The following is a 114696-nucleotide window of genomic DNA, read 5'->3' as shown; positions in this document are numbered from 1 at the left end:
GCAGTCCTGCATGACGTCGGCGAACCCGACATCGTTGCCTCCGGCCGTAACGCTGACGAGCGCGGTCGACGCGTCCAGGGCCCCGAGCTGGCCACTGGCGACGGAGGCGGTGGTGGCGCCGGAGCAGGCGACGAAGGCGAACGAGGTGGGGGAGTTCGCCGCCGCCCACAGCTGCGGATAGGCATTGGCGCTGCGCCGGCAGTCGCCGCTGTCGGGGAGGTAGTCCCCGGCACCGACACCGGAGGAGTAGGAGTCACCGAGCGCGACATAGCCGCCGACCGCGGCCGAGTCCGCCGCGACGGCGGCCCCGGCAACACCGAGAGAGGCCGCGGCGGCGAGTGCGAGAGTGGATAGGGATGCCCAGAACCTGCGTACGGACATGGCTGCCGATCCTTCGAAGTGGGGGGAGTGGGGGTTGAAGGAGCGATGCAGTTTCTAGCAGCTCGCGGTACCCACCGGTAATGCCCGCGCAAGAAGTCGTCTGATATGCCCGGATGATCGATCGGGGCCCGATGCTCCGCGCGTAGATAAACCCTCAACTCCGTGCCGGAACAGCCAAGTTCGAGGAACTATTGTGCGCCCACAGCCCCCTGCCCCCGCATCGATTCCCCCCGCACGAGGGACACCGAAAGCCCCCTCCCCGCACCCAAGTCCAACCGAACGGCTCAACCCCGGTGTGCCTGGGCGGGCACGTCCACGGCGGTTATCCGTCCGGTACGTTGAGAGACCAGGGCCCCCTCCGCGTGAGATGTGGAGGGGGCCCTGGTGCTGTCGGCGGATCAGATGGCCGCCGGGGCCTTCTTGTACCAGTCCGTGATCACCTTGGTCAGGTGCACAACGTTCTGCTGTCGCATGATCGGCGCGAAGGCCTTCGGCTCGAAGTCCTCGTTCGCAGCCGTGGTACGCCAGATGCTGTCCTCGGTGACAGGAGCGGTCATGTGCCGGTCGAGCCGCTTGAAGAACTCCTGGATGTCACCGTCTTCGGCTCCGTCCTCCCGCAGGTTGCGGTAGGCGCCGCCCAGGACGCGGAGCATGCCCACCGAGCCCAGGAGCGAGGAATCGCGCAGCCTCATGGCCTTGGTGGGCGGCGCCGGAGGCTCGTTCTTCTTCTTCTCGGAGAGCGAGGGGTCGTAGTTGTCCACGTCCTCCTCGGTGATCTCTGCAAGCGCGGTGAAAGCGATGGAGAGGACATCCAGGAAGCTTCGGACGCTCTCGATGACCTCGTTGTCGGTCAGCGACTCGACCTTCTTGCTGACGCGGCCACCTGGTCCGGCAATGACGGCCCGGGTGATGTCGGCGACGTGCTTGGCGCCCATCAGGTTGCGGTTGGTCAGGGTCATCCGGTCCCGCTCGATGTCGACCTTGCCCAGGAAGAGGGGGTGGGTGACGATGTCGCTGAGCGTGCGGTTGGCGATGCGCGAGGTGTCGAAGCGGGCCCGGACGGCACCCGAGATGCCTTTGGCGTTGTCCGCGACGTCGACGAACATCTGCTGACCCTTGACGCCGTCGCGTTCCACATAGATGTCGATGCCGACGAACTCGTCCTTGAGTCGCTGCATTCGCCCGATCAGGGCCTCGCGGTCCTGCTCCAGCTTCGCCTTTTTGGCCTCGTTGGCGCGGTGGATCTCCCGGTCGATGCGTGAGACCTCGTCCGTGATGCGCTTCTTCTCCAGGTGGACCCCGAGGATGCGGTGCTGGCCATCGATCGTGATCAGGCGGCCGATGCCGCCGATGGGCCACGGGACGGTGAGGTAGCCGACTGAGCCGTCCTCACTGATCGGCTCGAAGCGGCACCCGCCCGTGTCGCGGATGAGGAGGGCCGGAGCCACCCATCCAGGGTTGTCGGCAAGGTACTGGCCGAAGCCCTTGGCGTGGCTGATGTCCACCTTGCGGTTGTCCGGGTCCGGCTTGGCCGGGTCGGGGATGGTGAGGATGACCGAGAGGTCGGCGAGCGGAATGCGTGTCGTGTAGACGGTCCGGCCGCCTTGGCTGGTGCGGATCGCCAGATAGGTGGACTCCTCGCGCACGAGAGAGAGGCGCGACGAGTCGACAGTGATGCTCAAAGGTAACTTCCTTCAAGAAAAGGTGACTTGCTACGCAACGCACTCAAGCACGGAGAATGATCGCGTGCCCAACCAACCATCAGATTTGCTGCATAATCCAGTATTTACAGCGCAAGGTGCCCACTTATCTGGTAATCGCAGCCGGGGCGCCGCCTGCTGTGTGGGAGACCGGGCGCAGCCCGCAGGCCGGCATGCAGGAGTGGCCGAGCTCTGGTGGCCTGCGCCGGCCGGTAGCTGCCGCTGGTCATCGGGAAGGCGCCGCTTCAGGAGGCCACTGACGGAAACGCGAGTGATTGCCTTCAGCTCACCGCGACCGAACCTGGCTCAGGTGGTACGGCATCGCCACGCTGCGACCTGCTGTGGTGCCGCCCAGGAGACGACCGCGATCACCGCGCGGCGAGACCCAGACGGTTCGGGACATCGTCCGCGGTGCAGAGCGCCGTGACCTGCTCCTCCAGACGGCTCAGGGCGTCCATGAGGGAAAGGTGGTCGATCCGCTCAGCATGGAGAGTGTGGACACCGGCGCCGAACTCTCCCAGGGGGCGTTCAAGGTCGACATCCACCATGGCTTCAGCGATGCACCCGGCCGAGGTGATGGTCAGACCTGCCGAGAACCGCAGCTCACTGACGTCCGAATCACCCTCCGCGAAGAAGCCGAAGAGGTGGTGGAGCCGCACTTCAGGTCCCGCATCGTGCTTTTCGATCACGATGTCATGTACCAGCCCAGAATCCTTCCCGAAGTCGTAGGCGATGTGGAGCTGAGAGGTGAAATCCTCCAGCTGCTTCTGCAGCCGGTGCATCGTGGTCAGCAGGAGAGCCGCACTTTCGGCGTCGTACGCGCCGGTGACGTTCAACATCGGTGAATCATCACAGGTGACGTCGGTTTCACACGCAAAGCCGGAGGGCCGGTACTGGAATCAGTACCGGCCCTCTGACCTGCTGCTTAGCTGTCGGGGTGGCGGGATTTGAACCCACGACCTCTTCGTCCCGAACGAAGCGCGCTGCCAAGCTGCGCTACACCCCGATGCCCACCGGTCTCCCGGCGACATCGATTACTTTAGCCCACCTGCGGCCGGAGGCGAAATCCGCTTTCTCCGGTGCTGGGGCCTGCGGCCTTCGGCCGGGTCCGGCGCCCAGCCCTGCCCCCGGCCCCGCCCCTCACGCCCGCCCCGTGAGCGTCAGCAGTGTGACCTCGGGCGGGCAGGCGAAGCGGACCGGGGTGTAGCGGTTGGTGCCGCAACCTGCGGAGACGTGGAGGTAGGCGCGGTGGTCGCCCACCGTGTGGCTGGACAGGCCCTTGACCCGGTCGGTGTCCAGGTCGCAGTTGGTGACCAGGGCTCCGTAGAAGGGGATGCACAGCTGGCCGCCGTGGGTGTGGCCCGCCAGGATCAGGGGGTAGCCGTCGGCCGTGAAGGCGTCCAGGGAGCGCAGGTACGGGGCGTGGACCACGCCGATGGAGAGGTCGGCGCCGCTCGTAGGGCCGCCCTGGACCTCGGCGTAACGGTCGCGCTTGATGTGCGGGTCGTCCAGGCCCGTGAACGCGACCTCCATACCGTCCAGCTTGAGCCGGCCGCGGGTGTTCGACAGGTTCAGCCAGCCCGCCTCGTCGAAGGCGTCGCGCATCGGCTCCCACGGGTTGTGCACGACACCGACCGCGGGCTCGTTGCCGTTGAGGCCGTGCTTGCCCTGGACCTTCTCCAGGAGATAGCGCGCCGGGTTGCGCAGCTTCGGGCCGTAGTAGTCGTTGGAGCCGAAGACGTACACCCCCGGGAACTCCATCAGCGGGCCCAGCGCGTCCAGCACCTCGGGAACCGCCTCCGGGTCGGAGAGGTTGTCGCCCGTGTTCACGACGAAGTCGGGGCGCAGCCCGGCCAGCGACTGGAGCCAGGCGCGCTTCTTGCGCTGGCCGCTCACCATGTGGATGTCGGAAACCTGGAGGACGCGCAACGGCCGTGCACCGTGCGGGAGTACGGGAACCGTCACCCGCCGCAGGCGGAACGAGCGGGCCTCGAATCCGGCGGCGTAGGCGAGGCCGGCAGCCCCGACCGCTGCGCCGACTGCCGTGACTTTCAGGGGTACTCCGTAGCGTGCGCGCATGTGTCCATCGTCGCAGACACGGTGGGATGCGCGGAAAACCGGAGGGCGGCGGGCACCCCGCACCTGTCACAATCACGGCATGACCACGCTCAAGTCCAAGCTCAAGGAAGACCTCCACACGGCCATGAAGGCGCGCGACGAGCTGACCTCGTCCACCCTTCGGCTCACCCTCACCGCGATCACCAAGGAAGAGGTCAGCGGCAAGTCCGCGCGCGAGCTCTCCGACGACGAGGTGCAGAAGGTGATCGCCAAGGAGGCCAAGAAGCGCCGTGAGGCGGCCGAGGCGTTCGCCCAGGGCGGCCGGGCCGAGCAGGCGGAGCGGGAGAAGGCGGAGGGCGAGCTGCTCGACAGCTACCTGCCCAAGCAGCTCACCGACGACGAGCTGAACACGATCGTGGCGTCCGCCGTCGAAGAGGCGAAGGCCGCCGGAGCCGAGGGGCCGCGCGCCATGGGCGCCGTTATGAAGATCGTCAACCCCAAGGTGGCCGGTCTCGCCGAGGGCGGCCGGGTCGCCGCCGCGGTGAAGAAGCTCCTCGCGGGCTGAGGCCCGTACAAAGCTCCTCGCGGGGCTGAGGCCCGTACAAAGCTCCTCGCGGGGCTGAGGCCCGTACAGACGTGGAAAAAAAGGGGGTGCCCCGGTCGACGGACCGGGGCGCCCCCTTTTGTACGAGCATGTCAGGGGCCGGACCTGCCGCCGCCCCGCCGGTCCTGGTCCTGATCGCCGCCACCGCCGCCGGCGCCGCCGATCAGGCCGGGCGGGAGCTGGATGCCGCCGGGCTTGCCGTCCTCGCGGTCCCCGTCGTCGTCGCCACGGTCACCGTCACGGTCGCCGCCCTCCTTCTCCTTGTCCTTCTTCGGCTTCGCCCGGGGGACGGAGACGGGGTTGAACTGCGGAGTCTCGGAGGCGTTCAGCGCGCCGGTCATGGCGATCTTCCAGATCGGTCCGGGGAGGCAGCCACCGCAGACCTTGTCGTAGTACTGGCCGCCGATGGTGACGTTGAACATCGAGCTCTTCTCGCCGATGTCGTCCCCGACCCAGACCGCGGTGGAGAGGTTCGGCGTGTACCCGACGAACCAGGCGTCCTTGCGGTCGTTCGTCGTACCGGTCTTGCCTGCGTTGTCCCGGTCGCTCAGCCCGGCCTGCGTACCGGTGCCGTCTTCGACGACGCCCTTGAGCATCTGGTTGATGGTGTCCGCGGTGTTCTCGCTCATCGCCCGCGAGCACTGCGTCTCGGGGACCTTGATCTTCTTGTCGTTCGGGTCGGTGATCGACTCGATGGCGATCGGCGTGCAGTACGTGCCCCGGTTGGCGAACGCGGCGTACGCGCCGGCCATGGAGAGAGGGGTGCTCACCTCACTGCCGAGGGTGATCGAGGGCGCCTCGACGATCTTCTTGCCGTCACCGCGCTCGTAGCCGACCTTCTTCGCCATCTCCACGGTCTCGCACAGGCCGGCCTTCTGCTCCAGCAGCGCGAAGTAGGTGTTGATGGACTTGCCGAGCGCGCTCGTCATGTCCCAGGAGCCCTTCTCGGACTCCAGCTCGTTCTGCAGGGGCCAGTCGGCATAGCCCGCGGGGGAGCCGGTGCAGTTCCGGAAGTCCTGCTCCTTGAGGGTGATCTTCCAGTCCGTCGAGAAGGACGTCGCCGGGGTGATGCCCTTTTCCAGCGCCGCCGCCGCGGTGAACGGCTTGAACGTCGAGCCGACCTGGAAGCCGTACGTGCTGCCGCCCATCTTGTTGCTGACGGCGAGGTTGAGCACGGTCTCGTTCTGCTTCTGGTCCAGGCCGTACGGGCGGGACTGGCCCATGGAGAGGATCTTGCCGCTGCCCGGCTCCACCTGCACCACCGACGCCGCGAACTTGTCGTCCTTGTTGACCCTCGCGGTCGCGGCCTCGTTGGCGGCCTGCTGGGCGCGCGGGTCGAGCGTGGTCTTGACGGTGAGCCCGCCGAGGTTCCAGAGCTTGGAGCGCTCCTCCTCGGTCTTGCCGAACGCCGGGTCCGTCAGGATCGTCTTGCGTACGTAGTCGCAGAAGAACCCGGAGCCGCTGACGGCCGTGATGCAGCCGTTCTTCGGCTTGCGGACCTTCAGCTTGATCGGGGTCTCCATGGCCTTGTCGGCCTCGGCCTGCGTGATGGCGCGAGTGGCGGCCATCCGGGCGAGGACGGTGTTACGGCGCTTGGTGGCCTCCTCCGTGTCGTTGACCGGGTCGTAGCGGGTCGGCGACTGGACGATGCCGGCGAGCAGCGCGGCCTCCTCCACCTTCAGGTCCTTGGCGTGCTTGGAGAAGTACCGCTGCGACGCGGCCTCGACGCCGTACGCCTGCTGACCGAAGAACGTGATGTTGAGGTAGTTCTCCAGGATCTTCTTCTTGCCGAGCTCTTCCTCGACCTGGATCGCGTACTTCAGTTCGCGGACCTTGCGGCCGAGCGTCTGCTGGGTGGCCTGCGCGACCTTCTCCTGGTCGTCGCCCGCCTCCTCGACGAAGACGTTCTTCACGTACTGCTGGGTGAGGGTCGACGCGCCCTGCGCGGCCCCGCCGGCCTGCACGTTGCGGTTCATCGCGCGCAGGATGCCCTTGAGGTCGACCGCCCCGTGCTCGTAGAAGCGGGAGTCCTCGATCGCGATGATCGCGTCCTGCATGTACGGGGAGATGTCCTTGAGCGGGACCACGGTCCGGTCGCGCGAGTAGACCGTCGCGATCGCACCGCCGTCGCGGTCCAGGATCGTGGTCCGCTGGCTGAGCGGCGGAGTCTTGAGGTTGGAGGGGATCTCGTCGAAACCTTCGACCGTCCCCTTGGCGGCGAGCCCCAACGCTCCGGCTGCGGGCAGCGCGATGCCTGCCAGGACAGCTCCGGAGAGCGCGGCGACACCGAGGAACTTGGCGGCCTGCTGGGTCGTGGTGAGACCCCCGCCCGAGCGCTTCTTTGGCATGGGGGCAGCCTAATCCGTAGTTATGAGCGTTCTGTAGGAGCAGGGGCCTCTCGGAGCGTTCGCGTACCAGACCGTGACATCCGGGTGCGGGTGGCGCTTGCGGACCCGGTGCGGAAGACGGCACGGCAGACGGTGCGGAAGACCCCGTGGCAGACGGTGCGGAAGGCGGCACGGCAAACGCCACAGCGAAACGACACAGCGATGTGAGGCGCCTACGTTCTCATTCGCCGGACAGGCATGCAGGCCTTGGCCTAAGCTGCTCTCAACTGTCACAGCAGTCCGGTTCCGTATCAACCCCCCTGCAGCCCCATGCACCTCTTCTGGTCATTCTTCTCCCGGCCGACGTACAGGTGAATCGCACATCGCGGCGCTCCCGAAAACGCCCCGTGTGTCACTGAACGTCCGTTGCCATTCGGGTGTACTGTCCCGTTTTCGCGGAGTTAGTCGCGCATGTCTTCCCCTCACTCCCCTGGGTGATCTGCCGCATACGCATAGTCCGTTCGGACCATTCAAGATTGGGCCCGAAGGGGGTGTTGTGCTGTCCCCACCTTCCGTAACGTCCTCAACTGGCAGCGGTGAATATGCCGCTACCGCCGTGGGGGAGCCTCGATTCGGGAGAGGACGGCGCCGGCATGGGCTGGGTAACCGACTGGAGTGCGCAGGCAGCCTGCCGCACTACCGATCCGGATGAACTGTTCGTACAAGGGGCAGCGCAGAACAGGGCCAAGGCGGTGTGCACCGGATGCCCGGTGCGGACCGAGTGCCTGGCCGACGCGCTGGACAATCGCGTCGAGTTCGGCGTGTGGGGTGGGATGACGGAGCGGGAGCGCCGCGCACTGCTGCGTCGCCGGCCCACCGTCACGTCGTGGCGTCGTCTGCTGGAGACCGCACGCAGTGAGTACGAGCGGTCCACCGGCATTCTGCCCGCGGTGATCGGGCTGGAGGACGACGAACTGCACGAGACGTACGCCGCTGTGGGGTAGGTCGCTCCGGCAGGGCACCCCAGGAGGGTGCCGCGGGAGGATGTTGCGGGAGGTCTACGCCGCTCCGGCCGGAGCCGGGGCGGAGCCGGTCGCGAGGCGGTCGCCGATGGCCCGCAGGCCGTCCAGGTCGTGCACATCGCCGGGCAGTGCGGCCACCGCGGTCACCGGGACCTCGGGGTGCAGCTCGGTGAAGCGGTCGCGTGTGTGCTGTTCGCGGGCGACGACCTGCATGCGCTCGGCGTGCAGACGCAGCAGACCTGCCGTCAGTTCGTCGACGTGCAAGGGCTGAGGAGGCTGCAGAGGTGCTTCGGCAGTGCCGACGATGTCGGGGGTGCCGTCGGTCGTGTTCTTCGCGTGCGGCTCGTGCGTGTCCTCGTGATCCTGGTCCTCGGTGTTCTTGTACGGGGTCCGGTGCTCGGTCTCGTGCTCTTGCTCGTGCTCGGGGGAGAGCGACGGCGCGGTGGCTGCGGGGTCGGTGACCGCCGGGTCGGGGGCCTCCTGGTCACCAAAGCCAGCCTTCCCGGCCGTCTGATCCACAATGCGGGCGTCGTCAAGATTTTCTGCGGCGGCCAGAGCCTGCTCGGCGGAGAGCCGGGAAGCCTCGCTGCCGTGCGCCCGGTTGAGGACGAGACCGGCCAGCGGCATGTCCTCCGCCGCCAGCCGCTCCACGAAGTAGGCGGCCTCACGCAGTGCGTCCCGCTCCGGGGTCGCGACCACGAGGAATGCCGTACCAGGGGCCTGGAGCAGCTTGTACGTGGCGTCCGCGCGGCTTCGGAAGCCGCCGAACATGGTGTCCATCGCGGCGACGAACGTCTGCACGTCCCGCAGGAACTGACCGCCGAGCAGCTTGCCCAGCGTTCCGGTCATCATCGACATACCGACATTGAGGAACTTCATCCCGGCCCGGCCGCCCACCTTCGCGGGCGCCATCAGCAGGCGGATGAACTTCCCGTCCAGGAACGAGCCGAGCCGTTTCGGAGCGTCGAGGAAGTCCAGTGCGGAGCGTGAGGGCGGGGTGTCGACGATGATCAGGTCCCACTCGTCGCGCGCCCGCAGCTGGCCGAGCTTCTCCATCGCCATGTACTCCTGCGTACCGGCGAACCCGGAGGACAGGGACTGGTAGAAGGGGTTCTCCAGGATCGCGCGGGCCCTGTCCGCGTCCGCGTGTGCCTCCACGGTCTCGTCGAAGGTCCGCTTCATGTCGAGCATCATGGCGTGCAGTTCGCCCTCGCCGCCGATGCCGTCGACCCGGCGCGGGACGTTGTCCAGCTGGTCGATGCCCATGGACTGCGCGAGCCGGCGGGCAGGGTCGATGGTGAGGACGACGGCCTTCCGGCCGCGCTCGGCCGCCCGTACGCCGAGGGCGGCGGCCGTCGTGGTCTTGCCGACGCCGCCGGAGCCGCAGCAGACGATGATCCGGATGCCCGGGTCGTCGAGCAGCGCGTCGGTGTCCAGCCCGGGGGCCGGCTCCGGGATGTGGTCCATGGTCTGCGTCATGTGTCCGCCCCTTCGCCTACGCCCTGTTTACGGAGCTCCGCGGCCAGGTCGTGCAGCGCGCCGAGGTCCACTCCGTCGCCGAACAGCGGGAGCTCGGCCGTCGGCAGCCCGAGCCCGGCCAGCACGGCGCGCTGCTCGCGCTCCAGGCCGACGCGCTGGGCGTGTTCGGCCGCCTGCTCGATCAGGGGCCGTACGAGGGCGGCGGAGCCCGTCACCCCGGCGCGGGTCAGCGTCTTGGCGATCTCCTTGCGGCGCCCGCTCGCGGCGGTGCGCAGGGTCTCCTCGTCGACCAGGTGCGGGCGCACCATGTTCACGATGACGCGGCCCACGGGGAGGTCGGCGGCGCGCAGTTCGGCGATGCCGTCGGCGGTCTCCTGGACCGGCATCTCCTCCAGGAGGGTCACCAGGTGCACCGCGGTCTGCGGGGACTTCAGGACCCGCATCACGGCCTGGGCCTGGTTGTGTATCGGGCCGATCCTGGCCAGCCCCGCGACCTCGTCGTTGACGTTCAGGAAGCGCGTGATGCGGCCGGTCGGAGGCGCGTCCATGATCACGTAGTCGTAGACGAACCGGCCCTGCTTGTCCTTGCGGCGTACGGCTTCGCACGCCTTGCCGGTCAGCAGGACGTCCCGGACCCCGGGCGCGATGGTGGTGGCGAAGTCGATCGCGCCGAGCTTCTTGAGCGCCCGGCCCGCGCTGCCGAGCTTGTAGAACATCTGGAGGTAGTCGAGGAGCGCCAGCTCGGCGTCGATCGCCAGCGCGTGCACCTCGCCGCCGCCCGGCGCGACGGCGATCTTGTGCTCCTCATAGGGAAGCGCGTCGGAATCGAAGAGCTGGGCGATGCCCTGTCTGCCCTCGACCTCGACGAGGAGGGTGCGCCTGCCCTCGGTCGCGAGGGCGAGCGCGAGGGCGGCGGCGACCGTGGTCTTACCGGTACCACCCTTGCCGCTGACGACCTGGAACCTGCTCACGTATTCGAGCCTAACCAGTCCGGCCCCGGGCTACGCACGGGACCTTGGGTGCCAGGCGTTACAGTCGGGCCCATGACCAAGTGGGAATACGCGACCGTGCCCCTTCTCGTGCACGCGACCAAGCAGATTCTGGACACCTGGGGCGAGGACGGCTGGGAGCTGGTCCAGGTCGTTCCCGGCCCGAACAACCCCGAGCAGCTCGTGGCCTACCTGAAGCGGGAGAAGGCGTAGTGGCGGGCGCCGTCGAGGCGCGGCTCGCCGAGCTCGGCCTGACCCTGCCCGCCGTCGTGCCGCCGCTGGCCTCGTACCAGCCGGCCGTGCAGTCCGGGGTGTACGTGTACACCTCGGGCCAGCTCCCGATGGTGGACGGCAAGCTCGCCGTCACCGGCAAGGTCGGCGCCGAGGTGACGCCGGACGAGGCGAAGGAGCTCGCGAGGACCTGCGCGCTCAACGCCCTGGCCGCCGTGAAGTCGGTCGCCGGTGATCTGGACCGGATCAAGCGCGTGGTGAAGGTCGTGGGCTTCGTCGCCTCGGCATCCGACTTCACCGGGCAGCCCGCCGTGATCAACGGTGCGAGCGAGCTGCTGGGCGCGGCCCTGGGCGACAAGGGGGTGCACGCACGCAGCGCCGTGGGCGTCGCCGTGCTGCCGCTGGACGCCCCGGTCGAGGTCGAGGTCCAGGTCGAGCTCGTCGAGGCCTGAGCCCGTACGAACCCTCTCGACGCCTGAGCCGTACGAAGCCTCTCGACGTTACTTTCCGATCCCGTCCGGTCCCGCGACCGGGCGGGATCGCGTGTGTACGGGAGATGCGCGTGTACGGGAGGTGCGCGTGTTGCCGGGACATGTCGGGCCCCGGCGATGATCACGGAAGCTCTCGAACATCGGCGCGGTTCCGGATAGCCTCCGGCCATGTCCCAAGGTCAGTGGTACCCCCCGGAATGGCCCGACCGGATCCGGGCCCTCGCCGCCGGTGAGCTGACGGCCGTGACTCCCCGGCGGGCCGCCACCGTGATGCTGCTCCGCGATCCGGGAGCCGAGGGCGGCCCGGGAGCGAAGGGCGGCCCGGGTGGTCCTGTCGTGCACATGCTGCGCCGGCGGACCTCCATGGCATTCGCCGGAGGCGCGTACGCCTATCCGGGTGGCGGAGTGGATCCGCGCGACGACGACCGGCTGATCGGGTGGGCCGGACCCTCCTTGGAGCACTGGGCCGGCCGGCTCGGCGTGGCGACGGTCACCGAGGCGCAGGCCATCGTCTGCGCGGCGGTGCGCGAGACCTTCGAGGAGGCGGGCGTCCTGCTCGCCGGGGAAACCGCCGGGACGGTGGTCGGCGACACCACCGGGGCCGACTGGGAGGCCGACCGCGAGGCGCTGGTCGCCCGCGACCTGTCCTTCGCGGAGTTCCTGGACCGGCGCGGGCTGCTGCTCCGCTCGGACCTGCTGGGTGCCTGGGCCCGCTGGATCACCCCGGAGTTCGAACCGAGGCGGTACGACACCTGGTTCTTCGTCGCCGCGCTGCCCGAAGGGCAGCGCACCCGGGCCGTCTCCACCGAGGCGGACCGCACGGTGTGGATCGCCCCGGCGGAGGCGGCCCGCCGCTATGACCTGGGCGAGCTGCTGATGATGCCGCCCACCGTGTCGACCCTGCGGGCCCTGACGCCGTTCAGGACGGCCGCCGAGGCGCTCGGGGCAGCGGACGTCCAGGACATGACTCCCGTACTCGCGCAGGCCCGTCTGGAGGGGGATGAGCTGGTGCTGAGCTGGCCGGGGCACGACGAGTTCACCAAGCACGTACCCACGGCGGGCGAGAACGGCGGTGCGGGATGAGCGACGCAGCCGCCCTCCCGGGGCAGCCACGCGGAAGCGTGGCCTCCGGGCCCGCGACCGCCCGTACGGTCAACGTCCTCGCGCCGAACCCGTCCGCGATGACGCTCGACGGCACGAACACCTGGATCGTCGCCGAGCCCGGCTCCGGGCTCGCGGTCGTCATCGACCCGGGGCCGCTCGACGACGGTCACCTGAAGGCCGTGATCGACGCGGTGGAGCGGTCCGGGCGCCGCGTGGCCCTTACTTTGCTCACGCACGGCCATCCTGATCACGCGGAGGGCGCGGGGCGGTTCGCCGAGCTGACGCGGACGAAGGTACGGGCTTTGGATCCAGTGCTGCGGCTGGGGGACGAGGGCCTCGGGGCGGGCGATGTGATCACCACCGGCGGCCTGGAACTGCGCGTGGTCCCGACGCCGGGCCACACCGCCGACTCGCTCTCGTTCCATCTGCCCGCGGACCGGGCGGTGCTGACGGGCGACACGATCCTCGGCCGCGGTACGACGGTGGTCGCGCACCCGGACGGGCGGCTCGGCGACTACCTGGACTCGCTCAGGCGGCTGCGCTCCCTGACGGTCGACGACGGCGTGCACACGGTGCTGCCGGGCCACGGGCCGGTCCTGGAGGACGCGCAGGGGGCCGTGGAGTTCTACCTGGCCCATCGCGCGCACCGGCTGGCCCAGGTCGAGACGGCGGTGGAGGCGGGGCACCGCACGCCGTCGGACGTGGTGGCCCGGGTGTATGCCGACGTGGACCGCTCCCTGTGGCCGGCCGCCGAGCTGTCGGTACGGGCGCAGCTGGAGTACCTCGCCGGACACGGCCTCATCTGAAGCGGCCCGCGTGAACGGACAGCGCCCGCGTGAACGTAGAGGGAGCCGGGTGAACGGAAGGGCCCCGCGCCGACCGGAGTACGTCAGGTCGGCGGCGGGGCCTTCGCGTCAGGTCACATCACGCGGTCAGCGCGAACGCTTCGCGAGGCGCTCCACGTCCAGCAGGATGACCGCACGGGCCTCCAGCCGCAGCCAGCCGCGGCCCGCGAAGTCCGCGAGGGCCTTGTTGACCGTCTCGCGGGAGGCGCCGACCAGCTGGGCCAGCTCCTCCTGGGTGAGGTCGTGAACGACGTGGATGCCTTCCTCCGACTGGACGCCGAAGCGGCGCGACAGGTCCAGGAGGGCACGGGCGACACGGCCCGGCACGTCGGAGAAGACCAGGTCGGACATCTGGTCGTTGGTCTTGCGCAGGCGGCGGGCGACCGCGCGCAGCAGCGCGGTGGCGACCTCGGGCCGTGCGTTGAGCCAGGGCTGCAGGTCGCCGTGGCCGAGGCCGAGGAGCTTGACCTCGGTCAGCGCGGAGGCGGTCGCCGTACGCGGGCCGGGGTCGAAGAGCGAGAGCTCACCGATCAGCTCGCCGGGGCCGAGCACGGCCAGCATGTTCTCGCGCCCGTCGGGCGAGGTGCGGTGGAGCTTCACCTTGCCCTCGGTGACCACGTACAGGCGGTCACCCTGGTCGCCCTCGTGGAAAAGCGCGTCGCCGCGCGCGAGGGTCACCTCACTCATCGAGGCGCGGAGCTCCGCGGCCTGCTCATCATCGAGCGCCGCGAAAAGCGGGGCGCGCCGCAGAACGTCGTCCACGAGTTCTCTCCTTGTCGGCCTGTTCAGGGAACCGTGGTCCCCATCATGCCGGACGGTAAAACAGTGCGATCAATCACAAACCAGTTTGACGCACGGGAGTGCCGGTCCCTACGGCAGGGGGCCGATCGGGGGTGGATACGCGGTGACCGGGGCGGTTGTCAGTGGCTGGCTCTAGGCTGGCCGGGTGTCCAGAATGCCGGGGAGAGCGCAGGCCGAGGGGGCTGATGGGGTGTCGGAGCAGCGCGATTCTGCTGTGGGCGAACACTCCCCGGTTCGCCCGGAGAGTGCCGCAAATGGCTCCCCCGGAGGGCCGGGGAAGCCGGTCCGGAAGTCGGCCAGGAGGTCCGCAGTGACATCGTCAAAGTCCGGAACGACGCCCGAGACCCCCAGGGCCTCGACCGCGTCGAAGGCGGCCAACAGGGCAGCGAAGGCACCGAAGGCACCCAAGGCGGCAAAGGAACTCAAGGCAGCCAAGGTTCCCAAGGCCGAATCGCACCTCGCGCTGGTCCGCCGCGCCCGACGGATCAACCGCGAGCTCGCCGAGGTCTATCCGTACGCCCACCCCGAGCTGGACTTCCGCAACCCCTTCGAGCTGCTCGTCGCCACGGTCCTCTCCGCCCAGACCACCGACCTGAGGGTCAACCAGACCACCCCCGCGCTCTTCGCCGCCTACCCGACCCCCGAGGACATGGCGGCGGCCGTTCCGGAGGAGATGGAGGAGCTGATCCGGCCGACCGGCTTCTTCCGGGCCAAGACCAAGTCGCTCCTGGGCCTCTCCGCCGCCCTGAGGGACGACTTCGGCGGTGAGGTCCCCGGCCGGCTGGAGGACCTGGTCAAGCTGCCCGGGGTCGGCCGCAAGACCGCCAACGTCGTGCTGGGCAACGCCTTCGGCGTCCCCGGCATCACCGTGGACACGCACTTCGGGCGGCTGGTCCGGCGCTGGAAGTGGACGGACGAGGAGGACCCGGTGAAGGTCGAGGCGGTGATCGCCGGCATCTTCCCGAAGAGCGAGTGGACGATGCTCTCGCACCGGGTGATCTTCCACGGCCGCCGCATCTGCCACTCCCGGAAACCGGCCTGCGGCGCCTGCCCCATCGCCCCGCTCTGCCCTTCGTACGGTGAGGGGGAGACCGACCCGGAGAAGGCCGCGAAGCTGCTGAAGTACGAGATGGGCGGCTACCCGGGCCAGCGGCTCAGCCCGCCCGCCGACTTCCCGGGCAAACCGGCCCCCGCACTGGGAGCCGCATGAGGGAACGCCGCATCGAGCACTCTCCCGAGAGACGACACCCCTCCTGAGAGAAGACAGCCCCCGAGAACGACGACAGCCCTCCCGAGAACGACGAAATGGCTCGGAACGAAATGGCCGACGACAGGCGTTGTGAAACAAGGGGGGTGCCGATGACGCACACGCACACGGACACACACGCGGACACGGACGCGGATACGCATGCGGCGATCGACGTGACCACGGCGGGCCTGCCCGCCTGGCTCGACCCCGTGGCCCAGGCTGCCCGCAGCGTCCGCCCGCAGCAGCTCAGCCGCTTCCTGCCGCCCGAGAGCGGGGCGGGGAGGCAGTCCGCCGTCCTGATCCTCTTCGGCGACGGCCCGCGCGGCCCCGAGCTGCTGCTGATGGAGCGCTCCGGCACCCTGCGCTCGCACCCCGGGCAGCCGTCCTTCCCCGGCGGCTCCCTCGACCCCGAGGACGGCGACCAGGCCACGACGGGGCCGCTGCGGGCCGCGCTGCGCGAGGCCGAGGAGGAGACCGGTCTCGACCCCCGGGGCGTCCAGCTCTTCGGCGTACTGCCCCGGCTGTACATCCCCGTGAGCAGCTTCGTCGTGACGCCCGTCCTCGGCTGGTGGCGTGCGCCCAGCCCGGTCGGGGTGGTCGATCCGGCCGAGACGGCCCGGGTCTTCACCGTTCCCGTGGCGGATCTCACGGATCCGGCCAACCGGGCCACCGCCGTACATCCGAGCGGCCACAGCGGCCCGGCCTTTCTGGTCGAATCGGCCCTGGTCTGGGGATTCACGGCCGGAGTGATCGACCGGATCCTGCACTACGCGGGCTGGGAACGCCCGTGGGACAGGGCGAGACAGGTGCCGCTCGACTGGCGCGCATGACACGCTGGCTGTCCTGCTGCGCTGTACCGGGCCCGGCCCGGACCCCGTCACCCCCGACGGGCCAGGTGACGAAACTGCGAGGCTATCGACGGTGAACGTGCTGGACATCCTGCTGCTGCTCGCCGCCGTATGGTTCGCGGTCATCGGCTATCGACAGGGTTTCGTCGTCGGCATCCTGTCGGTGATCGGCTTCCTCGCCGGCGGTCTCGTCGCCGTATATCTGCTGCCGATCATCTGGGACCGGGTGACCGAGGGGGCCGAGGTCTCCACCGCGACGGCCATCGGCGCGGTCGTCATCGTGATCATCTGCGCCTCGGTCGGCCAGGCCTTCACCACCCACCTGGGCAACAAGCTCCGCCGGTACATCACCTGGTCGCCCGCCCGCGCGCTGGACGCCACCGGCGGTGCCCTGGTCAATGTGGTGGCCATGCTGCTGGTCGCCTGGCTGATCGCCCTGCCGCTGGCCCGCACCTCGCTGCCGACCCTCGGCAAGGAGGTCCGCAACTCCTCGGTCCTGCTGGGGATCTCCCGGGTGATGCCCCAACAGGCGCCGCCGTGGTTCGAGGACTTCTCCTCCGCCCTCGCGCAGAACGGCTTCCCGCAGGTCTTCAGCCCCTTCGACAACGAGCCGATCACCAACGTCGAGCCCCCGGACCCGGCGCTGGCGGGCAGCCCGGTCGCCGCCCGCGCCAAGAAGTCGATCGTCAAGGTCGTGGGTACGGCACCGAGCTGCGGCAAGGTCCTCGAAGGCACCGGCTTCGTCTTCTCCGACCGCCGCGTGATGACCAACGCCCATGTCGTCGGCGGCGTCGAGGAGCCGACCGTCCAGATCGGCGGCGAAGGCCGGCTGTACGACGCGAAGGTCGTCCTCTACGACTGGCAGCGCGACATCGCGGTGCTGGACGTCCCCGATCTGAAGGCCACCCCGCTGGAGTTCACCGGCGACGACGCGCGGACCGGCGACAGCGCGATCGTCGCGGGCTTCCCGGAGAACGGCGCCTACGACGTACGCTCCGCCCGGGTCCGCGCCCGTATCGACGCCAACGGCCCCGACATCTACCAGCGGGGCACCGTCCTGCGCGACGTCTACTCGCTCTACGCGACCGTGCGCCAGGGCAACTCGGGCGGCCCGCTGCTCACTCCGGACGGAAAGGTGTACGGAGTGGTGTTCGCCAAGTCGCTCGACGACCCGGACACCGGCTACGCGCTGACGGCCGACGAGATCCGCGAGGACATCGAGATCGGCCGCACGGCGAACCAGCAGGTCGACAGCCAGGGCTGCGCCCTCTGAGGCCCGCCCGGGATATCCGTGAGCGATGAAGACCCCCGCCGGTCAGCGCATGCGGACCGGCGGGGGCGGGGTGTCAGAAGAGATCAGCTACGGGGGTGGCGCAGCCGCGCCGAGACCCAGCGGGCCCGACGGCGGAGGATGCGCGGAATCCCGAGCCGGTGATGATGAAGGTCCTGCACATCGTGCACCCGGCCCCGGGGGCCGCCCCCCTCATGAGTGCTCGCACCTGCTGTCGCGGTGGAGCGGCGGTTGCGTGCTTCGTCAGTGAAGTCGTGCGTCCAGCCCATACCCCGACGTCTGCCCGTGACCCAAGGTCGGTAATCGTGCGCGAGTCAGCCAATTGGCTTATGCGGCAGGCAAGTGGCTGTTCGTCGGACAGGCGTGCCCCTGGTGGGTGCGCGGCTACCGGTCGGGCTCAGGATCCTTGAGCCAGTTGATGAGTTCGGTGGAGAAGGCGATCGGATCCTCCTCGTGGGGGAAGTGACCGACACCGTCGAAAAGTCGCCACCGGTAGGGCGCCTCGACGTACTCGCCCGACCCCGCCGAACTCCGGGTCCTGACCGCCGGATCGAGCGATCCGTGCAGATGCAGGGTGGGCACGCGCACGGGCCGCTTCATCCGCCGGTTGAACTGGACCCCGTCCGGACGAGCCATCGAACGGACCATCCAGCGGTACGGCTCGATCGAGCAGTGCGCCGTCGAGGGGATGCTCATGGCCCGCCGGTAGACGGCCAGGGTCTCCTCGTCGGGGAAGTCCGGGGTCCGGGGCCCGGCCCAGTCCTGGACCAGCTTTCCCACCAGGGCCGCGTCGTCCGCGACGAGCTGACGCTCCGGCAGCCAGGGGCGCTGGAAGCCCCAGATGTACGAGCCCGCCCGCGACTGCGCGAAGTCGGACAGCATCGAGGAGCGCCAGCGGCGCGGGTGGGGCATGGACGAGACGGCGAGCCGGCGCACCAGCTTGGGCCGCATCACGGCGGCCGTCCAGGCGAGGTAGCCGCCCAGGTCGTGGCCGACGAGGGCCGCGTCCGGCTCACCGAGGGAGCGGATCACCCCGGTGACGTCGAGCGCCAGGTTGGCGGGGTCGTAGCCGCGCGGGGTCCGGTCGCTGCCGCCCACCCCGCGCAGGTCCATGGCGACGGCCCGGAAGCCCGCTTCGGCGAGCGCGGGCAGCTGGTGGCGCCAGGTCCACCAGAACTGCGGGAACCCGTGCAGAAGGAGGACCAGGGGCCCCTCGCCCATCTCGGCGATGTGGAACCGTGCACCGTTGGCGGCCACATCGCGGTGGGTCCAGGGGCCGTCGAGCCGTACAGGTCCTCCGGCGCCGGCCTGACCCGTGGAAGCGGAACGGCCGTCGCCCGAGGAGAGGCGGCCGGCCGGGCTCGTCGAGGAGCCCGCCGGGCCGGCCGAACCCTGCGGGCTCGCCGAACCCGCAGGGCCGAATGCGCTGGAATCGGGAACCGTCATGTGGACGAGCGTGCCACAGAGGCGGCCTTGTCCTTACCGGGGAGGCTCTCGACGCCCGTACCCGCCGCGAGGCTGGAGCCGGAGCGCTTGAGGATCGCGTCGGCCTCGATGGCCGGGCGGGGGTGCGGCTTCGCCTTCTGCAGGACGGCGGCGGTCTGCTTGGCGGAGGCGATGGACTTCTCCGGCGGCTTGACCTTCTTGAACTTCAGCCAGCCGATCAGCCCGAGCAGCGCCGCCAGGAGGACGAAGCCGCCCGCCACGATCAGGAACGACCAGGCCAGGCCCAGGCCCAGGTTGTGGATGCCGTACGCGGCGGCGAAGCTCAGCATCGGCATCGTGAACAGAAGCAGTACGCCCGCGACGATGAACGCCACGCTGCCGATCACCCCGCGCTTGACGTCCTGGCGTACCTCCGCCTTCGCCAGGGCGATCTCGTCGTGCACCAGCGCGGACATCTCGGCCGTCGCCGAGGCGACCAGCTGCCCGATGCTGCGGTCCGCGCTGCCCACGTAGTTGCCGGGGTCGCTCATCCCTGACTCCCTCTCCGTCTTCGACACATCCGATGTCAGATCATGCCGGACTGTCCGGCTTGTTGCTCGCTGCCCCCGCCCGTTCGGCGAGACGGCGGTGCTCGGCCGCCTTCTCCTCGTGGATCGCGGCCATCCGCAGGTGGTACCCCGGATCGTCCTGTTCATAGACGTCGGGGACCCCGGATGCGTCCTCGTCCCGCTCCTCGGCCTCGTACAGCTCGCGGTATCTGCGTACCCGGAGTTTCAGCAGTACACCGGAGAGTACGGCCGCGATCAGTGATCCGAGCAGTACGGCGGCCTTGATCTCGTTGACCGTGTCCGCGTCGCCCGCGAAGGACAGCTCGCCGATGAGCAGCGAGACGGTGAACCCGATGCCGGCGAGTGAGGCGACCGCGAAGACATCCGCCCAGGCCAGGTCCTTGTTCAGCTCCGCCTTGGTGAAGCGGGCGGCGAGGTAGGTGCCGCCGAAGATGCCGACGGTCTTGCCGACGACGAGCCCGAGGACGACGCCGAGGGTCTCGGGCCGCGTGAAGACGCCCGCCAGCGCCTCGCCCTTGAGGGAGACCCCGGCGGAGAAGAGGGCGAAGAGCGGAACGGCGATGCCTGCGGAGAGCGGCCGGACCAGGTGCTCGATGTGTTCACCGGGCGAGCGCGTCTCGCCCTCGCGCCGGGTGCAGCGCAGCATCAGCCCCATGGCGACACCGGCGATGGTGGCGTGGACGCCGCTGTTGTACATCAGGCCCCAGATGACCAGGGCGAGCGGTACGTAGACGTACCAGCCCCGGACGCCGAGGCGGAGCAGCAGGTGGAAGAGCGCCAGACCGACGGCGGCCCCGCCGAGGGCCAGGAAGTCGAGGTCGTCGGTGAAGAACACCGCGATGATCAGGATGGCGAAGAGGTCGTCGACGACGGCGAGTGTGAGCAGGAAGGCGCGCAGGGCGGAGGGCAGGGAGGTGCCGATCACGGCGAGAACGGCGAGCGCGAAGGCGATGTCGGTGGCCGTGGGAACGGCCCAGCCGTCCAGGGAACCGCCGCCCACGACATTGGTGAGCGTGTAGACGAGCGCGGGCACCGCCATGCCGCACAGGGCCGCCACGATCGGGAGGGCGGCCGCCCTGGGGTCGCGGAGCTGGCCGGCGACCATTTCCCGTTTGAGTTCGGCGCCCACGACGAAGAAGAAGACCGCGAGCAGCCCGTCCGCCGCCCAGTGCGTCACGGAGAGGTCCAGGCCGAGCGAGGCGGGTCCGAAATGGAAGCCGCTGACGTCCGCGTACGAGCCTTCGAAGGTGTTCGCCCAGATCAGGGCGGTGACAGCGGCGGCCAGCAGGATCAGGCCGCCGACCGTTTCGGTGCGGAGCGCCTCCGCCACGTAATTGCGCTCGGGGAGGGTGAGCCTGCCGAGCAGGGTGTGCCGGGGCGGCGTGGGGGTGGGCGGGGCAGGGGTGGGCGGTGCCACGAGGGGGAACCTCCGGGTGGGGAACGGCATGATGCCATGGCTGATGACCGTGCCGACCAGACTTCCCGGCGCCCCTGTGAGATTTTTTCGCCACTACGGCGGTGTCGTGCCGCTATCACGTCACTGGCGGCACGCCCCTCACTGTACGGGAGCGCCGATGGGCACCCGGCGCGTCGCCGGATGCCCATCGGAGCCGTACGAAAAAAGCCTGTCCGGTCTCAGTCCTCCGAGGACGAGGACGGCAGCTGGGTGGTGATCAGGTCCATCACCGAGGAGTCGGTGAGCGTGGTGACATCGCCCAGCTCGCGGTTCTCGGCGACATCGCGCAGCAGGCGGCGCATGATCTTGCCGGAGCGGGTCTTGGGCAGCTCGGCCACCGGCAGCACCCGCTTGGGCTTCGCGATCGGGCCGAGGGTCGTCCCGACGTGGTTGCGAAGCTCCGCGACCAGCTCGTCGGACGCGGTCGCCGTGCCGCGCAGGATCACGAACGCGACGATGGCCTGGCCCGTCGTCTCGTCGTTCGCACCGACCACGGCTGCCTCGGCGACGGACGGGTGGGAGACGAGGGCGGATTCGACCTCGGTGGTCGAGATGTTGTGGCCCGACACGAGCATGACGTCGTCGACCCGGCCGAGCAGCCAGATGTCGCCGTCCTCATCCTTCTTGGCACCGTCGCCCGCGAAGTACTTGCCCTCGAAGCGCGACCAGTAGGTGTCGAGGAACCGCTGGTCGTCGCCCCAGATGGTGCGGAGCATGGAGGGCCAGGGCTCGGTGAGGACGAGGTAGCCGCCTCCGCCGTTCGGCACCTCGTTGGCGTCGTCGTCCACGACGGTGGCGGCGATTCCCGGCAGGGCGCGCTGGGCGCTGCCCGGCTTGGTCGCGGTCACGCCCGGCAGCGGCGCGATCATCATGGCGCCGGTCTCGGTCTGCCACCAGGTGTCCACGATCGGGCACTTGTCGGCGCCGATGTGCTTGCGGTACCACATCCACGCCTCGGGGTTGATCGGCTCACCGACCGAACCGAGGATGCGCAGGGACGACAGGTCGAACTTGGCGGGGATGTCGTCCCCCCACTTCATGAACGTACGGATCGCGGTCGGCGCCGTGTAGAGGATCGTGACGCCGTACTTCTGCACGATCTCCCAGAAGCGGCCCTGGTGCGGGGTGTCGGGCGTGCCCTCGTACATGACCTGGGTCGCGCCGTTGGCCAGCGGCCCGTAGACGATGTACGAGTGTCCGGTGACCCAGCCGACATCGGCGGTGCACCAGTAGACATCGGTCTCCGGCTTGAGGTCGAAGACCGCGTGGTGCGTGTACGCCGCCTGGGTGAGGTAGCCGCCGGAGGTGTGCAGGATGCCCTTCGGCTTCCCGGTGGTGCCCGAGGTGTAGAGGATGAAGAGCGGCTGCTCCGCCTCGAAGGCCTCGGGGGTGTGCTCGGCGGACTGCCGGGCGGTGATCTCGTGCCACCAGACGTCGCGGCCCTCGGTCCAGGCGGTGTCCTGACCGGTGCGGCGGACGACGAGGACGTGCTCGACGCTCTTGATACGGGAGACGGCGTCGTCGACCGCCGGCTTGAGCGCGGAGGGCTTGCCCCGGCGGTAGCCGCCGTCGGCCGTGATGACGACCTTGGCGTCCGCGTCCTGGATGCGGGTGGCGATGGCGTCGGCGGAGAAGCCGCCGAAGACCACCGAGTGCGTGGCGCCGATGCGGGCGCAGGCCAGCATCGCGACGGCGGCCTCGGGGATCATCGGCAGATAGACGGCGACCCGGTCGCCCTTGCTGACACCGAGTTCGGTCAGCGCGTTGGCGGCGCGGGAGACCTCGTCCTTCAGCTCCGCGTAGGTGATGGCGCGGCTGTCGCCGGGCTCGCCCTCGAAGTGGATGGCGACCCGGTCGCCGTTTCCGGCCTCGACGTGGCGGTCCACGCAGTTGTACGCGACGTTCAGCTTGCCGTCCGCGAACCACTTCGCGAAGGGCGGATTGCTCCAGTCGAGGGTCTCGGTCGGCTCGGTGGCCCACGTCAGGCGGCGGGCCTGCTCGGCCCAGAAGCCCAGCCGGTCCGCCTCGGCCTGCTCGTACGCCTCTGCGGTGACGTTGGCGTTGGCGGCCAGCTCGGCAGGCGGAGCGAATTTTCGCTCTTCCCGAAGCAGGTTGGCCAGGCTCTCGTTGCTCACGACTTCTCCCAGTCCCAGGGTGTCCGTTGTGTCCCGGGGCATAGCTCATCAGGCGCGAGGCCGGGTGACAAGTGTCTGCCGGGAATTGGTTTAGACCTGTGTCTTCGTGTATGGAAGCATGATCCCGCTCCGCTGGTCAGGACGGCTTTACGACGCGTGTGCACGACGTGTGGCGCAAAGTCGCCCTGCAGCTCGCTGCCGTGCCGTGCAGCGCGGAGCGGGGTCACCAGGTCTCACGGACCCGGGGCCTGTCCGGTTCAGACGCCGGTTCGCTCCAGCTCTCCGGTGCCGACCCGGTCGAAGACCTCGTCGGGCTCCGTCCCGGAGCTGGAACCTTCGGTCAGCAGATATGCCTGCGCCTCGCCGACGTGGAAATACATGCCGTGCAGCTGGAGCGTCCCCTCGGCGAGCCTGCGGGCCACCGATTCGTGCGCCCGCAGGTGCTCCAACTGCTGGACCACATTGGTGAGGCAGAGCTGCTCGACCTCGTCGGTGGGCAGCCGGCCGGAGATCCGCGCCCAGGAGTGGCGGCGCGACGCCATCCGCTCCAGGCTCGGCAGACCGTGGCGCAGCCAGCGCCACAGGGGGGTCCTCGGCTTCTCCGGGCCGGAGTCGGGCTCACCCTTCAGCAGCGCCTGCATGGCGCCGCAGCCGGAGTGTCCGCAGACGGTGATGGATTCGACCCGCAGCACCTCCACCGCGTACTCGATCGCCGCGGCCACCGAGTCGTCGCCGCTCCCGGCCGGCGCGGTGCCCGGTGGGGGCACCAGATTGCCGACGTTCCGCACGGTGAAGAGGTCGCCGGGGCCGCTGGAGGTGATCATGCTGGTGACCAGGCGGGAGTCGGCACAGGTGATGAAGAGCTGGGAGGGGCACTGGCCCTCGGAGGCGAGCCGGGCCAGCTCGTCGCGGACCAGAGGCGCCGTGTTCCGCTGGAACGAACTCAGGCCACTCAGCAGCCGATGCGCGCCGCCCTTCCTGCCGGCCCCGGCGGTGGGGGAGGTGCCGGAACCGCTGCCGCTGTCGGGAAGTGAGTCGGTGGTGCCGCTGTTGTCCGCGGGGCGGGTGGGACGGTCGTGGCAGTGGTGGTTGCGCCACGGGGTCCAGGGGCGGCAGCACGAGTGGGCCGCGGCGGCCGGCTCGGCGATGCGGCTGCCGGACCTGCCCGTGAAGTCGATCCGGCCACCCTGGGCGAGTTGGGCGCCGCGCCAGGCCTGGATCGCCTCGTAGGCGGCGTGGTCCATGAAGAACCCGTCCAGCTCGACGGTCGCGTCGACGCCCGGCGGCAGCTGCCCGAGTGTCCGGGTGAGCCGCGGGACAGCCAGGAAGGTCAACTGGCCGTGGACGGTCACCACATGGCGGCCGTCCTGCTCGGTCGCGGTGATCTTCGTGCGGCCCAGCCGGTGCAGCGAGACGATCACCGCCACGCCCACTCCGAGGGCGACGCCCGCCAGCGCCCCGAAGGCGACGACACCGGCGACCGTGGCCGCGTAGACCGGGAACTCCCGGTGTTTATGGACGTTACGGATGTGCGCGAAGCTCACCATCTGGACCCCGACCACCATCACCAGGGCGGCGAGCGCGGCCAGCGGAATCCACTCGAACACGGTGATCAGCAGGCCTGCCGCGAGGAGAACCCAGACCCCGTGCAGCACGGTGGAGGCGCGACCGGTCGCCCCGGCCCGCACATTGGCCGAACCTCGCACCACGCCCCCGGCCACCGGGAGCCCGCCCAGCAGCCCGGTGAGGGTGTTGGCGATGCCCTGGCCGCGCAACTCACGGTCCAGGTCGGACCGCCGGGGCGGAGCGGGGGAGGTCAGGGGTGCCTGCTCTCCCGCGCGGTCGGCGGCCAGTTTGTCCACGGCCACCGCGGCGAGCAGTGATTCCAGACTGGCCACCAGCAGCACGGTGAACACCGCGGTGGCCAGGGCGAGAACGGGTCCCTGAGGCAGCTCCGGCAGGGCGTGCGACCGCCAGGAAGGCAGGTCGACCCGGGGGAGCCCGGGCGTCGCCACCGCCGCCACCGAGGTCGCGATCACCACCGAGGCGAGTGCGGCCGGGATTCTCCGTACCGTCCGGCCGACCCGTCCCGGCAGCCGGGGCCACAGCAGCAGAACGGCGATGGCCAGCGCCCCGATGAGGGGGGCCGCCGGACTGATCCGGGCCAGCTGCTCCGGCAGGGCCAGGGCGTTGGCCACCACGGAGCTCTGGGGTGACCCGCCCAGCATGATGTGCAGCTGGGCGAGCGCGATGGCCACACCGATACCGGCCAGCGTCCCGTGCACGATCGCCGGGCTGACGGCGAGCGCGTTGCGCGCGGCTCTCAGGGTGCCCAGGAGGATCTGGAGCAGTCCGGCGCCGACCGTGATGGCGCAGGTCGTGCGCCAGCCGTAGACCTGGATCAACTCGGCCGTGACGACGGTCAGCCCGGCGGAAGGCCCGCTGACCTGGAGCGGTGTGCCCCCGAGCAGCCCGGCGACGATGCCGCCGATGGCCGCTGCCACCAGCCCGGCCTCCAGCGGGGCGCCCACGGCGAGGGCGAGGCCGAGCGACATGGGGACGGCGATGAGGAAGACGGTGATCGAGGCGGACACATCCGCGCCCGCGATTCGCAGGCGGCGGCCGCCGCCGGTGGGCGGTGGGCTGTGAGGACTCTTCATTCCCGAGGCGCGGCGGGGGCGCGAACGGCGGGGTGTGCGGTCATGGCGAGTGGGGGCGCAGGCGGACATGTTCCCGTCTCCTCCGGAGGCAGCGCGGTCGCGAGGACGTAGGGGACGCGGCCGTGGGTCACGGCGTGCAGCGGCGGGATTTCTCAACTCTCAGTAAACGAATGGTAATGGAGAGTAAAGCTGGGTGTCTCGCATTCGCGGCATTTAGGTCAGTGCGTCACCCATTCAAGTGAATAGGTAGCTTTTCATTCGGCATGCCTTCCTCTTATCTGCAAAGCCGCGTGCGAGTTTGGCCGCGCCGTGTCGGCACTCAACGCAAATAACCTGCAAGGAAGAGGGTGGGCGGATGATGGCCGCCACGAAGAGGATCGCCTTGGGCGTCATGACCACGGCGCTGGTCGCCGTACTCGCGGGCTGTTCCGGTGCCGGATCCGGAGGCTCCGCACCTGGTGGTTCCGGTGCGGGCGCGGAGAAGGGAGCCCACGGCGCGAAGGAGAACGCTCCGCAGGCTGCACCGAAGAACGCGGTCAAGCTCATCGGGGACGGCTCCACCGCCTTCACCGGCGCCCAGCCGAAGATGCCGGCCGCCCAGCGCCTGGCGCCGGGTCAGAAGCCGCCGCAGTTCGTGGTGTTCTCCTGGGACGGTGCCGGAGAGGACAGCCAGAAGCTCTTCTCGCACTTCCGCGGTGTCGCCAAGAAGTACAACGCCAGCATGACCTACTTCCTCAGCGGGGTGTATCTCCTGCCTGAGGAGAAACGATCCCTCTACGCTCCACCGCAGCACCCGGCGGGCCGTTCCGACATCGGCTTCAACGACACCCAGGGCATCCGCGACACCCTCGCCGAAGTGCGTGCCGCCTGGAAGGACGGCAACGAGATCGGCACCCACTTCAACGGCCACTTCTGCGGCCCGGACGGAGGTGTGGGCACCTGGTCCGTCGAGGAGTGGAAGAGCGAGATCAGCCAGGCGAAGGCTTTCGTCAAGAACTGGAAGACCAACGCTCCGGAGCTGAAGGGCGAGGCCCCGCTCCCCTTCGACTACGACCAGGAGCTGATCGGCGCCCGCACCCCCTGCCTCGAAGGGCAGAAGAACATGGTCGCCGCGGCCCGGGACATGGGCTTCCGCTACGACTCCAGCGGTGTCGGCAACCAGGTATGGCCCAAGAAGAAGGACGGCGTCTGGGACATCCCGCTCCAGCTCGTCCCGATGCCCGGCCGCGCCTTCGAGACCCTCTCCATGGACTACAACTTCATGGTCAACCAGTCCGGCACGAAGACCCAGGGCGACCCCTCCCAGCATGAGTACTGGGGCAACCAGATGCGCGACGGCCTGCTCCAGGCCTTCGACCGCTCGTACAACGGCAACCGGGCGCCGCTGATCATCGGCAACCACTTCGAGTCCTGGAACGGCGGCACCTACATGCGCGCCATCGAGGAGACCATCGCGAAGGTGTGCACCAAGGAAGGCGTGCGCTGCGTGTCCTTCCGGCAGCTCGCGGACTGGCTGGACGCACAGGACCCGCAGGCGCTGGCCAAGCTCGCCACGCTCGGCGTCGGCGAAGCGCCCAAGGAGGGGTGGAAGACCTACCTCGGCGCTCAGGCCGCGGCTGCCCAGCAGGCGGAGAAGGGCAAGGCGGCCGGGCCCGAAGCCGGAGAGCAGAAGGCCCGGAACGCCGACTAGGCACCCCGGGCCCCCTCCGGTCACCTCGGCCGCCCAGCTGCCGAGGTGACCGGAGTGACCGGCCGGCGGGTCAGACGGGTGCGGGGACGGCCGCTCCCGCGCGCCCCTCGCCGAGCACGAAGGCGGGGTCGACCTGGGCCGCCAGGTCGGCGCCCGTCTTGTCGTTGCCCCAGCTCTCCGCGTTCTTCAGGTGGAAGTGCACCATCTGCCGGGTGTAGCGCTCCCAGTCGCGCAGCTCGTACGAGTCCTCGGCGGCGTCCTGGAGGGCCTGCAGGGCCATCCGGTTGTCCGCCTCCAGCAGCTCGAACCGGGACGGCCGCCCCTTCTCCATGGACCGCACCCAGTCGGAGTGGCCCACCCCGATCAGCAGGTCGTCCCCGACCTCCGAGCGCAGGAAGTCCAGATCGTCCGGGCCCTGCACCTTGTTGCCGACGACCTTCAGCGCGACGCCGAAGTCCCGTGCGTACTCCTTGTACTGGCGGTACACCGACACCCCCTTCCGGGTCGGCTCCGCGACGAGGAAGGTCATGTCGAAGCGCGTGAACATCCCCGAGGCGAACGAGTCCGACCCCGCCGTCATGTCCACCACGACGTACTCGTCCGGGCCGTCGACCAGGTGGTTGAGGCAGAGCTCGACGGCCCCGACCTTGGAGTGGTAGCAGGCCACCCCGAGATCGGACTCCGTGAACGGGCCGGTGGCCATCAGCCGGATGTCCCCGTCGTCGAGCCGGACCGTACGCGCACAGGCGTCGAAGATCGGGTTGTCCTCGCAGACCCGCAGCAGTCGTGAGCCCTCGCCGGGTGGAGTCGTCTTGATCATCGTCTCGGCGGAGGCGATACGGGGGTTGGTGCCGCGCAGGTAGTCCTTGATGAGGGGGAGGTGCGCACCCATGGCGGGCAACGCGGCGGCCTCCGCCTCGTCGAGGCCGAGGGCGGCCCCCAGATGCTGGTTGATGTCGGCGTCGACGGCGACGACGTGGGCTTCATTGGCGGCGAGGTGGCGGATGAAGAGCGAGGACAGCGTGGTCTTTCCGCTGCCGCCCTTCCCGACGAAAGCGATCTTCATGTTCACCTAGGGTAGTGGGTCGATCGCGCTGCGCTGTCGATGTTCGTGAAGATGGCCACTTGGGGGTGGTCCGGGTGTAGGGGGCGCGTAGCCTCGCTACTTATGAGTACGACTGCCTCAGACCCGCTCGCCACGCTCGGTGCTCTGCCCGGAGTGCCCGATGCCGTGGACTCCGTACGCAAGGCCGTGGACCGGGTCTACGGTCACCGCGTCATGCGCCGTCGCAGCAACGAGGTCACGGCCGAAGCCGCGCTGCGGGGCTCCCGGGGGTCGGCAGCGCTCGCCGGTGCCGACTGGAACCTGGAGGAGGTGCGCCGGCGCACCGACTTCAGCGGTGAGGACGAGGCGCGCACGGTCGGAGCCGCGCTGCGTCTCACCGCGGAGGCCGGGCAACTGCTCTCCATCTGGCGGCAGTCACCTCTGCGGGTGCTGGCGCGGCTGCACCTGGTGGCGGCGGGCGGGGCCGCACCGGATGACGCCGTCGGTCGCCCGCGACTGGCAGGTGAACCCGTCGAGGAACCGCTGATCGAGGCGCCGCTCCCCGGCGCCGACGAGGTGGCCGGACGGCTCGAAGGCCTCTCCCGGCTGATCATCGCGGGCAGCGCGGCCCCTGCCCTGGTGACGGCCGCGGTGGTGCACGGCGAACTGCTGGCGCTGCGCCCCTTCGGCTCCCACAACGGCCTGGTGGCCCGCACCGCCGAGCGCGTCGTGCTGATCGGCAGCGGACTGGACCCGAAGTCCATCTGTCCGGCCGAGGTGGGCCATGCGGAGCAGGGGCGGGCGGCGTATGTCGCGGCGTTCGAGGGCTACACGACGGGGACTCCGGAGGGCGTGGCCGCGTGGATCGCGCACTGCGGACGCTCGGTCGAGCTGGGAGTGCGTGAATCGACGGCGGTCTGCGAGGCCCTGCAGCGCGGCGCGGCGTAGGCGGCCGCCCGGAGGTGACGGAAGGGGTGGCGCTCGGGCGACTGTGGCCCGGGGAAAGGGTTGCGGCGGTACCGGAGTGCGGTACCGCCGCTGGCACGTCCGCCCAGTTACCAAGCGTCCTCGTAAATTGCCCATCAGGTCGGGTGCTTTGCCCGTCACCTGGTGCGGCTGGCCCGTAATCGACGGGTCGACGTCGCGTGGGTGCTCGGCTTTCGTGCTCGGTCCGTGGGGCCGTCACTGCGTTACAGGTCATCCTCACGGATGTCCTTGGTCTCGCGGGCCGTTGAGTCCTTTGTACTCCAGGACCGGGGTAAGGGAAAGCCCTGGCCCCACTTCTTTACTTTTAGGTTCAATCAAGGGCGAATCGGGCAGTGCGCTCCGTCGGTCGGATGCTCCCCGTCGACGGTCGCGCGTCGGGTCAGCCGGGCATCGCCGCGCCGGCGGTACGCCGACGGCTGGCGTACCAGACGAGGCCGGCGGTGACGGCTGCGGCGCCGACCGCGGCGGCGGCGACGAGCGCCGGGCGCGGCGGCATCGAGAAGGCGGGCAGCCGCTGTTTCAGCCGGACCGGACGATCGAAGACGAGAATCGGCCACTCGCGAAGGGTCGCTTCGCGGCGCAGCGCGCGGTCGGGGTTGACCGCGTGCGGGTGGCCGACCGCTTCCAGCATCGGTACGTCGGTTGCCGAGTCGCTGTAGGCGTAGCAGCGCGAAAGGTCGTACCCCTCCGAAACGGCGAGCGCCCTCACGGCCTCGGCCTTGGTCGGCCCGTAGGCGTAGTACTCGATCTCTCCCGTGAAGCAGCCGTCGTCGCCGACGACCATGCGCGTGGCGACGACACGGTCGGCACCCAGCAGTTCGCCGATCGGTTCGACGACCTCCGCGCCGGAGGTCGAGACGATGACCACGTCACGGCCGGCGGTGTGGTGTTCCTCGATGAGGGTGGCCGCCTCGTCGTAGATGATCGGGTCGATCAGGTCGTGCAGGGTCTCGGCGACGATCTCCTTGACCTGCTGGACGTTCCATCCCTTGCAGAGGGTGGAGAGATAGGCACGCATCTTCTCCATCTGCTCGTGATCGGCGCCCCCGGCCATGAACACGAACTGTGTGTACGCGGTGCGCAGCACGGCGCGGCGGTTGATCAGTCCGCCTTGGTAGAAGGACTTGCTGAAGGTCAGCGTCGAAGACTTCGCAATGACCGTCTTGTCCAGGTCAAAGAAGGCTGCTGTGCGCGGCGAGAAGCAGTTTTCCACAACGCTGAGCATAGGGGCCCGCCATTCGGCGTAAAATCCGGCGCGTGGGTTTGCCTGAGAAGGGCCTCGGGTACACCATGGAAGTCACGGATCGTTCGCGACCGTGCTAACCCCGGTCCGGCTCCTCCCCCCCCGAGTCGGCCCGTGGGGACGACCCCCGCTCTCCCCCCCGGCGGGGGTCGTCGCATGTCCGGATGGTTTTCTGCCTCCCGGGCTCAGCGCGTCCCTCCCTTCCTGCCCCCGTGGGCCCGCTCGTGCGAGGCGTCGGCGCGAACTCCGTCTCGTCACAGTGTGTAGCAGCGAGACTGCGCTCCGGAAGTCGCTGGTTCGGGTGACGGAGATATTCACAACGCCGAAGTTGTCCACAGTTTTCGAGCAAGATCCACATGTTTTTCCGTGGTGCTGCACGTTGATTCCTCCCGCGAAGTCCGCGGGTACCGGAATCGCGCATCTCGGAAACGCTCCGGGATCGCCGCGAACCGCACTGCTGGGGCAGTGGGAAGGGGCGGAGATCGTGGCTGGATCCCTCACACGAGAAGGGCTGACGGTCGCCGAAGGGCGACGCGGCGGACCGCTGATCGTGACGGAAGACGTGGAGTTGCTCGATGATCTGCTGCGGCTCTGCGCGGCGGCCGGGGCGGAGCCGGAGGTTCATCACGGACCGCCCGCGCGACGGGGCGGCTGGGAGCAGGCCCCGATGGTCCTGGTGGGCGACGACGCGGCCGCTCGGTGCCGCGGGGCCGCCCGCAGACGGGGGGTGATGCTGGTCGGGCGGGACCAGGACGACCCGGACGTCTGGCGGCGGGCGGTCGAGATCGGGGCCGAATATGTGCTGCGGCTGCCGGATTCGGAGGGCTGGCTGGTCGACCAGATCGCCAACGCCGCCGAGGGCGTCGGCAGGCCGGCGCTCACCGTCGGAGTGATGGGCGGGCGGGGCGGCTCCGGCGCATCGACGCTGGCCTGCGCACTCGCCGTCAGCGCGGCGAGGTCCGGCAGGCGGACGATGCTGATCGACGCGGACCCTCTGGGCGGGGGCATCGACGTACTTCTCGGCGGGGAACGGGCCGAGGGAATGCGGTGGCCGGATTTCGCCCACTCGAAGGGGCGCCTCGGTGGCGGAGCCCTGGAGGACTCCCTGCCCGCGCTCCACGGACTGCGGGTGCTGAGCTGGGGCCGCGACGACGAGGTGACCATCGCGCCGCAGGCCGTACAGGCGGTGCTGGCCGCCGCACGCCGGCTCGGCGGGGTGGTGGTCGTGGATCTGCCGCGCCGCGTGGACGAAAGCATCGCGGAAGCCCTGGCCCAGCTCGACCTCGGCCTGCTCGTGGTGCCGGGCGAGCTGAGGGCGGTCGCGGCGGCCAAGCGTGTCGCGTCCACGGCTCGCATGGTGCTGGACGACATGCGGGTGGTGGCCCGGGGACCGTATGCGGCAGGGCTGGACGAGCGCTGGGTCGCCCAGGCCATCGGCCTGCCCCTCGTCGGTGAACTCCCCCTGGAATCCGGTCTCCTGGCCGCACAGGACGGCGGAATGCCGCCCGGCGGCAGTGCCCGCAGCCCGTTGGCCCGCTTCTGCGCGGAGTTCTGGGAGCACGTGGCGGCAGCGGCGGGGGAGCCCGGTTCCGCCGCGGCTCCGGCCGGGGGAGGCGCACCATGACCGATGCGCTGCTGGATGCCGTACGCCAACGGCTTGCGCGCAGTGGCGGCGCGCCCACACCGGCCGGAGTGGCGGCCGCACTTCGGGCCCAGGGGCGGCTGCTGGGCGATGCGGAGGTGCTCGGGGTCGCGGCCGAGCTGCGCGGTGAGCTCGTCGGGACGGGCGTGCTGGAGCCGTTGCTCGCGGACCCCGAGGTGACCGATGTGCTGGTGTCCGCCCCCGACCGGGTGTGGGTGGACCGGGGCGGCGGGCTCCAGCTGACGGGGATCACCTTCCCGGACGCGGCGGCGGTACGGCGACTGGCCCAGCGGCTCGCCGCGGTGGCCGGCAGGCGGCTGGACGATGCCCGGCCGTGGGTGGACGCGCGGTTGCCGGACGGGACGCGGATGCATGCCGTGCTGCCCCCGGTCTCCGTCGGCTCGACCTGTCTCTCCCTGCGGGTGGTGCGCCCGCGGGCGTTCTCCCTGGCAGAGCTGGTGGAGGCCGGGACCGTGCCGCCGGGTGGCGACCGGATTCTCCGCGCCATGGTGGAGGCCCGTCTCTCCTACTTGATCAGCGGAGGCACCGGGGCGGGCAAGACGACCCTCCTGGCCAGCCTGCTGGGTGCCGTCGGCGCGGACGAACGGATCGTGCTCGCCGAGGACTCCGCCGAACTGCGCCCCGACCACCCCCATGTGGTTCGCCTGGAGTCCCGCCCCGCCAACCAGGAGGGCGCGGGCCTGGTGACCCTGCGCGATCTGGTGCGCCAGGCGCTGCGGATGCGCCCCGACCGGCTGGTGGTGGGTGAGGTCAGAGGTGCTGAAGTGGCGCAACTGCTGGCTGCCCTGAACACCGGTCACGAAGGAGGATGCGGCACCGTCCATGCGAATGCCGCCGAGCACGTACCAGCCCGGCTGGAGGCGCTGGGCACCGCCGCAGGGCTGGACAGGACCGCACTGCACAGTCAGTTGGCGGCCGCGCTATCGGTGGTCGTGCATCTCGTACGGGACCGGGCCGGACGACGACGGATCGCCGACGTGCATGTGCTGGAACGGGACGCGGCCGGCCTGGTGTTCACGGTGCCGGCCCTGAGCTGGGGCGCCGACGGGTTCGTCCCGGAGCGGGGCTGGCGGCGGCTGGAGTCGCTGATCGGGGGTGCGCTGTGACGGGGGGAACGGGGGGACCTGCGGACTACGCGGTGCATGCGGCGGCCCTCTGCGCGGGTGCGGCTGTGTGGCTGGCCGCGATGAGGGACCCCGGGGTCCGGCGGGCGCGGGTCCTGTTCGTGGACGGGCCGGCCGAGCCGTGGCGGGCGTGGCGATCGTGGCCGCCTCTGCTCGGAGCCGGGCGGCTGGTCGTGGAGCGGCGCGAATGGTGGTGCGTTCCGGTGGCGGTGCTGCTCGCCGTGCTCGGTGCGTCGGTGCTGCCGCTGATCGCCGGAGCTGTGGCGGTGCCCTTGGTACGGAGGTGGGTGCGCGCTCGTACCAGGCGTCGGCAACGGGAACGGGCGGGGGACACGGTGGCGGTGCTGTGCGGGGCCGTGGTCGGTGAGCTGAGGGCGGGACAGGAGCCGGGCCAGGCCCTGTTGGCCGGCCTGCGGGAGTGCGCGGCGGACGGGGAGCCGCAGGCCGGGGGCGGTCCGGGTGGTGGAGCGTGGCTGGGGGATGCGGAGTCCGCTGTGCTGGCGGCCGCGCGCTTCGGGGGCGATGTGCCCGCGGCGTTGCGGCAGGCGGCGGACGGGCCGGGGCTGGGGGGCCTGTCCGGGATGGCCGCGTGCTGGCGGGTGGCGGTGGACGGCGGAGCCGGTCTCGCGGCCGGTCTGGACCGCCTTGGGGCGGCGTTACGGGCCGACCGGCGCAGACGTGAGGAGTTGCGGGCCCAGTTGGCGGGAGCCTGGTCGACCGTCGTGGTCCTGGCGTTGTTGCCGGTTGCGGGCCTCGGGCTGGGGGCCGCCCTCGGAGCTGATCCCCTGCGGGTCCTGCTGCACACGCCGGGCGGGCTGTTCTGTCTGGCGGTCGGGGGGTTCCTGGAGGCGGCCGGACTCTTCTGGGCCTGCCGGATCGTGAGCGGAGCGGAGACCCTATGAACGCGACGGGTGGAGTTCTCCACAGCCTGGGGATGCTGGGGGCAGTGTTGGGCGCCGCGGTGCAGCTGGCCTTTGCTGCTGCGGCGGGCCACCGGGGACGAGTGGTGCGCGGCCGGGGCGCACTGCTGTTGGAGGTCGCCCAGGGTGGGCGGGTCGGCTGGTGGTCCTGGGCGGCTGCTGGACGGGACCGGATGGGCAGCGCGGTCCGGACGGGAAGTGTGGTCCGGACGGGCAGCGGGGGCCGGCCGGTCAACCCTGCCGGTGCCGGTGCCGGTGCCGGTATCGGTATCGGTATCGGTATCGGCGATCGCGTCGGTGTCATGCGGTGGGGTGGTCCGGCGGGGGCCTGGCTGGCCGGATGGATTCTGATCGGCGGCTTGGTGGGGTGTGCGGTCGGTTCGGCCGCGGCGTACGGGACGTGGCGGTGGCAGCGGGCCCGGCCCCGGCCCGGTCCGGGCGAGAGCAGGGAGGAGCGGGCCGTGATCGCCGGGCAGCTTCCTCTGGCCGCCGATCTGCTGGCAGCCTGCGTCGCCGTCGGGGCCGGGCCACGCGAGGCCGCGGAGGCGGTGGGCGAGTCCATCGGCGGGCCGGTCGGCGACCGGCTGGCCCGCGCCGCCGCCGAGATCCGCCTCGGTGGAGAGCCCGCCGAGGCGTGGGGACGGTTCGGGGAGATACCGGGCGCCGGTCCGCTGGCCCGCTGCCTGCACCGGGCCGGGTCGACCGGGGCCCCGGCGGCGGAGCCGGTCTCCAGGCTGGCCGAGGCGATGCGTGCCGAACGGGCCGGTGCGGCCGTGGCACGTGCCCAGCGGGCCGGGGTCCTGATCACCGCGCCGGTCGGACTCTGCTTCCTGCCCGCCTTCCTGGCGGTCGGGGTGGCGCCGGTGATCATCGGCCTGGCCGGCGGACTGCTGGTGGCGGATTAGGCCCGTCCGGCTGTCACACATGGGCGTTCGGCTCGGACGCCTGCTCGATATCGATCGATGCCCATCGGGGGATGAAATGCACAAGAATTATAGGAAGTTTCAGGAACGAACCGTACGAACCGCGCGAACCGGGCTGGCAGTTGGTGCAGTCTGCCGCCGCGCCCGGCGTTCGACGTGGGTGCGGCGGCTGGGCCGGTCGGCCGACCGGGGGATGACCACCTCCGAGTACGCGGTGGGCACCATCGCCGCCTGTGCCTTCGCCGCCGTGCTCTACAAGGTGGTCAACAGCGGGCCGGTGATGTCGGCGATGCAGTCCATGATCGAGGGCGCGCTCGATGCGAAGTTCTGAGGCCTGGGCCGGAGGCCGCGGGTGCGGAGACCGGGGCGCGTACCGGCTCCGGCTCCGGGACCGGGGGGCGGTGACGGCGGAGGCGGCCGTGGTCATCCCGGTGCTGGTGGCCTTTGCCATGGTGCTGCTCTGGGCGCTGGTCGCGGCCTCGGCCCAGATCCGGTGTGTGGACGCGGCACGGGCGGGGGCCCGGGCCGCGGCCCGTTCGGAGCCGGAGGCGGCGGTGCTGGCAGCCGCACGCGACGCCGCGCCTCCTGGGGCGCTGGTCGCGGTGGGGAGGGCCGGGGAGTTGTGGCGCGTCACGGTGGAGGCGCCGACCCCGGGCCCGGCGGCCCTGGCGCTGACGCTGAGAGCCGAGGCGGCCGCCCTGGCGGAGGACTCGGTGGGGCGCACGGTGGGGGGTGCCGGGCCGTGAGGGGAGGCGAAGCCCGGGGCCGGAGGAGCTCCCCGCGCCTGGGTCCGGGCCTTGGACGGCAGCCGCGCGGGGACCGCGATCGGGGGATGGCGACGGTGTGGGTGGCGGTCACGGTGGTCACTCTGTGCGGGGTGTTCGCCCTCGTCCTCGCGCTGGGCCAGGCCGTGGCCGCCCGCCACCGGGCGGGCGGTGCCGCGGACCTCGCGGCCCTTGCAGCGGCCGATCGCGCGTTGGAGGGGGCGGAGGCCGCGTGCGAAGCGGCGCGGCGCGTGGCGGCGGCGCAGGGCGCCGTGCTCGTCCGCTGTGCGGTCCAGGGGGAGATCGCCGATGTGACCGCCGGCTCGCGCTTCGGGCTCTACGGACCCGAGGTCAGGTCCCGGGCCGGCCCTCCGCTTCCTGTTCCGCCTCCGGTGCCTGCAGTGTCTCCGGGGGTGCCGCCCTGAGGAGTTCGGTGAGGAGGCGTACGGCGCCGCGTTTGTGCAGGGGCTCGTTGCCGTTGCCGCATTTGGGGGACTGGATGCAGGAGGGGCAGCCCGCCTCGCACTCGCAGGACGCGATGGCTTCGCGGGTCGCCGTCAGCCACGTATGGGCGGTGTGGAAGGCCCGTTCGGCGAATCCGGCGCCGCCCGGGTGGCCGTCGTACACGAAGACCGTCGGCAGCAGGGTGTCCGGGTGCAGCGGTATCGAGACGCCGCCGATGTCCCAGCGGTCGCAGGTGGCGAAGAGCGGGAGGAGGCCGATGGAGGCGTGTTCGGCCGCGTGGAGGGCGCCGCCGAGGATCTCCGGATTGATCCGGGCGGCGTCGAGCTGGTCCTCGGTGACCGTCCACCAGACGGCGCGGGTGCGCAGGGTGCGGGGAGGCAGGTCGAGCTTGGTCTCGCCGAGGACCTCGCCGGTGATCAGTTTGCGGCGGAGGAAGGAGACGACCTGGTTGGTGACCTCGACGGAGCCGTAGCAGAGCCGCCCCTGGCCCCAGGGGATCTCGGTGTCGGTCTCCAGGACGGCGATGGCCGTGGTGTCGCGGGCGACGGTCGAGTACGGGGGGTCGGCCTGTTCGACCAGGGCGACGGAGTCCTCCAGGTCCAGTTTCCGGACCAGGTGGGTGCGGCCCTGGTGGAGATGGACGGCGCCCTCGTGGACGGAGGTGTGGGCGGCGGCCGCGTCGACCGTGCCCAGCAGGCGGCCGGTGCCCTCCTCGACGATCTGGACGGGACGTCCGCCCCCGCCCCTGATGTCGGTGAGGTCGGCGGCCCGTTCGCGGCGGGTCCAGTGCCAGCCCGATGCCCGCCTGCGCAGCAGCTTCGCGGCCTCCAGCTGGGGCAGCAGCTCGGGCACGGCGGGTCCGAAGAGCGCGATGTCGGGCTCGGTGAGGGGCAGCTCGGCGGCCGCGGCGCACAGGTGGGGGGCCAGGACGTAGGGGTTGTCCGGGTCGAGCACGGTCGACTCCACGGGCTGACGGAACAGCGCCTCGGGGTGGTGCACCAGGTAGGTGTCCAGCGGGTCGTCACGGGCGACCAGGACGGCCAGGGCGCCCTGCCCCGACCGGCCGGCGCGGCCCGCCTGCTGCCAGAGGGAGGCCCGCGTGCCCGGGTAGCCGCAGATGACGACGGCGTCGAGGCCGGAGACGTCGATGCCGAGTTCGAGGGCGGTGGTGGCTGCCAGTCCGAGGAGCTCGCCGGAGTGCAGGGCCCGCTCCAGGGCGCGGCGTTCCTCCGGGAGGTAGCCGCCGCGGTAGGCGGCGACCCGCTTGGGCAGGGAGCGGTCGACCTCCGCGAGGCGTTCCTTGGCGATGACCGAGATCAGCTCGGCGCCGCGCCGGGACCGTACGAAGGCGACCGAGCGGACGCCCTGGACGGTCAGGTCGGTGAGCAGGTCGGCGGTCTCGGCCGTCGCGGTACGGCGTACGGGGGCGCCCTTCTCGCCGTGCAGGTCGGTCAGCGGGGGCTCCCAGAGGGCGAAGACCAGCTCGCCGCGCGGGGAGGCGTCGTCGGACACCTCCTTGACCGGCAGGCCGGTGAGGCGCCCGGCGGCGACCGAGGGATCCGCCGCGGTGGCGGAGGCGAGCAGGAAGACGGGGTCGGCCCCGTAGCGGGCACAGAGGCGACGGAGGCGGCGCAGTACCTGGGCGACATGGGAGCCGAAGACGCCCCGGTAGGTGTGGCACTCGTCGATCACGACGAAGCGCAGTGCCCTCAGGAAGGAGGACCAGCGGGGGTGGGACGGCAGGATCCCGCGGTGCAGCATGTCGGGGTTGGTCAGGACGTAGTTCGCGTACTGGCGCACCCATTCGCGTTCCTCGACCGGGGTGTCGCCGTCGTAGACCGCGGGCCGGACGGCGTTGCCGAGGGGCGCCGCCAGGGCCTTCACCGAGCGCCGCTGGTCGGCGGCCAGGGCCTTGGTGGGGGCCAGGTAGAGCGCGGTCGCCCCGCGGCCGTTCGGAGCCTCGGAGCCGTTCAGCAGGGTGCTGAGGACGGGGGCGAGGTAGGCGAGCGACTTGCCGGACGCCGTGCCGGTGGCGATCACGACCGACTCGCCGTCCAGCGCGTGCTCGGCGGCGGTCGCCTGGTGGGCCCACGGATGGTCGATTCCGGCTTTTTCGATCGCCGAGATCACTTCTGGCCGGATGCGATCCGGCCAGATGGCATGGGTTCCCGATCTAGGGGGCAAGTGCTCCGTATGAGTGATGCGCGCGGCCCGGCCCGCCCCTGTGGCGAGCCGGTCGAGGATCATGGCGGGAGTGGGGCGCGTGTCCCCACTCTCGGGTGGTCGTCCGGGACGGTGATTCTTGGCCATCGGCACCGAGTGTGTCACTGGCGTGACGGACAATGGTCCCAAGGCGTCGTGCATGGCTGCTGGTAAGTGATTGAATGCCATCGCGGCTGGCGATCCGTCCCCTGGCCTCCGTCGGGGAGACCGAGGGGCGACCGCTCGATAGCAAGGTGCTGGAGGATCCGTGGACCTGTCCCTGTCGACTCGCAATGTGTCCGGGCCTGGTGGCGACCGTACGGTCGTCGAGGTCGGTGGCGAGATTGATGTGTATACCGCGCCCAAGCTGCGCGAGCAGTTGGTCGAGTTGGTGAATGACGGCAGCTACCACCTGGTTGTCGACATGGAAGGCGTCGACTTCCTCGACTCCACCGGCCTCGGCGTGCTCGTGGGCGGCTTGAAGCGTGTCCGGGCCCATGAGGGCTCGTTGCGCCTGGTCTGCAACCAGGAGCGCATTCTCAAGATCTTCCGGATCACAGGTCTGACCAAGGTGTTCCCGATTCACACCACGGTCGACGAGGCTGTCGCCGCCACCGACTGAGGTCGGCTTCGACCGGCCCCCGGGCCGGTCGTCAGGCGGTGAACGGGCCGACAGCGGCAGCAACCGGGCCGCGACGGGCAGGCGGTCGGCCTTCGGGCCGGCTGTCGGCTTTGTCGATCTCGTCGGTTTCCGGAGAAGGAGAGCAGGGGTGCCGGGCTTCAGGTCCGGGGCCTCTGAGGCGTACGCCCGAACGTTCCAGGGGGATCGCATGGCCACCGTTGAACTCCGCTTCAGTGCCCAGCCTGAGCATGTCAGGACGGCCCGCCTGGTGGCGGCCGCCGTGGCACGCCGGGCCGGCGTCGACGAGGCGGTGCTCGACGAGGTCAGGCTCGCTGTCGGCGAGGCATGCAGCCGTGCCGTGGGCCTGCACCGCAGCCACGGCATCACCGCGCCGGTCAGCGTCGTGCTGACCGAGGAGGAGAAGGCGTTCTCCATCGAGGTCGGTGACGCCGTTCCCGAGCCCGGGAGCGCCCCCGCCACGCCCGGAGCGCGCGGTGGCTCGGACGAGCCCGAGACTGAGGGCGACGGCGAGGACGAAATGGGTCTCGCGGTCATCAGCGGTCTCGTCGACGACGTGGAAGTCCGTTCCGGTGCGGACGGCGGAACCATCCGTATGAGCTGGCCGACGGCCCTTGCCGCTGTGCGCTCCTGAGCCCGGCGGCCCTTGCCGCTGTGCGCTCCTGACTCCCCGCAGCCCTGGCTGCGGTGTGCGTTCCTGAGGCCCGACGGCCCTACCGGCTGTGCGTCCCTGAGGAGTGCCGTCCGTAGGGTGTGAGCCTGTGCCGGCCCCGCTCGCACGGCGTCGTGCGCGGGCGACCGCCTGCGCCGCTTTTCCCGGCCCTGCTCAGCAGGGCCTTTCTTGTGCTGCCCGGTGTCGTCCGGTGTCGTCCCGCGCAGTCCTGCGCAGTCCCGGGTTATTTCTTCCGGGTAATGCGGCTGCCCCATTACTGCATTCGGGGAAAACCCTCCGTCGATCTTTCGGCGTTGGGGGGAGTGCGATCAATTCTCTTCCGGACCACTGTTTTGATCCGGTTCCGCTCCCTACAATCCGTCCACGTCTTGAGCGCTGAGCGTCAAGGAGGACGTATGGCGGAGTTCTTCACCACCCCAATGGCTGCACCGGCCCCCGTGGCTGCACCGATGCAAGAATCCGCACTTCGAGAATCCGCACTTTCCGACGGACCCGGCTCCCTCGCGGCTGCGGTACTCACCGACGACAACCGGCTGATCGTCATCGTCGTGGCGGTCGTCGCCGTCGCCGCGCTCGTCGTCGCCCGCCTGCTGGTACGCCAGGTACTGGCGGCCGGCGAGGGCACCGAGCGTATGAAGGAGATCGCCGCGGCGGTCCAGGAGGGCGCCAACGCCTATCTGGCCCGGCAGCTGCGAACGGTCGGCGTGTTCGCCGTGATCGTGTTCTTCCTGTTGCTGTTGTTGCCGGCCGACAACTGGTCGCAGCGCGCGGGGCGTTCGCTCTTCTTCCTGGTGGGTGCGCTTTTCTCGGCGGCCACCGGCTACATCGGTATGCGGCTCGCCGTACGGAGCAATGTGCGGGTGGCGGCCGCCGCGCGTGAAGCGACTCCGGGAGAGGGCGAACCGGAAAAGGATCTCACCACCGTCTCGCATCGCGCGATGAAAATCGCATTCCGTACCGGTGGTGTGGTCGGAATGATCACGGTGGGGCTTGGGCTGCTCGGCGCCTCCTGTGTGGTTCTCGTCTATGCGGCCGACGCGCCCAAGGTGCTGGAGGGGTTCGGCCTCGGTGCCGCGCTGATCGCCATGTTCATGAGGGTCGGCGGCGGGATCTTCACCAAGGCCGCCGATGTGGGCGCCGACCTCGTCGGCAAGGTGGAACAGGGAATCCCGGAGGACGACCCGCGCAACGCCGCCACCATCGCGGACAACGTGGGCGACAACGTCGGTGACTGCGCGGGCATGGCCGCCGACCTCTTCGAGTCGTACGCCGTCACGCTCGTCGCCGCGCTCATCCTCGGCATGGCCGCCTTCGGCGACTCCGGCCTGGCCTTCCCCCTGATGGTCCCGGCGATCGGTGTCGTCACCGCCATGATCGGGATCTTCGCGGTCGCCCCCCGGCGCGCCGACCGCAGCGGGATGACCGCGATCAACCGGGGCTTCTTCATCTCCGCGGTGGTCTCGCTCGTCCTGGTGGCCGTGGCCGCGTACGCCTATCTGCCGTCCTCATACGCCGGACTGGACGGGGTCACCGACGAGGCGATCACCGGGCACGGCGGCGACCCGCGGGTCTTCGCCCTGGTCGCGGTGGCCATCGGCATCGTCCTGGCCGCGCTGATCCAGCAGCTCACCGGCTACTTCACCGAGACGAAGCGCCGCCCCGTCCAGGACATCGGGAAGTCCTCGCTGACCGGCCCGGCGACCGTGGTGCTCGCCGGCGTCTCCATCGGCCTGGAATCGGCCGTCTACACCGCCCTGCTGATCGCTCTGGGCGTCTACGGGGCGTTCCTGCTGGGCGGTACGTCGATCATGCTGGCGCTCTTCGCGGTGGCGCTCGCCGGGACCGGGCTGCTCACCACGGTGGGGGTCATCGTCGCCATGGACACCTTCGGACCGGTCTCCGACAACGCCCAGGGCATCGCCGAGATGTCCGGTGACGTCACCGGCGCCGGGGCCCAGGTGCTCACCGACCTGGACGCCGTCGGCAACACGACCAAGGCCATCACCAAGGGCATCGCCATCGCCACCGCCGTTCTGGCGGCGGCCGCGCTCTTCGGCTCCTACCGCGATGCCATCGCGACGGCGGTCGCCGATGTGGGAGCCGGGGCGGGGGAGCTGGGGCTGAGTCTGGACATCTCGCAGCCCAACAACCTCGTCGGTCTGATCCTCGGTGCGGCGGTCGTCTTCCTCTTCTCCGGGCTCGCCATCAACGCGGTCTCCCGGTCCGCCGGGGCCGTCGTGTACGAGGTCCGGCGGCAGTTCCGCGAGCACCCCGGGATCATGGACTACACCGAGAAGCCGGAGTACGGCCGCGTGGTCGACATCTGCACCAAGGACGCCCTGCGCGAGCTGGCCACGCCCGGCCTGCTCGCGGTCCTGGCGCCGATCGCGGTCGGGTTCAGCCTCGGTGTCGGCGCGCTCGGCTCGTACCTCGCGGGTGCCATTGCCACCGGCACCCTGATGGCGGTCTTCCTCGCCAACTCCGGCGGCGCCTGGGACAACGCCAAGAAGCTTGTCGAGGACGGGCACTACGGCGGGAAGGGCAGCGACGCACACGCTGCGACCGTGATCGGTGACACGGTCGGCGATCCCTTCAAGGACACGGCGGGCCCGGCGATCAACCCGCTCCTCAAGGTGATGAACCTGGTCGCGCTGCTCATCGCCCCGGCGGTGGTGCAGTTCAGTTACGGGGCGGACGCGAACCCCTGGGTACGGGCGCTGGTGGCCGTCTTCGCCATCGTGGTCATCGTCGGCGCGGTCTACGTGTCCAAGCGGCGCGGCATCACCGTGGGTGAGGACGACAGCGGTGCTCCGGGCGGCGGCGGTCCGTCGCTTCCGTCACCGGATCCCGCGGCGGCCCCATGACGGGCATGAGGGGTACGGGCGGAAGGGGATCCACCGATTCCGGGTGACGGCTGGTCACTGTGCGGGCGGGTGGTACGTGTTGGCGTACTTCCCGCCCGTATCTCTGCCTGAGGGCCGGGCGCCCGGGGTGCCTGGGGGCCGGACGCCCTGGGTCCGCCGTTCCGGTGAGCGGCCGTACGTGTGTCGGATTCTCCGGCCGAGTGGCATCTCCCTCATTTCCCTTGGTGCAAATGGCTTCAAAAGTGTGCACATCGGATGCTCGGCACCCGGATGGAGCCCTCTTGGCGTGTAAGTTCCGGGGCCGAGAGCCTTGGAAGGGACCCAACCGGTGAACAAGAAGCTTGCAGCCGCACTGTCCGGCGGTGCGGTACTCGTACTGACGCTGTCGGGCTGCAGCGACGACAGCGACAACAAGGTGGACGACTGGGCCAAGAAGGTCTGCGACCAGTTCCAGCCCCAGTTGCAGAAGATCACCAACGCCAACGCCTCCATCCAGCAGCAGACTGCTGACAACAGCAAGCCCGCCGATGTCCAGAAGGCCGACTCGGCCGCCTTCCAGCAGATCTCCCAGGCGTACAAGGCGCTGGGCGTGGCCGTGGACTCGGCCGGTCCGCCGCCGGTCGACGACGGCGAGACCACGCAGAAGGAGGCCGTGAAGGAACTCAACGCCGCCTCCACGGCGTACGCGGATCTGAAGACCAAGGTCGACGCCCTGGAGATCAAGGACCAGGCGAAGTTCGCCGACGGCCTCAAGGGCATCGCCGACGAGCTGAACAAGATCAGCACCAGCGGCGACCAGGCGCTGAAGAAGCTGGAGTCCGGCGAGATCGGCGCCGCGATGTCGAAGCAGAAGGGCTGCCAGAAGCCGGCGGCTTCGACCGGGCCCGCCAGCCCCTCGGGCTCCGAGGCGCCGGACGCGGGTGCAGCGGCTTCTCCCGCGGCCTCGGCTTCGGCTTCGGCTTCGGCGGAGAAGAAGGCGTAACCCGCGGCTTCCGGGAGAGCGGCAGTAGACCTGGCGATCAGCCCAGGAGAGCAGCAGACCTGGAGAGCCGCAGACCTGGAGATCGGCCCTGCGGCAGCGGCCCGGACGCTCACCGAGTGTCCGGGCCGCTGCAGTTGTCAGTGGGACCGGACACAATGGACGGGTGAGTAAGACCAGCCTTCCCGCACCCGACCACACCGCCGGCCTCCGTGAGGCGCTGCTCGCCGCCGCCTTCACCGCCGACGGCCTCCTCGACCGGCTCGGCGCGTCCGCCTATGCCGCGCTCGCCCGCAGCGAGACCGTCCCCGCCCTGCGCGCCACCCGGGGCGTGTCACCGCTCGACACGCTGGTGCGGCTGTTCCTGCTCCAACGGGCCGTCCCCCAGGAGCAGGCCCGCGCGGCCCTGCCGCTGGAGGAGTGCGTCCAGGACGGCTGGGTGGGCGTCGAGGACGGCCTGGTCCGCGCCACCGTCGACGTACGGCCGTACGGCGGGCCGGACGGCGAGGACTGGTTCATCGTCTCCGACCTCGGCTGTGCGGTCGGCGGGGCGGGCGGGATCGGCTCGCACGAGGAGGGTGTCGTCCTCGGGGTCGGCGGGGCCTCCACCACCCTCGCCTCCATCACCGTCCGCACGCCGGTCACCTCGGCCCTCGACCTCGGTACGGGCTCCGGCATCCAGGCGCTGCACGCCGCCCAGCACGCCACCCGCGTCACCGCGACGGACCTCAACCCCCGCGCCCTGGAGTTCACCCGGCTCACCCTCGCCCTGTCCGGAGCCGCCCCCGCCGATCTCCGTGAGGGCTCCCTCTTCGAGCCGGTCGGCGCCGACACCTTCGACCTGATCGTCTCCAACCCGCCCTTCGTCATCTCGCCCGGCGCGCGCCTCACCTACCGGGACGGCGGCATGGCCGGCGACGACCTGTGCCGCACCCTGGTGCAGCAGGCGGGGGGCCATCTGAACGAGGGGGGATATGCCCAGTTCCTCGCCAACTGGCAGCACGTGGAAGGCGAGGAGTGGCAGGACCGGCTGCGCTCCTGGGTGCCCGCGGGCTGCGACGCCTGGATCGTGCAGCGCGAGGTCCAGGACGTCACGCAGTACGCCGAGCTGTGGCTGCGCGACAGCGGCGACCACCGCAGCGACCCGGAGGCGTACGCCGAGCGGTACGAGGCGTGGCTCGACGAGTTCGAGGCGCGCGGGACCACGTCCGTCGGCTTCGGCTGGATCACCCTGCGCAGGTCCGCCGCCGCGGCCGCGGGGAACCCGTCGATCGTCGTCGAGGAGTGGCCCCACGCCGTGCAGCAGCCGCTGGGCCGGGCCGTCGAGGACCACTTCGCCCGTCAGGACTATCTGCGCGACCAGGACGACGCCGCCCTGCTCGCCGGGCACTTCACCCTCGCCGCCGAGGTCGTGCAGGAGCAGGTGGGCCTGCCCGGTGCGGAGGACCCCGAGCATGTGGTGCTGCGCCAGCACCGCGGGATGATGCGGGCGACCAAGGTCGACGCGGTGGCCGCCGGGTTCGCCGGAGTGTGCGACGGGTCGCTGCCCGCCGGGCGGATCCTGGACGCCATCGCCCAGCTGATGTCCGAGGACCCGGTGCTCCTGCGCGACCGCACCCCGCAGGCGATCCGCCTGCTGGTCGAGGAGGGCTTCCTGGAGCCGGTGCCCGGTGCCGGGCAGGTCCGGGGGTGAGGCCGGTGTGACCCGGACCGGACGGTCCGTCACCCGCGAACCGGCCCTGGAGGGCGCGCACATCGGAGAGTGCGGAGGAGACTGTGGTGGCCCCCGGCGAACGCAGGTACGGCACTCCGGGAGCCGGCCTCCTCGGCCCCGTCGCCGGACTCCGCTCCGGACCGGCCGGGCGCTGCTCGGCCTCCTCGGCACCCTTCTCATCAGCGCCTTCACGCTCACCGCTGCCTCCTTCCTGCCCGGCCTGCGGATTCCGGTCGGGCTCTGCCGGGGCTCGGGGCGGTGTTCCTCGCGGCCGTCACCGGCAGCTCCGCGTCCGGGTCGGCGCAGGGGCGCCCGGGCTGTGACTCCGGCGCCTGTTCCTCGCCCCCGGCGTGGCCGGATCCGTACTGCTCCTGCTCCTGCGCGCCAGGTCCGTGACGCATGCTCCTGCTCCTGCGCGCCGGGTCTGTGATGCCTGACGGCAGGTGACGGCCCCGGTACTCCCGGTGGGCGGGTGGTGTTCACCCGGGGTTCGTGTCGGCGACGCCCCGGGGTGGCAGCCTCCCCCATGATCGAGCGGTACGACGTGCTCGAGCGGTACGACAGGGTCGAGGGGTACGACATGGAGAGCGTCGCAGCAGTCTTCGCCGGCACGGCCTTCGCGCTGTTCGGTGCCGCTCTCCTCATCTGGACAGGGGCGCGCGCCGTACACCGCGCGCCGGTGCTGCACGGTGTGAGCCCCGTCGCCTCCACCGCACTCACGACACTTTTCGGCGTAGTTTTCCTCGCCCTCGGCGTGTGGTGCTTCACCCTCGTCTGATCCCCTCCCCCGCCGGGGCCGCGCCCGGGTCGAGGGGGTGCCGGGCGATCACCGGGACCACCTCCGCAAACCCGTAGGTCGGGGCTTCGCACGGCCCGGACCCGTCGGTCCGGGCGGCAGGAATGGCGGAAGTCGGGTTACCGTTCGAGTGGCCGTTGCGGGCTTTTGCCGTTTGACACGGGGGCGGGTTGTACCGTCACACTCCGCAGCGACAGCACCGCGGGCAGCGTCTTGACGCTGCCCGGATGCCCATCGAGTGTCGACCGGAGAGAAGAGCGAAGTTGTCCCCGACCAGCGAGACCGCACAGGGCGGCCGCCGACTCGTCATCGTCGAGTCGCCTGCCAAGGCGAAGACGATCAAGGGCTATCTCGGCCCCGGATATGTCGTCGAGGCGAGCGTCGGGCACATCCGCGACCTGCCGAACGGCGCCGCCGAGGTGCCGGACGAGTACACCGGCGAGGTGCGCCGTCTCGGCGTGGATGTCGAGAACGACTTCCAGCCCATCTATGTCGTCAACGCAGACAAGAAGGCCCAGGTCAGGAAGCTCAAGCAGCTGCTGGCCGAGTCCGACGAACTCTTCCTCGCCACCGATGAGGACCGCGAGGGCGAAGCCATCGCGTGGCACCTGCAGGAAGTGCTCAAGCCCAAGGTCCCGGTCCACCGGATGGTCTTCCACGAGATCACCAAGGACGCGATCCGGGCCGCCGTCGCCAACCCGCGCGAGCTCAACCAGCGCATGGTCGACGCCCAGGAGACCCGCCGCATCCTCGACCGCCTCTACGGCTACGAGGTCTCGCCGGTCCTGTGGAAGAAGGTCATGCCGAAGCTCTCGGCGGGCCGCGTCCAGTCCGTCGCCACCCGCCTCGTCGTCGAGCGGGAGCGCGAGCGCATCGCCTTCCGCTCCGCCGAGTACTGGGACCTGACCGGAAAGTTCGCCACCGGACGCACCGGTGACGCCTCCGACCCCTCGACCCTGACCGCCCGCCTCAGCGCGGTCGACGGCCGCCGGATCGCCCAGGGCCGCGACTTCGGCCCCGACGGGCAGCTCAAGGCCGGCTCCGCCCAGACCCTGCACCTCGACGAGGCGAACGCCCGCGCCCTGGCCGCCGCGCTCGCCGACACGTCCTTCGCGGTCCGGTCCGTCGAGTCGAAGCCGTACCGACGTTCCCCGTACGCCCCCTTCCGGACGACGACCCTCCAGCAGGAGGCGAGCCGCAAGCTGGGCTTCGGGGCGAAGGCGACCATGCAGGTGGCGCAGAAGCTGTACGAGAACGGCTTCATCACCTATATGCGTACCGACTCCACGACCCTCTCGGACACCGCGATCTCCGCGGCCCGGGCCCAGGTCACGCAGTTGTACGGGGCGAACTACCTGCCCGAGAAGCCGCGTACGTACGCCGGGAAGGTCAAGAACGCGCAGGAGGCGCACGAGGCGATCCGCCCCTCCGGCGACCGCTTCCGCACCCCCGCCGAGACCGGCCTCACCGGCGACCAGTTCCGGCTCTACGAGCTGATCTGGAAGCGGACCGTCGCCTCCCAGATGAAGGACGCGACCGGCAACTCCGTCACCGTCAAGATCGGCGGCCGGGCGAGCGACGGCCGGGACGCCGAGTTCTCCGCCTCCGGCAAGACGATCACCTTCCACGGCTTCATGAAGGCGTACGTCGAAGGTGCCGACGACCCGAACGCCGAGCTGGACGACCGCGAGCGGCGGCTGCCGCAGGTCGCCGAGGGCGACGCGCTGTCCGCCGAAGAGGTCACGGTCGACGGGCACGCCACCAAGCCCCCGGCCCGCTACACCGAGGCCTCGCTGGTCAAGGAGCTCGAAGAGCGCGAGATCGGCCGCCCGTCGACGTACGCGTCGATCATCGGGACCATCCTGGACCGCGGATACGTCTTCAAGAAGGGCACGGCGCTCGTCCCGTCCTTCCTCTCCTTCGCCGTGGTCAACCTGCTGGAGAAGCACTTCGGCCGGCTCGTCGACTACGACTTCACCGCCCGCATGGAGGACGACCTCGACCGCATCTCGCGGGGCGAGGCCCAGTCCGTGCCGTGGCTCAAGCGCTTCTACTTCGGCGCCCAGCCCGGTGACGACACCTCCGACGCCGGTACGGCCTCCGACGCGGGCAACGGCGACGGCGACCACCTCGGCGGTCTGAAGGCACTGGTCACCGACCTCGGCGCGATCGACGCCCGGGAGATCTCCTCCTTCCCCGTCGGCAACGACATCAAGCTCCGTGTCGGCCGCTACGGCCCGTACATCGAGCGGGGCGAGAAGGACGCCGAGGGCCACCAGCGCGCCGACGTGCCCGAGGACCTGGCACCCGACGAGCTGACCGTCGAGCTCGCCGAGGAGCTGCTGGCCAAGCCCAGCGGCGACTTCGAGCTGGGCGCCGACCCGGTCACCGGCAACCAGATCATCGCCAAGGACGGGCGCTACGGCCCGTACGTCACCGAGGTGCTGCCCGAGGGGACGCCGAAGACCGGCAAGAACGCGGTGAAGCCGCGGACCGCCTCGCTCTTCAAGTCCATGTCCCTGGACACGGTCACCCTGGCCGACGCCCTCAAGCTGATGTCGCTGCCGCGCGTCGTCGGTGAGGACGCCGAGGGTGTCGAGATCACCGCGCAGAACGGCCGCTACGGCCCGTATCTGAAGAAGGGCACCGACTCCCGGTCGCTGACCTCAGAGGACCAGCTCTTCGACATCACCCTCGAAGAGGCCCTCGCGATCTACGCCCAGCCCAAGCAGCGCGGCCGGGCCGCGGCCAAGCCGCCGCTGAAGGAGCTGGGCACCGACCCGGTCAGCGGAGCGCCGGTCGTGGTGAAGGACGGCCGCTTCGGCGCGTACGTCACCGACGGCGAGACCAACGCGACGCTGCGGACCGACGACAGCGTCGAGGACATCACGCCGGAGCGCGGCTACGAGCTGCTCGCCGAGAAGCGCGCCAAGGGACCCGCCAAGAAGAAGACGGCGAAGAAGGCCCCGGCGAAGAAGGCGACGGCCAAGAAGACGGCCGCGAAGAAGACGACGGCGACCAAGACCACGGCCGCCAAGAAGACCGCGGCGAAGAAGACGACGGCGACCAAGACCACGGCCGCCAAGAAGACCGCGGCGAAGAAGACGGCTTCTGCTTCGGCCTCCGCTTCGGCTTCCTCGGAGGACTGACCGGTTCTGTTGTTGTGACGTACTGCTGCCCGGCACCTGGATCAGGTGCCGGGCAGCAGTACGTCAAAGGGCCTGTGATCGCGTGCGTCAAGGGTCCATGAGCGGGCTGGCCGAAAGTCATCTGCGGCCATATGTTCGGACAGGCCGACAGGCACCGCACCGCTGCCGATAGGCTGGGCGGATGACGCGAGCCGAGCAGCCAACGGTCGTGAGCCCCACCTCCGACACACTTGCCGCAGACTCACGCGAGCGCGCCGTACGAGCCCTGTTGCGTGTTCCCCCGCTGAAGCGGTTGTGGAGCGCCCAGCTCGTCGGCGGTATCGGCGATGCACTCGCCCTTCTCGTGCTGGTGCTGTTGTCGCTGCAAGCAGCGGTCCTGGAGGGCTCATTCGGAGCCGGATACCGCGGGGCGGCCTTCGCCGTCGCCGCCGTGTTCGGTGCCCGGATCCTTTCCACAGTGCTCTTCGGAGCCGTACTCCTGGGGCCTTTGACGTCGCTCACCGCGCCCGGCGGAAAGCTGGACCGGCGATGGCTGATGATCGGGACGGACGGGCTGCGGCTCGCCCTGCTGATCATCGCCCCGCTGTGGATCGACTGGGTGCCCGACAAGGCGCTCATGATGATCCTCATCACCGTCTTCGTGACCGGTGCCGGTGAGCGCCTGTGGGCGGTGGCCAAGGAGAGCGCCGCCCCGGCGCTGCTCCCCGCCCCGCCGATCGAGGGCGCCGCCGTACGTCCGCTCCCCGACCACCTCGACGCCCTGCGCAGGCTGTCGCTCCGTACGAACTTCCTCGCCGTCCCCGCCGCCGCGGTGGTCCTGCTGGCCGCCACGCTGATCGGCAACCTCCTCGGCACGGGCCTGGAGTGGTTCTCCTTCCACCAGGCGGCCCTGGGTTCGTATGTCGCGGCCGGTCTGTTCATGGCCTCCATCACGACCCTGTACTTCCTCGAACTGCCCGACACCCAGACCCCCCGGCCGCGCTCGCCCCTGGAAGGGCTGCGCCGCCCCACCCACGGCAACACCCCCGACAAGGGCCGCACCGGCGCCCTCCCGCTGGTCGTCGCCGTCAGCGCGGCCGTCGCCGGAGCGATCGCCGCTGCCGCCGCCGTATCCGTTCTGCACGCCTACGACCTGGGCGGCGGACCCGTCACGTTCGCGCTGCTGATCCTCGCGCTGACCGGCGGTACCGCCCTCGGTATCCGTACGGCGCAAAAGGTGCTGCCCGCCCTGTCGCGGCGCCGCCTCCTCGCGCTGGCCACCGCTGTCACAGGCGTCGCACTTCTCGCACTCGGCCTGGTGCCGGACACGGCCACCGGGCTCGCGCTCGCGCTCCTCGCCGGTTACGCCGCCGGGGTCGCCGCCAACATCGGGCACGCGATCATCGACCAGGAGACCGAGGCGTCCCGGCAGGCCCGGACCACCGAGCACCTCCAGGCCATCGTCCGGGTGCTCGTCGCGCTCGGCGCGGTCGCGGGTCCGCTGCTCGCCGCCGCGATCGGGCAGCACCGCCTGGGCGGCGGAGACTTCGTCTTCGACCACGGCGGGGCCGCCTACACGCTGATGCTGATCGGCGCGCTGCTGCTGCCCGTCGCCGCGATCGTCCTCGCCAAGACGGACGACCGGGCGGGCGTACCGCTCCGCCGCGACCTGCGCGAGGCGCTCCGCGGTGGCGACCCGGCGGTCGCGCCCGCGGCCACCGGCTTCTTCCTCGCCCTGGAGGGCGGCGACGGAGCGGGCAAGTCCACCCAGGTCGAGGCGCTCGCCGACTGGATCCGGGCCAAGGGCCACGAGGTCGTCGTGACCCGTGAGCCCGGGGCCACCCCCGTGGGCAAGCGGCTGCGGTCGATCCTGCTGGACGTCTCCTCCGCCGGGCTCTCCAACCGCGCCGAGGCGCTGCTGTACGCCGCCGACCGCGCCGAGCACGTCGACTCCGTGGTCCGCCCGGCGCTGGAGCGCGGCGCGATCGTCATCTCCGACCGCTACATCGACTCCTCCGTCGCCTACCAGGGCGCCGGACGCGACCTGGCGCCGACCGAGATCGCCCGGATCTCGCGGTGGGCGACGAGCGGCCTCGTACCGCATCTGACGGTGCTGCTGGACGTCGACCCGCAGACCGCGCGGGAGCGGTTCACGGAGGCGCCGGACCGGCTGGAGTCGGAGCCGGCGGAGTTCCACGAGCGCGTGCGGTCCGGGTTCCTGACCCTGGCCGCCGCCGACCCGACGCGCTACCTGGTGGTGGACGCCGGGCAGGAGCCCGAGGCGATCACCACGGTCGTACGCCACCGCCTCGACCGCCTCCTTCCGCTCTCCGAGGCCGAGATCCAGGCCATCGAGGAGGCCCGGCGCAAGGCCGAGGAGGAGGCCCGGCGCAAGGCGGAGGAAGAGGCCGCCCGCAAGGCCGAGGAGGAGCGCCTGGAGAAGGAGCGCCAGGAGCAGCTCGCCCGGCTGCGCGCCGAGGAGGAGGAGCGCAAGCAGCGCGAGCTGGAGGAGGCGCGCCAGCGCGAGGCCGAGCGCCAGGCCGAGGAGGCCCGGCAGCGTGCCGAGGAGGCCCGCCGCCGCGCCGAGGAGGACCGCCGGCGGCTGGAGGCCGAGGAGCGGGCCCGCGAGGCCGAGCAGGAACGCCTCCGCAGGCAGGCCGAGGAGGAGGCACGGCTCCGCAAGGAGGCCGAGGCGCTCCGCCTGGAGAAGCAGCGGAAGGCGGAGGAGGCGCTGGTACGGGCCGAGGAGGCCCGCCGGCGTGCTGAGGCCGAGGCTGCCGCCCGTACGGAGGCGGCTCGGGCGGAGGCCGAGCGGGCTGAGGTGGCGCGGGCTGAGGCGCGTGCTGCGGCGGACCGTGCTGCGGCGGAGCGTGCGTCCAGGGATTCCGGTGGTTCCGGTGGTTCCCGCACGGAGGCTTCCTCGCGTTCGGAGGGGCCCACCGTTCCGGAGAACGAGCTCACGGTGCCCACGCCGATCGTGAACCCGAACGAGATCACGCAGCCGGTGCCCACGGCGCGTCCGGAGGACGGTACGCCGTCCGGCCGCCTTTCCTCCCCTTCGGGGGAGGACGAGACGGCGATGCTGCCGCGGATCACGGACGAGCGGTCGGGCCGGGAAGCCAGGGGCGCCGGGGGCGCCGGGGGCGCTCGGGACGCCGATGAGACGGCTGTTCTGCCGCCCGTGCGCGGCGATCAGCCTTCCGACCGGGTGCCGAAGGGCTACTTCCGGGACGAGGGCCCGGCGTCCTCGCCCGCGGAGAGCGAGAACGAGCGCACCCGGGAACTGCCGCAGGTCGAGGACCCCCAGGCCGCGGGCCCGGCCGGTGACACGGCTCGCGGCCGGCGCACCAAGCGCCCCCGTTCGGACTGGGCGGAGGAGACCCCGCTGGACGATCTGCCGACGCTGGCGGACGAGCTGCTCGGCGGGCACGACGACGACGGTCCCACCGGCCGGGGGCGCCGCCCGCGCGGCTGACCCGACCTGTCCTGAAGTCCGGCCCGTCCGCCCCTGAGGGGTGGGCGGGCCGGACTGTCAGTGGCGTCCCCCACAATGGAATCCGAACGATGGAAGGGCGGTGACCCATGACCGTATGGGACGACCTGGTCGGACAGGACCGAGTGAGGGAACAGCTCGCTGCTGCCGCCAAGGACGCCGATGCGCTGGTCACGGCCGTCTCCGCCCGTGAGCCGGTGGAACAGGGCTCGAAGATGACCCATGCCTGGCTGTTCACCGGACCGCCGGGCTCCGGGCGGTCCACCGCCGCACGTGCCTTCGCCGCCGCGCTCCAGTGCACCAGCCCGGACCGGGCGCTGGGCGGGGAGCCCGGCTGCGGCTTCTGCGACGGCTGCCACACGAGCCTGATCGGTACGCACGCCGACGTCCAGGTGATCCGCACGGACCTGCTCTCCATCGGTGTGAAGGAGACCCGCGACCTGGTCCGCCGCGCTCAGCTCTCCCCGGCGGTCGGCCGGTGGCAGGTCATCGTCATGGAGGACGCCGACCGCCTCACCGAAGGCGCGGGCAACGTCCTGCTGAAGGCGGTCGAGGAGCCGGCGCCGCGCACGGTGTGGATGCTGTGCGCCCCTTCGCTCGAAGACGTGCTGCCCACGATCCGCTCCCGCTGCCGCCACCTCACCCTCGGCACCCCGCCGGTGGAGGCCGTGGCGGACGTCCTGATCCGCCGCGACGGGGTCGATCCCGAGCGGGCCCACTCCGCGGCACGGGCCACCCAGGGGCACATCGGCCGGGCGCGCCGCCTCGCAACGGACGAGCGGGCCCGGGCGCGGCGGGCGGCGGTGCTCAAGGTTCCGCTGCGGGTCGCCGATGTCGGCGGCTGCCTCAAGGCGGCCCAGGAGCTGATCGACACGGCCACCGATGACGCCAAGCAGATGGCGGACGAGGTGGACGTGAAGGAGACCGAGGACCTGAAGGCGGCGCTCGGCGGGGTCGCGGGCGGCCGGATGCCGCGCGGCACGGCGGGGGCGATGAAGGAGCTGGAGGACAAGCAGAAGCGCCGCAAGACGCGAACGCAGCGCGACAGCCTGGACCTGGCGCTCACCGAGCTCACCGGGTTCTACCGCGATGTGCTGGCGCTCCAGCTGGGTTCGCGGATCGCCATCGCCAATGTGGACGTGCAGGACTCCCTGGACCGGATCGCGGAGTCCTCGACCCCGGCGCAGACCCTGCGCAGGATCGAGGCGGTGATCGCGTGCCGGCAGGCGATGGACCGTAACGTGGCGCCGCTGCTCGCGGTGGAGGCGATGACGATGTCGCTGAGATCGGGCTGAGGGCGGCCTGAGGGGCGCAGGGCCGTCCTGTCAGCTGGTCCCTGTTCACCCGAATGAGCAGGGAATCGGACGACTCGTCACCCGGCGGATACGCTCCCAGGATGGATACCAGGCGCCTGCTCCGCACCTTCGCCATCGGGATCGGCACTGCCGGCCTGCTCGTCTCCGGCTGCAGCGGCGGCGGCTCGTCGCCGAGTGCCTCGGCCACCGGCACGGCTGCCCCCGACGGGCTGAGCTCGTACTACGCGCAGAAGCTGAGCTGGCGCGACTGCGGGGTGGAGGGGTTCGAGTGCACGACGATGAAGGCCCCGAGGGACTACGACAAGCCGGCTGACGGCGACATCGACCTCGCGGTCTCCCGTAAGAAGGCCACGGGCCCCGGCAAGCGGATCGGCTCCCTCCTGGTGAACCCGGGCGGTCCCGGCGGCTCCGCGATCGGCTATCTCCAGGGGTACGCGGCGCTCGGCTACCCGGCCCAGGTCAGGGCCCGTTACGACATGGTGGCCATCGACCCGCGCGGCGTGGCCCGCAGCGAACCGGTGGAGTGCCTGACGGGCAAGGAGATGGACGCCTACACCCAGGTCGACCAGACCCCGGACGACGAGGCGGAGGTTCAGAAGCTCACCGCCTCCTTCGAGAAGTTCGCGCAGGGCTGCGAGAAGCGGTCCGGCGAGGTCCTCCCGTACGTCTCCACCGTCGACACGGCCCGCGACATGGACGTGCTGCGGGCCCTGCTCGGTGACGAGAAGCTGCAGTACGTGGGTGCCTCGTACGGGACCTTCCTGGGCGCCACGTACGCGGACCTCTTCCCGGAGCGGGCCGGCCGCCTGGTCCTGGACGGCGCGATGGACCCCTCCCTCAAGGCCATCGACATGAACCGCGACCAGACGGCGGGCTTCGAGGGGGCGTTCCAGTCCTTCGCCGCGGACTGCGTCAAGCAGCCGGACTGCCCGCTGGGCACCACGTCCACCGCCGACGCGGCGACCGCGCTCAAGCAGCTCTTCAAGGACCTGGACGCGAAGCCGATCCCGACGGGTGACGACCGCGAGCTCGGCGAGTCCCTGGCGACCACCGGGGTGATCGCGGCGATGTACGACGAGGCGGCCTGGCCCCAGCTCCGCGAGGCGCTCGCGGGTGCCCAGCGCAGCGACGGCTCCGGCCTCCTCTCGCTGGCCGACAGCTACTACGAGCGCGAGCCGAACGGCGCGTACGCGAACCTGATGTTCGCCAACGCCGCCGTGAACTGCCTGGACCTGCCGCCCGCCTTCGACGGCCCCGACGCGGTGGAGAAGGCGCTCCCCGACTTCGAGAAGGCCTCCCCGGTCTTCGGCCGCGGCTTCGCCTGGGCCTCCCTGAACTGCGCCTACTGGCCCACCAAGGCCACCGGCACCCCGCACCGCACCGAGGCGAAGGGCGCCGCCCCGATGGTCGTGGTCGGCACCACCCGCGACCCGGCCACCCCCTACAAGTGGTCCCAGGCCCTCGCCGGCCAGCTCTCCTCCGGCACCCTGCTCACCTACGACGGCGACGGCCACACGGCGTACGGCCGGGGCAGCGACTGCATCGACACGGCGATCAACACCTACCTCCTGGAGGGCACCCCGCCCACCGACGCCAAGAAGTGCACCTGACCACCGTGCCCCCGGCCTGACCTGCTCTGACCCGGCCTGACCTGTGCAAAGGCCTCCGGGGGCGCCCTGTGCGGAGCACCCCCGGAAACTGTGTAGACTTGGCCCCGCTGCTGATCGCACCATAGTGCGACAGGGCGTGCCGCCTTAGCTCAGTTGGCCAGAGCAACGCACTCGTAATGCGTAGGTCTCGGGTTCGAATCCCGAAGGCGGCCCCATCAGAAGCCCAGCTCAGACCCGTCTGAGCTGGGCTTCTTGCATGGTGTCCTCCGGTGGTGCCCAGCGTCCGGAATTCCTCCCGGTCGCCGCCGGGGTGATCGAGGTCCATGGCCCCGGGGCTCAGCCCCGGATCCCGCCTCCGTCCGCGCGTCGGATGTCCCCTTGCCTGACCCATTGGTCTAGTCCAAACTGATCCGCGACGAAGCCTCTGCAGAGTCGGCCGTGCACGGCCCGCAATGCCGCAGCCGGTCGTGATCGAGGGGGGCGGTCATCGGATGAGGGGGATGGCATGTCGGAGAGGACGTCGGCCGTGGGGCTTGCCCCTGGGGGGCCGGCAGGTGAGCAGGGGTCGTTCGGGCCGCAGCTCCAGGCGTTCCGCAGACGGGCCGGGCTGAGTCAGGAGGTGGCCGCGTTACGGGCCGGGATCAGTACGCGGGCGCTCCGTGACATCGAGCGCGGCCGGGTGCAGCGGCCTCAGGCGCGGACGCTTCAACGGCTGGCGGAGGTGCTGGAGCTGACCGGGGGTGAGCTGGCGGAGCTGCTGGCCACCACTCGTACCGGGCCGCCGCGTGGCGCTGCCCGGCCGCGGCTGCTGATCCTTGGGCCGCTCGCTCTCCAGCGCGGCCGGGACCCCGTGCCGGTCACCAGCCCGATGTTGCGGCGGCTGCTCGGACTGCTGGCGCTCAAGCACCCCGAGCCTTCCACCCAGCGCGAGATCACCGACACGCTCTGGCCGTCCGGGCCGCCCAGTTCGCACCAGAGCCTCATCCATACCTACGTCAGCCAGGTCCGGCGGCTGCTGGAGCCGGGCGGCCCGCGGACCGTTCCGGCGCCCACCGTCGTCCGGACGCCCACCGGATATCTGCTCCAGGCGTCCCGGAACCAGATCGACCTCGGCCACTTCGACGAGCTGCTGGCCCAGGCGGAACGGCTGCACCGCGCACCGGACCCGGGGGCGGCGTACGAGTCGCTGACGCAGGCCCTGCGGTGGTGGCGGGGGCCGGTGCTCGCGGACGCGGATCCGGTGCTGCGCCAGCATCCGGCCGCGGTGGTGGCCAACGAGCGGCGGGTCAAGGCCGTGCTGTTGTACGCCGACACGGCCCTGCTGCTGCGCCGGCCCGAGGAGGCCGTCCCGCTGCTCTGGGACATGGTCAACACCGAGCCGCTCCACGAGGGGCTGCACGCCCGGCTGATCCTCACCCTCGGCAGCTGCGGGGAGCAGGCCGCCGCGCTCAACGTCTTCAGCCGGCTGCGCGACCGGCTCGACAAGGAGCTGGGCATCGCGCCCAGCGCCGAGGTCCGCGACGCCCACCTGCGGGTGCTGCGCCAGCAACTGCCCCTCGCTCAGCGCCCGGACCGTCCCGCACCGGTCGGCCGCACGGCGCCCGGTGGCCCGCTCCCGGCCCAGTTGCCCGCCATGGCCGGCGCCTACGTCGGGCGGCGGCGGCAGCTGCGGGAGCTGGACACCCTCCTCTCGCCCGACCCGGGGGAGCGCGCCCATGTGGTGGCGGTGGTCGGCGCGCCCGGCGTCGGCAAGACCGCCCTCGCCAAGCACTGGGCGCACGCGCGGCGGAAGCACTTCGAGGACGGGCAGCTCTTCGTCGACCTGCGCGGCCACTCCCCGCTTCCCACGCTGCGTCCCGCCGACGTCCTGGCGCAGTTCCTCCGGGCCCTGGGCGCGCCGCCCGACCGGCTGCCCGCGGACGAGGACGAGGCGGCGGCGCTGTACCGCACGCTGCTCGCCGACAAGCAGATGCTGATCGTGCTGGACAACGCGCGCGACGCGGAGCAGGTCAGACCGCTCATCCCGGGCGCCCGGGGCTGTGCGGTGGTGATCACCAGCCGCAGCCGGCTCGCGGGCCTGGTCGCGAGCGACGGCGCCCGCCAGCTCGCCCTGGACGTCCTGGATCCGGACGAGGCCCGCCGGCTGCTGGGCAGCATCATCGGCGAGTGCCGGGCCACGGCCGAGGAGGAGGCGGCCCGCAGACTCGTGCAGCTCTGCGGCGGCCTGCCGCTGGCCATCCGGATCGCCGGTGCCAACCTGGTGGCCCGCGACACGGGCATCGCCGACTACTGCGCCGAGCTGGCGGGTGACGACATGCTCAGCCGGCTGCGCATCGAAGGGGACCGGCGCTCGACGGTGCGGGCAGCCTTCGACCTCTCCTACCTCGCGCTCCCGGCCGAGGCCCGGCGGATGTTCCGGCTCCTCGGCCTGATGCCGGGACCGGACGTCTCGGTGAACGGCGCCGCGGCGCTGACGGACTCGACCTCGGCCGCTTCGGCGGGGCTGCTGGTGAGCCTGACGGACGCCCATCTGGTGCGGGAGCGGGCGGCCGGCCGCTTCGGGCTGCACGACCTGGTGCGCTCCTACGCCCGCGAACTGGTCAGCGGCCAGGAGGCGCACGCCGCCCGGCAGCGGCTCTTCGAGTGGTACCTCTACCACGCCGACGCGGCGGCCCGGCTGCTCTACCCGGCGGAGCCGGCCGCGGGCCCGTCCGCCGGCGCCCCGCCCTCGGCCGCGCTGGTCTTCTCGGACCACGGCGAGGCCTCTGAATGGCTGGACAGCGAGCGGGAGAACCTGGCCGGCGCCGTGCTGCAGGCGGCCGGCTCCGGCTTCACCACCATCGCCTGGCGGCTGGCGGAGAGCCTGCACAGCTTCCTCTCGGTGGGGATGTACACGGGGGAGTGCCTCAAGGTCGCGACCGCCGGGCTCTTCGCCGCCGTCGCGGACGGCGAGCTGCGGGCCCAGGCCGCCGCCCAGCTGCGGCGCGCCGAATGCCACTGGGCGCTGGCGAACAGGGCGCAGGCGGTGGAGCTGTTCGGCAGCGGGCTGGAGCTCGCGCGGCGGGCCGGCTGGCCCGACGGGCAGGCGCTGGCGCTGCGCCGCATCGGCGCCGCGCACCGGGAGAACGGCTGCGACTACCTCGCGCGCGATCTCACCCGGCGCGGCGACCCGGCGGCGGCCGTCGAGGGTGTCGTCAGCCTGGGGCTGAGCTGCTGAGGGCTCCGGCGGCAGGACAACTACTCCGGCAGTTGTACGAGTTCTGCCGGTCACCCCGGGCCGGCCGGCGGCGGGCGGCACAAACCCTAGGCCAGCAGCGGTGTCTCCGGCCCGAACCGGCCTCCCGGGGCGCTCATCGGCCTCTGGTCCAGCTGTAGGAGACCGACCAGTCCGGGACCGTACTGTGGCGGCACCGAACCGCTTCGCACCCCACCGCCCGTCCCCGTGCCGACGCATGAGGTGACATGTCGCCCCAGCTCCCGGTGGCCTTCGCAGCCGCCTGTGCGGGGCATGTTCCGGCCGCTCTCCCCTTCGGCCAGGCCAACATCATCCGCGCGCTCAGAATGAGGTAACGATGCAATTCGCGGCACAGGCCCCGCTCGGGGGAGACCAACGGGCGGACGAGATGGACGAGTTCGTGATCGCCGTCTACGAACGTGCGCTCGGGCGGGGGGCGTTCGATCCGGCCCGGATCGCGGAGGAGCTCGGTGTACCGCCGCACCGTGCCGAGCAGGCGGTCGGCGTGCTGCGCGAACTGCGCCTGGTCAAACCGGCGGAGGGCGGCACGGACCGGCTGGTCGCGGTCAGTCCGGAGGCCGCCCAGATGGAGCTGCTGGTCCCCCTGGAGCGGGAGATCCTCGACAGCCGCCACCGGCTCGCCGGATTCAAGGGGCAGTTGAGCTCCTTCGTGGCGGCCTTCGAGAAGCAGGCCAGAACCCGCACCGAGCCGGTGGTGATCACCGGTGACCAGGAGGAGATCGAGCTGCGGCTGCTGGAGGCCGCGCAGAGCTGCACCACCGAGGTCCTGGTGATGCAGCCCTGCGTGGCCCGCGAGACCCGTGAGCTGCGGCTGGCCCGCCCGCTGGTGCTGGAGGCGCTGCGGCGCGGTGCGCGGGGACGGATCCTCTACCCCCATACCGCGCGCGGCGATTCGGGGACCCGCGCGCACCTCGGTGAACTCCTGCCCGCGGGGGGGCAGGTGCGCACCACCAAGGAAGTGAGCGACCGCTTCCTGGTGTTCGACCGGAAGACCGCCTTCATCCCGTCCGGTGAGGACGGCGAGATCGCCGTCGTCTACGAGAGTACGGTCGCGGCCTTCCTGGCCGGACTGCACGCCAGGGTCTGGGAGTCCGCCGTGGACTTCGACTCCGGTGCGGCCGGCTACGCCGGGACCATGGAGGAGCTGAAGGTGACCCTGCTCTCCCTGCTGGCCTCCGGTGCCAAGGACGAGGTCATCGCCCGCCGTGTGGGCATGTCCGAGCGGACCTTCCGCCGCCATGTGGCCACGATCATGCAGGACCTGTCAGCCAGCAGCCGCTTCCAGGCCGGCGTGCTGGCCGCCCGAACCGGCCTGGTCGACCTGGCCCTGAGGAGTGCCGTATGAGCCGCTTCAACCAACTCGCGCAGACCACCGCGGTACGCCAGGTCCAGGAGGAGATGGGCAGCGCCAAGGCGGCCGGCCGCCGGGTACGGGAACCGGTCGAGGAGCCCGATCCGCTCGACGCCCGGTCGGCCGACTTCATCCGCAGCCTCGACGGCTTCCTGTTCTCCAGTGTGGGCGAGACCGGCTGGCCGTACATCCAGTTCAAGGGCGGCCCGCAGGGGTTCGTCCACGTCCTGGACCCGTACACGCTCGCCTTTCTGGACGTCCGGGGCAACCGGCAGTACGTCACCACCGGCAACGTGCGCGGTGACGACCGGGTCGCGCTCTTCTTCATCGACCACGCCCGCCAGACCCGCCTCAAGCTGTACGGCCACGCCTCCGCTGTGCTGGTCGACGAGAACTTGGAGCTCGCGGAGCGCCTGGAGTCGCCCCGTACCGAGGGCAAGGTCGAACAGATCGTCACCATCCGGGTCGAGGCCTACGCCTGGAACTGCCCCAACCACATCACCCCCCGCTTCAGCCAGCGCGAGGTCTCCGAGGCCCTGGCCCCGGTCCATGAGCGCCTCGCCCGGCTGGAGGAGGAGAACGCCGCCCTGCGCGCGGAAATCGCCGCGCGCCCGTGATGGACCGGGCCCGGCCGCTGACCGGATACGGCAGCCGGTTCCGGCCATCGAGCAACTCCGTGAGGGAATCCCTGACCAGAACCGGAGCGGCCCACTGGCCGAATTCGGCAGCCGGTTCCGGGCATTGAGGAACCCGTGCCCGGATTCCTAATCTGGATTCAGCAAAGAGCCTCGAAGCGAACGGAGGAAATCACTCGATGGTCAGCGACGTGATCGACCGGAACGACCGGTTTCGGGGAATCCTGGACCGGCTCGCCACCAAGTCGATCGATGACTACTACAACCCGTACCGGCTCTTCGAGTGGCCGGACCAGCTCCCCGAGGACATGTGGTGGATGAGCCCCGAGCTCACCACCACGTACGGGACGGAATGGGCCGAGAAGCTCACTCCCGAGCAGCTCCACACGCTTTCCAAGCATGAGAGCGTCAATTTCTACAGCCTCAATGTCCACGGCATCCGGGAACTGCTCGTCGAGGTGGTCAACCGGATTCACACCGCCGGATTCGAGACGCCGTCGGAGTTCTTCCACCATTTCATCGGTGAGGAGAACGAGCACATGTGGTTCTTCGCCGAATTCTGCCTCCGCTACGGCAAGAAGATCTACCGGCAGCCGTCCGGCGGCGCCGAAGCGGCCGTCCCCTCGGACAAGATCCAGAGCCTGCTGGTCTTCGCCCGCATCCTGATCTTCGAGGAGCTGGTCGACCACTTCAACTCGGCGATGGCCGAGGACGAGCGGCTGCACGAGACGATCCGCGGCATCAACCGGATCCACCACCAGGACGAGTCCCGGCACATCGCCTTCGGCCGCGAACTGGTCAACCTGCTCCACCAGGACCTGAAGCAGACCGCCACCGAGCAGGAGCTCGACGAGGTCTCCACGTACCTGCGCCGCTACATGAAGCACAGCTTCGAATCCCTCTACCACCCCCAGGTCTACCGTGACGCCGGCATCGAGCGCCCGCACGAGCTGCGCCGGGCCCTGCTGGAGTCCCCGGCGCGGGCCGAGGCCGAGCTGCGCACCTTCCGCAAGACCGCCAAGTACCTGGAGAAGACGGGGCTCATCCGATGACGGCGACCCGACTGACCGGCAGTGACGGCGAGCCCGCCCTGGCCATCCTGGGGCCGCAGGCCACCGCGCTCGTCAAGGAGCTCGACCGGATCTTCACTGGCTGGGGGCTGGCGGACGGTGCCGAGGAGATCAGCGCCCCGCCGCTCTTCCCGGTGACCGACCTGGAGAAGTTCGACGTCTACACCAACTTCCCCCACCTCGCCTGGGTGGCCGGTTCGCTGGAGCTGACGGACGACCGGTTCAAGCCGGTGGCAGGCAAGTTCGGACCCGGTGCCGTCACCGAGGCGCGCTACGGGCTGCCGCACGCCACCTGCTACGGCGCGTACCTCTTCCACGAGGGCGGCCAGGTCGCCGACGACTCGCTGGTGACCCTGGTCAACCGCTGCTTCCGCAACGAGGACCACTACAGCGGGCTGCGCCGCCTCGCCAGCTTCCAGATGCGCGAGATCGTCGCGCTCGGCAGCTTCGACCACACCCAGGAGGTACTGGCCCGCTTCACCGGGCGGATCCAGTCCTTCGCCACCGCGCTCGGCATCGAGCTGGGCCGGGAGGCGGCCGGCGACCCGTTCTTCCAGAACGACAGCGGCCGGGCCCTGATGCAGAAGCTCAGCCCGGTCAAGTACGAGTTCCAGTACGGCGACCTGGCGATCGCCTCGGTCAACACCCACCGCAACTTCTTCGGCGAGCGGTGCTCCATCCGGCTGGAGTCCGGCGAGCACGCCTACACCTCCTGTGTCGCCTTCGGCCTGGAGCGCTGGCTCGCCGTCCTGACCGAGCACTTCGACGCGGACCTCGGCGCCGCGCTCGACGCCGTACGCACAGCCGGGCTCGACCCCGTACGCACCGCCGCGCCCGACGCCGTACGCACCGCCGCCGAACCGTCGTGAGCCAGCCCCTGATCGGCGTCGACCTCGTGCCGCTGGCCCGGGTCGGCGAACTGCTGGACCCCGACATCGGACCGGTGCTCAGGCGGTTCCTCTCCACCGAGGAACTGGCCGCCTCCCGGACCCCCGACGGGGCCCCCGACCGGGCCGGGATCGCCGGCCGGCTGGCCGCCAAGGAGGCCGTCTTCAAGCTCCTCGGCGCGGTCGGCAGGCCCGTGCCCTGGCAGGGCATCGAGGTCCTGCGCGGTCCCGGCGGCCGGCCCGGGGTCCGGCTCTCCGGCACGGCGGCCGAGTTGGCGCAGCACGCCGGACTCGGCCCGATCGACGTCAGCATCAGCCACGACGCCGGCTTCGCGATCGCCGTCGCGGCCGCCACCACCTCTCGACCGACCCATCTCGCTGGATCAGTGACTTCGAAGGGAATGCCATGAGTTCCGCAGGTATCGACAAGGTCCGGGACTGGATCCTCGGCCGTCACCCCGAGCGCACCGAGCTCGCCGCCGACGTCGACCTCATCGAGAGCCGGCTGGTCGACTCGCTGGCCTTCGTCGAGCTCGTCTACACCATCGAGGACGCTGCGGGCGTCGAGATCGACTTCGACGCCATCGACATCGAGGACTTCCAGACCCTCGCCACCATCGAAAAGGCGTTCTTCGCCTGATCCCCAGGGTTCTTCCGATCCCGAGGAGGGGTCTTCACCATGGATGCAGTCTCGTACACCGCACAGTGGATGGCCGCGGCCCGCGCACAGGAGTCCGAGCGGGAGGACCCGCTGTTCGTCGACCCGCTCGCCCGCGACCTGGCCGCGCCCAGGGGCTTCGAACTGATCGAGCGTTACGTCGGCGGCGGCGTGCTGCCGTTCATCTCCATCCGGACCCGGTTCCTGGACGACGCGATCCAGGAGATCGTCGCCGGGAGCGGGATCCAGCAGGTCGTGCTGATCGCGGCGGGCATGGACACCCGCGCGTTCCGGCTCGACTGGCCCGACGGCACCGAGCTCTACGAGGTCGACCACGGGCCGCTGATCACCGAGAAGCGCCGCCGCCTCGACGCGCTGGGCGCCGAGCCGCGCACCGACCGGCGCGAGGTCTCCGCCGACCTCACCCAGGAGTGGCTGCCCTCCCTGGAGGCCGCCGGCTTCGACCGAAACCGCCCGACCCTGTGGGTCGCCGAGGGGCTGACCTTCTTCCTCACCGAGGAGCAGGCCGGCGGACTGCTGCAGCTGCTCGCCTCCGCCTCGGCCCCCGGCAGCCACCTGGCCTTCGACCTCCTCGGGCGCGCCATGCTGCGCAGCCCGTTCTCGAAGCGCTTCCTGGACCACCTCGCCGCCGACGGCACGCCGTGGGTCTTCGGCACCGACGAGCCCGAGGAGTTCCTGACCGCCAACGGCTGGAAGACCACCGACCTGCGCGAGCCCGGCCAGCCCGGCGCCGGCGAGGGCCGCTGGCCGTACGAGGTGCAGCCGCGGGGCCGCCGCGGCGCGAACCGGCTGTGGCTGATCCGCGCCGAGGTCGTGACGGACTGATGGGACACCCGACCAAGGACCGGCGCATCACCCTGGAGCGGATCGAGTCGTACCTGCCCGAGCGCAGCGTACGGATCGAGGAGCTGGGCGAGCGGCTGGGCCTGCACCGGGCCCAGCTCGGGGTGTTCCGCAAGTTCTACGGCCTGGACACCCTCCGCTTCGACCCCGAGCTCCCGCTGCTCGACCTGCTGCGGCCCGCCGCCCGCGCCGCCCTGGAGGCCCTGCCCGAGGACGGCCGGGTCGACTACCTGGCGTACGCCCACACCACCCAGGCGGTGGCCCCGCCCGACGTGGACATCGCCCAGGTGGTCGGGGCGGACCTCGGCCTGCCCGACGCCGAGGCCTTCGGCTTCAGCCACCAGGCCTGCGTCAGCAGCCTGGGCGCCATCGAGGTGCTCGGCGAACTGCTCCGCGCGGAGGGCGCCGAGGGCGCGTACGCCCTGATGGTCACCGGGGAGCAGGCCTACTCGCCGATGGTCCAGCACATCCCCAACACCTCGATCATGGCGGATGCCGCGGCCTCCTGTCTGATCACCCTGGACGGCGAGGGCGATGTGGTCCGGTCCTTCGCCATCCGGACGCTGGGCGAGTACGCCCAGTGGCTGGAGCTGACCCCCGAGCAGAACACCGAGTTCGGGGAGCAGTACGGCCGACGGATCGCCGACACCATCCACGAGGCCCTGGCGGAGGCCGGGTTGACGCTCGACGAGGTCGACCTGGTGATCCCGCACAACGTCAACAAGCTGGCGTGGCGGCAGACCATCAAGGAGCTGGAGGTGGAGCCGGAGAAGGTGTTCCTGGACAACGTCCCGCGCTTCAGCCACACCTACGCCTCCGACGTCTTCGTCAACTACACCACCCTGCGGGACGAGGGCCGCCTGGTCGACGGCGCCCACTACCTGCTGGTCTCCGTCGGCCTGGGCGCGACCTTCGGCGCGATGGTGATCACCCACCGTGCGGGGGGCGGTGCCTGATGGAGCGTCAGGAATTGCTGCTGACCATCGAGAACGCGCTCAGCGAGGTGCTTGAGCGGCCGGTCAGCGGGCTCACCGAGGAGACCGCGCTCTTCGACGAACTGCAGCTCACCTCCATCGCCGTACTGGGGATGCTGATGAGCGTCGAGGAGGCGACCGGGATCTCGGTCGACCCGGAGGGGCTCGACATCGACGACCTGCGGACGCTCGGCTCCTTCGCCGACTACGTCGAGGCCGCGATCCGCAAGGAAGAGGGGACGTCATGAGCGGGCTCGCCGTCCGCGCCGCCGCATCGGTGCGCTCACCGCGGGGGCGGGCGCCGGAAGGCGTCCCGGCCGCCCTCGACTACTTCCGCGACCTGCTCACCCCCTTCGGGGAGAAGCCGGACGAGGAGCTGCTGAGCCGGGGACCGCACGTCCACCACCGCGATCTCGTGGACCTGCTCGTCGCCGACGAAGGTGTCGGCGGCAGCAGGCCGGAGCTGGCGATCGTCGCCCACGCCCTCCCGGACGTGGTGCCGTTCACCGCCGTCGCACCGCACCTGACCGAGCAACTCGGCGGCCGGGCGGTCAACTTCGCGATCGGCCAGCAGGGTCTGGCCGCGCCCTTCACCGCGCTGCGGATCGCCTCGGCGTACCACAGCTCGGGGCGGGCGGCGGAGGTGGTGATCGCGGTGCTGGAGCAGACCACGCTGCCCACCGCCTTCCCGCTGGTCCAGGAGAACCCGCTGATCGATTCGGCCGCGGCCGTCGTTCTCGGCGCCTCCACCGGGGACGGGCTGCGGTTCGTCCGCGCGCACTCGGCCGGTTCCGCGGCCACGGCCCTGGACCGGGAGCTCGGGGAGGACGGGACGCTGCTGGTGCTCGGCCCCTGGGTCACCGAGGACGTCCCGGACCACGGGGCGGTGCACCGGGTGGCCCCGGGCAGCTACTGCACCAGCCTCTGGCTGGAGCTGGCCGACCACTGGCAGGAGTGGCAGCGCGACCACCGGCGGGTCGTGCTCTGCGACACGGACCCCCGTACCGGCCGCACCCATGTGGCGCTCTTCGCCGGCACCCCGTAGCGCACCGGCCGGGCCGGACGCGGTGAGGCGTCCGGCCCGGCCACCACAGTGAGTCACCGAGAGCACAGAGCCACCACAGACATCGGACGAAGCGACGGACATCCGACGGAGCAACAGGCCTCCGACAGAGCGACAGGCCTCCGACGAAGCAACCGAAGGGAAGGCGGGAACACGATGACGACGGCCGAGTACCGGACCATCAGGCTGGACTCCGCGAGAGCCGGGACCGGCCCGGCGACCTGGGGGCAGCGGGCGATCTGGGGGGTCGTCTCCCGGCTCGGCGACGACGCCCCCCGCTACAACCTGCCGGTCGAACTCCCCGTCTCCCCGCCCCGCCCCGTCGCCCGCGTCCTCGCGGACCTGACGGAGCTGCTCCTGCTCCACGACAGCCTGCACACCCGGTTCCTGCCGCACGGCGAGGACGGCCTGGAGCAGGTCGTGGACGGCAGCGGTGAGCTTCCGGTCGAGATCCGTACGAGCTCGGCGGAGCTGGCCCCGGAGGTGAGCGCCGCCCTGCTGGGGCAGTTGGCGGGGCGCTCCTTCGACCACACGCGGGAGTGGCCCTTGCGGGTCGGCCTGGTGGAGAGCGGGGGCCTGGTCCACCGTCTTGTCCTGGTCGGCGCGCACACGGGAATGGACTACTGGGGCCTCGGCCGGCTGCTCCGCGACCTGGAGTCGGTCCAGGCGGGGGAGACCGCCGAGTCGCTGCGTGATTCCCGCCCCGCCGTCCAGCCCCTGGAGGCCGCGGAGGTCCAGGCGTCCCCGCTGGGCCGCCGCCGGGACGAGGCGGCCCGCCGCTACTGGATCGAGCAGCTCACCGCCGGACCCCGGCAGATCTTCCGGAACCCCGCCGCCCCCGAGCTCGCGGACGACCCCACCCGGCGCTTCCCCAACGCGCTGCTGCGCTCGCCCGCGCTGGCCGTCGCCGTCGGGCAGGTGGCCGAGAAGCTCGGGGTCAGCGACGCCGCCGTGCTGCTCGGGGCGGTCTCCCACCAGCTGGCCCTGTCGTCCGGCAGCAGCGATGTGCTCTTCCAGGTCGTGGTGGGCAACCGGTTCCAGCCGGCCGCCGCCGCGACGGTCTCCACGGTGGCGCAGGAAGCGCTGTTCCGGCTCACGGACGCGGACAAGGACTTCGCGGACGCGGTGCGGCGGACCCGGTCCGTCGCGTTCGGCGCGTTCCGCCACGCCGCGTACGACAAGTGGGCGCTGGACCGGGAGGTGGCAGGGCTGATCGAGAAGGAGACGGCGGCCGACCACTCGTACTGGTGGAACGACACCCGCGACCCGGCCGTCACCCCGTTCGACACCGTGGAGCGGCCGACAGCCCCGCTGAGCGAACTGACCGGCCGGACCGAACTGACCTGGCCGACCGAGTTCCTGCCCCGCAGGAACGTCTCCATCGCCGTGGACGCGCTGACCGCGCCGGGCGCCCTGGACCTGGCCATGACCGCCGACCCGGCCGTCATCAGCCGTACGGGGATGGAGGAGTTCCTCCGCGGGGTCGAGGAGCTGATCGTGGCCGAGGCGACAGCGCTGGGGGACCGATGAGCAAGCAGTACGCGGGCATCGCCTGGGCCGAGACGGGCTACCGGGTGGAAGTCGTGGACGACGCGGGACACCGGGTCGCCGAGCCGAGCAGCTGGGGCGGCGGCCGGGTCGCCGAACTCATCGCCTGGCTGCGGGAGCTGGGCGACGGCGAGGCCCCGGCCGTGGTCCTGGACTCCACCAACGGGCTGCTCGACGGCCCGATGACGGCGGCAGGGCTGGAGGTGTACCGCGCGGACCCCTGGCTGCTGCCCCCGCGCCCCCGGTTCGGCTCCGTTACCGCCGGACAGCTCGCGGAGCAGGCCCGGACCGCGCCCGGCGCGCTGGCCCGGGTGACCGCCGAGAGCGGCACGCTGGCCGGCCGCGCCGAGGAGTACTTCGAGGGCGTACGGCGCGGCGAGCCGGGGCGGGCGGCGCTGACGGAGGCCGGCCGCTGCTTCGACCACGGCCGCCGCGACACCTCCCGGGTCGCACTCACCTTCGACGACGGCCCCGACCCGGTGTACACCCGCCAGGTGGTGGAGATCCTGGAGCGGTACGGGGCCCGCGCGACCTTCTTCTGTGTCGGCCACCATGTCGTGGCGCTGCCCGACGAGGTACGGCGGATCCACGCGGCCGGCCACGAGCTGGGCAACCACTCCTGGTCGCACCCTTTCCTGCCCGACCTGACGGCCCAGGAGCTGCGCGACCAGCTCGACCGCACGGCGGAGGAGCTGGACCGGCTGACCGGCCGCGCCCCGACCTGGTTCCGGCCGCCGTACGGGTCCCTGACCCCCGAGGTGCTGGCCGCCCTGGACGGGCATCCGACCACCGTGACGATGTGGGACGTGGACGCCCGCGACTGGTCGAGGCCAGGGCCGGAGCAGATCGCCGCGACCGTCCTGGAGGGCGCCGGGCCGGGCTCGGTGGTGCTGATGCACGAGGGCGCCGGCGACCGCGGCCAGACCGTACAGGCCCTCCCGTCGATCATCGAGGGCCTGCTCGAACGCGGCCTGGAACTGGTCACGGTGGGCGAGCTGGCGGCGACGGCCGCCCCCACGGACGGCGCCTGACCACGCTGCCGGCGAAGACGCCCCTGAACACCCCTGAACACCCCTGAACACCCCTGAACACCCCTGAACACCCCTGAACACCCGATCAACGACTGAAGGATTTGAACGGCTATGGAAGAGCGCTTGGCAGAGCACGCTGCGGCGGAACCGCCTCCTCCGCCGCCGAAGGACGGCCCCGGCGGGTCCGGCGGGGGCCCGTCCGCGGGGGAGCCGGCGATCTGGTCCCGTAACTTCAAGTTCTACTTCGTCGGCCGCAGCGCGGGCCTGCTCAGCTGGGCCATGCTGCCGGTCGCGGTCGCGGCCGGTCTGCTCATCGACGGGTACGGCCTGGAGACCGCGGGCTACTCGATGGCCTTCCTGGTCGCCCCGTTCGCCGGCCTGGTGCTGTTCGGCGGGGTGCTGGCCGACCGGTTCACCGCCCGCCGGATGATGATCATCGCGGACCTGGCCAACCTGGTCGCCCACGTCCTGCTCGCCCTCCTGTTCATCCACGGCATCGACCACCTCTGGCAGCTGTACTCGCTGCTGGTGGTCGCCGGTACCGCCAACGCCCTCTTCCAGCCCGGCGCCGCCTCGACCGTGCCGCTGGTCTCCCGGGACGTGCAGGGCGCCAACGGCATCCTGCGCACCTCGGAGGCGATCACCGGCCTCGGCGGACCGGCACTCGCCGGAACCCTGGTCGGCTTCGGATCCACCGGCTGGGTCATGGTGATCTCCGCCGTCGCCTACGGGACCAGCGCGATATGCCTGTTCGTGCTCAAGCTCGGCGTGGTGCCCGCCCCGCCGGCCGGCGAGTCCATGTGGCACAACCTGGCGGTCGGCTGGCGGGAGTTCTGGTCCCGCAGCTGGCTCTGGGGCGTCATCGTGATCTGGATGTTCTACGCGGTGCTCGCCTGGGGGCCGCAGCTCTCGCTGGCCGCCGGTGTCATCGTGCCCGAACACGGTGCCCGCGCCTTCGGCCTGGTCAACGCCGCGCTGGGCGCCGGAACCATCATCGGTGGTCTGCTGGCGATCCGCTACAAGCCCGAACGGCCGCTCGCCGCGGGGGCCGTGGCGATGATGGCGTACCCCATCTACCCCCTCGGCATCGTGCTCGGCTGGCCGGTCTGGCTGCTCATGCTCGCCCAGGTCGCGGTCGGGACCGGGATCGGCATCTGGGGCGTCATGTGGTCCACCAGCGTGCAGACCCAGGTGCCGGGCGAGATGCTGAACCGCATCCACGCGTACGAGGTCGCGGGCTCCGTCGGCATGTACCCGATCGGCAGCGCGCTGGCCGGTCCCGCCGTCGGCCTGTTCTCCCCCAAGACGGTGCTCATGGTGGGCGTCGTGGTCTCCTTCCTCACTGCCTCCGCGCTCCTGATCGCCCGCCCGATCCGCAACCTGCGCCGGGTGCCGGACCGGCTCTGAACGCCACCGGTCCGGGCCCGGCCCGGCTGCACACGGCCGCCGAGGGCGTGCACTACCTGGTCGGCCGGAACGAGGAGGTGCTGGACGCGCTGCCGGTCGCCGCGAGGGACCGGGCGGCGGTTTCGCGGCTGCCGCCGTGGCGTGCCGTGGAGTACGCCGCCTCACGGACCCTGCTGCGCGCCCTGCTGCGGGAGATCGGCGAGGACCTCCGGGACGGGCCGGTCGCCGCGCGCCCGGGCGGCCGGCCGTACCTGCCCGGCCGGCCCGGTCTGGGCGTGAGCCTCTCGCACTCCTCCGGCTGGGTCGCCGCGGCCGTCGGCAGGGACCGCGACGTCGGAGTCGACGTGCAGACCCCGGCCGCCGTCGGCCACCGGCTGCTGCGCCTGTGCTGTTCGCCCGTGGACGCCGAAGCGCTGATCGCCCTGCCGGAGGAGAGGCGCAGAGGGGAGTTCGCCTGGATCTTCACCGTCCAGGAGGCGTGCGTGAAGGCGGTCGGAAGAGGGCTCTCCGGCCGCCCCTGGAGCGTGCCGGTCGCCCTGGGCCAACAGGCGGGTCAGTGGGGGCGGGTGAGCTGGTGCGCCCCGCGCGACGGGCAGCCCGTACCGGTCGGCTGCGCCTGGACCGAGCGGCCGGGGCGGGAGGGGGAGGGGAAGGAGGGGGACACGGTGGCTCAGGGCGTGGCCGCGCAGTAGGCCTGGGCGCAGAACGAGGCGGCGGCCACCTTGGCCGATTCCGCGTACGTGGCGTCCCACTCGTCGTCGGGTCCGGAGACCAGGACCCCCCACCTCACCCCCTCCTCGTCGACCAACCCTGTGAGCAGCGCCCGCTGCCGCGTTCCGTCGGTGCGCGTCAGGAGATACTCCAGTTCGGCGCTCTGCGATCCGCCGGAGGTGTCCGTCTCCTCCAGCCGGATGCGCTGGTAACCCTCGTCCTGGCTTTTGAGCCGGTCCGTCTCCCTCAGCGCGTCGGCCGGTGTGTAGTCCGGCTCGGAGATCCGGTAGACCTGAAGCAGCCCGTCCCCGCCGTCCGTCTCGTAGAAGACGACGTCGCCCGCGTCGCGCTGTTCCTCCCTGCGTTCCCAGCCCTCCCTGACCTGCACCTGGAAGCCCTGCGCGTCTTCCCGTATCCCGAAGCCGGGAGGGGGTTCGGGTGCGGCCCCGGCGTCCGTTCCGTCGGTCCCGTCGGTCTCTCCCGTCCCGTCGGTCCCCTCCGTCTGGTCAGCCCCCTCCGACCCGTCTGTCCCGTTCGCCCCGGGGGTGGTCTCCGCCGACGTCTGGGCACCCTGTGCCTCGTCGTCATCGAACAGCAGCAGCGCGCCTCCGAAGGTGACCGTGGCCAGCACGGCCGCGGCCAGTACGGAGGCCGTGGCCCACAGCCCCCATTCCCTGGCGTGCCGCCGCCGCTGGGCGTCCGGGTCGGGGGAGGGCTCCCACCGCTGCTTCTCCGTCTCCCATCCGGTCATGTCAGCATTCCGCCGATCACCCCGGCGGCCACCCCGGCCGCCGTCTGTTCGCCCACGGACCGGGCCGCCCGGGCCGTCAGCGCTCCCAGCCGCTGCAGCCGGCCCCGCTCCACCCCGCCGGTGTCCCGGATCTCCCGTTCGGCCTCGGCGGCCGCCGTCCCCACCTCGCCCGTCTGCCCCCGCAACAGCAGAAGTGCGTCGATGAGTTGGGGCGTCGCCTCGATGAACCGGTCCGACCGGTCGATGGCCTGCGCGTCGGGACCCGAGGCCGCCGCGCCGCCGGTCATCCGCCCGACGGAGAGGCCACCGGGAAGCGGCGCCACGACGGGCGGCGGTCCGGCCACGCCGTCCGTCCGGCCGATCCTCCGGCCGGCGTCCTCCGCCTTCGCGTTCCTGCCGACGGCAACGGCTCCTCCGCCGAACTCGCCGATGACGATCCCGCCCGGCGGATCCGTACCCGCCGGCTCGTCGCCGGAGACCGGCTGCCGCTCGCCGCTCTCCGCATCGCTCTGTCCGCCCATGTCCCTCTCCCCGCCGTTCTGTTGACCGTTCTTGCTGTTCTCGTCGTTCTCGTCGATCTCGCCGTTCATCAGGTGCCCTTCCGCCGGCCCGCCGGCCGACCGCCCCCTCAGCGGACCATCTGCCGCATCGCTCCGGCGGCCCGCGCCCTGGCGCCCCGGCCCGTCGCCACGGCTCCTCCGCTCATCGACCCGATGTAGACCCCGCCGTTGCTCACCTCGACGATCTGCTGCTCCAGCAGGCCGGTGTCATGGCCCTTCTCGCTCAGCGCCTGGAGGGCCCCCGTACCGATGCGTTCCTGGATCGTCCGGAGGTAGCGGCTGACGTCCATCCGCTGCAACGCCGACTTCCCGGGCCGGGAAGCCAGTTCGCGTACGGACGCTGCCGCTCCCTCGGCCGGGATCTCCAGCGCGCTTCCCCGCAACCGGTGCCGCACCGCCCGACGGACCGCGCCGGTCACCGTGTGCACGGCGGAGAGGACCGCCGCCACCCCGGAGGCAGGTGCGCTCAGCAGTGCTCGTGCCGCCGCGGCCGCCGGGAGACGGCCCCGCTCCACCAGGGCGTCGACGAGTCCGAAGGCCGGTTCGAGCGGATCGAGTACGTGCGGTACGACCTCCAGCACCAGCAACTCGCCCTGGGTGTGCACCCGTACCAGCACGGTGACCACCACCTGGTGATCCCACGCGGCGACCCGGACCCGCAGGAAGTGCCGCCGCGCCTCGCCGCCCTCGCCGACCGAAGCGGACCGGTGCAGCTCCGTGGCGGTCTCCCCGTGATCGGCCCGGTTCCTGGCCGGCCCCGACGGCAGGTACACCAGCTCGTCGATCTCCACGCCCCTGAGCCGGTCCAGGCCCGAGGGAGGGGCCGGCAGCCGGCCGAGGTCCGCCAGCCGTTCCCGTACGCAGTCGAGTACCCCTGCCGCGGTGAGCGGCTCGGAGTCCGCCCCCGGCCTGCGGCGCAGGTCCATCACGAGCGACCAGGGCCGCAGGGCACCCCCCGACCCGACGAACGGCCGGGACGGTTCGTACAGGACGATCCCCGAGTACTGTTCCCTGTCGATGGCGCGGCCGATCTCCCGCAGCCACTCGGGGCCGGTCAGCTCCTCCCGGGGCAGCTCGCCGAAGACCTCGGCGCCCAGACGTTCGTGCATCACCGCCTCCACCGCGTTGCGGTGCCGCCACACGGGGATCGCCATCAGCAGTGGGAAGACCACCGCCATCCAGTTCGCGGAGTAGTTCCACACGGCGGCCAGGGCCGTCACCCAGTAGAGGGCCATCAGCACCTGGGGGACGAGAGCCACGAGCCGGCCCCGGCGCCGGATGGGCAGGCCGTCCAGGGAGTAGACGCTGGTGCCGCGGCCTGAGGTGCTTCGTGCGGCCCACAGCAGCGCGCTCACGATCGCGTAGTTCCACGCCCAGACGCCGGAGCCCGGACGGTGGCCCACGCCGTCCAGTCCGCCCAGCGCGTCGGTGGGGAGGAAGAAGCTCTGCTCGACATAGCTGCGGCCGTACGCCTCGGCCAGGCTCCAGGAGGTCATCCAGCCGAAGCTCTCCCCGAAGTAGTCCGCCAGCAGGAAGAGCACCCCCAGGAGTGAGATCCAGCCGCCGGCCCGTAACTCGAGCGTGCGTGCCCGTAACGCGTGGGCCAGCACCGGCACGGCATCGGCACCGGCCGAGGGCGCCACCGTCCGCCCGCTGTGCTCGACCAGCTCGGACACGACCTCGCGGCGGAAGCGCGCCCGGAGGTAGGGGCCCGCGCAGAGCAGGCGGGTGGTCTCGGTGTGGGCGTACCGGTTCCGCGGCGGTTGTGGAGTGGGGGCGGGAGGCCGGGGCCCGGGAGTCGGGCGGGGTTGGGCGGGAACCGCCAATGTTGCCTCAATTCCTTGTTTATAGCTGTGAGTTACAGCGAAATGCTCCTTATAGGGACGCAAACTGTAGAGCAACCGGTGGGGGCGCGCCATGCTTTCGCCGCAGCCCGTGCCGATGGCCGCGGCCCCGGTACGGGGCGCGCGACGAGCCGGGTGGGCACGGCTTCTATCCTGTGCCGAGCGCCAACGACCGCAGGGGAACGGGCCATCGGGGGATCGGGTCAGGATGAGTGGCAGCACGGAACAGCACGACGGCGAGCGTTACCCGGCCATGGAGGGCATACGCCCCCTCGTGGCCGGTGATCCCGAACGGATCGGGCCCTACCCGCTGCTCGGCCGGCTGGGGGCCGGAGGCATGGGCCGCGTCTATCTGGCCCGCTCCGCCGGGGGCCGCACGGTCGCCGTGAAGGTCGTCCACGAGGAACACGTCAGCAACGGGGAGTTCCGGGCCCGTTTCCGCCGCGAGATCGAGGCGGCCCGCCGCGTCGGCGGGCGCTACACCGCACCCGTGCTCGACGCGGACGCCGACGCCGATCACCCGTGGGTGGCCACCGGCTATGTGCCCGGGCCCTCCCTGGAGCAGGCCGTCCGGGAGCACGGGCCGCTGCCCGCCGATTCCGTACGAGCGCTGGCCGAGGGGCTGTTGCGGGCGCTGCGCGGGATCCACGCCGCCGGGATCGTGCACCGCGACCTGAAGCCGTCCAACGTCCTGCTCACCGTCGACGGACCCCGCGTCATCGACTTCGGCATAGCCCGTGCGCTCCAGGTCTCCGTCGAGTCCCTGCTGACCAGCACCGGCATGGTCATCGGCTCGCCCGGGTTCATGGCGCCCGAGCAGATCCTCGGTGAGGAGACCGGCGCGGGGGCGGACGTCTTCGCGCTCGGCTGCGTACTGACGTACGCGGCCACCGGGCAGCTGCCGTTCGGGAACGGGGCGAGCAACCAGCACGCCGTGATGTACCGGATCGTCGAATCCGCGCCGGACCTCGCCGGGGTGGGGGACGCCTCCTTGCGCGAGCTGATCGGGCGCTGCTTGACCAAGAAGGCGGCCGAACGGCCGGGCGTGGACGCGCTGTTGGCCGATCTTGGTACGTCGGAGAGCCGGGGTGCCCTGCGGGGTGGGGCATGGCTGCCGCCGCAGCTCCTGGCCTGCCTCGCTCGGCAGGCGGCGGTGCTGCTGGACGCGGATGTGCCGAGGGCGGCGGGCGGGCCGGAACCCGAACTCGTATCCGAGCCCGAGCCCATATCCGAGCCCGAGCCCGAGCCCATATCCGAGCCCGAGCCCGAGCCCATATCCGAGCCCGAGCCCATATCCGAACCAGCACCGGAGCTCGCGCCTGAACCCGAACCCGGTTCCGTACCACAGGAGTTCGGGGAGGCCGGGTCGGAAGCCGTGCCCGAGCCGGAACCCGTCGCCGCCCCCGCCCTCGTGGTCTCCGCGAGCGAGCCCGGCGGCAAGGCCCCGCGCCGTCGACGCCGTACCTGGGTCGTGGCGGCCGCAGTGCTCGCCGTGCTGGCCACCGGCTCCACCGTGGCCTTCCTCCAGCACGGCCCCGGCGGCGGTACGGACGCCCGCGACAGCGACGCGGCCGCGCCCCCCGGAACCGGCGACGACCCCTCCGCCCCGCCCTCCGCAGTCCCCACCGGTGGCGACAGGACCGGGAACGAGGAGAAGGCGAAGGACAAGGAGAAGGGGCAGGCGAAGGAGAAGGACGACGACGCGGGAGCCGCCGAGGCCTCCGGGGGCGCCGCCTCAGGCGATGGGGATGGCGATGGCGGTGCCGGCTCGGAGGGCGCGGGCGGCTCGGGGTCCTCCCAGCCCGGTGGTGGCGGTACCCAGCCCGGCTCCGGCTCCTCCGCCGACGGCGGCTCCGGCTCCGGTTCCGCGCCGAAGCCCCCCGCCGGGAACCCCGACCCCCCGGCCCCGGACGACCGCGTACCGCAGCACTTCGTCGGGACCTGGACCATCGCGTCGCAGTACAACGCCCTCCAGCCCCACACCGTGGTCATCCGGCGGGTCTCCCCGGGACAGCTCGCGGTGACCCTCGTCGCCGATGTGCAGGGCACGGGGCACTGCGAGTACGCGGCGAAGCTCTCCTCCGTGACGAACGGCGGGAAGCGGATCGACGTCGGTACCGCCACCGTGGACAAGGCGCGTTCCACCGGGATGTGCCGCGACACCGACCCCTCGTTCTTCGCCGTCGACGGGTCCGGCATCCTGCACGACGTCGGGCCCGCCCACGGCAGCGGCTACCGCTACAACCGGGCCTGACACCGGCCGGGAAGAGGCTGGGAAGGGACTGGGAAGGGGCTGGGACGGCCCCCTCAGCCCACAGCCTCGCCCGGATACGCGGTCTCGAACGCCGAGCGGAACAGGGCCGTGACGTCCTGGCCCGTGAGCCCTTCCGTGCGGGCCAGGACCATCCACTCGGCCAGGGACGCACGGAGCGGTGAGTCGGGGCCGGACTGGGGCTGGGCGAGGGAGCGGGTGATGAACGTGCCCGCCCCCTGGCGCACCTCGGCCAGGCCCGCCCGCTCCAGTTCGCGGTAGGCCTTCAGCGTGGTGTTCGGGTTGACCTTGGTCTCCGCGGCGACCTGGGCGGCGGTGGGCAGCCGGTCACCCTCCTCCAGGGCTCCCATGCGCAGCGCCTGCTCGACCTGGCGGACGATCTGGAGGTACGTCGCCACCCCGCTGCGCCGGTCGATGCGGAACACGACCACGGACTTCACCTTCCGCTCGATGGGCGACACTTTACGTAGGGGATGCGCACCGCCCCTACAGCGGGCGGCGCGAGACCCGCCACAGCACGAACGCCGTCAGGATCGCCGTTCCGGCGAGCAGGATGCCTGCCGCGGTCCACTGCATCGCCGCCATCTGGTCGTAGTCGATGTACTCGATGACGCTGTTGATGATCCCGTGCTCCTTCATGCACGCGTTCTGCGCCTTCTCGGTGGCCTCGGCGCAGGTGCCCCAGCCGAAGAGCTCGCCGTTCGCGTTGCCGACCCAGCGGTCCACCTCGTACGACTCGGCGAAGCGGGCCGGGAGTTCGGTGTCCAGCGGGTACGTGAACATCCGGGTGGAGCCGAGGAGGACCCGGAACTCGTCCCAGACGAATCCGGCCATGACGGTGAAGAGGAACGTGACGACCATCGCGGGCAGCACCCGGCGCACGAGTGTGCCGATGGTGATGCCGGCCGCGGTCATGAAGAGGAGCATCGCGGGCAGGACCGGGCCGGTGTTGTCGAAGACCGGCCCCTCGATCCACTGGCTGAGGAAGAAGGAGCGGTGCGGCTCCCACCACCAGGTGAAGACGGCCGAGAGCACCAGCCCGGAGACCAGGGCGAGGGTGTAGGCGAGGCCCAGCTTCGCGATCAGCCACTGGCGGCGGGTCACGGACTGGGTGGTGACCAGCTGTACGGTGCCGTTCTCCCGGTCGCCCGCGATCAGCGGGGCGCCGATGAAGAGGGCGAGGAGCAGCGGGAGGCCGCCGAGGAGGGCGGTGGTGTAGCCGTAGCCCCGGGTGTCGTCGACCGCGTGCCGGACCTCCTTCTCCGGCCAGCCGGCCGCGTCGAGCAGCTGGACCAGCTCGTGGCGCTGGTACACGATCCAGAGCGCGCCGAGCACGGTGAGGCCGAGGATGCAGGCCAGTGCGGTCCGGTGCTGGCGTACGACGAGCCAGGGCAGCCCGCGCAGCAGGCGGCGCCGGGGCCGGAGTCCGGCGGGGGTCTCGGTCAGGGTGGAGGTGCTCATGCGGCCTGGGTCCCTTCGGCGTCGACGCGGGCGCCCTGGGGGTAGAGCGAGGGTGCGTCCGGTGAGCGGAGATGGGCGAGCAGGACCTCTTCCAGGGAGGGCTCTGCGGTCTCCCAGTCGGTGGGCAGGGGTCCCTTCGGCCGGATCATCGCGTGGAACTGCCGTCCCTGGACGCGCGTTTCGACCACGGTGTGCCGGTCGAGCTCGGGCGGCAGGGAGCCGTCCCGGGTCACGCCCGTCACCAGGGTGTGGGCGGGTACGAGCGCGTCGGCGTCACCGGCCATCCGGATCCGGCCCTCCGCGACGACCAGCAGGTAGTCGCACATGTCCTCCAGCTCGGTGAGCATGTGGGAGGACATCACCACCGTGGTGCCGCGCTCGACGGCCTCCGCCATCAGCAGCGTGCTCATCTCGTCGCGGGCCAGCGGGTCGAGGTCCGACATCGGCTCGTCGAGGAGCAGCAGGTCGGGGCGCTTGCCGAAGGCGAGCGCGAAGGCGACGCGGGTGCGCTGGCCGCCGGAGAGCGTGCCGATCCTGGCGTGCAGCGGGACGTTGCCGGAGCGGACGATCCGCTCGGCCGCCGCCGCGTCCCAGCCGGGGTTGAGCTCGGCGCCCATCCGCAGGGTGTCGGCGACGGTGAACCGCTTGAACAGCGGCTTCTCCTGGCCGAGGAAGGCGAATCTCGGCATCACGGCGGGGTCGTCGACCGGGACGCCGAAGATGCGCAACTCCCCTGTCGTCGGCTCCACCTGACGGGTCGCCAGTCCGAGCAGGGTGCTCTTTCCGGCGCCGTTCGGGCCGACCAGTCCGCAGATGCGTCCGGCGGGGATCCGGAAGGAGCAGTCGCGCAGCGCCCAGCCGCGGAAGTAGCGCTTGCCCAGGCCCCGGGCTTCCAGTGCCCAGCTGCCCGGGGTCCCGTTCGGAGTGCTCGTGTCTGCCACGCGCCTCGCCTCGATTCCATTAGTCAATTAATGGAATCATGGTGTTCTGAGGGAATGCCTGTCAAGCGCACGCCGAAGCGCGCGCGGACGAGGAGGGGGTCGAGCAGTCAGGAAAGGGCCGGGCCGCCGAGGCGCCCGGTCACCCCCGCGGCGGCGGCGCGCAGTCCAGCACCATCTCCACCGCCGCGTCCAGACAGTCCCGTTCGGGCGCCGTCAGGAACGGGTTCTCCCACTGGCGGGCCCGGGCGCGGGCCAGATCGGCGGCGTCGGCGCCCCCGTCATCGGCCAGCTCCGCGAGGAGCGCCGCCAGCAGCGTACGGGCCTCGGCCTCCGGCGCCGGGAACTCCGGGTCGAGCGCCACCCGGGCCAGGGTCAGCGCCGACATCGCCCGGTCGAAACCGGGCGGGCCCTCCGTCGCGGTGGACCAGTCGATCACCACCGGCCCCCGGTCCGTGAGCATCACGTTCTCCGGATGGAGGTCGAGGTGGAGGATGCAGTCCTGCGGGTCGGCCGAGACCCGGGGCGGGATCGCGTGCAGCTCGCGCAGCAGCCGGGCGAGCAGCGCGCCCCCATCGGCGGCGCCCAGGGCCCCCGCCAGCAGGGCCTCGGACATGGTCGGGCCGGTCAGCCGCTGCAGTACCAGGTCCGTGGGGCGGGCCCCGTCGGCGGGCGGACCGATGCGCGGCACCGGGTACCCGAAGGCGCGGACGTACGACATCACGGCCAGCTCCTCCGTGGTGTCGGAGCGGTCGCGGTAGCGGCGAAGGACCCAGGAGCCGTCGAGTTCGTATACGTCGGCGGTGCGTCCCGAGCCCAGAAGTTGCCCTGTGTGCATGGGGCCGAACCTACCCGGGCGTACCACCGAAGGGGAGACGCCGGTCGGCTTCGCGCGCGGAGGCGGCCGCTCCTGTTCCCGGCGACGTCCAAGGGGCGGGACGCTCCTGTTCCCGCAGACGTCCAGGAGGCGGGCCGCTCCTGTTCCCGGCGGGCCCCATAACGCGGGAGGAGGGGGCGAACGGGATCTCCTGTGCCGGGTCCGCCCGCGGCTACGGTGTCGGCAATTCCCTGGTCCGGACCAACCCCCCACCGGACCGGACACCCCCCTGAAACAAGGAGAGTTACGTGGAGAACACCACGCTCCGCAGACGCGTGCTCGCCACCGCAACCGCCACGGTGGCCGTGGGCGCGCTCGCACTCGCGGGACTGAACGGAGTGGCGTCCGCCGGTCCTGCGGGAACCACCGCCCCGGCCGTCTCCGCCGACAGCCTCTCACCCGGCCTGCTGGCCGCCATGGAACGCGACCTCGGACTCGACGCAGAAGCCGCGAAGACCCGGATAGCGGGCGAGTACCGCGCCGCCGCCGTCGCCGCCGGTCTGGAGAAGACCCTCGGCGCCAGCTTCGCCGGGGCCCGGGTCAGCGGGGACAAGGCTGACCTCACCGTCTCCACCACCGACGCCACCGAGGCCGCCCTCATCACGAAGGCGGGCGCCAGGTCCGAGGTCGTCGGCCACAGCCTGGACCGGCTCGAATCGGTCAAGGCCGCACTCGACAAGGCGGCGCTGAGCAAGGCCCCGAAGAACGTGCCCGTCTGGTACGTCGACGTCGAGGCCAACCGGGTCGTCGTGAACGCCGCGAGCACCTCGGCCGCCGAGGCCTTCGTGAAGGCCGCCGGGGTCGGCGGCCGGCTGGTCACCGTCGTCCGCTCCACCGAGCAGCCCCGCGCCCTCGCGGACATCCGCGGCGGCGACGCGTACTACATGAACCCGTCCGGCCGCTGTTCCGTGGGCTTCGCCGTGACGCGCGGCACCCAGCACGGCTTCGTCACCGCCGGCCACTGCGGCCGGGTCGGCACCACCACCAACGGTGTCAACCAGCAGGCCCAGGGCTCCTTCCAGGGCTCGACCTTCCCGGGCCGTGACTACGCCTGGGTCGCCACCAACACCAACTGGGTGGCGCGGCCCCTGGTCAACGGCTACGGCCGGGGCGATGTGACCGTCACCGGCTCCACCCCGTCCGTCGTCGGCGCCTCGGTCTGCCGCTCCGGCTCCACCACCGGCTGGCACTGCGGCACGATCCAGCAGCTCAACACCAGCGTCACCTACCCGGAGGGCACCATCTCCGGCGTGACCCGCACCAGCGTCTGCGCCGAACCGGGCGACTCCGGCGGCTCGTACATCTCCGGCAGCCAGGCGCAGGGCGTCACCTCCGGCGGCTCCGGCAACTGCTCCTCCGGCGGTACGACGTACTTCCAGCCGCTCCTCCCCGCCCTGCAGGCGTACGGGCTGACGCTCGCCACCTCCGGCGGCGGCAACCCGACCACCCCGCCCACCACCCCGCCGCCCACCGACCAGCCGGGCGGCACCTGGGCGGCCGGCACGACCTACGCCGTCGGCGCCACCGTGACGTACGGCGGAGCGACCTACCGCTGCCTCCAGGGGCACACGGCCCAGGCCGGCTGGACCCCGGCGGCCGTCCCGGCCCTCTGGCAGCGGGTCTGACCACCGCTCCGACGCACTTCGCCCCATCCGTGACCCGGCGTCACCGAACCTCCTGAACCTCTCCTGCCTCCCCGCACCGAGGACTCCGAGGAACTGTCATGACCCCACAAATGGACAACGCCACCCCCCATGAACCGAACGCCTCCGACGAGGCGTCGGGCGACCGGCGGCGGATCAGCCGCAAAGGTCTCCTGAAGGCCGCGATCGTCGCGAGCGCGGCTCCTCTGCTCGCCGGAGGAGGCGTCGCGCTCGCCCGGGACGCCGCACCGTCGGGCGGGGGCGCTCTCCTGGCCCCCACCCCGCAGTGCGACGACGGCGACGACACGACACCGCCGCAGATGGAGGGCCCGTACTTCAAGCCCAACTCCCCGCGGCGCACCAGCCTGGTGACGCCGGGCACCCCCGGCGTACCGCTCACCGTGAGCGGCTACGTCTTCGGCCGGGCCTGCCGGCCCATCTCCGGGGCGCTGCTCGACTTCTGGCAGGCCGACACCAACGGGTCGTACGACATGGCCCAGTACGCCTTCCGGGGGCACCAGTTCACCGGCGCCGACGGGTCGTTCAGCCTCACCACCATCGTGCCGGGCCTCTATCCGGGCCGCACACGGCACATCCACGTGAAGGCGCAGGCCCCCGGGGGCCGCATCCTCACCACGCAGCTCTACTTCCCGGGAGAGCCGCGCAACAACACCGACGCCCTGTTCGACCCGGAGCTGCTGATGAACGTCCGCAGCGTCGGCAACGGGCGCCAGGGCACCTTCGACTTCGTGCTGGACGTCGCCCAGACGCCCGGCCCGACCGATCCGCCCACCGATCCGCCCACCGACCCGCCGGGTTCCACCTGGACGCCCGGTACCTCCTACAGCGCGGGAGACCGCGTCACCTACGGCGGAGTCGCCTACCGCTGCCGGCAGGCACACCGGTCCCTGACGGGCTGGGAGCCGCCGAACGTCCCCGCGCTGTGGGAACGCGGGTAGACGCAGCAGCAGCGAGGCGTACCACCGCCCGCGCCCCGTTCACGCCGTCCGGCGCGTGAACGGGGCGCTTTCGCGTGCGGGCGCTCCCGTGGTCCCGGGGCCGGGGGAACTCGTCGCCGGCCGGGTGAAACATTTGCCCGGTCCCGGAGCGTCGATCAGATGGAGGGGCGGAACGGAGGACGGACGGATGAACGGGGGAAGGCATGAGGACATCGCGTGCCGAGGAGTTCAAGGAGTTCGCTGCCGGGCGGGCGAGCCATCTTTATCGCTCGGCCTGCCTGCTGACCAGCGGTGATGTGCACCTGGCCGAGGACCTGGTGCAGGAGACGCTGGGCCGGATGTATGTGCTCTGGGGCCGGGCCCGCCGGATCGACAACCCGGCGGCGTATGCGCAGACCGTGCTCGTCCGGATATTCCTGACCCACCGGCGCCGCCGCTCCGCCGGTGAACGCCCGCTGGCCGAGCTGCCCGAGGGCGCCCCGGCCGACCCCGACGATCCGGCGCTGCGGATGACGCTGCTCCGGGCGCTCGCCCTGGTTCCCCATGCCCTTTGAAGACGAACTCAGCGAGGAGCTCCGCCGGACCGGGGAGACCTTCGACCTGACCGCCCGTACGGCGGTGGTGGACGGTGCTCTGGAACAGGGGCGCCGCTCGCTCCGCCGCCGCCGGGGCGCCGCCGTGGCGGGCAGCGTCCTGGCCCTGGCCCTCGTCGGGGGCGGTGGAGCGTTCGGCGCCGGGCTGCTGGGCGGCGGACCCGGTGGCGGTACGGGGGTGGCGGGCGGCGGACCGGCGGTCCCGGTGAGCGTGCCGGGCGGCCTCTCCGAGGAGAAGCTGGCCGCCGTCCTGGAGGAGCTGCTCCCGCCGGGCAGGGTCAGCGAGGCGCGGGGGGTGGTGAGCGGCGACGCGAAGGGCCCGCACCGCGCGTCGGTCTCCGCCGTCTACGACGACGGCAAGGGGAAGGGCTCGGTCCTGGTCCTCCTGTATCCCGCGCCGGGCGGCAAGGCGGCCAAGGGGGCCGACTGCGATGAGCAGCCCGGCCCGCCTCCCGGCATCGTCAGCGGCGAGCAGGGGTACGACCCCGGGCTCACCGTCTGCTTCGACACCGGCAGCGGCGGTGGCACGGGCAGCAGGTTCGTTGAGGCGTCGGGTGCGGCACGTGCCGTCTTCTTCACGGCGGGCGGTGTCGCGGTGGACGCCCGGGCCTACGACCGGGTGACGGGCGGTGGGGCGGGCGCCACCCGCACCGGCCCCGCGCTCGACGACAAGGGGCTCATGGAGCTGGCGCGGGCCGAGGAGTGGCGCCCGCTGGCGGCCGCGCTGGAGACCGACGCCGACACGGTGGACACCGACGGGGCCTCGCGCCCGCCCGTGGAGCCGGAGCCCGACGCCGAGGACCTGCCGCGCACCGGGCAGGAGACCCCGCGTACGGGGCAGGACACTCCGCGAACCGGTGAGCGTTCGCCGGAACCGTCGCGCCGGGAGGAGAAGGGTTCCCAGCAGCCCCCGCTCGACTACGCGTCGCTGATGCCCACCTTCCTGAAGCTGCTGCCCGAGGGCCTCACGGTGAGCGACAGGACGGACAGCCAGGACGGGTTCGCTTCCGTGGTCGTCGACGACGGCCGGGGCAGGACCCTCGTGCAGATCAATGTGCAGCCCGACATGGGGGGCGTCGCCGACGAGCTGTACGGCGACGCGACCACCCTGCCCGACGGCACGCTGCTCGCCACCACCCAGCAGCCCGGCGAGAAGGGCGGCGCGGGGGTCGTCTGGTGGACGGCCGACACGATGCGCCCCGACGGTCTGCGGGTGGTCGTCTCGGCGTTCAACTCCGGCGCGCAGTCGACGCCCGCCACCCGTCCGGAGCCCGCGCTCACCATGGAGCAGCTCACGGCGGTGGCGACCAGCCCGGAGTGGCTGAAGCTCCAGCAGTAGGAGAGGCCGACGGCCCCGGGCGACACGGCGGGTGCCCCCGGGCGACACGGCGGGTGCCCCCGGCGGCACGGCGAGTGCCCCCGGGAGCCCGCCGGCCCCGGCCCCGGCCCCACCCCCCGGGGCCGTTCATTTCGCGTCGGAGTAGCGCTCCACGACCGCCGTGGTGAAGGGGAACCGCACCGGCGTCTCCCCGAAGGCGATCCGTCCGGCCAGCTCGCCGGCCGCCCGGATCGCCTCGGTCACGGCGGCGGTCTCCTCGGCCGGGCAGTGCACGATCACCTCGTCGTGCTGGAAGAAGACCAGCTCCGCGCGGAGCCCCTGTTCGTGGAGGGTGCGGCGCAGCCCGGCCAGGAGGAGCAGGGCCCAGTCGGCGGCGCTGCCCTGCACCACGAAGTTCCGGGTGAAGCGGCCCCTGGCCCGGGCCAGCCCGCCGTCGGACGTGGCCTCGCCGCCCTCCTGGGGGATGCCCGCCTCCTCGTCCTGGCCCGCCAGCGCGACCGGCGGGCTGGTGCGGCCCAGCCAGGTCCGGACCGTCCGCCCCTCCTCGCCCGCCCGCGCCGCGTCGTCGACATAGGCGACGGCGAGCGGGAAGCGGCGGCGCAGGGCGGCCAGGTTCTTCAGCCCGTCCCCGGAGGTCTGGCCGTAGACGGCGCCGAGCAGGGCCAGCTTGGCGTGTTCGCGGTCGCCGTGGAACGCCCGGTCGGACAGGGCCTTGTAGAGGTCTCCGTCGTGACCGGCCACTTCCATCAGGCCCCGGTCGCGGGAGATCGCGGCCAGCACCCGCGGCTCCATCTGGTCGGCGTCCGCGACGACCAGGCGCCAGCCCTCGTCGGCGACGACGGCCTGCCGGATGACCTTGGGGATCTGGAGGGCCCCGCCGCCGTTGGTCGTCCAGCGGCCGCTGACCGTGCCGCCCGGCTGGTATTCGGGGCGGAAACGGCCCTCGCGCACCCAGTCCTGGAGCCAGCTCCAGCCGTGGGCCGTCCAGATCCGGTACAGCTTCTTGTACGCGATCAGCGGCTCGACCGCCGGGTGGTCCAGCTCCGCCAGCTCCCACCGCCGGGTCGACTTCACCGCGATCCCGGCCTGCGCGAACGCCTTCACCACATCGGCGGGCAGGTCGGGGCGGACCCTCCTGCCGAACGCGGCCGACACCTCGTCCGCCAGCTCGGCGAGCCTGCGGGGCTCGCCGCCGCCCGCGTACCGCTCGCCCAGCAGCCCGTGCAGCACCTCCCGGTGGACATCGGCCCGCCAGGGCAGCCCCGACCGGTGCATCTCGGCAGCGACGAGCATCCCCGCCGACTCCGACGCGGTCAGCAGCCGCATCCGGTCCGGGTGCTCGGCGGCCTCGTGGCGGCGCACCTGGTCCGCGTAGACCCGGAGCAGCCCCTCGAAGGGGACCCCGGGGCCGGACGGCGGTTCGAAGAGGGAGGACTGCGCACCCGGTTCGGCGGACCGGGCGGGCGGGTCCGGTGGCACGGGCGCGTTCTCCAGCCGGGCCAGCGCAGCGGCCGCGGACCGGGGCTCACCCAGCCGTCCCGCGTGCCCGAGCAGCAGGAGCTCGGCGCACTCGATGTCGTAACACCGCTCGACGCGGACCCCGGCGGCGAGCAGCCGGGGGTAGAGCTCGGCGGTGGACCGCCACACCCAGCGCGACACCCCGGGCCGGGAGCGGACCGCCTCGACGAGGTCGGGCTCGGCCAGGACCGGACCGGCGGGCGTGCCGTCCCGCTCCAGCCCCACGAGCAGCGCCCCGCCCCCGTCCGTCGCCGACACCGCCCACCGTTCGGTCATGGAGGCGAGTCTGGCACCCGCCACTGACAGTCCCCCGGAGCCGGGGCGCCGACTGGCCGCCCACCCCCGCAGCCGTGAGGATCACCTCATGGAAGCGATCGTGTACGAAGAGTTCGGCGGGCCCGACGTGCTGCACCTGGCAGAGGTGGACGCGCCGCGCCCCGGGCCCGGCCAGGTCCGGGTGGCGGTGCGGGCGGCCGGGGTCAATCCGCTCGACCACAAGATCCGCAGCGGCCGGATGGAGGCCGCGTTCCCCACCCCGCTGCCCGCCACACCCGGCGCGGAGCTGGCCGGGGTGGTCGACGAGGTGGGGGAGGGCGTCACCGCCTTCGCCCCCGGTGACGAGGTCCTCGGCTGGAGCGCCACCGGTTCCTACGCGGCCCGGGCGCTCGCCGAGGCGGTCTCGCTGGCCCGCAAGCCGGAGGGGCTGTCCTGGGAGACGGCCGCCGCGCTGCCGGTGGCGACCGACACCGCCTCCCGGGTCCTGGACGAGCTGGCGCTGAGCGACGGCGAGACGCTGCTGCTGCACGGGGCGGGCGGAGGCGTCGGCTCGGTCGCCGTACAGCTCGCCGTGGCCCGGGGCGCGACCGTCATCGGCACCGCATCCCCGGCCAACCACGACTACCTCCGGGTGCTCGGCGCGGTCCCGGTGGCGTACAGGGACGGGCTGGTCGAGCGGGTGCGCGAGCTGGCCCCGCAAGGGGTGGACGCGGTCTTCGACGCGTCGGGGCGTGGTGCCCTGCCCGCCTCCATCGAGCTGCGCGGCGGCACGACCGACCGGATCGTCACCATCGCGGACGGGGACGCCGCCGAGCTGGGCGTCGCCTTCTCCTCCGGCGGTGGCGGACCCTCCGCCGAACGTCTGGCGGCGAACGCCCGGCTGGCGGCCGACGGTGAGCTGCGCGTGGAGATCGCCCAGGTCTTCCCGCTCGCCGACGCCGCGAGCGCCCACGAGGTGAGCGAGGGAGGGCACGTCCGGGGCAAGCTGGTGCTGCTGCCCTAGCGGGCCGTACGGCGGGGGCGGCGGCCGTCCGCGAGGGCCGGCGGCCCGCCTACCCTTGGTCGGATGGAACCGGTGATCGACCAGGCATGCGCGGCGGCGCTCTACGCGGAGGGCGACGCGGCCCTGGACACCGGGGCCTCCCTCCTCGCCGCCGCCCCCGAAGCGGACGACGCCCTGCACCGGCGCGGCGAGGAGTTCGTGCGCCGCGCCTGGGAGAGGGGCTGGCACCCCGCCGACCTCGTCCGGTTCGTCCGGCTGGAGCTCGACGAGCGGCGCGCGGTGCTGGCGGCCACGCTGATCGCCGCCGAGACCGCCCGGTACGGGGAGCTGCCGCCCCGCTGGCGCGCCCAGCTCGACGAACTGCCCGGCCCCGCGGCCGCGCCGCGCAACAAGCCCGACCGGTTCGGTTACGCCTCCGACCTGCTGGAGCTCTACCGGCTGCTGCTGCGGCTCCCCGCGATCGAGCCCGTCGGCCCCGTGCCCGGCACCGCCGCCGACCACCTCCACCGGCCGCCCGCCCCCGGCGAACCCCGCATGCTCACCCGGATCAGGGCGCTACTGGCGAAGGCGGAGGCGACCGGCTTCCCGGAGGAGGCCGAGGCGCTGACGAGCAAGGCGCAGGAGCTGATGGCCCGGCACAGCATCGACGAGGCCCTCATCGCCGCCCGTACGCGGAGCACCGAGACCCCCGGGGCGTGCCGGATCGGGGTGGAGCCCCCGTACGAGAGCGCGAAGGCGATCCTGCTCGACGCCGTGGCCTCCGCCAACCGCTGCCAGGCCGTGTGGAACGGCGACCTCGGCTTCAGCACGGTCGTCGGCTTCGAGGCGGACCTGGAGGCCGTGGAGCTGCTGTTCACCTCGCTGCTCGTACAGGGCACGGCGGCGATGACCCGGGCGGAGGCCGGGCAGCGGGCCTCGGGCCGTAAGCGGACCAAGACCTTCCGGCAGTCGTTCCTGATGGCGTACGCGCAGCGGCTGGGCTCCCGGCTCGCCGACACCACCGAACGGGCCACGGCGGCTGCGGATACGGATACGGAAACGGGCGCGGGCACGGCAGAAGGCACCTCCGGACTGCTCCCCGTCCTCGCCGCCCGGGACGTCGCCGTCACCGAGACCGCCGAGCGGATGTTCCCCCGGACCACCACCACCCGGGTCCGCGGCGCCACCGACCTGGACGGCTGGAACCACGGCACCGAGGCCGCCGACCGGGCCCGCATGGGCGATTCCCGAAAAGGCCCCCACGGCCGCACCTCCCGTGGACGTGACGGCGAAATCATGGCGTAAGTCCGACTTGCCCATCATCCGGGCTAGGCTCGGCCCATGAGCTGGCTCCGGGCGCTGAAGGAGACCGCCCGCTCGGGGCTGGAGATCGAGCGGCAGAGACTCGAACCGCTCATCGCCTTCCGCGGGGCGGCGGGGCTCGCCCTCGTCGTCGGCACGAGCCTCGTCCTCTTCGGGCCGGAGATCGCGGCGAGTTCGGCGTTCGGCGCCTTCCAGGCGGCCATCGCCACCTTCCAGCGCAGCTGGCGCCCGCGCCCCGTGCTCGCCCTCGTCTCCGGCGCCAGCCTCGCCGTGTCGACGTTCCTCGGCTATGTCACCGCCTCGAACCCCGTGCTCTTCCTCTGTCTGCTCGGCGGCTGGACCTTCCTCGCGGGTCTTGCCTGGGCGGCGGGCCCGACGGGCGGGATCATCGCCTCGTCCAACGTCGCGATCATGCTCGTGACGATCACCCTGCCGACCTCCGTCGTGGACGCCGCCGCCCATGCCGGGATGATCCTGGTCGGCGGCGTGGTCCAGGCGGCGCTGATCGTCCTGTTCCCGGTCCGGAGATGGGGCGCCCAGCGCGACGCGCTCGCCGACGCGCTGGCCGCCGAGGCCGACTACGCCCGGCGGCTGCGCCACGACCCGGTCGCCCCCTTCGACCCGCTGCCCCTGATGACCGCCCGCAGCGCCGCCGCCGTCACCCCGCGCCAGGCCCGCCGCCGCCCCGCCGAGCTCCACGGCGCCCGGGGCATCGCGGAGCGGCTGCGTCCGGTCCTCGCCTCGCTGGCCGACCCGGCGATGGGGGTGCCCGCCGACGGCCTGGAGCGGGCCTGGGTGAACGAGCTCCTCGGCGCCGCCGGGTCCGTGCTCGACGCCGCCGCACGGGCCGTACGCCACGGCGAACCGGTCCACCTCTCCGCCACCGACCTGGGCGTCCTGAAGACCCCCGACAACGACGTGATCCTCGTCGGCCCCGCCCTCCGCGCCGCCGACCGGCTCGCCGCCCTCCTCGACGACGTCCTGGAGATCGCGGAGGGTACCGGCACCGAGAGCGGGGTCCCCGAACACCTCGCCCCCGACACCCGCCACCGCCCCACCCTGCTGCGGTTGGTCCCGGTCGTCCTGAAGGCGATGCGCCGGGAGCTGCACCACGGCTCCCCGATCCTCCGCCACGCGATCCGGGTCGCCGTGGTCGCCGTCGCGGGCTACTTCGTCGGCGCCGCCCTGCCGCTCGGGCACGGCTACTGGGCGCCGATGACCGCCGTCATGGTGATGCGCCCGGAGTTCTCGCAGACGTACGGCCGCTCCGTGGCCCGCTTCGGCGGCACCCTGGTCGGCGTCGGGCTCGCCACCGCCATCGTGCAGACCGCCCACCCCGACGCCCGGCTCTCGGCGCTCCTCGCGGTGGTCTGCGCCGGGCTGATGTACCTGCTGATGCGGACGGGGTACGCGGTCGGCCAGGTCTGTGTCTCCGCCTACGTCGTCTTCCTGCTCGGCATGGCGGGCGACGACTGGTCCCAGACCGTCACCGAACGCATCGTGCTCACGCTGGTCGGCGGGCTCCTCGCGATGATCTCGTACGCCGTCTACCCGGCCTGGGAGACCCCGCGGCTGCGCAACCGGCTGGCCGAGTGGCTGGTGGCGGACGGGCGGTACGCGGCGACGGTGGTCGACCGGTACGCCGACCCGGCCCACCGCGACCTGGACGAGGTACGGGACGCCCTGATCGCCACCCGGGAGGCCAGGGTCGCCTGGCAGGAGGCGCTGGCGACCGCCCAGCACGAACCCGTACGCCACCGGGGCATCTCCCGCGCCGCCGCCACCGACGCCCAGCACGCCCTGGCCCAGCTCGGCCGTTCCGCGATGGTGCTGGAGGCCCACCTGCCGGCCCGCTCGGCCGACCCGGTGCCGGGCGCCGCCCAGCTGGCCGAGGCGCTGCGCCGGGCCACCGAGAAGGGCGCCAAGGCGGTACGGGAGCGGCGGTTGCCCGACTGGCAGCCGGTGGTGGACGCGGTCGCCCACTGGGACATGCCGACACCGGCGGAGGACGGTACGACACCGGTCGGCGACCCGGTGGTGCGCCGGGGTGCGGCGCTGCTGCTGGAGGCACTGGAGGAGTTCACCCGCGCCCTGGACGAGCGGGGCGGCTCCACGCGGGTCAGCAGCACCCTCGCCGAGCACTGAGGGCACTGAGGTCGCTGGGAAAACGAAGCCTCAGGACGCCGGCGGCACCTCGGGAAGCTCCGGCAGCTCGGGTACCTCGGGCATCTCCGGCAGCGACGGCAGATCCGTCGGCAGCTTGCCCGGGTCGGCCTTGGAGAGGGTGTCCTTCACCCCGCCGTCCCAGGAGAGGACCAGCTTCTTGCCGTCGTTGGACTCGATCGCGCCCATCGTGCGGTCGTTGGCCCCGCCGGTGCACTTCAGCGCGAGCATCACCTCGCCCATGTCCTTCACATCGCCCTGGCACACGGCCTGGTCGGCGACGAGGGCGACCTTGCCCGCGGTGATGGAGACGGTGACGTTCTTGCCGTCCGTCAGCCCCACCCACGTGCCGTCCAGCGACGCGGTGTCCGTGGCGCTCCCCGATTCCTGGCCGTCGCCGGGCTTCGCGCTCGACCCGGCGTCGCCGCCGGAACCCTTGCCCGCGTCGTCGTCACTGCCGCACGCGGTCAGCGCCAGCGAGGCGGCCAGAGCGGCTACCACGACACCTCCGGTGCGTACGAACCTGGTCACGTGGAGTTCCCCCTTGCTGTTTTCCGGTCGAAAGACCGCGTCACGTTACCAAGGTTCTTCCGGCCAACTCCGTTAAACGGGAGCCAAATAGGCGTGCCGTTCGTCTCTCCTCAAGGGTCTCCTTCAAGGGTCTCCTTCGAGGCCTTCTCCAGGAAGGAAAGTGTGTAATCAAAGCAACACCCCGCGTGCACGTGCATCTGCTCATGCATCCGCATATGAACAGAGCTATGATCCGATCTAGTTGACACTTGCACCTTGCAACTCGGGGAGCGTCCTGTGCACCACGTGTACAACGGCATGGCGGCCACAGAGCTTCGCGGAGTCGTCTGGCAGAAGAGCAGGCACAGCAACTCCCAGGGATCCTGCGTGGAGTTCGCGAAACTGCCTGGAGGGGATGTGGCGATGCGGAACTCCCGCCATCCCGACGGGCCCGCGCTCGTCTATACGACGGCCGAGATCGAGGCGTTGCTGCTCGGCGTCAAGGACGGCGAGTTCGACCACCTGACGGCCTGAGGCCACCTGACGGCCGGAGGCTGACTCCGGCGGCCAGGTGGCCGGTTGTCTCCTGCGATGGGCCCCGGAGGGGCCCGCGTGGCCCGCTTCTCACTGCCCGTTCTTCGCGCAGTCCGTGAGCCGGAACAGGGCCCAGACCACCTTGCCGTGCAGGGGTGCCGACGGGAATTCCCCAGCCGGTGCGGGTGAGGGGTGCCAGCCCCAGCTGTCGCTGACGCACTCCACCAGGAACAGGCCCCTCCCCGACTCGGCGGAGTCCGCGGCCTCGCCCGCCACCGGGCTCTCCCGGCTGGGATCGCGCACCGCGCAGACCAGCCGTGAGCTCCAGCGCATCAGATGCAGCCGCACCGGCGGGTCCTGGAACTCCCGCGGCGGGTCGCTCGGCAGCGCGTGGCGCAGGGCATTGGTGACGAGCTCGGACACCACCAGGGCGACATCGTCGAAACGGTCGCTCAGCTCCCACCGTTCCAGGGTGGACCTGGTGAACTGCCGTGCTCCGCCGACCGCTTCGTAGCGGGCGGGCAGAGCGCAGGAGGCCGAGCCGGCGACCCCTGAGGGGTCGGTCGGGGGAAGCCCCTGCCGTAACGGCTCGAGCATCGTCGATCCATTCGTCCCCATACGAGGCACTCCCGGGATTCGCGGCTGTAGCGGCACTGCCTGTAAGCGGTACTGCGGGGGGTACAGCGGCACAACACGAGCACGCAGGTGCGCAGGGGTCATGCTTCCCAATGCGCAGGGCAGATGCAAGGGCAGATGCACGTGCACGCGCCGGACCTGCCCGATACCGTGGTGATTCCGGGGTATTTCTTCCCTCGGGCAGTTTCGGAGCTTTCCGGACGTCTTCTCATTTCCGTAATCGAATGAGTACGGGCTGAAGCGTTTTGGTGGCAGAATCCTGGCTTCGGGGTTCAGGCCCTAGGGGCGCCCCGAGTGCCCGGTAGGCGATGGGGAAGGTCGGTCCGGTGTCGGCAGGCGAGTCGAGTGGATCAGTGGTGCGGCGCATCCTGCTGGGCTCTCAGCTCAGAAGGCTTCGGGAGTCGCGCGGTATCACCCGTGAGGCGGCCGGCTACTCCATCCGGGCCTCCGAATCGAAGATCAGCCGCATGGAGTTGGGACGGGTGAGCTTCAAGGCCAGGGACGTCGAGGATCTGCTCACGCTCTACGGTGTCGCGGACGACGCGGAGCGCGACGCGCTCCTCGGCCTGGCGCGCGAGGCCAATGTGGCGGGCTGGTGGCACAGTTACGGGAATGTGCTGCCCGGCTGGTTCCAGACCTATGTGGGTCTGGAGGGGGCGGCCTCTCTCATTCGTATCTATGAAGTCCAGTTCGTGCACGGCCTGTTGCAGACCGAGGCATACGCCCACGCCGTCGTCTCCCGCGGAATGCGCGGAGCCTCCGCCGCGGACATCGACCGCCGGGTCGCCCTGCGCCTGGAACGCCAGAAGGCACTCGTCTCCGAACGGGCCCCCACCTTCCACGCCGTTCTCGACGAAGCGGCCCTGCGCCGTCCGTACGGTGAACGTGACGTGATGCGGGCCCAATTGCGGCATCTGATCGACATGTCGGAGCAGCCGAACATCACCCTTCAGGTGATGCCCTTCAGTTACGGAGGGCATGCGGGTGAAAGCGGTTCGTTCACCATGCTCCGTTTCCCGGAATCCGACCTGTCGGACATTGTCTATTTGGAGCAGCTGACAAGTGCGCTCTATCTGGACAAGTCCGAGGAGGTCGCGCAGTACGAAAAGGCCATGGCGTGCCTGTGCGAGGACAGCCCCGGTCCGGAGGAGAGCCGCGATCTGCTGCGCGGGCTCCTCCAACTCTCGTGATTAGTCAGTACCATGACGTCACATCAGGAGTCTGCGAACGCCTGCAGTAAGGGATTGCATGTCCTTCTTCCATGAACTGGCCCACCAGTACATCGATGGCGAGTGGCGCACGGGCAGCGGCTCATGGGACATCATCGATTTCAATCCCTACAACGGTGAGAAACTCGCCGCCGTCACTGTGGCCACCGCGCTGGAGGTCGACCAGGCTTACCGGGCGGCCGAGCGGGCGCAGCAGGAGTGGGCCGCCACCAATCCGTACGAGCGGCGGGCCGTTCTGGAGCGGGCCCTGCGCATCACCGGGGAGCGTACCGAGGAGATCGTCGAGGCGATCATCGACGAGCTGGGCGGCACCCGGCTGCGCGCCACGTACGAGGTGCGCGGTGCGACGGAGGTGCTGCGCGAGGCGATCCGGCAGTCGCTGCGCCCCACGGGCCGTCTGCTGCCCGCCGTCTCCGACGGCCGCGAGAACCGCCTGTACCGGCTGCCCGTCGGCGTCGTCGGTGTGATCAGTGCCTTCAACTTCCCTTTCCTGGTGACCATGAAGTCGGTGGCGCCCGCGCTGGCGCTCGGCAACGCGGTCGTCGTGAAGCCCCACCAGAGTGCCCCCGTCGTGGGCGGCGGACTGATCGCGAAGATCTTCGAGGACGCCGGGCTGCCGGCCGGGCTGCTCAACGTCCTGATCACCGACAGCGCCGAGATCGGTGACGCGTTCATCGAGCACCCCGTGCCCCGGGTGATCTCGTTCAGCGGCTCCGACCGGGTCGGCCGCCACATAGCCGCGACCGCGGCCGGGTTCTTCAAGCGCACCATCCTGGAACTGAGCGGCAACAGCGCCCTGGTGGTGCTGGAGGACGCCGACATCGACTACGCGGTCCGGGCGGCGGTCTTCAGCCGCTTCCTCTACCAGGGCCAGGTCAGCATGGCGGCCAACCGCATCCTGGTGGACCGTTCGGTGGCCGAGGAGTTCACCCGGCGCTTCACCGCCGAGGTGGCCGCCCTGAAGTCCGGGGATCCGAGGGACCCGGAGACCCGGATCGGCCCGGTCGTCAACGCCTTCCAGGCCGACGCCCTGACCGCCCTGGTCGACCGCGCGGTCGCGGACGGCGCGACCGCGCTCGTACGGGGCAGGACCCGCGGCAACGTCGTGGAGCCGACCGTCCTGACGGACCTGCCGGAGGACTCCCCGCTGCTGGCGCAGGAGATCCTCGGCCCGGTGGCCCTGCTGATGACCTTCGACGGCGAGGACGAGGCCGTACGGATCGTCAACGACAGCCCCTACGGCCTGAGCGGCGCCGTGCACACGGCTGACGCGGAACGCGGGGTGCGGTTCGCCCAGCGGATCGACAGCGGGATGTTCCACGTCAACGACTCCACCGTCCAGGACGACCCGCTGGTGGCGTTCGGCGGCGAGAAGACCTCCGGCGTCGGGCGGCTGAACGGAGAGGCGGTCGTGGAGGCGTTCACCACGCAGAAGTGGCTGTCGATCCAGCACGGCCGCTCGGTCTTCCCGTTCTGAAACCCCCTTCCCGTCCTGAAACCCCTCTTCCCGTTCCGAAGCCCCTGGCGGACTCTCCCCTTCCGGTCGGCCGGGCTACCCTAGTCAAAGTTGAATAGGAAGGGGTGGGCGCCATGTCCGCGATCCGGCTGCTGGTCCTCGGCGCTGTGCGCATGCACGGCCGCGCGCACGGCTACCAGGTCCGCAACGACCTGGAGTACTGGGGCGCGCACGAGTGGTCCAACGCCAAGCCCGGGTCGATCTACCACGCCCTGAAGCAGATGGCCAAGCAAGGGCTGCTCCTCGCGCACGAGACGGCCCCCTCCACGGCCGGTGGCCCGCCGCGTACCGAGTACGAGGTCACGGAGGAGGGGCTGGCGGAGTACCGCACCCTGCTGCGTGACGCCATCCGCTCCTACGACCAGAACCTCGACGTCCTCTCGGCGGCGATCGGCTTCATCGTCGACCTGCCCCGCGAGGAGGCGGTCGCGCTGCTCAAGGAGCGGATCGAGGGCATGAAGGAGTGGCGGGACGCGGTCACCGAGTACTACACGCCCGAGGACGGCCCCGAATCCCTCGGCCACATCGGCGAGATCATGAACCTGTGGGTGCACTCGGCCGACACGGGCGCGGAGTGGACCCGGGGGCTGATCGAGCGGATCGAGGGCGGCGCGTACACCTTCGCCGGTGAGGGCGACCCGTTCGTCGGGGTGCTCGCCGAGGGCGAGGAGAACCCTTACGCGACGGGTGTGCCCGATCCCGGGGACAACGACTGATCAAGTTTGACTAATGGGTCGACCGGGTTTACCTTCGAGCTGCTAGTCAAGTTTGACTACAAGGGCAACCGAAGGATGGCGGGGAACGTGACCGACGCGATCGTCCTGGACGGCGTGCACAAGAGGTACGGGGAGAAACGCGCCCTCGACGGGCTGGACCTCACAGTCGGAGCCGGCACCGTCCACGCGGTGCTCGGCCCCAACGGGGCGGGCAAGACCACTGCCGTACGGATCATGTCGACGCTGCTGCGCCCCGACGCGGGCCGGGTCACCGTGGCCGGGCTCGACGTCCGCGAGCGGGCCTCCGACGTGCGGCGCAGGATCGGCCTGCTCGGACAGCACGCGGCGGTGGACGAACAGCTCGGCGGGCGGCAGAACCTGGAGATGTTCGGGCGGCTGTACCACCTGGGCGCACGCCGGGCGGGCAGCCGGGCCGACGAGCTGCTGGAGCGGTTCGGGCTCGCGGACACCGGGCGCAAGGCCGTCAAGCAGTACAGCGGCGGGATGCGCAGGCGGCTCGACCTGGCCGCCTCGCTGATCACCGAACCGGACGTGCTCTTCCTGGACGAGCCCACGACCGGCCTGGACCCGCGCGGCCGGGCCGAGGTGTGGGGCGCGGTCCGTTCCCTGGTCGGCGGCGGCACCACCGTCCTGCTGACCACGCAGTATCTGGAGGAGGCGGACCAGCTCGCCGACCGGATCTCCCTCATCGACGACGGCAGGGCCGCCGCCGAAGGCACGTCCGACCAGCTCAAGGCGCTCGTCGGCGGCGACCGGATCGACGTCGTCCTGCGCGACGCGTCCCGGCTGGCGGAGGCGGCCGCGCTGCTGGGGTCCCCGGGCTCCCTCCTCGACCCGGACCGCCGACTGATCAGCGCCCCGGCCCCGGACCGGATGGCGGCCCTGACGGGGGCGGTCCGGGCGCTCCAGGAGGCGGGCATCGAGGCGGAGGACATCGCGGTGCGCCGCCCGACGCTGGACGAGGTGTTCCTGTCCCTGACCGGAAGGCCCGGGGGCGGAGAGCCCGTCGGCGAACAGGCAGTACGCGAGACGAAGGCGGCGGCATGAGCGCGACGACGACAGCGATCCCCGGCCAGGGCGGCCCGGGGCAGGGCGCCCTCGGCCGCGAAGGCGGCGCCGCGCGGCTCACCTGGGCGCTGGCCGACTCCTGGACGATGACCCGCCGCGAACTCGCCCACTGGGCCCGGCAGCCCGTCGCGGTGCTCGTCAACCTGGCCTTCCCGGTGATGCTGCTCCTGATGTTCACGTACCTGGTCGGCGGCGGCCGGGGCGTGCAGGGCGACCCCACCGAGTTCCTGGTCCCCGGGATGCTCGCGCTGACCATGGCCTTCGGCCTGGAGAGCACGATGCTCGCGGTCACCCAGGACCTCAACAAGGGCGTCATCGACCGGTTCCGCTCCCTGCCGATGGTCCCGGGCGCGGTCCTGGTCGGCCGCAGCGCCGCGGACATGCTCCAGTCGACGGCGGCGCTCGCGGTGATGGCCGGGGTCGGTTACGCGGTCGGCTGGCGCTGGCACAACGGGGCGGCCGCGGCGCTCGGCGCGGTGGGGCTGCTGCTCCTGCTCCGGTTCGCGATGCTCTGGGTCGGCATCCAGCTCGCCATGGTGGCGGGGCGGCCCGAGCTGGTCTCGGCGGTCCAGATCCTGGTCTGGCCCGTCGGCTTCCTCTCCAACGTGTTCGCCACCCCGGCGACGATGCCGGGGTGGCTGGGCGCGGTGGTCGAGTGGAACCCGATGTCCGCCACCGCCACCGCCGTACGGGAGTTGTTCGGCAACCCGGGCGGCGCGACCGGCTCCTGGGCCGCCGAACACGCCCAACTCCTGGCCGTGCTCTGGCCGGTGGCGATCATCGCGGTGTTCTTCCCGTTGACAGTACGGAAGTTCGCGCGGCTGAGCCGGTAGCCGGTAGTCCTGGTCGCTGAAGGCCTAGTGATGGAAGGCCGTCACGGTCGCCCGGTCATGGCTCAACGGGTGCTTCTGCGCCCGCAGTTCGGGGAGCAGCAGCTTCAGGTCCTCGATCAGCAGCGCGGCCAGGTCGGAGGAGAACCCGTTGCGGCACACCACCCGCAGCACCGAAAGGTCCTCCCGGTGGGCGGGGAAGGTGTAGGCCGGGACCAGCCACCCGTGCTCCCGCAGCCGGCGCGAGACGTCGAACACGTCGTACGCGTGGACCTCCGGCTTGGTCGTGAAGGCGAAGACCGGCAGCTCGTCGCCCCGGGTGAGCAGCCGGAAGTCGCCGAGCTCCTCCACCGCCCGGGCGAGAGAGCAGGCCACGTCCCGGGAGGCCTGCTGGACCGCCCGGTAGCCGTCGTGCCCGAGGCGCAGGAACGTGTAGTACTGCGCGACCACCTGCGCCCCGGGCCGGGAGAAGTTCAGCGCGAAGGTCGGCATGTCGCCGCCCAGATAGTTGACCCGGAAGACCAGCTCCTCCGGCAGCTCGTCCGCCGTACGCCACAGTGCCCAGCCGACTCCTGGGTAGACCAGCCCGTACTTGTGGCCCGAGGTGTTGATGGACGACACCCTCGGCAGCCGGAAGTCCCACTCCAGATCGGGATCGAGGAAGGGGGCCACCATCGCGCCGGACGCCCCGTCGACATGGACGGGGATATCAAGGCCGGTGCGCTCCTGGAGGGCGTCCAGGGCCGCGCAGAGGTCGGCGATGGGCTCGTAGGACCCGTCAAAGGTGGAGCCGAGGATGCCGACGACGCCGATCGTGTTCTCGTCGCAGAGTTCGGCGGCGGCCTGCGGGTCGAGATGGAAGCGCTCGCCGTCCATCGGGACCTGCCGGGCCTCCACCTCCCAGAAGTTGCAGAACTTGTCCCAGCAGACCTGCACGTTGACGCCCATCACCAGATTGGGCCGGGCGGTCGCCGGATAGCGGTCCGCGTTCCGCTTGGCCCAGCGGCGCTTGAGGGCGAGCCCGGCCAGCATGCACGCCTCGCTCGACCCGGTGGTCGAACACCCCACGGCCGCCGCCGGATCGGGCGCGTTCCACAGGTCGGCGAGCATCGCCACACAGCGCCGCTCCAGCTCGGCTGTGCGCGGGTACTCGTCCTTGTCGATCATGTTCTTGTCCTGGCACTCACCCATCAGCACCCCGGCCTGGGGCTCCATCCAGGTGGTGACGAAGGTGGCCAGGTTGAGCCGGGAGTTGCCGTCGAGCATCAGCTCGTCATGGACCAGCCGGTACGCCGTCAGCGGCGGCAGCGGCCCGTCCGGCAGCCGGTGCCGGGGCGGCGCGGTGTTCATCGCCGCCGTCGGATCGGCCTCGCCGAAGAAGGGGTTGAGGGCGAGCCTGCGCCGCTCGTCGGAGTGTTCGTCCCGCTGCGGGTGGGCGCCTCGGTGGAGCGGCATGGGGGAGCAACCTTTCTCCGGGTCTCGACTTTCGGCTCTCGGCTCTCGTCGATCAGCTCTCGGCGGCGAGCCCGGCCTTCAGGGCCCGGGTGAACTTCACGACGCGCTCGGCCTGCACCCGGGCGGCGGTCAGCGTCACCTCGCCGACGGGGATGTCGCCCTGCCCGGACACGTGCGAGGTGCCGTACGGGTTGCCGTCGACGAACTTCGAGGGGTCGGTGTACCCGGGGGCGACGAGGATGCCGCCGAAGTGGTGGATCGTGTTGTAGAGCGCGAGCAGAGTGGACTCCTGGCCGCCGTGGGCGGTGGCGCTGGCGGTGAAGCCGCTGTAGACCTTGTCGGCCAGCTGCCCGGACTGCCAGAGCCCGCCGAGCGTGTCGATGAACTGCTTGAGCTGCGCGGTGATGTTCCCGTACCGGGTCGGCGAACCGAAGATCACCGCGTCCGCCCAGACCATGTCGTCCGGCGAGACCTCGGGGACGGAGGCGGTCGCCTGCACGTTGGCGGCCCAGGCCGGGTTGGAGTCGATGGCCGCCTGCGGGGCGAGTTCGGCCGCCCGGCGCAGCCGCACCTGGGCCCCGGCCCGCTCCGCGTCCTCGGCGATGGCCTTGGCGATCGTGGCGATCGTGCCGGTGGACGAGTAGTAGATGACGGCGACATTGACGGGCGTGGGCATGCGGGGACCTCCGTCGGGACAGTATCGGGTCGAAACGGTACGTAGTGGTACGGAGCTGACGATACGGATATCCGCCGCACCCGGCGCGCCGGGCGGACCCGCCTCCGTACCCCGTACGCCGTCGCTTCGCTCACCGCAGCGCCTTGCCCTCCCCGTCCAGCTGCATCTGGGCCCGCCCGGTCACCAGCAGCCAGGCGGGCAGGGCGGCGGCGCAGAGCAGCGGCAGTACGGACGCGTCGCTGACCAGTACCGCCGCCGTGAACAGGCTCACCCACCCCTGCCGGGTGACGGCGAGCAGCACGCCCAGCACCGCGCACGAGACCGCGAGCGCCGGCGGTACGGCGTCGACCAGCGCGTGGGCGCAGAGCCCGAGGGCCACCCCCGCGAAGACGGCGGGGAAGATCCGCCCGCCCCGGAAGCCGCAGGCCGCCGCGACCACCAGGGCGGCCGTCTTCACCACCGCCATGCCCGCGAAACCCCCGGCCGACCAGCCGTCCGGGTCCGCGGCGAGCTCCTTCACCTCCTCCAGCCCCTTGAACAGGGTCAGATGGCCGCCCAGCGCCCCGAGCAGCCCCAGTACCAGCCCGCCGACGGTCAGCGCGAGCACCGGGTACCGCAGCGCGCGGAAGGCCCGGTGCGCCACCGGCAGCGCGTACACCGCCAGCAGGCCGAGGAGTGCGCCCGCCGAGGCGATCAGCAGGGCGGAGAGGAGGTCGCCCCAGTGCGGGCCGGAGTAGGCGGGGAGGGAGAGGTCGAAGCTGGGGTGGGCGAGCAGCGACATGGTCAGCGCCCCCGCCGTACCGGCCGCGAGCGGTGCGAACAGCCGGTCCCAGAACGCCCCGGGGCCCGGCTGCGAGGCCAGTGACTCGGAGAGGATCAGCGCGGCGGCGATCGGGGTGCCGAAGAGGGCGCCGATCGTCCCGGCGGCGGCGAGCGCCACCCACAGGTCGGCCGGTGCGCCGGGCGCGGCCCGCCGGCCGAGCCAGTAGGCGAGGGCGATGTTGGCGGCGGTGATCGGGTTCTCCGGCCCGAGGCTCACCCCGCCCGCCAGCGCCAGCGTGGTCACCAGGAGCAGTCCGGGGATGATGCCCGGCCGCATCGGCGCGTCCACCAGGCCGGTGGTGGCCGGGTCGGGCCCGCCGTGACCGGGTACCGCCCGCAGGACCAGGCCCACCGCGAGCCCGGTCGCGGTGAGCATCACGATCATCCAGAGCGAGGAGAACCGGCCCACGCCGAGCGCGTCGGGCAGGGTCTCCCAGAGCACGTCCTGGAGCTGTTCCGCCAGCAGGCTGACCCCGAGCAGCACCAGCGCGCAGACCACGCCGACGGCGATCGCGGGCAGGACGAGCGGCAGGAGCCGCCGGGCAGGGGCGGCCGGGGGGTGGGGAGGCGCGGGGGATTCGGGGTCCACCGGCTCACCCTAGGGCGACGAAACGCGCAAACCGCACCATTGCGGTCCGGGCGAAACCGCGTCACCACCCACCGGTCCGCGTCACCACCCACCGGTCCGCGTCACCGCCCGCCGGCCCGCCTCGCCGCCCGCCGGTCCGCCTCGCCGCCCGCCGGTCCGCGTCACTGCCCGCCGGTCCGCGTCACTGCCCGCCGGTCCGCGTCACCACCCACCGGTCCGCGTCACGGCCCGCCGGTCCGCCTCACCACCCGCCGGGTCCGCCCCACCGTCACACCCTGCTGATCACCGCCGCCGTCCCGTACGCGCAGACCTCCGTGCCGACATCCGCCGCCTCCGAGACGTCGAACCGCATCATCAGGACCGCGTTGGCGCCCCGCGCCCGGGCCTGCTCCACGAGCCGCTCCATCGCCTGGTTGCGGGTCTCGACCAGGGTCTTGGTCAGCCCCTTCAGCTCGCCGCCGACCAACGACTTCAACCCGGCGCCGATCTGGCTGCCGAGGTGACGCGATCTCACCGTCAGCCCGAAGACCTCGCCGATCACCTGTGTCACCTGGTAGCCGGGTACGTCATTGGTGGTGACGACCAGCACGTCCGCCTGGGCCGTCTGGCCGCCGCCGAAATCCTCAATGCCCATGTTTGTGGCACCTCCTGTCCTCAGCCTCGCCCCGCTCCGTAGGATGCGCATTCCCGCCGTCCGCCACTGGAACCAAGGGCGTTCATCGGGCGTTGATAGCTTGGGGCGGCCTACAGAGCCCCCACCGCACACATCCTGGAGCCCGGACCCTTGAATACGCTTGCGCTCGGCCCGAGCTGGCTGGACCCGGACTATCTGCTCAATACGTTCGGCCTCCCCGGCCTTCTTCTCATCGTCTTCGCCGAGTCCGGACTCCTGATCGGCTTCTTCCTGCCCGGCGACTCCCTGCTGTTCACCACGGGGCTGCTGGTGACCACAGGACAGCTGAAGTACCCGCTCTGGCTCGTCTGCACCCTGGTCGCCGTCGCCGCGATCGTCGGCGACCAGGTGGGCTATCTCTTCGGCCGCAAGGTCGGCCCGGCACTCTTCAAGCGCCCGGACTCCCGCCTCTTCAAGCAGGAGAACGTCGAGAAGGCCCACGAATTCTTCGAGAAGCACGGGCCGAAGTCGCTGGTCCTGGCGCGGTTCGTGCCCATCGTGCGGACGTTCACGCCGATCATCGCGGGCGTCAGCCGGATGAACTACCGCTCCTTCATCACGTACAACATCGTCGGCGCGATCCTCTGGGGCGTCGGTGTCACCGTGCTCGGCGCCATGCTCGGCAAGATCGACTTCGTGCACGAGCACATCGAGATGATCCTCATCCTGATCGTGCTGATCTCCGTGGTGCCGATCGTGATCGAGGTCCTCAGAGCCCGGAGCCAGGGCAAGAAGGCTGCAGCCGCCGAGGCCGCCGACAACCCGGACGGTCCCCCGGCGGGCCCGGCCCCCGGCCAGCGCGGCCGCCACGCCAAGCGCTGACCCCCTGTTCGTACGTACGGCAGGAGCCCCTCCCCCGCAGCAAGCCGGGGGAGGGGCTCTTCCCGTTCGCGTACAGGACGGGTCCTCAGAACCCCCGGGTCCGCTTCGCCGCCCGGCGGCTCGCCCCGCCGACCGCGCCCGGCACCCCCATGAACAGCCGCGAGATCTCGCTCCCCAGGTTCACCCCGATCGCGATGGCCAGGGCCGTCGCGACCGCCGTCGACAGGGAGGCGAGCCCCCGGTCCAGCTCGTTCTGCGCCACACCCAGCAGACCGAAGTACGTCGCCGAACCGGGCAGCAGCGGCCCGATCGCCGCCGTGATGTACGGCAGCGAGGACGTGAACCGGTAGCGCGAGAACAGCTGGCCGAACAGGCCCACCAGACCGGCCGCCACCGCCGTCGCCGCGACCGGCGAGATGCCCCCGGTCCGGGCCATCGCCCCGAAGATGATCCAGGCGACACCGCCGTTGAGGGTGACCGCCAGCACGGTGGAGCGTTCCTGCTGGAGCAGGACCGCGAAGGCCAGGCTCAGCGCCATCGACGCCAGGATCTGGAGCACCGGCCGGTCGTTGGGCACGAACTGCGCCTCGGGGTTGAGCGCCGCCCCCAGCTGCACGCCCAGGTACAGGACGATCAGCACGCCCGCCACGATCCCGATGAAGAAGTACATGACCTCCAGGAGCCGGGCGGAGGCGGTGATGTAGTAGCCGGTCAGCCCGTCCTGCACCCCCGCCACCAGCGCCCGCCCCGGCAGCAGCGCGAACAGCCCACCGGTGATCACCGCGGACGGCCGGATGTCCGTCGAATGGGTCAGCGTCAGCGCCACGCCCATCGCGGCGGGTGGCATAGCGGCCACCGTGAACTGGTAGAACTCCGGCAGTCCGCGCCCGGCGCAGAGCCACGCCAGCCGGTCGCCGAGCATCGCGCCCGCCGCCGCCACGATGAAGACCAGCACCCCGCCGCCGACCAGCACGGAGGCCGAACCGGCCAGCAGCCCGGCGGCCGCCGTCAGCACCCAGCCCGGGTACGGGTGCCGGTTCCTGCGGATCTCCGCGAGCCGCCGGTAGGCCTCCTCCAGGGAGACGTCGGCGTCCTCGCTGGTGATGTCGTCGACCAGCCGGAAGACGGCCGCCAGCCTGGTGTAGTCGGTGCCCCGCCGGCGTACGGTACGGCTCGCCGTCACCGGGTCGTCGACCAGCGACGGCTGGTGCGAGATCGACAGCAGCGTGAACGTGACCGTCGGCTCGCTGCGGTCCAGGCCGTACGACCGGGTCACGGCGAACATCGCCGCCTCGACGTCCTCGGCGCCCTCGCCGCCCGCCAGCAGCAGCTCCCCGATACGCAGCGTCAGGTCGAGCACGCGAGGCACTGCGGGACCCGTGTCGTCGTCGGTGCGCTGTACGGTCTCCGGCGCCGGGCGCTCGGTCACCGGCATCCGCAGCATCGTGCGCATCCGGTCCTGCCAGGGCGCCTCCTTGGTCAGCTTGACCATCGGAATGCCCTGCGCCGGGGTGAAGGCGGGGGGAGTCTGCTGGGCGTTGTACCCGCTCGGCGGGGTGAAAGCGGAACTCAGCGTGTCCGAGTTCGGACCGCCCGTGGAACCGCCGCCGGAACCGCCCGAACCGCTCGGCTCGGGGTGCACCCCGGTCGGGATCGCGAACTCCGACGTCGGGTGGTCCTCCTCGGGCGGCGAGGCCGGCTGACTCGTCCCGGCAGGCGCGGTGAAAGCGCTCCGTGCCTCGTCGGACTGGGGCTTCTGGTCCTCAGGACCGCCCGATTCCGCCACCACTCGACCTCGTTCCTCCTCGGCTACACCTTCCGGGCGCACGTGTGCCCAGTATGGCCACCGCCATGGGCCCCGCATGACGATGCGTCCGCACAGCGGAACGGGCGGCACACCCGTGAAGGTGTGCCGCCCGTTCCCGTACGGCTGCCCGGCTCACAAACGGAACCGGAAGAGGTACGTCAGTGCTTGTCGCCCTGGGCCTCAAGACGCTTGTACGAGGCCTCGATCTCGGCCTCCGCCTCGGTACGGCCGACCCAGTCGGCGCCCTCGACGGACTTGCCCGGCTCCAGGTCCTTGTAGACCTCGAAGAAGTGCTGGATCTCCAGGCGGTCGAACTCCGACACGTGGTGGATGTCGCGCAGGTGCTCCACCCGCGGGTCCGACGCGGGGACGCACAGCAGCTTGTCGTCGCCGCCGGCCTCGTCCGTCATCCGGAACATGCCGATGGCACGGCACTTGATGAGGCATCCGGGGAACGTCGGCTCGTCCAGAATGACCAGCGCGTCCAGCGGGTCGCCGTCCTCGCCGAGGGTGTTCTCGACGAAGCCGTAGTCGGCCGGGTAGCTGGTCGAGGTGAAGAGTCGACGGTCCAGGCGGATCCGACCGGTCTCGTGGTCCACCTCGTACTTGTTCCGCGAACCCTTCGGGATCTCGATGGTGACGTCGAACTCCACGGGTGGCTCCTCCATGATCAACACATACGACTGGTGGTTAAGTGTCCCCCACGCAGAAGAGTGCTCGCGAAAGGGGCTGGTCAACGGTGGCCGAGCCGGTGGAAGAACCGTCGAACCGCCCGTCGGACCCCTGGGGCCGGATCAAGAACCTGAAGAGCAAGCGCAACGGGTCCAACACCTGGCAGGTCGTCGCAGGCTCCGCCGTGCTCGGCCTGGTCGTGGCCACCGGCGCCGTCCTCGCCGCCGGTCCCTGGGACAACGGTCAGCGTAAGGCCGAGCGGCAGCTCGCAGCCGCCGCGGACCGCACAGGTGGCGCACATCACGGCCGCAGGCTGCCCGGCGCCCCCGAACCGGCCCCCAGCGCCTCCGCCGTCCTGGGCGCCCTCGACACCACCGTCACCCGTTCCGCCCCCCAGGACCCCGCGAGTCTGCGCACCGCTCTCGCCCCGCTCATCGGCGAGCCCGCACTCGGCACCCGGGTCGCCGCCTCCGTCATCGACACCGCCACCGGCAAGCAGCTGTACGGGCGCGGCGCCACCGCCCCGATGACCCCGGCCTCCACCGTCAAGATCGCCACCGCCACCGCGGCGCTCTCCGCCCTCGGCCCCGACCACCGCATCGCCACCACCGTCCGGCTCTCCGAGGACGCCCGCACCCTGACCCTGGTCGGCGGCGGCGACCCCACCCTGAGCCCGGCCGCCCTGGCCTCGATGGCCGCCACCGCGGCCCGCGCGATCGAGGAGGCCGACGCCACCGGCGTACGGCTCACCTACGACGTCTCCCGCTACACCGGCCCCGTGCTCCACCCGATCAGCCCCAACGACAACATCGCCCCCGTCACCGCCCTGATGGTGAACGAGGGCCGCCTCAACGGCACGGACCGCGGCCACGCCCCCCGTACGGAGGACCCGGCCGGGGACGCCGCCCGCGCCTTCGCCGCCCAGCTGAGGAAGGCCGGCGTCAAGGTCACCGGCGCCCCCCGCGAGGCCCGGGCGCCCGGCAAGACCCGCACCGTCGCCACCCACCACTCCGCCCCGCTCTCCGCCCTCGTCGAGCGCACCCTCACCAACAGCGACAACGACATCGCCGAGGCCCTCGCCCGGCAGACCGCGATCGCCACCGGCGAGAGCGCCGACTTCGCCGGGGCCCGCCGCGCCGTCACCGCCGAACTCGGGAAACTCAAGGTGCCCACCGCCGGAGCCCGCCTCGCCGACGGCAGCGGACTCGACCGCGAGGGCCGGGTCACCGCCACCCTCCTCACCACCCTCCTCGCCCGCGCCGCCGACCCGGACCGGCCCGAGCTGCGCCCCGTCCTCACCGGCCTCCCGGTCGCCGGCTTCAGCGGCACGCTGAGCACCCGCTACGAGGACGCCCCCGGCGCCACCGGCCTGGTCCGCGCCAAGACCGGCACCCTCAACCGCGTCAACTCCCTCGCCGGAACCGTCGTCGACCCGCAGGGACGGCTGCTCGCCTTCGCCTTCCTCGCCTCCGGCTCCACCTCGCCGGCCGCGGCCGAATCCGCCCTCGACGCCCTGGCCGCCGCGCTCGCCGGACCGGGCGGCTGAGCAGCCATCCGGCACCCGGAGAGCGGTGCAAGACCCCACCACCGGGCGAAGGCCTCACGTACGGTTGACGCATGACGAGCATCGGTGGTGCAGAGATGGTCGACTGGAACCTCGCGGTCGCGACCGCGACCCGACTGGTGCGGCCCGGGCCCGAGATCAGCCGCGAGGAGGCCCGCGCCGTCGTCGCGGAGCTCCGGCGGCACGCCAAGGCCTCCGAGGAACACGTCCGCCTCTTCACCCGGATGATCCCGGAAGGGACCGAACCGGAGGACACCCCCGTCCTGGTCGTCGACCGGGCCGGCTGGATCAAGGCCAACGTCGCGGGCTTCCGCGAACTGCTGCGCCCGCTGCTCGCCAAGATGGAGAGCCGGCGCTCCGGCGGACCCGGCGGTGCCGTGCTCGGTGCGGTCGGCGGCAAGGTCACCGGCGTCGAGCTGGGCATGCTGCTCTCGTTCCTCGCCTCCCGGGTGCTCGGCCAGTACGAGACGTTCGCCCCCGCCACCCGCGAGCTCCCCGCCGCCCCGAACGGCGGTGGACGGCTGCTGCTGGTCGCCCCCAACATCGTCCACGTGGAGCGGGAGCTCGACGTGGACCCGCACGACTTCCGGCTCTGGGTCGCCCTCCACGAGGAGACCCACCGCACCCAGTTCACCGGTGTCCCCTGGCTCCGCGACCACCTCCAGGGCGAGATCCAGACCTTCCTGGACGAGACCGACGTCGACCCGATGACCTTCCTGGAGCGGCTGCGCGAGGCCGCCCAGTCGCTCTCCGGCGCCGGCCGCCCCGAGGGCGAGAAGGGCGAGGACGGCGGACGCAGCCTCGTCGACGTCGTGCAGACCCCCGCCCAGCGCGAGGTGCTCGGCCGCCTCACCGCCGTGATGTCCCTCCTCGAAGGCCACGCGGACTTCGTGATGGACGGCGTCGGCCCCGAAGTCGTCGGCTCCGTCTCCGAGATCCGGGAGAAGTTCCAGCGGCGCCGGGCCCAGGGCGCCGGCCGGCTCGACCAGGCACTGCGCAAGCTGCTCGGCCTGGACGCCAAGCTCCGGCAGTACAAGGACGGCGAGAAGTTCGTACGATCGGTCGTCGAAGAGGTCGGCATGGACGGCTTCAACCGCGTCTGGACCTCGCCCAACACCCTGCCCACCAAGGCGGAGATCGCCAAACCCGCGGAGTGGGTCGCGCGGGTGCACCGTAAGGCCGAATCGTGACCCTTTCCCGGCCCAGGACCGGGAAACTGCCCTCCAATCACCCATCCGAGGGACCATGAGGGCATGGGAAGGCGTGCAATGCTCGATGAACAGCTTGCCTCTGTCACCATCGACGCACTCTGAGTGACGGGACTCACGCGTTCCGGCGCTCGACGCTCCTCCCGAATCTCCACGAAGGGCACCGGACATGGGTCCCCATCCTGCGGTCGCGGCGATACGCCTGGCGGTCCGCCGCGTACTCCACGACGTCCTCACCGAATTCCACCGGCACGAAGGCCCCGGCGGCCCCGGCCGGCCCGGAGCGGAGGCCCGGCGCACCGCGCCCGCCGCCTCCCGCTACGCCGAGGCCGGTACGGCGGGCAGCTCCCGCACCGCCCTCCCCGAACGGCCCGCCGCCCCGCTGGTCCTCGTCGCCTGCTCCGGCGGCGCCGACTCCATGGCGCTCGCCTCGGCCCTCGCCTTCGAGGCCCGCAAGCTCGACGTCCGGGCCGGCGGCATCACCGTCGACCACAACCTCCAGCCGGGATCCGGCCTCCGCGCCGCCGAGGTCGTCACCCGGCTCGCCGCCATGGACCTCGACCCCGTCGAGGCCGTCGCCGTGCACGTCGGACGCGAGGGCGGCCCCGAGGCCGCCGCCCGCGACGCCCGCTACGCCGCGCTGGACGCCGCCGCCGAACGCCACGGCGCCGCCGCCGTGCTGCTCGGCCACACCCGCGACGACCAGGCCGAGACCGTCCTCCTCGGGCTCGCCCGCGGCTCCGGCATCCGCTCGCTCTCCGGCATGGCCGCCGCCTCCGGGCCGGCCGGCCGCTACCGCCGCCCCTTCCTCCAGCTGGACCGGCAGACCGCCCGCAAGGCCTGCCTGGTCCAGTCGATCCCCGTCTGGGACGACCCGCACAACATCGACCCCGCCTACACCCGCTCCCGCCTGCGCCACGAGGGCCTGCCCGCCCTGGAGAAGGCGCTCGGCAAAGGTGTCGTCGAGGCCCTCGCCCGGACGGCCCAGCTCTCCCGGGACGACGCCGACGCGCTGGACACCTGGGCCGCCGAGGCCGAGCTCGCCGTACGCGACGACACCGGCCAGCTGGAGTGCGCCAAGCTCTACGTCCTGCCGCCCGCGGTACGCCGCCGGGTGCTGCGCCGGGCCGTCATCGAGGCCGGTGCGCCCGCCGGCTCCCTCTTCGCCCGCCATCTCGAAGAAGTCGACCGCCTGATCACCGGCTGGCGCGGCCAGCGGGCCATCAACCTGCCCGGCCGCGTCGAGGCCCGACGCCAGGGTGGCAGACTGGTCATTCGGCAGAGCTGACGCGCAAGCGGCTGAAACGCAGGCGAAACAGCCGGGCCGGGCCCGGGGCGCACCCCGGGCCCGGCAGGCAGAGAAAGAGACGTGGGTGAACGAGAAGGACATGGGTACCGACCTTCAGTCGGTGCTCCTCACCAAGGAAGAGATCGACGCGAAGCTCGTCGAACTGGCCGCGAAGATCGACGCGGAGTACGCGGGCAAGGACCTGCTCCTCGTCGGCGTCCTCAAGGGCGCGGTGATGGTCATGGCGGACCTGGCGCGCGCGCTGTCCACCCCCGTCACGATGGACTGGATGGCCGTCTCCTCGTACGGGGCGGGCACCCAGTCCTCCGGTGTCGTCCGGATCCTCAAGGACCTGGACACCGACATCAAGGGCAAGCACGTCCTGATCGTCGAGGACATCATCGACTCGGGCCTGACGCTGTCCTGGCTGCTGTCCAACCTGGGCTCCCGGGAGCCGGCCTCGCTCGAGGTCTGCACCCTGCTGCGCAAGCCGGACGCCGCCAAGGTCGCGATCGACGTGAAGTGGATCGGCTTCGACATCCCCAACGAGTTCGTCGTCGGCTACGGCCTGGACTACGCGGAGAAGTACCGCAACCTCCCGTTCGTCGGCACGCTCGCCCCGCACGTCTACGGCGGCTGACCCCCGGGAACCCTGGCCGCCTTCGGGCCGTTGAAGCTTCGAAAGCGGGTTTCTCCGCCGCACCCAGCGGTCGCGGGCGCCCCCGCTGGGGTACCGTCCGAAGAACACTCTTTTCAAACAGCAGCATTTACCTAGGCAGGAGGGACGGGGCGACTTCGCTCCGTATGGATGGACGTGAAGCGATACTTCCGTGGGCCGGTCATGTGGATCGTGCTGGCCGTCCTCGCCGTGGTCGTGTTGATGCAGGTCGTCGGCTCGTCGGGCGGCTACAAGACGGTGGACACCGGCAAGGTGATCCAGGCGATCAGCAAGGACCAGGTGGAGCAGGCCAAGCTGACCACCGGTGACGAACAGATTCTCAAGATCGAACTTAAGGACGGCCAGAAGCTCGCCGGTGAGTCCGGCAACAAGTTCCAGGCGAGCTACATCGGCAACCAGGGCGTCGAGCTCGCCGACACGCTGCAGCAGAAGTTCGAGGCGGGTGACATCGAGAAGGGTTACACCGTCTCGCCGTCGAAGCAGTCCCCGTTCGTCTCGATCCTCCTCTCGCTGCTGCCCTTCGTCCTGATCGTCGTCGTCTTCCTGTTTCTGATGAACCAGATGCAGGGTGGCGGCTCCAAGGTCATGCAGTTCGGCAAGTCCAAGGCCAAGCTGATCACCAAGGACACCCCGAAGACGACCTTCGCCGATGTGGCGGGGTCCGACGAGGCGGTCGAGGAGCTCCACGAGATCAAGGAGTTCCTCCAGGAGCCGGCGAAGTTCCAGGCCGTCGGCGCCAAGATCCCCAAGGGCGTCCTGCTCTACGGGCCGCCCGGTACGGGCAAGACGCTGCTCGCACGCGCCGTCGCCGGCGAAGCGGGCGTGCCGTTCTACTCGATCTCCGGGTCCGACTTCGTCGAGATGTTCGTCGGTGTCGGTGCCTCCCGTGTGCGTGACCTCTTCGAGCAGGCCAAGGCGAACGCCCCGGCGATCGTCTTCGTCGACGAGATCGACGCCGTCGGCCGGCACCGCGGTGCCGGTATGGGCGGCGGTCACGACGAGCGCGAGCAGACGCTCAACCAGCTGCTCGTCGAGATGGACGGGTTCGACGTGAAGGGCGGGGTCATCCTGATCGCCGCCACGAACCGCCCGGACATCCTCGACCCGGCCCTCCTGCGCCCGGGACGCTTCGACCGGCAGATCGCGGTCGACCGCCCCGACATGCTGGGCCGGCTGGAGATCCTCAAGGTCCACCAGAAGGGCAAGCCGGTGGCGAAGGACGTCGATCTCGGCGCCGTCGCCCGCCGCACGCCCGGCTTCACCGGTGCCGACCTGTCGAACGTGCTGAACGAGGCCGCGCTCCTGACGGCGCGCAGCAACAGGAAGCTCATCGACAACGAGATGCTCGACGAGGCCATCGACCGCGTCGTGGCGGGCCCGCAGAAGCGGACCCGGATCATGTCCGAGAAGGAAAAGAAGATCACCGCGTACCACGAGGGCGGACACGCCCTGGTCGCGGCGGCCTCCCCCCAGTCGGACCCGGTCCACAAGATCACGATCCTCTCCCGCGGCCGCGCCCTCGGTTACACGATGGTGCTCCCGGAGGAGGACAAGTACTCCACGACCCGCAACGAGATGCTCGACCAGCTGGCGTACATGCTGGGCGGGCGCGCGGCCGAGGAACTGGTCTTCCACGACCCGACCACCGGCGCTGCGAACGACATCGAGAAGGCCACCGCAACGGCCCGCGCGATGGTCACGCAGTACGGCATGACGGAGCGGCTCGGCGCCATCAAGTTCGGCGGCGACAACACCGAGCCCTTCCTGGGCCGGGAGATGGGCCACCAGCGCGATTACTCGGAAGAGGTCGCGGCGCTCGTCGACGAAGAGGTCAAGAAGCTCATCGACAGCGCGCACCACGACGCGTGGGAGATCCTCGTCGAGAACCGCGACATCCTCGACGCCCTCGTGCTCGAACTCCTGGAGAAGGAGACGCTCGGCAAGGAGCAGATCGCGGAGATCTTCGCCCCGATCGTCAAGCGTCCCGCCCGTCCGGCGTGGACCGGCTCCGCCCGGCGCACCCCGTCGACGCGGCCCCCGGTGCTCTCTCCGAAGGAGCTGGCGCTCACCAACGGCGCTTCCACCGCCAACGGTTCGGCCGCCCCGCCGGAGATCGCCCCGACGGACCTGACGAAGGACATCGCCCCGTCCACCGAGGCGATCCCCGAGGAGCGTCCCGAGAGCTAGTCCCGGACCGCTTCCGGTGAGACCCCCGTCACGGGGGGAGCACCGGTCCCGGAATGGATGCCGCGCCCCCCAGGTTTTAGCCTGTGGGGGCGCGGCTTTTCCGTATGCCTGCGATGTCCACGTGCGAACCGCGCACGGGGCAGCACAGAGGAACGAGGCACAGATGACCGACCCGGTGACGCTGGACGGCCAGGGATCGATCGGCGATTTCGACGAGAAGCGGGCCGAGGCGGCCGTACGCGAACTGCTCCTCGCCGTCGGAGAGGACCCGGACCGCGAGGGCCTGAGGGAGACACCGGGGCGGGTGGCACGGGCGTACAAGGAGATACTCGCGGGCCTCCGCCAGGAGCCGGAGGACGTGCTGACCACGACGTTCGACCTCGGGCACGACGAGATGGTCCTGGTGAAGGACATCGAGATCATGTCCCTCTGCGAGCACCACCTCCTGCCCTTCCACGGGGTCGCGCACGTCGGCTACATCCCGGCCGACACGGGCAAGATCACCGGCCTGTCCAAGCTGGCCCGGCTGGTGGACGTCTTCGCCCGCAGGCCGCAGGTGCAGGAGCGCCTCACCACGCAGGTGGCGGATTCGCTCATGCGCATCCTGGAAGCACGCGGCGCGATCGTCGTGATCGAGGCGGAGCACATGTGCATGTCGGTACGGGGCATCCGCAAGCCGGGCGCGAAGACCATCACCTCGGCGGTGCGCGGCCAGCTCCGCGCCCCCGCGACCCGAGCCGAGGCGATGAGCCTCATCATGGCGCGCTGATCGTTGCGCTGACTCCGTCCGGCGGCCGCCGAGGGCGGTTCCGGCCACAACGGCACGACGGCACGGGCCCGGCACCGCCTCAGGCGGCGGCCGCGCCCGTGCCGTCGTGGTTGTCGTCGCTGTCCTCGGGGAGGCGGCAGACGCGCTCCAGGAAGAAGGCGGCCGCGATGACCGCGATGCCCGCCACCACCGCCGCGCCGGCGTAGATGGCCTGGTCGCGGCGGGGCGGGACGTCGAGGAACGAGAGCAGGAAGACGCCCGTGCCGCCGTAGACCCCGGCGACCAGGGCCGTGACCAGGGCACTCGCCTGACCGAAGACGACCGCACGGGCCGCCATCAGGGGCTCGACGCCCTTGGCGCCGGGGCGGCGCTCCCGCTGGGCGCGGAGGCGGGCACGCAGGGAGAGCGCGGTGGCGAGGAGGATCGCCGCGATCACGGCGAGCACGATCGACGCGGCCAGCGGCACGCTCGGGAGTGTGCCGAGGGAGTCCCAGAGGCGTGCGCCACCCCAGGAGAGGACGCCGGCGGCGACGAAGAGGCCCGCCAGTACCCCGAGCCGTAGTTGCTTCACCGCGTGAGCCGCCCTTCGTCGCCTGTGTTCCTGTCCTGCCCGCTGCCCGTCGAGACTAACGACTACTCCGGCAGCCGTAGTTCCAGGTCGGCGCGGGGCAGGACTCCGTCACGGCCGACCCCGTCGAGCAGCTCGGCGACCGGGCCTGCGCCCGGCAGCTGGGCCTCGGGGTCCACGTCGTGCCAGGGGGCGAGGACGAAGGCCCGCTCACGGGCGCGGGGGTGGGGGAGGGTGAGCACCGGGTCGTCGGAGAGGACATCGGCGTACGACACGATGTCGACGTCGATGGTGCGCGGGCCCCACCGCTCCTCGCGGACCCGGTCGAAGGCCTCCTCGACGGCCTGGCCGCGCTCCAGCAGGGAGGCGGGGGGCAGTGTCGTCTTCACGAGGATGACCGCGTTGAAGTACGAGGGCTGGCTGCCCTCGGCGACGCCCCAGGGCTCCGTCTCGTACACCGGGGAGACGGCTTTGACCCGCAGGCCCGGGGTGTCCTCCAGCGCGTCGACGGCGCCCTGGAGGGTCTCCAGCCGGTTGCCCAGGTTGGAGCCGAGGGCGATCACGGCCATCTTGGGGTTGGAGAGGGTGATGTCGGCGGCGTCCACCTGCTTGACGACGGCGGTGGGCACCGGCTGCACGGTCGGGTCGCTCTGCCCCTCGGTGGAAAACGCAGTCATGCTCGGCTCCGGGTGATGGTGATGGTCACGTCGTCGAAGGGGACGGTGATCGGCGCGTCCGGCTTGTGCACCACCACCTCGACCTCCTGGACACCTTCGTGCTTCAGGCACTGCTGGGCGATGCGCTCGGCGAGCGTCTCGATCAGGTCGACCGGCTCACCCGTCACCACGTCGACGACCTCCTCGGCCACCACGCCGTAGTGCACGGTGCGGGCCAGGTCGTCGGTGGCTGCCGCGGGGCGGGTGTCGAGGCCGAGCACCAGGTCGACGATGAAGGTCTGGCCCTCTTCCCGTTCCCGGG

99 protein-coding genes, 2 tRNA genes and 1 pseudogene (2 of these 102 only partly in view) are annotated in these 114696 nt (G+C 71.4%); 65 read left to right on the top strand and 37 right to left on the bottom strand.

Features of this window, described 5'->3' with window-relative positions:
- From IE264_RS05795 to IE264_RS05775, 5 genes are all read right to left on the bottom strand, one after another.
- Positions 1-381, bottom strand: partial view of an SGNH/GDSL hydrolase family protein gene (locus IE264_RS05795; RefSeq protein WP_032758737.1) — the start only. 426 nt of this gene lie to the left of the window's left edge; 381 of the gene's 807 nt are visible here — the first part of the coding sequence; it begins with the start codon at positions 379-381; its stop codon lies off the left edge, out of view.
- 398 nt (positions 382-779) lie between these two features.
- On the bottom strand, positions 780-2063 hold the full coding sequence (locus IE264_RS05790) for a DNA sulfur modification protein DndB (protein ID WP_032758736.1): 1284 nt from the start codon (positions 2061-2063) through the stop codon (positions 780-782).
- Between the two features lie 386 nt (positions 2064-2449).
- Entirely contained in the window at positions 2450-2920 is a 471-nt protein-coding gene (locus IE264_RS05785) for a hypothetical protein (protein ID WP_032758735.1), read from the bottom strand.
- Between the two features lie 93 nt (positions 2921-3013).
- A tRNA-Pro gene (locus IE264_RS05780) sits at positions 3014-3087 on the bottom strand.
- Positions 3088-3221: 134 nt separating this feature from the next.
- A complete protein-coding gene (locus tag IE264_RS05775) occupies positions 3222-4160 on the bottom strand; it encodes a metallophosphoesterase (protein ID WP_032758733.1) in 939 nt (312 codons plus the stop codon).
- Positions 4161-4239: 79 nt separating this feature from the next.
- Between IE264_RS05775 and IE264_RS05770 the strand changes: the two genes are divergently transcribed.
- Positions 4240-4704 (top strand): GatB/YqeY domain-containing protein, encoded by a 465-nt coding sequence (locus IE264_RS05770; RefSeq protein WP_015609459.1) that lies wholly within the window; start codon positions 4240-4242, stop codon positions 4702-4704.
- Between the two features lie 131 nt (positions 4705-4835).
- Here the strand turns inward: IE264_RS05770 and IE264_RS05765 are convergent, their stop codons facing one another.
- The gene (locus IE264_RS05765) at positions 4836-7091 is read right to left on the bottom strand and encodes a transglycosylase domain-containing protein (RefSeq protein ID WP_032758732.1); all 2256 of its coding nucleotides are present in this window, start codon (positions 7089-7091) and stop codon (positions 4836-4838) included.
- A 632-nt stretch (positions 7092-7723) separates the two neighbouring features.
- Here IE264_RS05765 and IE264_RS05760 point away from each other — a divergent pair.
- The gene (locus IE264_RS05760; protein ID WP_015609457.1) at positions 7724-8074 is read left to right on the top strand and encodes a WhiB family transcriptional regulator; all 351 of its coding nucleotides are present in this window, start codon (positions 7724-7726) and stop codon (positions 8072-8074) included.
- A 54-nt stretch (positions 8075-8128) separates the two neighbouring features.
- Here the strand turns inward: IE264_RS05760 and bagB are convergent, their stop codons facing one another.
- Entirely contained in the window at positions 8129-9571 is a 1443-nt protein-coding gene (gene bagB, locus IE264_RS05755) for an ATPase BagB (RefSeq protein ID WP_106973123.1), read from the bottom strand.
- Entirely contained in the window at positions 9568-10542 is a 975-nt protein-coding gene (gene bagA / locus IE264_RS05750; protein ID WP_015609455.1) for an ATPase BagA, read from the bottom strand. The genes bagB and bagA overlap by 4 nt, the downstream gene beginning before the upstream one ends.
- A gap of 72 nt (positions 10543-10614) precedes the next feature.
- On the opposite strand from bagA, the gene sp36 reads away from it, so the two are divergent.
- The 4 genes from sp36 (at position 10615) to IE264_RS05730 (ending at position 13192) form a co-directional block, all read left to right on the top strand.
- On the top strand, positions 10615-10773 hold the full coding sequence (gene sp36, locus IE264_RS05745; protein WP_003967454.1) for a Sp36 family protein: 159 nt from the start codon (positions 10615-10617) through the stop codon (positions 10771-10773).
- Positions 10773-11243, top strand: a complete 471-nt coding sequence (locus IE264_RS05740) for a RidA family protein (RefSeq protein WP_015609454.1) — start codon at positions 10773-10775, stop codon at positions 11241-11243. Before sp36 ends, IE264_RS05740 begins: the two co-directional genes overlap by 1 nt.
- A 207-nt stretch (positions 11244-11450) precedes the next feature.
- Positions 11451-12365, top strand: coding sequence for an NUDIX hydrolase (locus IE264_RS05735; RefSeq protein ID WP_015609453.1), 915 nt, complete (start codon positions 11451-11453; stop codon positions 12363-12365).
- On the top strand, positions 12362-13192 hold the full coding sequence (locus IE264_RS05730) for an MBL fold metallo-hydrolase (RefSeq protein WP_015609452.1): 831 nt from the start codon (positions 12362-12364) through the stop codon (positions 13190-13192). The genes IE264_RS05735 and IE264_RS05730 overlap by 4 nt, the downstream gene beginning before the upstream one ends.
- A gap of 126 nt (positions 13193-13318) precedes the next feature.
- Here the strand turns inward: IE264_RS05730 and IE264_RS05725 are convergent, their stop codons facing one another.
- Positions 13319-13993: a Crp/Fnr family transcriptional regulator gene (locus IE264_RS05725; RefSeq protein ID WP_003967450.1), complete on the bottom strand. Its 675-nt coding sequence runs from the start codon at positions 13991-13993 to the stop codon at positions 13319-13321.
- 349 nt (positions 13994-14342) lie between these two features.
- On the opposite strand from IE264_RS05725, the gene nth reads away from it, so the two are divergent.
- The 3 genes from nth (at position 14343) to IE264_RS05710 (ending at position 17402) form a co-directional block, all read left to right on the top strand.
- Positions 14343-15242, top strand: coding sequence for an endonuclease III (gene nth / locus IE264_RS05720; RefSeq protein ID WP_229887416.1), 900 nt, complete (start codon positions 14343-14345; stop codon positions 15240-15242).
- Positions 15243-15391: 149 nt separating this feature from the next.
- A complete protein-coding gene (locus IE264_RS05715; protein ID WP_032758731.1) occupies positions 15392-16111 on the top strand; it encodes an NUDIX hydrolase in 720 nt (239 codons plus the stop codon).
- Positions 16112-16202: 91 nt separating this feature from the next.
- A complete protein-coding gene (locus IE264_RS05710) occupies positions 16203-17402 on the top strand; it encodes a MarP family serine protease (protein WP_015609449.1) in 1200 nt (399 codons plus the stop codon).
- An 83-nt stretch (positions 17403-17485) separates the two neighbouring features.
- On the opposite strand, the gene IE264_RS37855 is transcribed toward IE264_RS05710, so the two are convergent.
- From IE264_RS37855 to IE264_RS05685, 6 genes are all read right to left on the bottom strand, one after another.
- Positions 17486-17689 carry a hypothetical protein gene (locus IE264_RS37855; protein ID WP_078618687.1) on the bottom strand — a complete coding sequence of 68 codons (204 nt, stop codon included), beginning with the start codon at positions 17687-17689 and terminating at the stop codon, positions 17486-17488.
- Between the two features lie 115 nt (positions 17690-17804).
- Positions 17805-18866, bottom strand: a complete 1062-nt coding sequence (locus IE264_RS05705; protein WP_015609448.1) for an alpha/beta fold hydrolase — start codon at positions 18864-18866, stop codon at positions 17805-17807.
- Positions 18863-19396: a phage holin family protein gene (locus IE264_RS05700; RefSeq protein WP_015609447.1), complete on the bottom strand. Its 534-nt coding sequence runs from the start codon at positions 19394-19396 to the stop codon at positions 18863-18865. Before IE264_RS05700 ends, IE264_RS05705 begins: the two co-directional genes overlap by 4 nt.
- Positions 19397-19436: 40 nt before the next feature.
- A complete protein-coding gene (nhaA, locus tag IE264_RS05695; RefSeq protein WP_078657537.1) occupies positions 19437-20882 on the bottom strand; it encodes a Na+/H+ antiporter NhaA in 1446 nt (481 codons plus the stop codon).
- Positions 20883-21070: 188 nt separating this feature from the next.
- Entirely contained in the window at positions 21071-23068 is a 1998-nt protein-coding gene (acs, locus tag IE264_RS05690) for an acetate--CoA ligase (protein ID WP_032758729.1), read from the bottom strand.
- Positions 23069-23283: 215 nt separating this feature from the next.
- Positions 23284-25755 carry a bifunctional SulP family inorganic anion transporter/carbonic anhydrase gene (locus IE264_RS05685; RefSeq protein ID WP_032758728.1) on the bottom strand — a complete coding sequence of 824 codons (2472 nt, stop codon included), beginning with the start codon at positions 25753-25755 and terminating at the stop codon, positions 23284-23286.
- A 286-nt stretch (positions 25756-26041) separates the two neighbouring features.
- Here IE264_RS05685 and IE264_RS05680 point away from each other — a divergent pair, with 286 nt between their 5' ends.
- Complete coding sequence (locus IE264_RS05680) at positions 26042-27376, top strand: polysaccharide deacetylase family protein (RefSeq protein WP_032758727.1); 1335 nt, start codon at positions 26042-26044, stop codon at positions 27374-27376.
- 70 nt (positions 27377-27446) lie between these two features.
- Here IE264_RS05680 and IE264_RS05675 read toward each other — a convergent pair whose 3' ends face one another.
- The gene (locus tag IE264_RS05675; RefSeq protein ID WP_031123943.1) at positions 27447-28442 is read right to left on the bottom strand and encodes an ATP-binding protein; all 996 of its coding nucleotides are present in this window, start codon (positions 28440-28442) and stop codon (positions 27447-27449) included.
- Positions 28443-28544: 102 nt separating this feature from the next.
- Here IE264_RS05675 and IE264_RS05670 point away from each other — a divergent pair, with 102 nt between their 5' ends.
- A complete protein-coding gene (locus IE264_RS05670) occupies positions 28545-29369 on the top strand; it encodes a Fic family protein (RefSeq protein WP_032758725.1) in 825 nt (274 codons plus the stop codon).
- Between the two features lie 418 nt (positions 29370-29787).
- Here IE264_RS05670 and IE264_RS05665 read toward each other — a convergent pair whose 3' ends face one another.
- Positions 29788-30633, bottom strand: a complete 846-nt coding sequence (locus IE264_RS05665; RefSeq protein WP_032758724.1) for an HAD family hydrolase — start codon at positions 30631-30633, stop codon at positions 29788-29790.
- A 502-nt stretch (positions 30634-31135) separates the two neighbouring features.
- Between IE264_RS05665 and ssd the strand changes: the two genes are divergently transcribed.
- The 7 genes from ssd (at position 31136) to IE264_RS05630 (ending at position 36470) form a co-directional block, all read left to right on the top strand.
- On the top strand, positions 31136-32275 hold the full coding sequence (ssd, locus tag IE264_RS05660; protein ID WP_032758723.1) for a septum site-determining protein Ssd: 1140 nt from the start codon (positions 31136-31138) through the stop codon (positions 32273-32275).
- Entirely contained in the window at positions 32272-33420 is a 1149-nt protein-coding gene (locus IE264_RS05655) for a TadA family conjugal transfer-associated ATPase (protein WP_032758722.1), read from the top strand. Before ssd ends, IE264_RS05655 begins: the two co-directional genes overlap by 4 nt.
- 80 nt (positions 33421-33500) lie before the next feature.
- A complete protein-coding gene (locus IE264_RS05650) occupies positions 33501-34340 on the top strand; it encodes a type II secretion system F family protein (RefSeq protein WP_229887414.1) in 840 nt (279 codons plus the stop codon).
- Positions 34337-35263, top strand: coding sequence for a type II secretion system F family protein (locus tag IE264_RS05645; RefSeq protein WP_032758720.1), 927 nt, complete (start codon positions 34337-34339; stop codon positions 35261-35263). Before IE264_RS05650 ends, IE264_RS05645 begins: the two co-directional genes overlap by 4 nt.
- Positions 35264-35339: 76 nt before the next feature.
- Positions 35340-35612, top strand: a complete 273-nt coding sequence (locus IE264_RS37850; RefSeq protein ID WP_229887450.1) for a DUF4244 domain-containing protein — start codon at positions 35340-35342, stop codon at positions 35610-35612.
- Positions 35599-36027 carry a TadE family type IV pilus minor pilin gene (locus IE264_RS05635; protein ID WP_229887412.1) on the top strand — a complete coding sequence of 143 codons (429 nt, stop codon included), beginning with the start codon at positions 35599-35601 and terminating at the stop codon, positions 36025-36027. Before IE264_RS37850 ends, IE264_RS05635 begins: the two co-directional genes overlap by 14 nt.
- A gap of 86 nt (positions 36028-36113) precedes the next feature.
- Positions 36114-36470 carry an Rv3654c family TadE-like protein gene (locus tag IE264_RS05630; protein ID WP_078657536.1) on the top strand — a complete coding sequence of 119 codons (357 nt, stop codon included), beginning with the start codon at positions 36114-36116 and terminating at the stop codon, positions 36468-36470.
- Here the strand turns inward: IE264_RS05630 and sftH are convergent.
- Complete coding sequence (sftH, locus tag IE264_RS05625) at positions 36397-38901, bottom strand: DEAD/DEAH box helicase (RefSeq protein ID WP_078657535.1); 2505 nt, start codon at positions 38899-38901, stop codon at positions 36397-36399. The two genes, IE264_RS05630 and sftH, sit on opposite strands and share 74 nt — an antisense overlap.
- Positions 38902-38980: 79 nt before the next feature.
- Between sftH and IE264_RS05620 the strand changes: the two genes are divergently transcribed.
- From IE264_RS05620 to IE264_RS05495, 26 genes are all read left to right on the top strand, one after another.
- Positions 38981-39334, top strand: coding sequence for an STAS domain-containing protein (locus IE264_RS05620; RefSeq protein WP_003967428.1), 354 nt, complete (start codon positions 38981-38983; stop codon positions 39332-39334).
- 208 nt (positions 39335-39542) lie between these two features.
- Entirely contained in the window at positions 39543-39986 is a 444-nt protein-coding gene (locus IE264_RS05615) for an ATP-binding protein (RefSeq protein ID WP_015609431.1), read from the top strand.
- Between the two features lie 434 nt (positions 39987-40420).
- Entirely contained in the window at positions 40421-42889 is a 2469-nt protein-coding gene (locus tag IE264_RS05610) for a sodium-translocating pyrophosphatase (protein WP_015609430.1), read from the top strand.
- A gap of 328 nt (positions 42890-43217) precedes the next feature.
- The gene (locus IE264_RS05605; protein ID WP_032758716.1) at positions 43218-43871 is read left to right on the top strand and encodes a hypothetical protein; all 654 of its coding nucleotides are present in this window, start codon (positions 43218-43220) and stop codon (positions 43869-43871) included.
- A 163-nt stretch (positions 43872-44034) separates the two neighbouring features.
- Entirely contained in the window at positions 44035-45561 is a 1527-nt protein-coding gene (locus IE264_RS05600) for a DUF7059 domain-containing protein (RefSeq protein WP_032758715.1), read from the top strand.
- A 601-nt stretch (positions 45562-46162) separates the two neighbouring features.
- Positions 46163-46360, top strand: coding sequence for a hypothetical protein (locus IE264_RS05595; RefSeq protein WP_032758760.1), 198 nt, complete (start codon positions 46163-46165; stop codon positions 46358-46360).
- A 281-nt stretch (positions 46361-46641) separates the two neighbouring features.
- Entirely contained in the window at positions 46642-49527 is a 2886-nt protein-coding gene (gene topA, locus IE264_RS05590) for a type I DNA topoisomerase (protein ID WP_032758714.1), read from the top strand.
- A gap of 181 nt (positions 49528-49708) precedes the next feature.
- Positions 49709-52981, top strand: coding sequence for a dTMP kinase (tmk, locus tag IE264_RS05585; RefSeq protein WP_051821912.1), 3273 nt, complete (start codon positions 49709-49711; stop codon positions 52979-52981).
- A 107-nt stretch (positions 52982-53088) separates the two neighbouring features.
- Positions 53089-54294: a DNA polymerase III subunit delta' gene (locus tag IE264_RS05580; RefSeq protein ID WP_015609424.1), complete on the top strand. Its 1206-nt coding sequence runs from the start codon at positions 53089-53091 to the stop codon at positions 54292-54294.
- Between the two features lie 101 nt (positions 54295-54395).
- Positions 54396-55925 (top strand): alpha/beta hydrolase, encoded by a 1530-nt coding sequence (locus IE264_RS05575; RefSeq protein WP_032758712.1) that lies wholly within the window; start codon positions 54396-54398, stop codon positions 55923-55925.
- A 138-nt stretch (positions 55926-56063) separates the two neighbouring features.
- Positions 56064-56140, top strand: a tRNA-Thr gene (locus tag IE264_RS05570).
- A 290-nt stretch (positions 56141-56430) separates the two neighbouring features.
- On the top strand, positions 56431-59142 hold the full coding sequence (locus tag IE264_RS05565; protein ID WP_032758711.1) for a BTAD domain-containing putative transcriptional regulator: 2712 nt from the start codon (positions 56431-56433) through the stop codon (positions 59140-59142).
- A gap of 355 nt (positions 59143-59497) precedes the next feature.
- Complete coding sequence (locus tag IE264_RS05560; RefSeq protein WP_032758710.1) at positions 59498-60526, top strand: helix-turn-helix domain-containing protein; 1029 nt, start codon at positions 59498-59500, stop codon at positions 60524-60526.
- The gene (locus IE264_RS05555; RefSeq protein WP_032758709.1) at positions 60523-61149 is read left to right on the top strand and encodes a pyridoxamine 5'-phosphate oxidase family protein; all 627 of its coding nucleotides are present in this window, start codon (positions 60523-60525) and stop codon (positions 61147-61149) included. Before IE264_RS05560 ends, IE264_RS05555 begins: the two co-directional genes overlap by 4 nt.
- 197 nt (positions 61150-61346) lie before the next feature.
- Positions 61347-62219 (top strand): diiron oxygenase, encoded by an 873-nt coding sequence (locus IE264_RS05550; RefSeq protein WP_015609408.1) that lies wholly within the window; start codon positions 61347-61349, stop codon positions 62217-62219.
- On the top strand, positions 62216-63106 hold the full coding sequence (locus IE264_RS05545; RefSeq protein WP_032758708.1) for a class-II aminoacyl-tRNA synthetase family protein: 891 nt from the start codon (positions 62216-62218) through the stop codon (positions 63104-63106). Before IE264_RS05550 ends, IE264_RS05545 begins: the two co-directional genes overlap by 4 nt.
- Positions 63103-63534: a holo-ACP synthase gene (locus tag IE264_RS05540; RefSeq protein ID WP_015609406.1), complete on the top strand. Its 432-nt coding sequence runs from the start codon at positions 63103-63105 to the stop codon at positions 63532-63534. The genes IE264_RS05545 and IE264_RS05540 overlap by 4 nt, the downstream gene beginning before the upstream one ends.
- Entirely contained in the window at positions 63531-63764 is a 234-nt protein-coding gene (locus IE264_RS05535; RefSeq protein ID WP_015609405.1) for a phosphopantetheine-binding protein, read from the top strand. The genes IE264_RS05540 and IE264_RS05535 overlap by 4 nt, the downstream gene beginning before the upstream one ends.
- Before the next feature lie 39 nt (positions 63765-63803).
- Positions 63804-64628, top strand: coding sequence for a class I SAM-dependent methyltransferase (locus IE264_RS05530; RefSeq protein ID WP_015609404.1), 825 nt, complete (start codon positions 63804-63806; stop codon positions 64626-64628).
- Complete coding sequence (locus IE264_RS05525) at positions 64628-65602, top strand: 3-oxoacyl-[acyl-carrier-protein] synthase III C-terminal domain-containing protein (RefSeq protein ID WP_032758706.1); 975 nt, start codon at positions 64628-64630, stop codon at positions 65600-65602. Before IE264_RS05530 ends, IE264_RS05525 begins: the two co-directional genes overlap by 1 nt.
- Positions 65602-65868, top strand: coding sequence for an acyl carrier protein (locus IE264_RS05520; RefSeq protein ID WP_015609402.1), 267 nt, complete (start codon positions 65602-65604; stop codon positions 65866-65868). The genes IE264_RS05525 and IE264_RS05520 overlap by 1 nt, the downstream gene beginning before the upstream one ends.
- Complete coding sequence (locus IE264_RS05515) at positions 65865-66665, top strand: hypothetical protein (protein WP_032758705.1); 801 nt, start codon at positions 65865-65867, stop codon at positions 66663-66665. The genes IE264_RS05520 and IE264_RS05515 overlap by 4 nt, the downstream gene beginning before the upstream one ends.
- 174 nt (positions 66666-66839) lie before the next feature.
- On the top strand, positions 66840-68213 hold the full coding sequence (locus tag IE264_RS05510; protein ID WP_032758704.1) for a condensation domain-containing protein: 1374 nt from the start codon (positions 66840-66842) through the stop codon (positions 68211-68213).
- Positions 68210-69262 carry a polysaccharide deacetylase family protein gene (locus IE264_RS05505; RefSeq protein ID WP_032758702.1) on the top strand — a complete coding sequence of 351 codons (1053 nt, stop codon included), beginning with the start codon at positions 68210-68212 and terminating at the stop codon, positions 69260-69262. Before IE264_RS05510 ends, IE264_RS05505 begins: the two co-directional genes overlap by 4 nt.
- Positions 69263-69385: 123 nt before the next feature.
- The gene (locus IE264_RS05500) at positions 69386-70669 is read left to right on the top strand and encodes an MFS transporter (protein WP_229887409.1); all 1284 of its coding nucleotides are present in this window, start codon (positions 69386-69388) and stop codon (positions 70667-70669) included.
- 47 nt (positions 70670-70716) lie between these two features.
- On the top strand, positions 70717-71361 hold the full coding sequence (locus IE264_RS05495) for a 4'-phosphopantetheinyl transferase family protein (RefSeq protein WP_032758700.1): 645 nt from the start codon (positions 70717-70719) through the stop codon (positions 71359-71361).
- On the opposite strand, the gene IE264_RS05490 is transcribed toward IE264_RS05495, so the two are convergent.
- Genes IE264_RS05490 through IE264_RS05480 form a run of 3 tightly spaced genes read right to left on the bottom strand, consistent with a single transcriptional unit; the run spans position 71340 to position 74367 of the window.
- On the bottom strand, positions 71340-72131 hold the full coding sequence (locus IE264_RS05490) for a serine/threonine kinase C-terminal domain-containing protein (protein WP_032758699.1): 792 nt from the start codon (positions 72129-72131) through the stop codon (positions 71340-71342). The genes IE264_RS05495 and IE264_RS05490 overlap by 22 nt on opposite strands.
- Positions 72128-72721: a hypothetical protein gene (locus tag IE264_RS05485; RefSeq protein WP_015609395.1), complete on the bottom strand. Its 594-nt coding sequence runs from the start codon at positions 72719-72721 to the stop codon at positions 72128-72130. Before IE264_RS05485 ends, IE264_RS05490 begins: the two co-directional genes overlap by 4 nt.
- A 38-nt stretch (positions 72722-72759) precedes the next feature.
- Positions 72760-74367: an AbeC-like domain-containing protein gene (locus tag IE264_RS05480; RefSeq protein WP_229887407.1), complete on the bottom strand. Its 1608-nt coding sequence runs from the start codon at positions 74365-74367 to the stop codon at positions 72760-72762.
- Between the two features lie 376 nt (positions 74368-74743).
- Between IE264_RS05480 and IE264_RS05475 the strand changes: the two genes are divergently transcribed.
- Positions 74744-76789: a serine/threonine-protein kinase gene (locus tag IE264_RS05475; protein ID WP_032758697.1), complete on the top strand. Its 2046-nt coding sequence runs from the start codon at positions 74744-74746 to the stop codon at positions 76787-76789.
- A gap of 53 nt (positions 76790-76842) precedes the next feature.
- On the opposite strand, the gene IE264_RS05470 is transcribed toward IE264_RS05475, so the two are convergent.
- The 4 genes from IE264_RS05470 to IE264_RS05455 all read right to left on the bottom strand — a co-directional run bounded on the left by IE264_RS05470 (position 76843) and on the right by IE264_RS05455 (position 80044).
- Positions 76843-77247 (bottom strand): GntR family transcriptional regulator, encoded by a 405-nt coding sequence (locus tag IE264_RS05470; protein ID WP_190167606.1) that lies wholly within the window; start codon positions 77245-77247, stop codon positions 76843-76845.
- A 46-nt stretch (positions 77248-77293) separates the two neighbouring features.
- Positions 77294-78268: an ABC transporter permease gene (locus IE264_RS05465; protein WP_015609391.1), complete on the bottom strand. Its 975-nt coding sequence runs from the start codon at positions 78266-78268 to the stop codon at positions 77294-77296.
- Complete coding sequence (locus IE264_RS05460) at positions 78265-79209, bottom strand: ABC transporter ATP-binding protein (protein ID WP_190167585.1); 945 nt, start codon at positions 79207-79209, stop codon at positions 78265-78267. Before IE264_RS05460 ends, IE264_RS05465 begins: the two co-directional genes overlap by 4 nt.
- Positions 79210-79348: 139 nt before the next feature.
- Entirely contained in the window at positions 79349-80044 is a 696-nt protein-coding gene (locus IE264_RS05455; protein ID WP_032758694.1) for a phosphotransferase, read from the bottom strand.
- A 287-nt stretch (positions 80045-80331) separates the two neighbouring features.
- Here IE264_RS05455 and IE264_RS05450 point away from each other — a divergent pair, with 287 nt between their 5' ends.
- The 4 genes and pseudogenes from IE264_RS05450 to IE264_RS37845 all read left to right on the top strand — a co-directional run bounded on the left by IE264_RS05450 (position 80332) and on the right by IE264_RS37845 (position 84617).
- The gene (locus tag IE264_RS05450; protein ID WP_032758693.1) at positions 80332-81708 is read left to right on the top strand and encodes a carbohydrate-binding protein; all 1377 of its coding nucleotides are present in this window, start codon (positions 80332-80334) and stop codon (positions 81706-81708) included.
- A 110-nt stretch (positions 81709-81818) separates the two neighbouring features.
- Entirely contained in the window at positions 81819-82685 is an 867-nt protein-coding gene (locus IE264_RS05445) for a dioxygenase family protein (RefSeq protein ID WP_032758692.1), read from the top strand.
- 203 nt (positions 82686-82888) lie between these two features.
- Positions 82889-83218, top strand: a pseudogene (locus IE264_RS05440) (sigma factor); the annotation flags it as partial.
- Between the two features lie 10 nt (positions 83219-83228).
- Positions 83229-84617 (top strand): hypothetical protein, encoded by a 1389-nt coding sequence (locus tag IE264_RS37845; protein WP_229887405.1) that lies wholly within the window; start codon positions 83229-83231, stop codon positions 84615-84617.
- 126 nt (positions 84618-84743) lie between these two features.
- Here IE264_RS37845 and IE264_RS05430 read toward each other — a convergent pair whose 3' ends face one another.
- Positions 84744-86411, bottom strand: coding sequence for a bifunctional 3'-5' exonuclease/DNA polymerase (locus tag IE264_RS05430; protein WP_032758691.1), 1668 nt, complete (start codon positions 86409-86411; stop codon positions 84744-84746).
- Between the two features lie 88 nt (positions 86412-86499).
- Between IE264_RS05430 and IE264_RS05425 the strand changes: the two genes are divergently transcribed.
- From IE264_RS05425 to IE264_RS05415, 3 genes are all read left to right on the top strand, one after another.
- Positions 86500-87414, top strand: coding sequence for an NADP-dependent oxidoreductase (locus IE264_RS05425; RefSeq protein ID WP_032758754.1), 915 nt, complete (start codon positions 86500-86502; stop codon positions 87412-87414).
- A 63-nt stretch (positions 87415-87477) separates the two neighbouring features.
- Complete coding sequence (locus tag IE264_RS05420) at positions 87478-88698, top strand: DUF2786 domain-containing protein (protein ID WP_032758689.1); 1221 nt, start codon at positions 87478-87480, stop codon at positions 88696-88698.
- A gap of 36 nt (positions 88699-88734) precedes the next feature.
- Complete coding sequence (locus tag IE264_RS05415; RefSeq protein ID WP_032758688.1) at positions 88735-90861, top strand: FUSC family protein; 2127 nt, start codon at positions 88735-88737, stop codon at positions 90859-90861.
- Between the two features lie 30 nt (positions 90862-90891).
- Here IE264_RS05415 and IE264_RS05410 read toward each other — a convergent pair whose 3' ends face one another.
- Entirely contained in the window at positions 90892-91410 is a 519-nt protein-coding gene (locus IE264_RS05410) for a hypothetical protein (RefSeq protein WP_032758687.1), read from the bottom strand.
- 276 nt (positions 91411-91686) lie between these two features.
- Here IE264_RS05410 and IE264_RS05405 point away from each other — a divergent pair, with 276 nt between their 5' ends.
- Entirely contained in the window at positions 91687-91923 is a 237-nt protein-coding gene (locus IE264_RS05405) for a DUF397 domain-containing protein (RefSeq protein WP_015609379.1), read from the top strand.
- A gap of 90 nt (positions 91924-92013) precedes the next feature.
- On the opposite strand, the gene IE264_RS05400 is transcribed toward IE264_RS05405, so the two are convergent.
- Positions 92014-92520, bottom strand: coding sequence for an ATP-binding protein (locus IE264_RS05400; protein WP_032758686.1), 507 nt, complete (start codon positions 92518-92520; stop codon positions 92014-92016).
- A 347-nt stretch (positions 92521-92867) separates the two neighbouring features.
- Here IE264_RS05400 and IE264_RS05395 point away from each other — a divergent pair, with 347 nt between their 5' ends.
- From IE264_RS05395 to IE264_RS05375, 5 genes are all read left to right on the top strand, one after another.
- On the top strand, positions 92868-93749 hold the full coding sequence (locus IE264_RS05395; RefSeq protein WP_176143946.1) for a Sco1979 family transcriptional regulator: 882 nt from the start codon (positions 92868-92870) through the stop codon (positions 93747-93749).
- 58 nt (positions 93750-93807) lie between these two features.
- A complete protein-coding gene (locus tag IE264_RS05390) occupies positions 93808-95265 on the top strand; it encodes an aldehyde dehydrogenase family protein (protein WP_015609376.1) in 1458 nt (485 codons plus the stop codon).
- A gap of 113 nt (positions 95266-95378) precedes the next feature.
- Positions 95379-96020 carry a PadR family transcriptional regulator gene (locus IE264_RS05385; protein ID WP_032758684.1) on the top strand — a complete coding sequence of 214 codons (642 nt, stop codon included), beginning with the start codon at positions 95379-95381 and terminating at the stop codon, positions 96018-96020.
- 87 nt (positions 96021-96107) lie between these two features.
- The gene (locus IE264_RS05380) at positions 96108-97088 is read left to right on the top strand and encodes a daunorubicin resistance protein DrrA family ABC transporter ATP-binding protein (RefSeq protein ID WP_032758683.1); all 981 of its coding nucleotides are present in this window, start codon (positions 96108-96110) and stop codon (positions 97086-97088) included.
- Complete coding sequence (locus IE264_RS05375) at positions 97085-97942, top strand: ABC transporter permease (RefSeq protein WP_032758682.1); 858 nt, start codon at positions 97085-97087, stop codon at positions 97940-97942. Before IE264_RS05380 ends, IE264_RS05375 begins: the two co-directional genes overlap by 4 nt.
- A 24-nt stretch (positions 97943-97966) precedes the next feature.
- On the opposite strand, the gene gad is transcribed toward IE264_RS05375, so the two are convergent.
- The 4 genes from gad to IE264_RS05355 all read right to left on the bottom strand — a co-directional run bounded on the left by gad (position 97967) and on the right by IE264_RS05355 (position 102115).
- Complete coding sequence (gad, locus tag IE264_RS05370; RefSeq protein ID WP_015609372.1) at positions 97967-99394, bottom strand: glutamate decarboxylase; 1428 nt, start codon at positions 99392-99394, stop codon at positions 97967-97969.
- 52 nt (positions 99395-99446) lie between these two features.
- Complete coding sequence (wrbA, locus tag IE264_RS05365; RefSeq protein ID WP_032758680.1) at positions 99447-100070, bottom strand: NAD(P)H:quinone oxidoreductase; 624 nt, start codon at positions 100068-100070, stop codon at positions 99447-99449.
- Positions 100071-100200: 130 nt separating this feature from the next.
- On the bottom strand, positions 100201-101481 hold the full coding sequence (locus tag IE264_RS05360) for an ion channel protein (protein WP_032758679.1): 1281 nt from the start codon (positions 101479-101481) through the stop codon (positions 100201-100203).
- A gap of 268 nt (positions 101482-101749) precedes the next feature.
- Entirely contained in the window at positions 101750-102115 is a 366-nt protein-coding gene (locus IE264_RS05355; RefSeq protein ID WP_015609369.1) for a YbjQ family protein, read from the bottom strand.
- A gap of 150 nt (positions 102116-102265) precedes the next feature.
- On the opposite strand from IE264_RS05355, the gene IE264_RS05350 reads away from it, so the two are divergent.
- Positions 102266-102976, top strand: a complete 711-nt coding sequence (locus tag IE264_RS05350) for a DedA family protein (protein WP_015609368.1) — start codon at positions 102266-102268, stop codon at positions 102974-102976.
- An 85-nt stretch (positions 102977-103061) separates the two neighbouring features.
- Here IE264_RS05350 and IE264_RS05345 read toward each other — a convergent pair whose 3' ends face one another.
- Complete coding sequence (locus IE264_RS05345; RefSeq protein ID WP_032758678.1) at positions 103062-104765, bottom strand: threonine/serine exporter family protein; 1704 nt, start codon at positions 104763-104765, stop codon at positions 103062-103064.
- A gap of 176 nt (positions 104766-104941) precedes the next feature.
- Positions 104942-105436 carry an inorganic diphosphatase gene (locus tag IE264_RS05340; RefSeq protein WP_015609366.1) on the bottom strand — a complete coding sequence of 165 codons (495 nt, stop codon included), beginning with the start codon at positions 105434-105436 and terminating at the stop codon, positions 104942-104944.
- An 86-nt stretch (positions 105437-105522) separates the two neighbouring features.
- Here IE264_RS05340 and dacB point away from each other — a divergent pair, with 86 nt between their 5' ends.
- From dacB to folE, 6 genes are all read left to right on the top strand, one after another.
- Complete coding sequence (dacB, locus tag IE264_RS05335; protein WP_032758677.1) at positions 105523-107001, top strand: D-alanyl-D-alanine carboxypeptidase/D-alanyl-D-alanine endopeptidase; 1479 nt, start codon at positions 105523-105525, stop codon at positions 106999-107001.
- Between the two features lie 71 nt (positions 107002-107072).
- Positions 107073-108209, top strand: a complete 1137-nt coding sequence (locus IE264_RS05330) for an Rv3626c family coenzyme F420 biosynthesis-associated protein (RefSeq protein WP_032758676.1) — start codon at positions 107073-107075, stop codon at positions 108207-108209.
- 187 nt (positions 108210-108396) lie between these two features.
- Positions 108397-109515, top strand: a complete 1119-nt coding sequence (tilS, locus tag IE264_RS05325; RefSeq protein ID WP_032758675.1) for a tRNA lysidine(34) synthetase TilS — start codon at positions 108397-108399, stop codon at positions 109513-109515.
- A gap of 100 nt (positions 109516-109615) precedes the next feature.
- The gene (hpt, locus tag IE264_RS05320) at positions 109616-110155 is read left to right on the top strand and encodes a hypoxanthine phosphoribosyltransferase (protein WP_030593143.1); all 540 of its coding nucleotides are present in this window, start codon (positions 109616-109618) and stop codon (positions 110153-110155) included.
- A 168-nt stretch (positions 110156-110323) separates the two neighbouring features.
- Positions 110324-112381 carry an ATP-dependent zinc metalloprotease FtsH gene (gene ftsH, locus IE264_RS05315; RefSeq protein ID WP_015609361.1) on the top strand — a complete coding sequence of 686 codons (2058 nt, stop codon included), beginning with the start codon at positions 110324-110326 and terminating at the stop codon, positions 112379-112381.
- Between the two features lie 163 nt (positions 112382-112544).
- Positions 112545-113150 (top strand): GTP cyclohydrolase I FolE, encoded by a 606-nt coding sequence (gene folE, locus IE264_RS05310; protein ID WP_015609360.1) that lies wholly within the window; start codon positions 112545-112547, stop codon positions 113148-113150.
- Positions 113151-113229: 79 nt separating this feature from the next.
- Here folE and IE264_RS05305 read toward each other — a convergent pair whose 3' ends face one another.
- The 3 genes from IE264_RS05305 to folB form a co-directional block, all read right to left on the bottom strand.
- Positions 113230-113721 carry a DUF3180 domain-containing protein gene (locus IE264_RS05305; RefSeq protein WP_015609359.1) on the bottom strand — a complete coding sequence of 164 codons (492 nt, stop codon included), beginning with the start codon at positions 113719-113721 and terminating at the stop codon, positions 113230-113232.
- Between the two features lie 62 nt (positions 113722-113783).
- Positions 113784-114395 carry a 2-amino-4-hydroxy-6-hydroxymethyldihydropteridine diphosphokinase gene (gene folK / locus IE264_RS05300; protein WP_015609358.1) on the bottom strand — a complete coding sequence of 204 codons (612 nt, stop codon included), beginning with the start codon at positions 114393-114395 and terminating at the stop codon, positions 113784-113786.
- On the bottom strand, positions 114392-114696 hold the 3' portion of the coding sequence (gene folB, locus IE264_RS05295) for a dihydroneopterin aldolase (RefSeq protein WP_003968268.1). It continues 55 nt past the right edge of the window; 305 of the gene's 360 nt are visible here — the last part of the coding sequence; the start codon falls outside the window, past its right edge — the gene reads right to left on this strand; the stop codon is at positions 114392-114394. The genes folK and folB overlap by 4 nt, the downstream gene beginning before the upstream one ends.

The organism is Streptomyces microflavus, assembly GCF_014650075.1.
Lineage (GTDB): Bacteria > Actinomycetota > Actinomycetes > Streptomycetales > Streptomycetaceae > Streptomyces > Streptomyces microflavus.
This window is presented reverse-complemented; position numbering and strand designations above follow the sequence as displayed.

Coding starts and splice junctions, on each gene's coding strand:
- IE264_RS05580 (WP_015609424.1), top strand. CDS start 53,089: ATGACCGTATGGGACGACCTGGTCGGACAGGACCGAGTGAGGGAACAG.
- IE264_RS05455 (WP_032758694.1), bottom strand. CDS start 80,044: ATGCACACAGGGCAACTTCTGGGCTCGGGACGCACCGCCGACGTATAC.
- IE264_RS05635 (WP_229887412.1), top strand. CDS start 35,599: ATGCGAAGTTCTGAGGCCTGGGCCGGAGGCCGCGGGTGCGGAGACCGG.
- IE264_RS05425 (WP_032758754.1), top strand. CDS start 86,500: ATGGAAGCGATCGTGTACGAAGAGTTCGGCGGGCCCGACGTGCTGCAC.
- IE264_RS05770 (WP_015609459.1), top strand. CDS start 4,240: ATGACCACGCTCAAGTCCAAGCTCAAGGAAGACCTCCACACGGCCATG.
- IE264_RS05545 (WP_032758708.1), top strand. CDS start 62,216: ATGACGGCGACCCGACTGACCGGCAGTGACGGCGAGCCCGCCCTGGCC.
- IE264_RS05645 (WP_032758720.1), top strand. CDS start 34,337: ATGAACGCGACGGGTGGAGTTCTCCACAGCCTGGGGATGCTGGGGGCA.
- IE264_RS05485 (WP_015609395.1), bottom strand. CDS start 72,721: ATGAACGGCGAGATCGACGAGAACGACGAGAACAGCAAGAACGGTCAA.
- IE264_RS05615 (WP_015609431.1), top strand. CDS start 39,543: ATGGCCACCGTTGAACTCCGCTTCAGTGCCCAGCCTGAGCATGTCAGG.
- IE264_RS05670 (WP_032758725.1), top strand. CDS start 28,545: ATGAGTACGACTGCCTCAGACCCGCTCGCCACGCTCGGTGCTCTGCCC.
- IE264_RS05355 (WP_015609369.1), bottom strand. CDS start 102,115: ATGGGCATTGAGGATTTCGGCGGCGGCCAGACGGCCCAGGCGGACGTG.
- tmk (WP_051821912.1), top strand. CDS start 49,709: ATGACGCGAGCCGAGCAGCCAACGGTCGTGAGCCCCACCTCCGACACA.
- IE264_RS05765 (WP_032758732.1), bottom strand. CDS start 7,091: ATGCCAAAGAAGCGCTCGGGCGGGGGTCTCACCACGACCCAGCAGGCC.
- IE264_RS05735 (WP_015609453.1), top strand. CDS start 11,451: ATGTCCCAAGGTCAGTGGTACCCCCCGGAATGGCCCGACCGGATCCGG.
- IE264_RS05375 (WP_032758682.1), top strand. CDS start 97,085: ATGAGCGCGACGACGACAGCGATCCCCGGCCAGGGCGGCCCGGGGCAG.
- IE264_RS05505 (WP_032758702.1), top strand. CDS start 68,210: ATGAGCAAGCAGTACGCGGGCATCGCCTGGGCCGAGACGGGCTACCGG.
- IE264_RS05715 (WP_032758731.1), top strand. CDS start 15,392: ATGACGCACACGCACACGGACACACACGCGGACACGGACGCGGATACG.
- acs (WP_032758729.1), bottom strand. CDS start 23,068: ATGCCCCGGGACACAACGGACACCCTGGGACTGGGAGAAGTCGTGAGC.
- ftsH (WP_015609361.1), top strand. CDS start 110,324: ATGGACGTGAAGCGATACTTCCGTGGGCCGGTCATGTGGATCGTGCTG.
- IE264_RS05785 (WP_032758735.1), bottom strand. CDS start 2,920: ATGTTGAACGTCACCGGCGCGTACGACGCCGAAAGTGCGGCTCTCCTG.
- IE264_RS05490 (WP_032758699.1), bottom strand. CDS start 72,131: ATGACCGGATGGGAGACGGAGAAGCAGCGGTGGGAGCCCTCCCCCGAC.
- IE264_RS37845 (WP_229887405.1), top strand. CDS start 83,229: ATGCCCTTTGAAGACGAACTCAGCGAGGAGCTCCGCCGGACCGGGGAG.
- IE264_RS05610 (WP_015609430.1), top strand. CDS start 40,421: ATGGCGGAGTTCTTCACCACCCCAATGGCTGCACCGGCCCCCGTGGCT.
- wrbA (WP_032758680.1), bottom strand. CDS start 100,070: ATGCCCACGCCCGTCAATGTCGCCGTCATCTACTACTCGTCCACCGGC.
- IE264_RS05465 (WP_015609391.1), bottom strand. CDS start 78,268: ATGAGCACCTCCACCCTGACCGAGACCCCCGCCGGACTCCGGCCCCGG.
- nhaA (WP_078657537.1), bottom strand. CDS start 20,882: ATGCCGTTCCCCACCCGGAGGTTCCCCCTCGTGGCACCGCCCACCCCT.
- IE264_RS05395 (WP_176143946.1), top strand. CDS start 92,868: ATGGGGAAGGTCGGTCCGGTGTCGGCAGGCGAGTCGAGTGGATCAGTG.
- gad (WP_015609372.1), bottom strand. CDS start 99,394: ATGCCGCTCCACCGAGGCGCCCACCCGCAGCGGGACGAACACTCCGAC.
- IE264_RS05555 (WP_032758709.1), top strand. CDS start 60,523: ATGAGCCGCTTCAACCAACTCGCGCAGACCACCGCGGTACGCCAGGTC.
- IE264_RS05515 (WP_032758705.1), top strand. CDS start 65,865: ATGAGCGGGCTCGCCGTCCGCGCCGCCGCATCGGTGCGCTCACCGCGG.
- IE264_RS05415 (WP_032758688.1), top strand. CDS start 88,735: ATGAGCTGGCTCCGGGCGCTGAAGGAGACCGCCCGCTCGGGGCTGGAG.
- IE264_RS05730 (WP_015609452.1), top strand. CDS start 12,362: ATGAGCGACGCAGCCGCCCTCCCGGGGCAGCCACGCGGAAGCGTGGCC.
- hpt (WP_030593143.1), top strand. CDS start 109,616: ATGGGTACCGACCTTCAGTCGGTGCTCCTCACCAAGGAAGAGATCGAC.
- IE264_RS05685 (WP_032758728.1), bottom strand. CDS start 25,755: ATGTCCGCCTGCGCCCCCACTCGCCATGACCGCACACCCCGCCGTTCG.
- sp36 (WP_003967454.1), top strand. CDS start 10,615: ATGACCAAGTGGGAATACGCGACCGTGCCCCTTCTCGTGCACGCGACC.
- IE264_RS05550 (WP_015609408.1), top strand. CDS start 61,347: ATGGTCAGCGACGTGATCGACCGGAACGACCGGTTTCGGGGAATCCTG.
- sftH (WP_078657535.1), bottom strand. CDS start 38,901: ATGGCATTCAATCACTTACCAGCAGCCATGCACGACGCCTTGGGACCA.
- IE264_RS37855 (WP_078618687.1), bottom strand. CDS start 17,689: ATGGGCTGGACGCACGACTTCACTGACGAAGCACGCAACCGCCGCTCC.
- IE264_RS05510 (WP_032758704.1), top strand. CDS start 66,840: ATGACGACGGCCGAGTACCGGACCATCAGGCTGGACTCCGCGAGAGCC.
- IE264_RS05400 (WP_032758686.1), bottom strand. CDS start 92,520: ATGCTCGAGCCGTTACGGCAGGGGCTTCCCCCGACCGACCCCTCAGGG.
- IE264_RS05520 (WP_015609402.1), top strand. CDS start 65,602: ATGGAGCGTCAGGAATTGCTGCTGACCATCGAGAACGCGCTCAGCGAG.
- IE264_RS05705 (WP_015609448.1), bottom strand. CDS start 18,866: ATGACGGTTCCCGATTCCAGCGCATTCGGCCCTGCGGGTTCGGCGAGC.
- IE264_RS05535 (WP_015609405.1), top strand. CDS start 63,531: ATGAGTTCCGCAGGTATCGACAAGGTCCGGGACTGGATCCTCGGCCGT.
- IE264_RS05760 (WP_015609457.1), top strand. CDS start 7,724: ATGGGCTGGGTAACCGACTGGAGTGCGCAGGCAGCCTGCCGCACTACC.
- IE264_RS05775 (WP_032758733.1), bottom strand. CDS start 4,160: ATGCGCGCACGCTACGGAGTACCCCTGAAAGTCACGGCAGTCGGCGCA.
- folE (WP_015609360.1), top strand. CDS start 112,545: ATGACCGACCCGGTGACGCTGGACGGCCAGGGATCGATCGGCGATTTC.
- bagB (WP_106973123.1), bottom strand. CDS start 9,571: ATGACGCAGACCATGGACCACATCCCGGAGCCGGCCCCCGGGCTGGAC.
- IE264_RS05575 (WP_032758712.1), top strand. CDS start 54,396: ATGGATACCAGGCGCCTGCTCCGCACCTTCGCCATCGGGATCGGCACT.
- IE264_RS05525 (WP_032758706.1), top strand. CDS start 64,628: ATGGGACACCCGACCAAGGACCGGCGCATCACCCTGGAGCGGATCGAG.
- IE264_RS05680 (WP_032758727.1), top strand. CDS start 26,042: ATGATGGCCGCCACGAAGAGGATCGCCTTGGGCGTCATGACCACGGCG.
- IE264_RS05650 (WP_229887414.1), top strand. CDS start 33,501: ATGAGGGACCCCGGGGTCCGGCGGGCGCGGGTCCTGTTCGTGGACGGG.
- IE264_RS05330 (WP_032758676.1), top strand. CDS start 107,073: ATGACGAGCATCGGTGGTGCAGAGATGGTCGACTGGAACCTCGCGGTC.
- IE264_RS05595 (WP_032758760.1), top strand. CDS start 46,163: ATGGAGAGCGTCGCAGCAGTCTTCGCCGGCACGGCCTTCGCGCTGTTC.
- IE264_RS05385 (WP_032758684.1), top strand. CDS start 95,379: ATGTCCGCGATCCGGCTGCTGGTCCTCGGCGCTGTGCGCATGCACGGC.
- IE264_RS05565 (WP_032758711.1), top strand. CDS start 56,431: ATGTCGGAGAGGACGTCGGCCGTGGGGCTTGCCCCTGGGGGGCCGGCA.
- folK (WP_015609358.1), bottom strand. CDS start 114,395: ATGACTGCGTTTTCCACCGAGGGGCAGAGCGACCCGACCGTGCAGCCG.
- IE264_RS05430 (WP_032758691.1), bottom strand. CDS start 86,411: ATGACCGAACGGTGGGCGGTGTCGGCGACGGACGGGGGCGGGGCGCTG.
- tilS (WP_032758675.1), top strand. CDS start 108,397: ATGGGTCCCCATCCTGCGGTCGCGGCGATACGCCTGGCGGTCCGCCGC.
- IE264_RS05475 (WP_032758697.1), top strand. CDS start 74,744: ATGAGTGGCAGCACGGAACAGCACGACGGCGAGCGTTACCCGGCCATG.
- IE264_RS05665 (WP_032758724.1), bottom strand. CDS start 30,633: ATGCTCAGCGTTGTGGAAAACTGCTTCTCGCCGCGCACAGCAGCCTTC.
- IE264_RS05655 (WP_032758722.1), top strand. CDS start 32,272: ATGACCGATGCGCTGCTGGATGCCGTACGCCAACGGCTTGCGCGCAGT.
- IE264_RS37850 (WP_229887450.1), top strand. CDS start 35,340: ATGCACAAGAATTATAGGAAGTTTCAGGAACGAACCGTACGAACCGCG.
- IE264_RS05675 (WP_031123943.1), bottom strand. CDS start 28,442: ATGAAGATCGCTTTCGTCGGGAAGGGCGGCAGCGGAAAGACCACGCTG.
- IE264_RS05700 (WP_015609447.1), bottom strand. CDS start 19,396: ATGAGCGACCCCGGCAACTACGTGGGCAGCGCGGACCGCAGCATCGGG.
- IE264_RS05390 (WP_015609376.1), top strand. CDS start 93,808: ATGTCCTTCTTCCATGAACTGGCCCACCAGTACATCGATGGCGAGTGG.
- IE264_RS05445 (WP_032758692.1), top strand. CDS start 81,819: ATGGACAACGCCACCCCCCATGAACCGAACGCCTCCGACGAGGCGTCG.
- IE264_RS05530 (WP_015609404.1), top strand. CDS start 63,804: ATGGATGCAGTCTCGTACACCGCACAGTGGATGGCCGCGGCCCGCGCA.
- IE264_RS05630 (WP_078657536.1), top strand. CDS start 36,114: ATGGCGACGGTGTGGGTGGCGGTCACGGTGGTCACTCTGTGCGGGGTG.
- IE264_RS05560 (WP_032758710.1), top strand. CDS start 59,498: ATGCAATTCGCGGCACAGGCCCCGCTCGGGGGAGACCAACGGGCGGAC.
- IE264_RS05420 (WP_032758689.1), top strand. CDS start 87,478: ATGGAACCGGTGATCGACCAGGCATGCGCGGCGGCGCTCTACGCGGAG.